At 39.7% G+C, this 115,343-nt stretch carries 114 protein-coding genes, 5 tRNA genes, 1 other RNA gene and 2 pseudogenes (2 of these 122 running past the window's edge); 53 read left to right on the forward strand and 69 right to left on the reverse strand.

Going from position 1 to position 115,343, the window contains the following annotated elements; all coding sequences use genetic code 11:
* The 5 genes from FM071_RS09440 to FM071_RS09460 form a co-directional block, all read left to right on the forward strand.
* Positions 1 to 414, forward strand: the 3' portion of a protein-coding gene (locus FM071_RS09440; RefSeq protein WP_193110752.1) for an EAL domain-containing response regulator. 1,245 nt of this gene lie to the left of the window's left edge; the window shows 414 of its 1,659 coding nt (coding positions 1,246-1,659); its start codon lies off the left edge, out of view; the stop codon is at positions 412 to 414.
* 420 nt (positions 415 to 834) lie between these two features.
* Positions 835 to 1,824, forward strand: a complete 990-nt coding sequence (locus tag FM071_RS09445; protein ID WP_226960527.1) for a CsgG/HfaB family protein — start codon at positions 835 to 837, stop codon at positions 1,822 to 1,824.
* A complete protein-coding gene (locus FM071_RS09450; RefSeq protein WP_193110753.1) occupies positions 1,821 to 2,120 on the forward strand; it encodes a lipoprotein in 300 nt (99 codons plus the stop codon). Before FM071_RS09445 ends, FM071_RS09450 begins: the two co-directional genes overlap by 4 nt.
* Before the next feature lie 3 nt (positions 2,121 to 2,123).
* Positions 2,124 to 2,510 (forward strand): DUF4810 domain-containing protein, encoded by a 387-nt coding sequence (locus FM071_RS09455; RefSeq protein ID WP_193110754.1) that lies wholly within the window; start codon positions 2,124 to 2,126, stop codon positions 2,508 to 2,510.
* Positions 2,500 to 3,192, forward strand: coding sequence for a GNA1162 family protein (locus tag FM071_RS09460; protein WP_193110755.1), 693 nt, complete (start codon positions 2,500 to 2,502; stop codon positions 3,190 to 3,192). The genes FM071_RS09455 and FM071_RS09460 overlap by 11 nt, the downstream gene beginning before the upstream one ends.
* 398 nt (positions 3,193 to 3,590) lie before the next feature.
* Here the strand turns inward: FM071_RS09460 and FM071_RS09465 are convergent, their stop codons facing one another.
* From FM071_RS09465 to FM071_RS09475, 3 genes are read right to left on the reverse strand one after another with little or no spacing between them, the layout of a single operon-like run.
* Positions 3,591 to 4,946: a class I SAM-dependent methyltransferase gene (locus FM071_RS09465; RefSeq protein WP_193110756.1), complete on the reverse strand. Its 1,356-nt coding sequence runs from the start codon at positions 4,944 to 4,946 to the stop codon at positions 3,591 to 3,593.
* A 9-nt stretch (positions 4,947 to 4,955) separates the two neighbouring features.
* The gene (locus FM071_RS09470; RefSeq protein WP_193110757.1) at positions 4,956 to 6,239 is read right to left on the reverse strand and encodes a protein-disulfide reductase DsbD family protein; all 1,284 of its coding nucleotides are present in this window, start codon (positions 6,237 to 6,239) and stop codon (positions 4,956 to 4,958) included.
* A gap of 3 nt (positions 6,240 to 6,242) precedes the next feature.
* Positions 6,243 to 6,725 (reverse strand): rhodanese-like domain-containing protein, encoded by a 483-nt coding sequence (locus tag FM071_RS09475; RefSeq protein ID WP_193110758.1) that lies wholly within the window; start codon positions 6,723 to 6,725, stop codon positions 6,243 to 6,245.
* A gap of 195 nt (positions 6,726 to 6,920) precedes the next feature.
* On the opposite strand from FM071_RS09475, the gene FM071_RS09480 reads away from it, so the two are divergent.
* Entirely contained in the window at positions 6,921 to 7,289 is a 369-nt protein-coding gene (locus FM071_RS09480; protein ID WP_193110759.1) for an ArsR/SmtB family transcription factor, read from the forward strand.
* On the opposite strand, the gene FM071_RS09485 is transcribed toward FM071_RS09480, so the two are convergent.
* From FM071_RS09485 to FM071_RS09560, 16 genes are all read right to left on the reverse strand, one after another.
* The gene (locus FM071_RS09485) at positions 7,290 to 10,007 is read right to left on the reverse strand and encodes a RecB-like helicase (protein WP_193110760.1); all 2,718 of its coding nucleotides are present in this window, start codon (positions 10,005 to 10,007) and stop codon (positions 7,290 to 7,292) included. It lies immediately after the preceding gene.
* Entirely contained in the window at positions 10,007 to 12,352 is a 2,346-nt protein-coding gene (locus FM071_RS09490; protein ID WP_193110761.1) for a PD-(D/E)XK nuclease family protein, read from the reverse strand. The genes FM071_RS09485 and FM071_RS09490 overlap by 1 nt, the downstream gene beginning before the upstream one ends.
* A gap of 3 nt (positions 12,353 to 12,355) precedes the next feature.
* A complete protein-coding gene (locus FM071_RS09495; RefSeq protein ID WP_193110762.1) occupies positions 12,356 to 12,883 on the reverse strand; it encodes a FixH family protein in 528 nt (175 codons plus the stop codon).
* A complete protein-coding gene (locus FM071_RS09500; protein WP_193110763.1) occupies positions 12,870 to 13,586 on the reverse strand; it encodes a 3-dehydroquinate dehydratase in 717 nt (238 codons plus the stop codon). Before FM071_RS09500 ends, FM071_RS09495 begins: the two co-directional genes overlap by 14 nt.
* A gap of 107 nt (positions 13,587 to 13,693) precedes the next feature.
* A complete protein-coding gene (locus tag FM071_RS09505; RefSeq protein WP_193110764.1) occupies positions 13,694 to 13,903 on the reverse strand; it encodes a DUF4006 family protein in 210 nt (69 codons plus the stop codon).
* Position 13,904: 1 nt separating this feature from the next.
* Positions 13,905 to 14,846 carry a c-type cytochrome gene (locus FM071_RS09510; RefSeq protein ID WP_193110765.1) on the reverse strand — a complete coding sequence of 314 codons (942 nt, stop codon included), beginning with the start codon at positions 14,844 to 14,846 and terminating at the stop codon, positions 13,905 to 13,907.
* Between the two features lie 9 nt (positions 14,847 to 14,855).
* Positions 14,856 to 15,059: a cytochrome c oxidase, cbb3-type, CcoQ subunit gene (locus FM071_RS09515; protein ID WP_193110766.1), complete on the reverse strand. Its 204-nt coding sequence runs from the start codon at positions 15,057 to 15,059 to the stop codon at positions 14,856 to 14,858.
* Between the two features lie 15 nt (positions 15,060 to 15,074).
* Positions 15,075 to 15,767 carry a cytochrome-c oxidase, cbb3-type subunit II gene (gene ccoO / locus FM071_RS09520; protein WP_193110767.1) on the reverse strand — a complete coding sequence of 231 codons (693 nt, stop codon included), beginning with the start codon at positions 15,765 to 15,767 and terminating at the stop codon, positions 15,075 to 15,077.
* An 18-nt stretch (positions 15,768 to 15,785) separates the two neighbouring features.
* The gene (gene ccoN, locus FM071_RS09525; RefSeq protein WP_193110768.1) at positions 15,786 to 17,279 is read right to left on the reverse strand and encodes a cytochrome-c oxidase, cbb3-type subunit I; all 1,494 of its coding nucleotides are present in this window, start codon (positions 17,277 to 17,279) and stop codon (positions 15,786 to 15,788) included.
* A 225-nt stretch (positions 17,280 to 17,504) separates the two neighbouring features.
* Entirely contained in the window at positions 17,505 to 18,632 is a 1,128-nt protein-coding gene (carA, locus tag FM071_RS09530) for a glutamine-hydrolyzing carbamoyl-phosphate synthase small subunit (RefSeq protein WP_193112072.1), read from the reverse strand.
* Positions 18,633 to 18,643: 11 nt separating this feature from the next.
* Entirely contained in the window at positions 18,644 to 19,195 is a 552-nt protein-coding gene (locus tag FM071_RS09535; RefSeq protein ID WP_193110769.1) for a DUF507 family protein, read from the reverse strand.
* A 73-nt stretch (positions 19,196 to 19,268) separates the two neighbouring features.
* Positions 19,269 to 19,778, reverse strand: a complete 510-nt coding sequence (locus FM071_RS09540) for a MotE family protein (protein WP_193110770.1) — start codon at positions 19,776 to 19,778, stop codon at positions 19,269 to 19,271.
* Positions 19,778 to 20,212, reverse strand: a complete 435-nt coding sequence (locus tag FM071_RS09545; protein WP_193110771.1) for a flagellar export protein FliJ — start codon at positions 20,210 to 20,212, stop codon at positions 19,778 to 19,780. Before FM071_RS09545 ends, FM071_RS09540 begins: the two co-directional genes overlap by 1 nt.
* 19 nt (positions 20,213 to 20,231) lie before the next feature.
* Positions 20,232 to 21,491, reverse strand: coding sequence for an adenylosuccinate synthase (locus FM071_RS09550; protein WP_193110772.1), 1,260 nt, complete (start codon positions 21,489 to 21,491; stop codon positions 20,232 to 20,234).
* Between the two features lie 3 nt (positions 21,492 to 21,494).
* Entirely contained in the window at positions 21,495 to 22,352 is an 858-nt protein-coding gene (locus FM071_RS09555; protein ID WP_193110773.1) for an ATP phosphoribosyltransferase regulatory subunit, read from the reverse strand.
* Positions 22,353 to 23,480, reverse strand: coding sequence for a pyridoxal-phosphate-dependent aminotransferase family protein (locus FM071_RS09560; protein ID WP_193110774.1), 1,128 nt, complete (start codon positions 23,478 to 23,480; stop codon positions 22,353 to 22,355).
* A gap of 93 nt (positions 23,481 to 23,573) precedes the next feature.
* Here FM071_RS09560 and FM071_RS09565 point away from each other — a divergent pair, with 93 nt between their 5' ends.
* A complete protein-coding gene (locus FM071_RS09565) occupies positions 23,574 to 24,344 on the forward strand; it encodes an undecaprenyl-diphosphate phosphatase (protein WP_193110775.1) in 771 nt (256 codons plus the stop codon).
* 153 nt (positions 24,345 to 24,497) lie between these two features.
* On the opposite strand, the gene rdgB is transcribed toward FM071_RS09565, so the two are convergent.
* The gene (gene rdgB / locus FM071_RS09570) at positions 24,498 to 25,088 is read right to left on the reverse strand and encodes an RdgB/HAM1 family non-canonical purine NTP pyrophosphatase (RefSeq protein WP_193110776.1); all 591 of its coding nucleotides are present in this window, start codon (positions 25,086 to 25,088) and stop codon (positions 24,498 to 24,500) included.
* 129 nt (positions 25,089 to 25,217) lie between these two features.
* On the opposite strand from rdgB, the gene FM071_RS09575 reads away from it, so the two are divergent.
* A complete protein-coding gene (locus tag FM071_RS09575) occupies positions 25,218 to 26,543 on the forward strand; it encodes an MFS transporter (protein WP_193110777.1) in 1,326 nt (441 codons plus the stop codon).
* Between the two features lie 75 nt (positions 26,544 to 26,618).
* Positions 26,619 to 27,065, forward strand: coding sequence for a hypothetical protein (locus tag FM071_RS09580; protein ID WP_193110778.1), 447 nt, complete (start codon positions 26,619 to 26,621; stop codon positions 27,063 to 27,065).
* On the opposite strand, the gene nosD is transcribed toward FM071_RS09580, so the two are convergent.
* From nosD to ilvD, 18 genes are all read right to left on the reverse strand, one after another.
* Complete coding sequence (nosD, locus tag FM071_RS09585; protein WP_226960528.1) at positions 27,016 to 28,200, reverse strand: nitrous oxide reductase family maturation protein NosD; 1,185 nt, start codon at positions 28,198 to 28,200, stop codon at positions 27,016 to 27,018. The genes FM071_RS09580 and nosD overlap by 50 nt on opposite strands.
* A gap of 74 nt (positions 28,201 to 28,274) precedes the next feature.
* Entirely contained in the window at positions 28,275 to 28,799 is a 525-nt protein-coding gene (locus FM071_RS09590) for a PAS domain-containing protein (RefSeq protein ID WP_193110780.1), read from the reverse strand.
* Between the two features lie 11 nt (positions 28,800 to 28,810).
* A complete protein-coding gene (locus FM071_RS09595; protein ID WP_193110781.1) occupies positions 28,811 to 29,281 on the reverse strand; it encodes a nitrous oxide reductase accessory protein NosL in 471 nt (156 codons plus the stop codon).
* Positions 29,282 to 29,289: 8 nt separating this feature from the next.
* Positions 29,290 to 30,117, reverse strand: a complete 828-nt coding sequence (locus FM071_RS09600; protein ID WP_193110782.1) for an ABC transporter permease — start codon at positions 30,115 to 30,117, stop codon at positions 29,290 to 29,292.
* Entirely contained in the window at positions 30,118 to 30,756 is a 639-nt protein-coding gene (locus tag FM071_RS09605; protein ID WP_193110783.1) for an ABC transporter ATP-binding protein, read from the reverse strand.
* Between the two features lie 2 nt (positions 30,757 to 30,758).
* Positions 30,759 to 31,664 carry a NapH/MauN family ferredoxin-type protein gene (locus FM071_RS09610; RefSeq protein ID WP_193110784.1) on the reverse strand — a complete coding sequence of 302 codons (906 nt, stop codon included), beginning with the start codon at positions 31,662 to 31,664 and terminating at the stop codon, positions 30,759 to 30,761.
* A 9-nt stretch (positions 31,665 to 31,673) separates the two neighbouring features.
* Positions 31,674 to 32,171, reverse strand: coding sequence for a c-type cytochrome (locus tag FM071_RS09615; protein WP_193110785.1), 498 nt, complete (start codon positions 32,169 to 32,171; stop codon positions 31,674 to 31,676).
* Positions 32,171 to 32,803: a c-type cytochrome gene (locus FM071_RS09620; protein WP_193110786.1), complete on the reverse strand. Its 633-nt coding sequence runs from the start codon at positions 32,801 to 32,803 to the stop codon at positions 32,171 to 32,173. The genes FM071_RS09615 and FM071_RS09620 overlap by 1 nt, the downstream gene beginning before the upstream one ends.
* A gap of 10 nt (positions 32,804 to 32,813) precedes the next feature.
* Positions 32,814 to 33,557 carry a 4Fe-4S dicluster domain-containing protein gene (locus tag FM071_RS09625; protein WP_193110787.1) on the reverse strand — a complete coding sequence of 248 codons (744 nt, stop codon included), beginning with the start codon at positions 33,555 to 33,557 and terminating at the stop codon, positions 32,814 to 32,816.
* A gap of 9 nt (positions 33,558 to 33,566) precedes the next feature.
* Positions 33,567 to 34,787, reverse strand: coding sequence for a nitrous oxide reductase family maturation protein NosD (locus tag FM071_RS09630; protein WP_193110788.1), 1,221 nt, complete (start codon positions 34,785 to 34,787; stop codon positions 33,567 to 33,569).
* A 1-nt stretch (position 34,788) separates the two neighbouring features.
* The gene (locus FM071_RS09635; RefSeq protein WP_193110789.1) at positions 34,789 to 35,574 is read right to left on the reverse strand and encodes a cytochrome C; all 786 of its coding nucleotides are present in this window, start codon (positions 35,572 to 35,574) and stop codon (positions 34,789 to 34,791) included.
* Positions 35,575 to 35,753: 179 nt separating this feature from the next.
* The gene (nosZ, locus tag FM071_RS09640; RefSeq protein WP_193110790.1) at positions 35,754 to 38,354 is read right to left on the reverse strand and encodes a Sec-dependent nitrous-oxide reductase; all 2,601 of its coding nucleotides are present in this window, start codon (positions 38,352 to 38,354) and stop codon (positions 35,754 to 35,756) included.
* A gap of 106 nt (positions 38,355 to 38,460) precedes the next feature.
* The gene (locus FM071_RS09645; protein ID WP_193112082.1) at positions 38,461 to 39,414 is read right to left on the reverse strand and encodes a hypothetical protein; all 954 of its coding nucleotides are present in this window, start codon (positions 39,412 to 39,414) and stop codon (positions 38,461 to 38,463) included.
* The gene (locus FM071_RS09650) at positions 39,407 to 40,075 is read right to left on the reverse strand and encodes a Crp/Fnr family transcriptional regulator (protein ID WP_193110791.1); all 669 of its coding nucleotides are present in this window, start codon (positions 40,073 to 40,075) and stop codon (positions 39,407 to 39,409) included. Before FM071_RS09650 ends, FM071_RS09645 begins: the two co-directional genes overlap by 8 nt.
* Before the next feature lie 7 nt (positions 40,076 to 40,082).
* Positions 40,083 to 40,532 carry a hypothetical protein gene (locus FM071_RS09655; RefSeq protein ID WP_193110792.1) on the reverse strand — a complete coding sequence of 150 codons (450 nt, stop codon included), beginning with the start codon at positions 40,530 to 40,532 and terminating at the stop codon, positions 40,083 to 40,085.
* Positions 40,533 to 40,608: 76 nt separating this feature from the next.
* The gene (gene infC, locus FM071_RS09660) at positions 40,609 to 41,127 is read right to left on the reverse strand and encodes a translation initiation factor IF-3 (RefSeq protein ID WP_193110793.1); all 519 of its coding nucleotides are present in this window, start codon (positions 41,125 to 41,127) and stop codon (positions 40,609 to 40,611) included.
* A complete protein-coding gene (gene thrS, locus FM071_RS09665; protein WP_193110794.1) occupies positions 41,124 to 42,932 on the reverse strand; it encodes a threonine--tRNA ligase in 1,809 nt (602 codons plus the stop codon). The genes infC and thrS overlap by 4 nt, the downstream gene beginning before the upstream one ends.
* Before the next feature lie 8 nt (positions 42,933 to 42,940).
* Positions 42,941 to 44,632 carry a dihydroxy-acid dehydratase gene (gene ilvD, locus FM071_RS09670; protein ID WP_193110795.1) on the reverse strand — a complete coding sequence of 564 codons (1,692 nt, stop codon included), beginning with the start codon at positions 44,630 to 44,632 and terminating at the stop codon, positions 42,941 to 42,943.
* A gap of 222 nt (positions 44,633 to 44,854) precedes the next feature.
* Here ilvD and FM071_RS09675 point away from each other — a divergent pair.
* From FM071_RS09675 to FM071_RS09720, 10 genes are all read left to right on the forward strand, one after another.
* Positions 44,855 to 44,929 (forward strand) — tRNA-Gly (locus FM071_RS09675).
* A gap of 33 nt (positions 44,930 to 44,962) precedes the next feature.
* Positions 44,963 to 45,049: transfer RNA gene (locus tag FM071_RS09680), tRNA-Leu, on the forward strand.
* 19 nt (positions 45,050 to 45,068) lie between these two features.
* Positions 45,069 to 45,142, forward strand: a tRNA-Cys gene (locus FM071_RS09685).
* Between the two features lie 27 nt (positions 45,143 to 45,169).
* Positions 45,170 to 45,258 (forward strand) — tRNA-Ser (locus FM071_RS09690).
* Between the two features lie 210 nt (positions 45,259 to 45,468).
* Complete coding sequence (locus tag FM071_RS09695) at positions 45,469 to 46,005, forward strand: carboxymuconolactone decarboxylase family protein (RefSeq protein WP_193110796.1); 537 nt, start codon at positions 45,469 to 45,471, stop codon at positions 46,003 to 46,005.
* Between the two features lie 40 nt (positions 46,006 to 46,045).
* Positions 46,046 to 46,477 (forward strand): thioredoxin fold domain-containing protein, encoded by a 432-nt coding sequence (locus FM071_RS09700; protein ID WP_193110797.1) that lies wholly within the window; start codon positions 46,046 to 46,048, stop codon positions 46,475 to 46,477.
* Positions 46,478 to 46,515: 38 nt separating this feature from the next.
* Positions 46,516 to 46,591: transfer RNA gene (locus FM071_RS09705), tRNA-Ala, on the forward strand.
* 80 nt (positions 46,592 to 46,671) lie between these two features.
* Positions 46,672 to 46,962, forward strand: a complete 291-nt coding sequence (locus FM071_RS09710) for a hypothetical protein (protein WP_193110798.1) — start codon at positions 46,672 to 46,674, stop codon at positions 46,960 to 46,962.
* A gap of 42 nt (positions 46,963 to 47,004) precedes the next feature.
* A complete protein-coding gene (locus FM071_RS09715; RefSeq protein ID WP_193110799.1) occupies positions 47,005 to 47,928 on the forward strand; it encodes a cytochrome-c peroxidase in 924 nt (307 codons plus the stop codon).
* Complete coding sequence (locus FM071_RS09720; protein WP_193110800.1) at positions 47,925 to 50,768, forward strand: EAL domain-containing protein; 2,844 nt, start codon at positions 47,925 to 47,927, stop codon at positions 50,766 to 50,768. Before FM071_RS09715 ends, FM071_RS09720 begins: the two co-directional genes overlap by 4 nt.
* Here the strand turns inward: FM071_RS09720 and FM071_RS09725 are convergent.
* From FM071_RS09725 to rpmI, 5 genes are all read right to left on the reverse strand, one after another.
* Entirely contained in the window at positions 50,765 to 51,826 is a 1,062-nt protein-coding gene (locus FM071_RS09725; RefSeq protein ID WP_193110801.1) for a GGDEF domain-containing protein, read from the reverse strand. The genes FM071_RS09720 and FM071_RS09725 overlap by 4 nt on opposite strands.
* Positions 51,823 to 53,979, reverse strand: a complete 2,157-nt coding sequence (locus FM071_RS09730; RefSeq protein ID WP_193110802.1) for a sensor domain-containing diguanylate cyclase — start codon at positions 53,977 to 53,979, stop codon at positions 51,823 to 51,825. Before FM071_RS09730 ends, FM071_RS09725 begins: the two co-directional genes overlap by 4 nt.
* Before the next feature lie 91 nt (positions 53,980 to 54,070).
* Positions 54,071 to 56,293, reverse strand: coding sequence for a putative bifunctional diguanylate cyclase/phosphodiesterase (locus FM071_RS09735; protein ID WP_226960529.1), 2,223 nt, complete (start codon positions 56,291 to 56,293; stop codon positions 54,071 to 54,073).
* A gap of 222 nt (positions 56,294 to 56,515) precedes the next feature.
* Positions 56,516 to 56,875, reverse strand: a complete 360-nt coding sequence (gene rplT, locus FM071_RS09740) for a 50S ribosomal protein L20 (protein ID WP_193110803.1) — start codon at positions 56,873 to 56,875, stop codon at positions 56,516 to 56,518.
* Between the two features lie 110 nt (positions 56,876 to 56,985).
* A complete protein-coding gene (gene rpmI / locus FM071_RS09745; RefSeq protein WP_193110804.1) occupies positions 56,986 to 57,180 on the reverse strand; it encodes a 50S ribosomal protein L35 in 195 nt (64 codons plus the stop codon).
* A 73-nt stretch (positions 57,181 to 57,253) separates the two neighbouring features.
* On the opposite strand from rpmI, the gene FM071_RS09750 reads away from it, so the two are divergent.
* The 10 genes from FM071_RS09750 to FM071_RS09795 all read left to right on the forward strand — a co-directional run bounded on the left by FM071_RS09750 (position 57,254) and on the right by FM071_RS09795 (position 65,366).
* On the forward strand, positions 57,254 to 57,490 hold the full coding sequence (locus tag FM071_RS09750) for a hypothetical protein (protein ID WP_193110805.1): 237 nt from the start codon (positions 57,254 to 57,256) through the stop codon (positions 57,488 to 57,490).
* A 40-nt stretch (positions 57,491 to 57,530) separates the two neighbouring features.
* Positions 57,531 to 57,628, forward strand: an RNA gene (ffs, locus tag FM071_RS09755) — signal recognition particle sRNA small type.
* Between the two features lie 29 nt (positions 57,629 to 57,657).
* Positions 57,658 to 58,197: a nucleoside phosphorylase-I family protein gene (locus FM071_RS09760; RefSeq protein WP_193110806.1), complete on the forward strand. Its 540-nt coding sequence runs from the start codon at positions 57,658 to 57,660 to the stop codon at positions 58,195 to 58,197.
* Positions 58,198 to 58,204: 7 nt separating this feature from the next.
* Positions 58,205 to 59,890, forward strand: coding sequence for a glycoside hydrolase family 3 N-terminal domain-containing protein (locus FM071_RS09765; protein WP_193110807.1), 1,686 nt, complete (start codon positions 58,205 to 58,207; stop codon positions 59,888 to 59,890).
* Positions 59,883 to 61,355 (forward strand): sodium:solute symporter, encoded by a 1,473-nt coding sequence (locus tag FM071_RS09770; protein WP_193110808.1) that lies wholly within the window; start codon positions 59,883 to 59,885, stop codon positions 61,353 to 61,355. The genes FM071_RS09765 and FM071_RS09770 overlap by 8 nt, the downstream gene beginning before the upstream one ends.
* Positions 61,348 to 61,704, forward strand: a complete 357-nt coding sequence (locus tag FM071_RS09775) for a DUF167 domain-containing protein (protein WP_193110809.1) — start codon at positions 61,348 to 61,350, stop codon at positions 61,702 to 61,704. The genes FM071_RS09770 and FM071_RS09775 overlap by 8 nt, the downstream gene beginning before the upstream one ends.
* A gap of 1 nt (position 61,705) precedes the next feature.
* Positions 61,706 to 62,794, forward strand: a complete 1,089-nt coding sequence (locus tag FM071_RS09780) for an anhydro-N-acetylmuramic acid kinase (protein WP_193110810.1) — start codon at positions 61,706 to 61,708, stop codon at positions 62,792 to 62,794.
* Positions 62,781 to 63,722 carry an aminoglycoside phosphotransferase family protein gene (locus FM071_RS09785; protein WP_193110811.1) on the forward strand — a complete coding sequence of 314 codons (942 nt, stop codon included), beginning with the start codon at positions 62,781 to 62,783 and terminating at the stop codon, positions 63,720 to 63,722. Before FM071_RS09780 ends, FM071_RS09785 begins: the two co-directional genes overlap by 14 nt.
* Positions 63,719 to 64,378, forward strand: a complete 660-nt coding sequence (gene murU / locus FM071_RS09790; RefSeq protein ID WP_193110812.1) for an N-acetylmuramate alpha-1-phosphate uridylyltransferase MurU — start codon at positions 63,719 to 63,721, stop codon at positions 64,376 to 64,378. Before FM071_RS09785 ends, murU begins: the two co-directional genes overlap by 4 nt.
* Positions 64,365 to 65,366, forward strand: coding sequence for a lytic murein transglycosylase (locus FM071_RS09795; protein ID WP_226960530.1), 1,002 nt, complete (start codon positions 64,365 to 64,367; stop codon positions 65,364 to 65,366). Before murU ends, FM071_RS09795 begins: the two co-directional genes overlap by 14 nt.
* On the opposite strand, the gene FM071_RS09800 is transcribed toward FM071_RS09795, so the two are convergent.
* Both FM071_RS09800 and FM071_RS09805 read right to left on the reverse strand, forming a co-directional pair.
* Complete coding sequence (locus FM071_RS09800) at positions 65,344 to 65,832, reverse strand: GAF domain-containing protein (RefSeq protein WP_193110813.1); 489 nt, start codon at positions 65,830 to 65,832, stop codon at positions 65,344 to 65,346. The two genes, FM071_RS09795 and FM071_RS09800, sit on opposite strands and share 23 nt — an antisense overlap.
* Positions 65,819 to 66,328, reverse strand: a complete 510-nt coding sequence (locus FM071_RS09805) for a GAF domain-containing protein (RefSeq protein WP_193110814.1) — start codon at positions 66,326 to 66,328, stop codon at positions 65,819 to 65,821. Before FM071_RS09805 ends, FM071_RS09800 begins: the two co-directional genes overlap by 14 nt.
* 104 nt (positions 66,329 to 66,432) lie before the next feature.
* Here FM071_RS09805 and arsC point away from each other — a divergent pair, with 104 nt between their 5' ends.
* Positions 66,433 to 66,789, forward strand: coding sequence for an arsenate reductase (glutaredoxin) (gene arsC / locus FM071_RS09810; protein ID WP_193110815.1), 357 nt, complete (start codon positions 66,433 to 66,435; stop codon positions 66,787 to 66,789).
* On the opposite strand, the gene FM071_RS09815 is transcribed toward arsC, so the two are convergent.
* Together FM071_RS09815 and FM071_RS09820 are read right to left on the reverse strand one after the other, a co-directional pair.
* Complete coding sequence (locus FM071_RS09815; RefSeq protein WP_193110816.1) at positions 66,786 to 67,223, reverse strand: deoxycytidylate deaminase; 438 nt, start codon at positions 67,221 to 67,223, stop codon at positions 66,786 to 66,788. The genes arsC and FM071_RS09815 overlap by 4 nt on opposite strands.
* Positions 67,220 to 68,062, reverse strand: coding sequence for a peptidylprolyl isomerase (locus tag FM071_RS09820; RefSeq protein ID WP_193110817.1), 843 nt, complete (start codon positions 68,060 to 68,062; stop codon positions 67,220 to 67,222). Before FM071_RS09820 ends, FM071_RS09815 begins: the two co-directional genes overlap by 4 nt.
* A gap of 252 nt (positions 68,063 to 68,314) precedes the next feature.
* Here FM071_RS09820 and gltX point away from each other — a divergent pair, with 252 nt between their 5' ends.
* From gltX to FM071_RS09835, 3 genes are read left to right on the forward strand one after another with little or no spacing between them, the layout of a single operon-like run.
* Complete coding sequence (gene gltX, locus FM071_RS09825) at positions 68,315 to 69,709, forward strand: glutamate--tRNA ligase (RefSeq protein ID WP_193110818.1); 1,395 nt, start codon at positions 68,315 to 68,317, stop codon at positions 69,707 to 69,709.
* 59 nt (positions 69,710 to 69,768) lie between these two features.
* Complete coding sequence (locus FM071_RS09830; RefSeq protein ID WP_193110819.1) at positions 69,769 to 71,511, forward strand: HD domain-containing phosphohydrolase; 1,743 nt, start codon at positions 69,769 to 69,771, stop codon at positions 71,509 to 71,511.
* Positions 71,489 to 73,051: a sensor domain-containing diguanylate cyclase gene (locus tag FM071_RS09835; protein ID WP_193110820.1), complete on the forward strand. Its 1,563-nt coding sequence runs from the start codon at positions 71,489 to 71,491 to the stop codon at positions 73,049 to 73,051. The genes FM071_RS09830 and FM071_RS09835 overlap by 23 nt, the downstream gene beginning before the upstream one ends.
* Here the strand turns inward: FM071_RS09835 and FM071_RS09840 are convergent.
* Entirely contained in the window at positions 73,048 to 73,314 is a 267-nt protein-coding gene (locus tag FM071_RS09840; protein WP_193110821.1) for a hypothetical protein, read from the reverse strand. The genes FM071_RS09835 and FM071_RS09840 overlap by 4 nt on opposite strands.
* Before the next feature lie 100 nt (positions 73,315 to 73,414).
* Here FM071_RS09840 and FM071_RS09845 point away from each other — a divergent pair, with 100 nt between their 5' ends.
* Both FM071_RS09845 and FM071_RS09850 read left to right on the forward strand, forming a co-directional pair.
* The gene (locus FM071_RS09845; protein WP_193110822.1) at positions 73,415 to 75,187 is read left to right on the forward strand and encodes an ABC transporter ATP-binding protein; all 1,773 of its coding nucleotides are present in this window, start codon (positions 73,415 to 73,417) and stop codon (positions 75,185 to 75,187) included.
* Positions 75,184 to 76,107 carry an A/G-specific adenine glycosylase gene (locus FM071_RS09850; RefSeq protein ID WP_193110823.1) on the forward strand — a complete coding sequence of 308 codons (924 nt, stop codon included), beginning with the start codon at positions 75,184 to 75,186 and terminating at the stop codon, positions 76,105 to 76,107. The genes FM071_RS09845 and FM071_RS09850 overlap by 4 nt, the downstream gene beginning before the upstream one ends.
* On the opposite strand, the gene FM071_RS09855 is transcribed toward FM071_RS09850, so the two are convergent.
* Positions 76,102 to 78,675 (reverse strand): hypothetical protein, encoded by a 2,574-nt coding sequence (locus FM071_RS09855; protein WP_193110824.1) that lies wholly within the window; start codon positions 78,673 to 78,675, stop codon positions 76,102 to 76,104. The two genes, FM071_RS09850 and FM071_RS09855, sit on opposite strands and share 6 nt — an antisense overlap.
* A 65-nt stretch (positions 78,676 to 78,740) precedes the next feature.
* Here FM071_RS09855 and FM071_RS09860 point away from each other — a divergent pair, with 65 nt between their 5' ends.
* The 3 genes from FM071_RS09860 to FM071_RS09870 all read left to right on the forward strand — a co-directional run bounded on the left by FM071_RS09860 (position 78,741) and on the right by FM071_RS09870 (position 82,059).
* Positions 78,741 to 79,802, forward strand: coding sequence for a phosphagen kinase (locus FM071_RS09860; RefSeq protein WP_226960531.1), 1,062 nt, complete (start codon positions 78,741 to 78,743; stop codon positions 79,800 to 79,802).
* Between the two features lie 77 nt (positions 79,803 to 79,879).
* A complete protein-coding gene (locus FM071_RS09865) occupies positions 79,880 to 81,058 on the forward strand; it encodes a TolC family protein (protein WP_193110825.1) in 1,179 nt (392 codons plus the stop codon).
* Positions 81,055 to 82,059 carry an efflux RND transporter periplasmic adaptor subunit gene (locus FM071_RS09870; protein WP_193110826.1) on the forward strand — a complete coding sequence of 335 codons (1,005 nt, stop codon included), beginning with the start codon at positions 81,055 to 81,057 and terminating at the stop codon, positions 82,057 to 82,059. The genes FM071_RS09865 and FM071_RS09870 overlap by 4 nt, the downstream gene beginning before the upstream one ends.
* Here the strand turns inward: FM071_RS09870 and FM071_RS09875 are convergent.
* Positions 82,056 to 83,330 carry an MFS transporter gene (locus tag FM071_RS09875; RefSeq protein ID WP_193110827.1) on the reverse strand — a complete coding sequence of 425 codons (1,275 nt, stop codon included), beginning with the start codon at positions 83,328 to 83,330 and terminating at the stop codon, positions 82,056 to 82,058. The two genes, FM071_RS09870 and FM071_RS09875, sit on opposite strands and share 4 nt — an antisense overlap.
* A gap of 168 nt (positions 83,331 to 83,498) precedes the next feature.
* Here FM071_RS09875 and FM071_RS09880 point away from each other — a divergent pair, with 168 nt between their 5' ends.
* The gene (locus FM071_RS09880) at positions 83,499 to 86,624 is read left to right on the forward strand and encodes an efflux RND transporter permease subunit (protein ID WP_193110828.1); all 3,126 of its coding nucleotides are present in this window, start codon (positions 83,499 to 83,501) and stop codon (positions 86,622 to 86,624) included.
* Between the two features lie 13 nt (positions 86,625 to 86,637).
* Here the strand turns inward: FM071_RS09880 and FM071_RS09885 are convergent, their stop codons facing one another.
* From FM071_RS09885 to FM071_RS09895, 3 genes are read right to left on the reverse strand one after another with little or no spacing between them, the layout of a single operon-like run.
* On the reverse strand, positions 86,638 to 87,762 hold the full coding sequence (locus FM071_RS09885) for a sensor histidine kinase (protein WP_193110829.1): 1,125 nt from the start codon (positions 87,760 to 87,762) through the stop codon (positions 86,638 to 86,640).
* Positions 87,755 to 88,402, reverse strand: a complete 648-nt coding sequence (locus FM071_RS09890) for a response regulator transcription factor (RefSeq protein WP_193110830.1) — start codon at positions 88,400 to 88,402, stop codon at positions 87,755 to 87,757. Before FM071_RS09890 ends, FM071_RS09885 begins: the two co-directional genes overlap by 8 nt.
* A 14-nt stretch (positions 88,403 to 88,416) precedes the next feature.
* A complete protein-coding gene (locus FM071_RS09895; RefSeq protein ID WP_193110831.1) occupies positions 88,417 to 88,890 on the reverse strand; it encodes a putative iron-sulfur cluster-binding metallochaperone in 474 nt (157 codons plus the stop codon).
* Positions 88,891 to 89,029: 139 nt separating this feature from the next.
* On the opposite strand from FM071_RS09895, the gene FM071_RS09900 reads away from it, so the two are divergent.
* The 7 genes from FM071_RS09900 (at position 89,030) to FM071_RS09930 (ending at position 95,218) form a co-directional block, all read left to right on the forward strand.
* Complete coding sequence (locus FM071_RS09900) at positions 89,030 to 89,416, forward strand: FixH family protein (protein WP_193110832.1); 387 nt, start codon at positions 89,030 to 89,032, stop codon at positions 89,414 to 89,416.
* Between the two features lie 33 nt (positions 89,417 to 89,449).
* Positions 89,450 to 91,150 carry a copper resistance system multicopper oxidase gene (locus FM071_RS09905; protein WP_283949405.1) on the forward strand — a complete coding sequence of 567 codons (1,701 nt, stop codon included), beginning with the start codon at positions 89,450 to 89,452 and terminating at the stop codon, positions 91,148 to 91,150.
* Between the two features lie 10 nt (positions 91,151 to 91,160).
* Positions 91,161 to 91,844, forward strand: coding sequence for a copper resistance protein B (locus tag FM071_RS09910; protein WP_193110833.1), 684 nt, complete (start codon positions 91,161 to 91,163; stop codon positions 91,842 to 91,844).
* Between the two features lie 85 nt (positions 91,845 to 91,929).
* Positions 91,930 to 92,310 carry a DUF302 domain-containing protein gene (locus tag FM071_RS09915; protein WP_193110834.1) on the forward strand — a complete coding sequence of 127 codons (381 nt, stop codon included), beginning with the start codon at positions 91,930 to 91,932 and terminating at the stop codon, positions 92,308 to 92,310.
* Positions 92,311 to 92,323: 13 nt separating this feature from the next.
* Positions 92,324 to 92,524, forward strand: a complete 201-nt coding sequence (locus FM071_RS09920; protein ID WP_193110835.1) for an SHOCT domain-containing protein — start codon at positions 92,324 to 92,326, stop codon at positions 92,522 to 92,524.
* Between the two features lie 14 nt (positions 92,525 to 92,538).
* Positions 92,539 to 94,830 (forward strand): copper-transporting P-type ATPase, encoded by a 2,292-nt coding sequence (locus FM071_RS09925; RefSeq protein WP_226960532.1) that lies wholly within the window; start codon positions 92,539 to 92,541, stop codon positions 94,828 to 94,830.
* A 13-nt stretch (positions 94,831 to 94,843) separates the two neighbouring features.
* Entirely contained in the window at positions 94,844 to 95,218 is a 375-nt protein-coding gene (locus tag FM071_RS09930; RefSeq protein ID WP_193110836.1) for an HvfA family oxazolone/thioamide-modified RiPP metallophore, read from the forward strand.
* A 4-nt stretch (positions 95,219 to 95,222) separates the two neighbouring features.
* Here FM071_RS09930 and FM071_RS09935 read toward each other — a convergent pair whose 3' ends face one another.
* The 6 genes from FM071_RS09935 to FM071_RS09960 form a co-directional block, all read right to left on the reverse strand.
* Positions 95,223 to 96,623, reverse strand: coding sequence for an MBL fold metallo-hydrolase RNA specificity domain-containing protein (locus FM071_RS09935; protein ID WP_193110837.1), 1,401 nt, complete (start codon positions 96,621 to 96,623; stop codon positions 95,223 to 95,225).
* Positions 96,624 to 96,668: 45 nt separating this feature from the next.
* A complete protein-coding gene (locus FM071_RS09940) occupies positions 96,669 to 98,324 on the reverse strand; it encodes a GMC family oxidoreductase (RefSeq protein ID WP_226960533.1) in 1,656 nt (551 codons plus the stop codon).
* Positions 98,324 to 98,815, reverse strand: a complete 492-nt coding sequence (locus FM071_RS09945; protein ID WP_193110838.1) for a gluconate 2-dehydrogenase subunit 3 family protein — start codon at positions 98,813 to 98,815, stop codon at positions 98,324 to 98,326. Before FM071_RS09945 ends, FM071_RS09940 begins: the two co-directional genes overlap by 1 nt.
* Positions 98,796 to 98,984, reverse strand: a complete 189-nt coding sequence (locus tag FM071_RS09950; protein ID WP_193110839.1) for a hypothetical protein — start codon at positions 98,982 to 98,984, stop codon at positions 98,796 to 98,798. Before FM071_RS09950 ends, FM071_RS09945 begins: the two co-directional genes overlap by 20 nt.
* Positions 98,985 to 99,062: 78 nt before the next feature.
* On the reverse strand, positions 99,063 to 100,814 hold the full coding sequence (locus tag FM071_RS09955) for an FMN-binding glutamate synthase family protein (RefSeq protein WP_193110840.1): 1,752 nt from the start codon (positions 100,812 to 100,814) through the stop codon (positions 99,063 to 99,065).
* 5 nt (positions 100,815 to 100,819) lie between these two features.
* Positions 100,820 to 101,260: an HvfX family Cu-binding RiPP maturation protein gene (locus FM071_RS09960; protein ID WP_193110841.1), complete on the reverse strand. Its 441-nt coding sequence runs from the start codon at positions 101,258 to 101,260 to the stop codon at positions 100,820 to 100,822.
* Between the two features lie 122 nt (positions 101,261 to 101,382).
* Between FM071_RS09960 and FM071_RS10765 the strand changes: the two are divergent.
* The 3 genes and pseudogenes from FM071_RS10765 to FM071_RS09970 all read left to right on the forward strand — a co-directional run.
* Positions 101,383 to 101,532, forward strand: a pseudogene (locus FM071_RS10765) (YgaP-like transmembrane domain); the annotation flags it as partial.
* Between the two features lie 264 nt (positions 101,533 to 101,796).
* Positions 101,797 to 102,429: pseudogene (locus FM071_RS10770) on the forward strand (HD-GYP domain-containing protein); the annotation flags it as partial.
* Positions 102,426 to 103,295: an MBL fold metallo-hydrolase gene (locus FM071_RS09970; protein WP_193110843.1), complete on the forward strand. Its 870-nt coding sequence runs from the start codon at positions 102,426 to 102,428 to the stop codon at positions 103,293 to 103,295. The pseudogene FM071_RS10770 and the gene FM071_RS09970, both read left to right, overlap by 4 nt.
* A gap of 28 nt (positions 103,296 to 103,323) precedes the next feature.
* Here FM071_RS09970 and FM071_RS09975 read toward each other — a convergent pair whose 3' ends face one another.
* Together FM071_RS09975 and FM071_RS10820 are read right to left on the reverse strand one after the other, a co-directional pair.
* Complete coding sequence (locus FM071_RS09975) at positions 103,324 to 103,596, reverse strand: HvfA family oxazolone/thioamide-modified RiPP metallophore (protein ID WP_193110844.1); 273 nt, start codon at positions 103,594 to 103,596, stop codon at positions 103,324 to 103,326.
* Positions 103,597 to 103,799: 203 nt separating this feature from the next.
* A complete protein-coding gene (locus FM071_RS10820; protein WP_264299362.1) occupies positions 103,800 to 103,922 on the reverse strand; it encodes a hypothetical protein in 123 nt (40 codons plus the stop codon).
* 1 nt (position 103,923) lies between these two features.
* Here FM071_RS10820 and FM071_RS09980 point away from each other — a divergent pair, with 1 nt between their 5' ends.
* Positions 103,924 to 104,610, forward strand: coding sequence for a DUF234 domain-containing protein (locus FM071_RS09980; protein WP_193110845.1), 687 nt, complete (start codon positions 103,924 to 103,926; stop codon positions 104,608 to 104,610).
* Positions 104,611 to 104,612: 2 nt separating this feature from the next.
* Positions 104,613 to 105,161 (forward strand): RBBP9/YdeN family alpha/beta hydrolase, encoded by a 549-nt coding sequence (locus tag FM071_RS09985; RefSeq protein WP_193110846.1) that lies wholly within the window; start codon positions 104,613 to 104,615, stop codon positions 105,159 to 105,161.
* Here FM071_RS09985 and FM071_RS09990 read toward each other — a convergent pair.
* The 4 genes from FM071_RS09990 to FM071_RS10005 all read right to left on the reverse strand — a co-directional run bounded on the left by FM071_RS09990 (position 105,152) and on the right by FM071_RS10005 (position 109,592).
* The gene (locus FM071_RS09990) at positions 105,152 to 105,373 is read right to left on the reverse strand and encodes a hypothetical protein (RefSeq protein ID WP_193110847.1); all 222 of its coding nucleotides are present in this window, start codon (positions 105,371 to 105,373) and stop codon (positions 105,152 to 105,154) included. The genes FM071_RS09985 and FM071_RS09990 overlap by 10 nt on opposite strands.
* Positions 105,374 to 105,429: 56 nt before the next feature.
* Complete coding sequence (locus FM071_RS09995; RefSeq protein ID WP_193110848.1) at positions 105,430 to 107,109, reverse strand: sensor domain-containing diguanylate cyclase; 1,680 nt, start codon at positions 107,107 to 107,109, stop codon at positions 105,430 to 105,432.
* Between the two features lie 66 nt (positions 107,110 to 107,175).
* Positions 107,176 to 108,534: an ATP-dependent RNA helicase DbpA gene (gene dbpA / locus FM071_RS10000; RefSeq protein WP_193110849.1), complete on the reverse strand. Its 1,359-nt coding sequence runs from the start codon at positions 108,532 to 108,534 to the stop codon at positions 107,176 to 107,178.
* A gap of 281 nt (positions 108,535 to 108,815) precedes the next feature.
* Positions 108,816 to 109,592, reverse strand: coding sequence for a TrmH family RNA methyltransferase (locus FM071_RS10005; protein WP_193110850.1), 777 nt, complete (start codon positions 109,590 to 109,592; stop codon positions 108,816 to 108,818).
* Between the two features lie 36 nt (positions 109,593 to 109,628).
* On the opposite strand from FM071_RS10005, the gene FM071_RS10010 reads away from it, so the two are divergent.
* Together FM071_RS10010 and FM071_RS10015 are read left to right on the forward strand one after the other, a co-directional pair.
* Positions 109,629 to 110,282 carry a response regulator transcription factor gene (locus FM071_RS10010; protein ID WP_193110851.1) on the forward strand — a complete coding sequence of 218 codons (654 nt, stop codon included), beginning with the start codon at positions 109,629 to 109,631 and terminating at the stop codon, positions 110,280 to 110,282.
* Positions 110,275 to 111,417: a sensor histidine kinase gene (locus FM071_RS10015; protein WP_193110852.1), complete on the forward strand. Its 1,143-nt coding sequence runs from the start codon at positions 110,275 to 110,277 to the stop codon at positions 111,415 to 111,417. The genes FM071_RS10010 and FM071_RS10015 overlap by 8 nt, the downstream gene beginning before the upstream one ends.
* On the opposite strand, the gene FM071_RS10020 is transcribed toward FM071_RS10015, so the two are convergent.
* The 4 genes from FM071_RS10020 to FM071_RS10035 all read right to left on the reverse strand — a co-directional run.
* Positions 111,398 to 112,642: an EAL and HDOD domain-containing protein gene (locus FM071_RS10020; protein WP_193110853.1), complete on the reverse strand. Its 1,245-nt coding sequence runs from the start codon at positions 112,640 to 112,642 to the stop codon at positions 111,398 to 111,400. The two genes, FM071_RS10015 and FM071_RS10020, sit on opposite strands and share 20 nt — an antisense overlap.
* Before the next feature lie 35 nt (positions 112,643 to 112,677).
* Positions 112,678 to 113,274: a 2OG-Fe(II) oxygenase gene (locus tag FM071_RS10025; RefSeq protein WP_193110854.1), complete on the reverse strand. Its 597-nt coding sequence runs from the start codon at positions 113,272 to 113,274 to the stop codon at positions 112,678 to 112,680.
* A gap of 64 nt (positions 113,275 to 113,338) precedes the next feature.
* Positions 113,339 to 114,319, reverse strand: coding sequence for an iron-sulfur cluster assembly scaffold protein (locus tag FM071_RS10030; RefSeq protein WP_193110855.1), 981 nt, complete (start codon positions 114,317 to 114,319; stop codon positions 113,339 to 113,341).
* 27 nt (positions 114,320 to 114,346) lie between these two features.
* On the reverse strand, positions 114,347 to 115,343 hold the 3' portion of the coding sequence (locus tag FM071_RS10035; RefSeq protein ID WP_193112079.1) for a NifS family cysteine desulfurase. 227 nt of this gene lie beyond the right edge of the window; only the last 997 of its 1,224 coding nucleotides appear in the window; the start codon falls outside the window, past its right edge; it ends in the stop codon at positions 114,347 to 114,349.

A 115,343-nucleotide genomic window follows, 5' to 3' on the forward strand; every position in this document is an offset into this window, starting at 1 on the left:
ATTCATAAAACCATACAATCATATGACATTTCTTCTCAACAGATTGTTTTTGAAATTCTTGAAAATAATAGTATCTCAAGGGATAAAAACATACAAAATACACTCAATATCCTCCATCAAGATGGTTTCAACTTAGCTATAGATGATTTTGGAGCTGATTGTTCCAACTTTGCACAACTCAACAACTTACCAATCAATTTCATAAAGATAGACGGCCAGTTTATCAAAAATATTATTGAAGATAAAAATTCACAAATCGTGACAAAAACCATACTCGATTATGCTCATCAAAAAGGTATTCCTGTTGTCGCAGAGTTTGTTTGTTCAAAAGAGATCTATGAGTATGTCAAAGAGATAGGTGTAGATTTTCTACAAGGCTATTATATTTCCGAACCTAAACCCGAACTAATCTAACTTCATCACTTAATATATAACATATACAGCCTTCTACAGTACATCCAGTTATCTCTTCCACTGCTTACGGTGTTTGTCCTGAAAGTTCATGGCGCTTGTATAATCTATCAGGTTTAAAAAATTCTGCTACTCAATGACGGAAAACCGTCAGAAGTCCTTCTCAAACGACAAGAAAGTCAAAAGTTCTCGTTTGAAGGTGAACTGCTCGAGATAAAAAAGTCAATGTTATCTATATTGCCATTGTCACCATCGAGCAACAGCTCACAGAAGTTGTCCTCTCTAAAGACGAAGCAGCCAAACTCACAGTCGTTGTGATACAGTGACGCTTAGTATAAAAGCCTTTCAACCAACGCTATCTTCTTAGCTTCTTTTAATTCCATTATGTTATTATTTAACATTTCAAAATAAAAAGGATCTCTTTTGCAAAGAAAAAGCATATTGAGTGTACTCGGAATCGCGCTGATGTTGAGTGCCTGTGCAACTGTACAAAAAAGTGAAGAACATGAGGTGCCAAAAAGCTCTGCTGTTGTTAAGAGTAAGAGCATAGAAGCAAAAGAAGCCAACGCTGGCAAACCGACCGGAATCAAAAGAAAAGTGGCTATCGCCCGTTTTACAAATGAAACACGCTATGGACAGAGTTTTTTCATTGATAAAGACAACAACCGTATCGGAAAACAGGCAATGGATATTCTCTCTGCAAAACTGTTCCAGACAGGAAAGTTCATCATGCTTGAACGTGCTGATCTATCAAAGATAGATGATGAACTCAAGATGAAAGATCATAAAAAACTTGACAATGCCGCTGATTATATCATTCTGGGTTCCATCACGGAATTTGGACGTAAAGAGGTGAGTGATGTCGGTCTATTCAGCCGTGTTAAAAAACAGGAAGCCTTTGCCCGTGTGCATATCCGCATCGTCGATGTAAGCACCGGAGAGATCATCTACTCAGACGAAGGTAAAGGAACTGCTTTTAGTGAAGCAGGAAATGTAATGGGTGTCGGTGACAAAGCGGGATACGATTCACAACTCAACGATAAAGCCATTGATGCAGCCATTTCCGATCTTGCTTCAAATATCATCGAACATATGCTTGACAAACCATGGAGAGGCTACATTTTGGATTACCAAGACGGCAATCTCATCATTTCTGGCGGAAAAAGCCAAAACATCAAAGCAGGCGATAGATTTGATGTTTATGTACAAGGTAAAAAGGTCACAAACCCACAAACACATATGACCATAACCCTTCCGGGCAAAAAACTGGCAACAATAGAAGTAGTCACAACACTTGGAGACAGACCGGAAAATGAAGTTTCACTGACAAAGATAGTCAGCGGTAATTTAGACAGCTATATAAAATCGAAAGATTTTTCAAAGCTGTACATTGAAGTAGGAGCATCAAAATGAAGTACATCATTGCAATAATAGCGTTTATATCTCTTCTTGGCCTTAGTGGTTGCGGATACAAAGAGGGCGTACGTACAGCTGCAGCAAAATCACATCTCTATTTTACAGGCGACACCTCAAATGTTCTTGTATCGATCGATAATTCAGAAAAATTTCCTGTAAAAAGCGGTATAGACCATCTCTATAATGTCGCTCCGGGAAAACATTTGGTTCAGGTATACAGAGACGACAAACTCATTGTCAAAATAGAGATCTTCGTAAGTGACGGTGTATCCAAAGAGATAGAGGTAAGATAATAGATGCGCAAAAACAATCTTATTTTTCCAAGCATACTTTTTGCCGCCTTGTTTATGGCAGGATGCAGCTCACATAATCAGGCTCTATACAACTATGGCACATATAGTGAAAGTTACTACAGCGATGTGAAAGATCATACACACGAATCCCAGCTCGCCCTGCAAAAATCTATAGAAGATGCCATTCAAAATGCTCAGGACAGCACATCAGGAAGAGTAGCACCCGGTCTTTATGCAAATCTCGGTTACATCTACCTCAAAAAGGGACAAAGCAAACTCGCTGTTGAAAACTTCAAAAAAGAGAAAGTACTCTATCCGGAATCTGCGAAACTCATGGATATGCTCATCAAAAAAGTAGCAATGGCAGAGGAGGATAAAAATGAAAAATAGACTCACACTTTATACTCTGTTCCTGTTTTTAGTGGCTCTGTTAAGCGGTTGTGCAGGCACAACACCGACTACAAAAGGCTCGGCATTTCCGAAAATGTATGAAGAGCAGCCTCGCTCTATTCTCATACTGCCGCCAATGAATGAAAGTAGTGACGCAGAAGCGAAGTCTTATTATATGACAACTGTCGAGGTCCCTTTTGCACAGATGGGTTACTATGTTTTTCCTGTTGAAATGGTCAGTGATATCATGAAACAAGAGGGTGTATATGATACGGAACTTCTCTACAATATGCCGCTTGATAAATTTTATGAATACTTTGGTGCCGATGCGGTACTCTTTACCAAGATCAAGCAGTGGAAGGTCTCTTATGCCGTCATAGCATCATCACTAACCGTCTCCATCGAAGCTGTGTTAAAATCAACAAAGACAAATCAGGAATTATGGAGATATTATGATACAATCGTTGTCGATCTAAGCGGCGGTAACAGCGGCGGCGGTATCGGCGGGCTTATAGCCAGTGCTATTGCAACAGCTATCAACACTGCAGCTGCAGACTATGTAACCTATGCAAGAGTGGCAAATTCCCATATCGTTTTTGCCCTGCCTGCCGGACCTTACAGCCCTCTTTATATGCAGGATCAAAGCATTCAAATTACCGATAAAAGAGCGAAAGAGAAATAATCAAACGCCAACAATCTCTATGCTATCTTTTAGAAGATAGCATAGATACCCTTCAACCTCTGCATTCGTTATATTTCTCACAGCTTCTTTTATCAGGTCTAAAATTCCTAATGCTGTAGATGTTCGTTACGCTCAGTGGAGAGTAAAATAAGTAGGTGAGTGTATCTAACATACGTTAATATTGCGACAAAAAATCCTGCTACGCAATGAACCACTCTCTCTCCGCACTCAATGCTACCATGTGAACAAAACTTCAAAATAAATTACTTACACTTCACAAAAGTTTGGTACGATCATCATTATTGTCAGTCAAGATCTATCGGCTTCGCGTGTTATTATCTTGGATAACGGTAGTATAACTAAAGTAACACTCAGCACAAAAGTATTTACCCCTATTATCAGCTGATCTTTTTTATAATGAAATAGCTATAGTTTTGTTCACTCTCTTTTGGAGTGATATGTCTGTACGCTTCACTCTCAATAAGTTGTAGATTATTTGGCAACTCTTGTAAGATTTTTGTATCATCATATGCTTCTATGTCAAGTCCTGCACACTGTATCTCTCCATCCTTTGAAAATGTAGCAATGATAGCAATTGCATTTGGCTTGATCACTGATGAGAGCACTTCAAAATATTTTTGCCGTTCTTTTTTTGTCAGCAAGAAATGAAAAACTGCTCTGTCATGCCACAAATCAAATTTCTTTTGACTCTCAAAAGCGAGAATATCTTCACGCATATAAGTAACATGTTCACTTTTCACTCTTTTTTTAACAATATCGAGCGAAGCTTTGGACGTGTCTAATAATGTTATATCTTCATATCCAAGTTCCAAAAGCTTATCGACGAGTAGTGAAGCACCACATCCTGCGTCTATAACAGCATCCTCTTTTTTTGCATAGCTGCTGATAAGTTCAAGAGATTTTTGCGGAGATCTTTGGTGCCACAATACCTGCGTATAATCTTTGTTCTGGAAAATATTTTCCCAATGCTGTTGGCGCTTTATCTCTGCCGGTATTTTTGTTGCTTGAAACGTAGCACCCCTTGTCGTTTCTGCTGTTGTGTAATGTGTATGTCCCGTACACTCTACATCTTTAAACCCGGCTTTTTGCATAAGTTCTATAAGCTCATACTCACGCATAGTTCCAGCAACACAGTTTGCCCAATCCTCTTCACCGAAAGATGAACAGCATGAACTCTCTTGGACTGCACAACAAGTAGGTTCTGAAATATCTATCATATCTGCAAAATAGATTTTCCCCTCCGGCTTTAAGAGACGATATATCTCTGAAAAAACAGATTCTTTACATGAAGTAAGGTTGATCGCTCCATTTGAGATAACGACATCAACACTTTCATCCTCCAGCGGCACATTATCAAAACTGCTCTCTAAAATCTCGACATTATCAAAACCGACCATCTTCGCATGTTCGGATGCCGCTGCAACCATTTTCGGTGTTATATCAACACCATACACTTTTCCACTCTCTCCTGCATGCAGGCGAGCAACTAAAACATCAACTCCTGCACCACATCCAAGATCTAATATAGTATCCCCTTCAGATATTATTGCATTTTTAAAAGGATTGCCGACCGCTGCACAGTACTCCCAAACTTCTGATGGTGTGGCATCTATCCACGCTTGTTTGTACCCATGCGCTTTTGCATTCTCTAAACCTTTATCCCAACCAAAATCTTTTTCGGGGTTTTGCGCCAACTCTGTATATAGTTCGATTATTTGATTGTTGTCTGCCATTTTCGCTCCTTATTCTGCATTCATATCAAGCATATCAAAAAGATTTTGTGCTGATTGATATCCATAAGCTATTTCATCTTCAAGCACTTTACCATCTGCATCAATGATAACAAAAGCAGGCGGTCCGAAAACTTTAAGACTCTTTTTGATTGCATTGGCTTCTGCATCAGATTTATCTGTCATGTCAACCATAAGCGGGATATAACTCTCTCCCAGTATTTTTCTTATTTTTGAGTCTTTGAGTGTTGTATTTTTCAATTTTTCGCACACCTTGCAATGTTCGGCATGAAAGTAAATAACAATAGGTTTATGCTGAGTCAGTGCTTTAGCTTTCTCTGCATCAAACTCATTAAGATTTTTTATCTGTTCAAAAGGAAGGGCTGACTCTTTTTTTACCGATGTTGCAGTTACTGCACCTGTAATCATTCCTTGTTCATTTTTAAGTGGCAGCAACAGGTCGTTGTTGCCTCGTGCTCCTCCAACAAGTGTGATGATACCCCAGATAAACAATAGCACTGACACTATTTTTTTCAATTTCTGCCAGCCGCTTGAAACCTCTACACTTACATCTACAGCTCCCATATAAACAGCAATACCTGTGAAATAGATTCCCCATAATAAAAGCGATGGTATAAGTTGTAATTCTGAAAAGATACTAATAGCAACACCAATGAGAAGTATTCCAAAGAAATGTTTTACACCATCCATCCATGCACCTGCTTTTGGAAGCAGATAGCCGGCACCGACACCCATAAACATCAACGGCACACCCATACCAAGAGCAAGCGTAAACATTGTCTCTGCACCTAATAGCGGATTGCTTGTTGCAATAGAAACACTCAAAAACGAGATAAGCACAGGAGAGACACAAGCTCCTAAAATCAAGGCAGAGACAAGTCCAAGAAAAAAAACTGCAAAGAATTTTCCACCCTTAAGATTGTGTGTACTGCCTTCAAGTCGTGTCTGCAAAAAAGCAGGCATCTGAATTGTGAAAGCTCCAAACATTCCAAACGCCATGACAACAAAAACGAGACTCATTGTCCCGATTGCCCATGCATTTTGAAAATAGGACTGCAACTGTTCTCCCGTTGCACCGGCCAATGCACCCATGACGGCATAGGTAACAGCAGTTCCAAGTACATAAGCAAAAGAGAGCTGAAATGCCTTTGCTTTTGAGATTTTTTCACCTTCACCGGCTATAACACTTGAGAGAATAGGTATCATCGGCAAAACGCAAGGTGTAAAGGTCAGCAGTATTCCTGCAATAAAAGCGCCGCTTAAAATTGCCAACATTGCTTATTTTTCTTTATTAAGTACTACATTCCCAAGACCGGTTTTAACAGGATACCCTGCTTTCGCCCATCCTTTAAGCCCGCCTTTAAGTGTTGTTACATGTGTATAACCCATCTCTTTCATAACCTGTGCAGCCAACGCTCCACGCCCGCCTCTGCGGCAGTATGTCACCACGTATGCATCTTTATCCGGAATAATCTTGTTGATTTTCCATTCTAAATTACCACGTGTGACAGCACGGAAATTCTCTTTGTTAAAATCATCGAATGGGATGCTTCCCTCTGCATGCTGCTCTGTCTCACGCACATCAAGAACAAAGACATCTTCGCCATCATCGAGCATACTCTTTAACTTTTGGGGTGTTACCTCACCTACCTCTTTTTTTGCCTGGTTGATCAGATCCATCTTGCTTAAAGACTTCGCCATTACACTGCTTGATGCTACAAGTACTCCTACAATTAACAATTTTACTAGAGAATATCTCATTTTTCTATCCTTTTTTTTGATTTTCCATATACTAATGATAAAGTGTAAAATATATATAAAATAAATTTATGAATTTAGCAATTTAACTAAATAGATTTACAAGACTATACTATTATTACTTAATATAATGTTAATTGTCTAAATAACTAAGTAGATTTTAGCTATAATTCCGCATAGACAATAAAAAGGGCTCATATGTTAAATATGGATGATAAGATCAAGATTTTTAAAGCTTTGGGAAATGAAACAAGATTTAAAATTTTTAAAAATGTTTTTACAGGTGGTTATGCCTGTTCTATCGACAAAACACAACCGCAAGATGATATCATAGCCCAAGCGACTTGTGTCACAAGCATAGCAGAGAACTTCGACTTTGCCCTACCTACCATCTCCCGCCATCTCAAAGAGCTTAAAGATGCAAAGATTATCACTATGGTCAAGAAAAAAAACAAGATCTACATAGAGCCGAATATAGAGACAATCAATGAGATAGCAGACTGTTTTGCAACACTTATGAAAGAGTATGATGAACGCATGGGATACCAGTTTGACAATACAAAATAATCAAACTGCAACAATCTCTATGCTGTCTTCTAAAAGATAGCATAGATACCCTTCAACCTCTGCATTCGTTATATTTCTCACAGCTTCTTTATAATAGTTAACCTGCTTACGATGTTTATCTTGAAAGTTCATAGCACTTTTATAGTCTATAACAATGAAAGAGCCATCTTCTTTTTGTACCAGCAGATCAAGATAGCGCAGATTGTTTTTATAACGCAGCGCTTTTTCTTTATAGTATCTGCCCTCTTTTATCAGGTTTAAAAATTCCGAATGCTGCAGCAGTCTCTCTACCCGCATGCAGATATCATCTATCTCTTTAGGTGTCAAGATAAAGCCGTATTTGTTAAGCAGCATATTTTTGGCATCTGCGATTGCATCGAGAGAGAATGCCGGTATCATCTCGAGCATATAGTGGAGTGCCAGACCAAAGTTAATGGCTTGCAGATCCTCTTCGCCTTCATTTTCCAATGCCAAGATCTCGCTCTGTGTTCCATAGTAAAGATTTTCATAAGGCAGTTTTTTTGTTTTGCGTTCATGGCGTTGTTCCTGCTGCTCGACTTTCAAACTGCCAAAACTGCCGACTTCCAGATCCAGTAGCTCAAAACTTGAGTGTTCACTCTTTTTAATGACAAATAGATGCTCTTTAGCACGCGTAAAAGCGACATACAGAGCATTGAGGCTGTCCTCACGCACTAGGGCTTTCTCTTTTGCCAAAGCATTTGCATAGGCAGTGTCAATAGTATCACGGCCTGCAGTTCGCAGATAGACATTCTGCAATATAATGCCGTCATATTCATAGATGATACTATCACGTGAGGCAGGTGCACGTTTAAGTCTGTCCATGACAATGACATGCTTATACTCAAGCCCTTTTGATTTATGCACAGTAAGTACACGCACACCGCTCAAGTCAGATGCCGCGGCACTCACATCAAGACGTTCATACTCGAAGATAAGCGCGTCGATATCTTCATACTTCGCAACCGCATCCAAAAAGCGTATAATATGAAAATCATCGCTGAAAAGTCCATACCTCTCAATGCACTGCTTGATGATATCAAAGAGTTTGATGCGTGTGACATCCAGCTTTGGCAGAGGCATGCTCTTTTGATCTATAAGAGCAAAGAAGTTGTGTCTGTAGATATCTTCCTCAAAGTAAAGATATTTCAAATACTCAAGGATTGCTTTGACGCTGCGTTGGTTGATCAGTTTTGTCGTTGTCTCGGTAACGACCTCTATCGCTCTGTTTTGCAACAGATTCTTGATCTCTTCACCGTCACCGTTCGTTGCACAAAGAATGGCAATATCATTGAGAGCTGCCCCCAAAGATATCAAACGCTCAACCTGCGTGAGCGTCGCTTCTAATAACTCATCATTTTCTATTACTTCCACATAACCGCCATCCGCTTCTTTGCGTGAGAGCTGTGGCGAGTAATTCGTTATTTTCTCTTCAAAGACTCTGTTGACAAACTCTATGACCTCTCTTTGCGATCGGTAGTTTGTCAACAGTTTTTTTACCTCTGTGTGATTCTCACGTGCAACTTCACCAAAGAGCGCCGAAACCCCGCCGCGAAATCTGTAGATAGACTGCTTCACATCGCCCACGAAGAAGAAACTGCCCGACTCAAAGACTCCCTGACCGGAGACTATCTCTGAGATCAGCGGTTTTAATATCTTGTACTGCATTATGCTGGTATCTTGAAACTCATCGAGCAGCATATGCTCTATTGTTGCATCAAGACGGAAGTAAAGAAATTCACTGTCATCTAAACGATGTAAGATAGTGTAAACAAGCTGTGTAACATCGGAAAAACCGAGTTCACTCTCCTCTTGATAGAGCGCTTTTTTTGCTTTTTTATAGATACTTGTAAGCTCACGCAGACCATAAAAGAAATTCTGCTCTTTGGCTCTGTTATAAGCACGCAGAGCATCTTGAATAGTATGAAGTGCACTGTCCATCTCCGGTGTATAACACTTTTTGAAGACCCAGTACTCAAGCGTCTCTTTCCCAATCCAGCTTTTTGAGCGCAGTACATCAAAACTATCTGCTTCCACCGCTTTTAGCAGTGTCGCCGAAGCACCCTTGCAGTTCTTGACAATATTTTGCAGCTGCGTGAGCGCTTGAAGCGCCTGATCTTCATACTCTTTCAATGAAGATTTTTGAAAGCTGATACTGCCGAACTCCTCTTCTTTTTCATAGAACTCATTGAGCAGTTGAAAAATATCGCTGACGCGCTTGTTTGACTCCAGTGCAAGTGCCACAAGCAGCTCTTTCTTTCCTGCAACACTCACCTCTTTTAAAAATCGTGAGAGCAGTTTTATCTCATGCTGTGAGGCATAAGTTGTAAAGTCAGGCATCAATCCAACATACAAAGAGAACTTTCGCAGTATCTGCGTAAAAAAACTGTCTATCGTCATGATCTTTGTATGCGCATTTAAAAATGATGTCAAGACCTTGGCTCTTTGCGTGAGGATCTTTTCTTTACTCATACCACTCTCTTTGATGATCTCATCAAGTTCACCACGCGTCTCAAGATGCTCGAGTGTCTCGACGATTCGCTCACTCATTTCTGATGCGGCTTTGTTGGTAAATGTAAGGGCAAGTATCTTCGAGGCATCTGCGCCTTGAAAGAGCAGTGTAAGATAGCGAACAACCAGCATAAAGGTCTTACCGCTGCCCGCACTCGCTTCATAGGCAAGATTTTTCACAAATGCCATCACGCTCTCCCGCACATCAGTGCAAATTCACAATACTGACACATTTTTGCATCTTCCGTCTTCTCAAAATTCACCTCTTCGACCTGCAGCAGATCCGCTATGTGTGACCTTAGTATCTCCAGCTTTTGCTCAAGGAAAAGTTCTTCAACCACTCTGCCCTCTTTAAGATCATAAAAGGCACAGCTGTTCACATTCCCAAGTCCACCCGCAAGTATATGGTAGAACTCAAGTTGAAAATCTGTTGCTTCTGTAAAGTTATTTTTATTGTAAAGCGTGAAAGAGCCTGTTTTATAATCAAGCACATCCACAAGATTCTCTTTTTTATCCACTCTGTCTATCTGCCCCTGCAGTGTCATGCCTGCATAGGGTGCCTGAAAACTTTTCTCTACACTGTGAACACGCCAGCCTTCTTTAAAGCGTTTCACCTCATTGAGACAAAAACGCTCCAGCCTTTTTTTCTGTATTGCCATAAGATATTTCTCAAGCTCACTTTTGCCGGTTACGTTTTCAAGCTCTCTTTCAAGGTCATGCTGCAGCTCTCGTACATCATCATAGTGATCTTTTTTGGCATACAGCTGCTCAAGCGCTTTATGAACATCCGTTCCTATTGCATGTTCCTGCGGCATATCACGCGGAATCTCATGGGCGTTGATATGCTTCACATAATGGTAATAATACTTTCGCTTACAGCTCAGATATGTTTTAAGCCGTGAATTTGAGAGTGCAATATTCTTAAAACTGTACGGCTCTATTATCTCAGGCTCATAGAGAGCTTTTTTTGAACTCCTTGCAAAAAGTATCTCTGCATAATTGATCTCATCATAGCTGTTCTTTGTTGTAATGCCCAGCTCTTTTAAAAAACGCGAAGGATGATTTTGCTCCGAAGAGACATAGGAGATAGCCACCTCTTTGGAGCGCGACATTAACATCTCGTAGTAATGTTTTTGCAGATTTTCCCGCTCCTGCATTGTCGGCAAGCCTGCCATCTCACGCAGCTTTGTATTTAAGAACATATCTTTATTGCTGCGTTTTGGAACATTGTCATCATCAAAATCAATAATGATAACAGCATCAAAGGCAATACTCCGTGTCTCCAAGACACCCATAACCGTCACCTTGCCGCCACGGACATCATCAATGCTGCGTGAGCCTAAACGCTGCATAAAAAGAGATAAAACAGAACGTACGTTCATATGCTGCAAATATGGCAGAATCTTTACAAAACTGTGCAGTTCTTCATAAAATATCTTTGCCTCAGTTTTACTTGCTATGCTCTCTTGAACCTTTTGCATCAGCACCGTAAAATCTACGTCCACAATATTTTTTCTATAGACATCATAAAAGAGTTGATAGTATGTATCACCATAATGATTCAGCCTGCTGCTGTTTTCACAGGTAGCATCATCAAGATATAAAAACGCAGCATGGAGATTTTTATATATCTGACTCTCTTTAAAGCTCGCCCCCATTGCAAAGTTAAAGTTTGATTTCTCATCAAAGCTCTGTATGCTTTTTGCAGTATGCTCATTTGGCAAAATCACAGCAATCTTTTCAGGGTCGTAACCTTTAGAGACAAATTCATAGAGCTTTTGTTTGATGAACGCTACCTGCAAGATCCCTTCACTAAAACTCTCACAGCTTATCTCTGAGTTTTTTGAAAGTGATTCTTTTTGAAGAACTTCTATTTCGTTCAGATGAAGCAGGTAGTGATGTCCCGGCATAATTTCAAAGCCAAGTTCACGCAGTTTATTCTGCATTTTCATATTAAATCGGGTTGCAGTGAAGCGAATCTTAATCTCACTATACAGTGTTGCTTTTTGTAAAAGTTCAAGTTCAAAATTTGTCAGATAACCCTCTAAAACTATTTCGACAGATCTGTAGTTTTTAAGATATGGGGCATTGAAAGTGTAGTGCTTTGACAGAAAGATCCGATCAAGCAGTTTTTTCTCATCACACAATTTTTCATAACGTCTGTAGAGTTCCTGCAGGATTGTTATGTGCTCTTCATATTCACCATAGAGATCGGCACTACTGAGGTTTTCTATCTCAAATAGCTCTGCACTGAGCTCTTCAAAAAATTTAAAGATATACGAGCTGTTTTTTGTAAAAGTAAAGAAGTTCCTCTCGATTTGCAGGTTGGAAAAGTTTTGAAAGTCTGAAGCTTCTAACAAAAGAAGTGTTCGAGTGTCTTCATCCAAAAATGTATACCCTTCAACAAGAGTAAGTTTTGCAATGAAGTCACTCATCATAATGAAGTTTGGCAGAAACAGTGTATCTAATTCTACTGCTAATTGCTTATGCCTAATGGCACGAGCAGAGGGAAGAACTATGAGCTCATCATCCATAGTTTAGTATTGCGAAGCTTCCTGAATACTTCTGTCATTTTTGATTCGTGTATCGGTTTTTATTGCATAAAATCTGCTTTTATCACCTGCATCCACTTTGAGCATTAGATTCCAAACACCTGTTTTTGGAAATTTCACATCATGAAAAACATACAGATTTTCTTCAAATTTTGGATTATCAAATTTTTTAGTGTATGTTTCAACTTCCGGGCGGCTGATCTCTAAAACCATCTTTGCACCCTCAACCGCTTTACCGTCTTTTGTAGTAAGTGCGTATTTAACATCACAGCCATTCTCTTTGATCTGCTCTGTAACGTATTTTAATCTATACTCTTTATCAAAAGCTATTCTTGACTTTATCAGTTTATTTGCATTTGCATCTGCATCCTGATAATTTGTCATATAGGCATCACTTGGCTGGATATCAGCTTTACTTGTCTCTATAATCGTCCAAGCGCCTAAACCGACAACACCTGTAATAGCCAATGCAATTGCAAACGGCCATAGCTTACCACTCTTAATTATGCTCATTCTGATGCCTCTTTTTATAAATTCTTCTTTTTATATACATTATAGTACCATATAAAACAAAACCATAGAAAAACAACTTCACATAAAAAAGAGAGGACTGATTGGCCGTACTGTCATACTCTTCGCCAAGTTTAACGCCTTTAGCTTTTGCAATCTGCTGTGCAATGTCCAAATAGCCGTTAAACATGGCTGCAGAGTATTTTGCAAGTTTCTCTTTTGGTTTCTTTGCCTTTTCTCCAAGCAGAGGGAGTATGGTTCCATCTACATTAGTCATCATACTTTTAAATTCATCCCAGCTTTTAGCATAGAATACTCCCATCATAAAAGCTTGTACGTATGATGTCACAGGGCTGAGTACCTGTTTCTTATTAAAATATTTATATAAAGAGCTATCGTTTGCTTCTATATCAATCTGTTGATTCAATTCTGAAAAGGTTAACAAGATAGTCGGTTCATTCATAGTTTTCAAAATCTGATTTTCATACTGATACATATTCATGCCATCAGGAAGTTTTTTAAGCATTACAAGACGTAGAGCAATACCTGTTTTTTCATACAAAATAGTACCGAGAGTGTTTATCTCTTGTGTAAATTTTGCATTGTGTATTAGTTCATCTTTATATAAATATTCTGTAGCTAGTAATGGTGAGTGAATAAATAGTGTAAGGACGAGGGCATAAAGCCCTCTAGTTAAAGCTTTCAATAAACTTCTACCCAACGTAAAGATGGTTAGGAGTTACAACAGCCCAAAGAGTATACGCGGCCATTATTACAAGGCCCCAAGAAATAATTTTTTCCATTCTAAACTCCTTATTTCACATCAACTACGTGTTTGTAGCTTTCTGTATCAATTCTTTTGATTGATTTTTCATCTTTTATCTTATAAAAGTTTTCAGCTTGAGCATGTTGTACACTTACTGCATTAACACTTAAAAAAGCCAGTATGCTAAGTAATAAAACAGTCGCTATCAACATTCCTGTAACACCATCTAGAGCGAAAACACTTCTATTTTCATTCATGTTACTCTCCTTTGCTTAAGCTCATTACATATGCTGCAATAGCTTCTTTTTGTTTAGGGTTTAGTCTATCCATTGCTGGCATTTTACCAATAGCACCAACTTTACCGTTATCTAAAACATTAACGATTAGTTTTTGATTCCAATCAGCGATATCAGGAGCAACGTATTCCATACCTTTACCATCAGGACCGTGACAAGAAGAACATACATTAGCAAATACTTTTGCTCCTGCACTGTTTGCATCTTTTAATCCACCGGCAACGTATTTTGCTACATCATCAATCTCTTTATCAGTAATCAATGCACCAGTTGCGGCATTGAAAAGACCGTTACGATCCGGCATTGGCATTTCAGTACCTAAAAGCTTGTTGTTTGAACCGTGGTTGACAACATACTTAACGCTTTTTTCAGAAATTCTTCTGTTTAAATCTGCTGCGTCAACTTCATTGTTTCCATCAGCATTCAGACCGTGACAGTTCACACACTCAACAAGGTAAACTGACTCACCCATATTGACAAGCTGCTCACCTTTGATATTTGCATATTTTTTTGCAAATTCTGCGTCTTTTTCTTTTACTTCTTCATTGTATTGACCAATTTGAGAAAAAGCATTTACCGGATAACCGATTGTAAAATACCACATACCCCAAATAATCGTACCTAAGAACATAACTGCCCAACCAAAAGGTACCGGGTTTTTATATTCACCTATGTTGTCCCATGTTTCATCTGCCAATTCACCAGTAGCCTGATCGACTTGCATTTGACGTACATACTTGATTACAACAAATATTGTAATGATTACAAGTGCAACTGCACCTGCGATTGCAAGCATATTGACGATATCACCATTAAGACCACCTTTTTGGTATCCAACTGTCGCATATGTTGCACCCAACATTGCCGCAGTAATGATAATTCCCCAAAGATAAAGCTTATTCATATATCTCTCCTATTTTTCTTTATCACGTGACACAGGCTTTACCGGAGCATCGCCTATATCATCTTTCAGTGCCATATTGCTATAGTGCTCATAATCAACTCCGGTAGCATCTTTCTTCTTTGTGTAGAGATGATAGACATACGCATATGTAACCACCACCAAAAACACTACTAAAAAGAAGTACGCATACGCTGCAAATTCATTAAAGTCCACTATCTTGCACCTTTCCTATTTAAGACTGTTTAAATATGCAATAAGTGCAACGATTTCTGGAATTTCACCACGTGCAACTGCATCTTTTACGTCTTGATCTTTCATTTTTGCTGTAATCTCTTTTGCTTCTTTCAATGCCATAGCATGAGCTTCTGCAACAGATTTCGCCATTGGAACCACTGTAGTAGACCCGTCTTTCATAGGAACAGGTTTATTATATGGTACACCAAAGAACTGTGCATTTGTCAACTGTGTTGCATATGCAGTATCAATATCTGCTTTATTCGTAAACATCCATGGATAACCAGGCATAATACTTGAAGGCATTACAGACTTAGGATCTTTCATGTGGTTTTCATGCCACTCAGTAGTTCTGTAGTTTCCTACACGGTGAAGATCCGGACCAGTTCTTTTAGAACCCCAAAGGAATGGTCTGTCATATGCATACTCACCACTTAAAGAGTAGTGACCGTAACGGTCAGTTTCAGCTTTAAACGGACGAATTAACTGTGAGTGACATGCATTACAGCTGTTTTTAATATATACATCACGACCAGCCTGCTCTAACAAAGTTACCGGTTTAGTACCGATTACTGGGCGAGAAGCCTGTGCGAAGTTTGGCACGATTTCAATCAAACCGGCAAAAGCAATTGTTACGAAGACACCTACCGCGAATAAGAACGGATGTTTTTCTAACCAATGAAACATAATATAATCCTCCCTTTCTTAAGCGCCCATAGGCGAAGCATTTTGAAGCTCAGACTCTTCAACAGGACGAGCAGACATAGTTTTATAAATGTTGTAAGCAAACATAAAGAAACCAACTAGATATAACAATCCACCTGTACCACGTAGTGCATAGTAAGGGTGTAGTACATCAACAGTATCCATAAATGAGTAAGCCAAGTTACCAAACTCATCATGCGCACGCCACATCATACCTTGTGTGATACCTGCGATCCACATAGAAGTAAAGTATAAAACGATACCTAATGTCTGAATCCAGAATTGTGCAGCCATAAGACCTTTTGAGTATAACTCACGTTTAAATACACGTGGTGCCATATGGTAAAGCGCAGCAATGATCATGAATCCAACCCAACCAAGAGTACCATCATGAACGTGACCAACGATCCAGTCAGTAAAGTGAGCAATAGCATTTACAGATTTGATAGCTTGGATAGGACCTTCCAATGTTGAGAACATATAGAAAGTGGAAGCAAGCACCATAAACTTAATGAGTGGAGATGCCGCAACTTGTTGCCATTCACCCTTCATTGTAAGAAGCATATTGATCGCTGAACCCCAAGATGGCAAGATAAGGATTACTGAGAAGATAGAACCCATAGTCTGCATCCAGTCTGGAACAGTAGAATAAAGAAGGTGGTGACCACCAGCCCAAAGATATACAAACATTAGACCCCAGAATGCAAGTAAAGACAATTTATATGAATAAATCGCTTGACCAGATTCTTTTGGTAAAAAGTAGTAAATCATAGCAATAATAGGCACTGTAAATACGAATGCAACCGCATTGTGTCCATACCACCATTGTACAAGCGCATCATTTGTACCTGCATACATAGAAATAGAGTGATACCATGCACCAATACCTGTTTCACCTGCAGCTGAAGATGCCAACATTGTAGGTATTTCCATATTGTTAAACAGGTAAAGCATAGCAACACCTAAGAATGTAGCAATATAATACCAGATAGAAATATATAAAGACTTCTCACGACGAATACCGATAAGACCGAATATACTGACACCCCAAAGTACCCATACCACAACGATAGCGATATCAATAGGCCATTCGAATTCTGCATACTCTTTTGAAGTTGTAATACCCATAAATAGTGAAACTACAACAGCAGTTACACCTAAAATATAAAGCCAAAAATGTAATTTTCCAATAAACATCAAAAACTTAGATTCTGCCATAGATACTTTTAGTACCCTTTGACCAACATAATACCAAGTGGCCCAAATACCACTTAACGTAAAACCAAATGCAACTGCATCAGTGTGCAATGGACGAAGACGACTAAAGTTTGTGTACTCTGCAAGACCGCTTCCTAGAACTGTATTTAGTCCTGGAAAAGCAAGTTCAAATGCAATAAATACACCGATACTCATACCAACAATCCCTAAAATAATTGTTGTTAGCATAAACATCTTTGCAACCGTATAGTCGTACTCTAATGGACGATTCTCCATATATAGCCTCCTTAAGATTCAAAGCAATTAAGTCTCATAAGTGCACAATCACACTTATCAAACTAATCAACACTTGTATATTAGCAATCTATATGTTTAAATAATCTTAATCTTGACCTAAATCAAGGAATTTATTATGTTTTTGTTTAGTTTTGGAATTTTATTTTTTGTTAAGAATAAAAAGAGAGTTTTTTCGCCAATAAGCAACGCTTGTATGGTTGCCTATTATCGTTTTACAAGAGAGAGAAATTCACCAAAGATATAACGGCTCTCTTTTGGACCCGGAGAAGCTTCCGGGTGATGCTGTACAGAAAAAATCGGTTCATCATTATATTTCAAACCTTCGATAGTGTTATCGAAAAGATTTTTATGTGTCACCTCTACAATTTCCGTGATATTATCAGGAACATTGTAGTTGTGGTTTTGTGCTGTGATCTCTACTAATCCTGTTTTTTCATTTTTAACAGGATGATTACCACCATGGTGGCCGAACTTTAGTTTAAAAGTATCGTATCCATGTGAGATCGAAAGCAGCTGATGACCTAAACAGATACCGAACATCGGCACTTTTGCAGCAATAAGTTTTTTAATCTCTTCCTGTTCTTTTTTTAAAACAAGCGGATCACCAGGACCGTTTGACAAAAAGACACCATCAATTAACTTGCTATTATACTTCTCTATCAAATCTTCTGCAATGAAGTCATTTGGAATCACTTCTACCTCAATGCCGGCTGCAACAAGTTCATTTAAAATATTACGTTTAACACCAAAATCAATTGCTACAATTTTTGCTTCTGCTTTTGGCGGTTCATCATACTTAAACTCACGATAATTGTAAGTACTTGAATTATGTTTATAAGCCTCTTTCGTACTTACTTTTTCGATATAGTTTACATCTTCTATGCGCGGTGAGTTTTCAAGGATCTTTTTTAACTCCTCTTTATCACTCACTTCCGTCGAGGCAACCATCATCATGGAACCTTCAGAACGAAGCATCTTTGTCAAAAAACGCGTATCGATATCACAAATGCCCATAACATCAAATTTTTTCAAAAAGTCATGCAGTGAATCCTCTGCTCTAAAGTTCGAGTATCTTTCCTGATAACGTCTAACGATCATCCCTTTTGCGTGAGCAGCTTGTGATTCCATATCTTCATCATTCACACCGACATTCCCGATCTCAGGCATTGTAAAAGTAACAAACTGCCCTGCATAAGAAGGGTCACTCATGATTTCCTGATATCCTGTCATAGAAGTGTTAAATACGATCTCACCAACTTCCGTCTTCTCGGCACCAAAACTGTTTGCTTCCAAAAAAGTACCGTTTTCCAAATATATCCAAGCTTTTTTCAGTGACTGCATGTTTACTCCATTCCCCGCTTCATCAATTCTTCGCGGTAAAGTTTTTCATGTAAAATTTCAAACTCATCCGTTCCAGGAATAAATTTTCTTTTATATGAACGGATCTTGTCCATAACAGCATCTTCGATCTCAGAAGTATCTGCTAAAAATGACGTAATAGCATTATAGATAATATTTTTTATACGATTTTCAGTTACATCAAAATGGATGAGATCTTCTTCATACAATTCATCCAAAATTTTATGTGCAATGTCAGAAAAACGCTCTTCATAATCCAAAATAACATCGTACTGAGGTGCTAACTTTTTCTTGATCATAAAGAAGAGTTGACGCTCATCGGCAAGCATAAATTCTATCTCCTCTTCATTCTCTTCAAGGTAATCATTTACCTTCTCTTCAAGTGCCATCTCTTTTTTAATATTCTCTTCGAAAATCTTTTGTGCTTCTGCTGCAACAGGCTCTAAGCCTTTGGTCATAGTAACAACGCCGCTTTTATTGAGATCAATTGCAATTTTGTTGGAAATATGGGGAATAGTTTTGAGTGATACTTTCATGATGGCGACCCTACTTATTAATTAAATTCAGACATTTTACAATAAGTTAGGTAAAAATCTTATTAGAGCAAAATTATTGTGCGAGAAGCTGTGTCAACTGTGAGGCTTTTTGCGGATCCATTTTCGTTAAGATCTTTCCAACAACTTTCGGCTTGAGTGATTGTAAGATTGCCGCTGCTTCATCTACTTTCATATTGGAGAGAACATTAGCAGCAGCGCCGGCTTTCATTTTGGAAAATGTCTGCGCGATCTTATTCATCTTCGTACTTTTAAGCTCGGCAAGTATTTTTTTGTTCTCAGCAAGCATTTTTTTTACAGAAGCCTCTTTGTCAGATATCTCCTGAAGTTTTGCATTGACCTGCTCTTCTTGCAGATCCAGCTTCGCTTTTTTCTTCTTCAAAAGCTCTTCTGTTGCAGTTTTAAGTGCATTGAGCGACTGCTTTTGCTCATCTATCCGCTCCAGTTCTACAAGCAGTTCACTCTTTCTCTCTTTGAATATCTCTGTACACTCAAAAAGTTTATCACTTGTCTGTAAGGCAAATAAAAAGGAGTGTGTCAAAAAAAGCAGTAATAAAAATCGCATTAGGAAGCCTGTCTCATCTTTATTTTTTTACCGTGCGTCATCAGAGCCACTTCATCGAGATCTTTTGCTTCTTGAAGTTTCTGTGCTTTGAGCACTTTTTCTATCTCTTGAAGTTCAAGATATTTGAACTTCTCATACTCTATCATATCGTGTTTGAGCTGTTCTTTGGCATCTGCGACCTCTTTTTGAGCATACGTTACCCACTTTTCATTATACTCGATCAGTGATCTTTGTGCATCAAGCAGACTTCTGTTTGCTAAGAATTCAGCCATACTGCCTTCTTTTGGTAGAGTGATTTCATCAAGAGCCATGAGAGACTCCTGCAGAGCATTTTTTGCATTTTGGAGATTTTTGTTCGCCTGCTGCAAAACCCGTTCACTTTTTTGCAGCATATTCTTTTTGATAGTAACCAACGAACTAAAACGGGTCTTCATCTGTTGTAGCGTCCTTAATCTAGAGGATTATTGTGTCATCTCTCTCAGGTGATGTAGAAATTATACCAACTTTTGTCTGACTTATCTCTTGAATAAGTTTAACATAATCTTGAGCACTTTGCGGCAGATCTTCAAATTTTCGAGCACCAACAGAGCCGTTCCACCCTTTAAAAGTTTTATAAATCGGTTTTACATTCTCTAAATCTACAGGAACATAATCGATCTCTTTACCGTTATATTCATAGGCGACACATACTTTAACCTCATCAAACCCGTCAAGAACATCAAGCTTCATAAGTGCAAGTTCATCACAGCCGTTAAGGCGGCTTGCGTAGCGTGTAGCTACAGCATCGAACCAACCACAGCGACGCGCACGTCCTGTCGTTGTTCCAAATTCATGTCCCTGCTCACCAAGACGCTTTCCATCTTCGCCCATATCTTCTGAAGGAAATGGTCCGTTTCCTACACGCGTACAGTAAGCTTTGACGATCCCTGTCACCTTACCGATATCTTTTGGATTGATTCCAAGTCCTGTACAGGCACCGGCACTGACAGTTGAACTTGAAGTTACATAAGGATAAGTCCCATGATCAATATCAAGCATCGTTCCCTGTGCACCTTCTAGTAAAACGCGTTTACCTTCGGAGTCAAGTGCACGCCATACCATCTGCGTAGTGTCTGTGATAAAAGGAGCCAACTTTTCCTTATAAGCGTTCAATTCTGCCAACAGCTCTTCTTTTTTCGGAGCATGAAGATCCATAACGTCAAAGATAGGCTTGTTCTGTGCAAAATAATCCAAAATAGTCTGACATAGCTTTTCTGTGTTTAAAAGTTCACCAACACGATGTCCGATACGGTTGATCTTATCCGAATAAGCAGGCCCGATTCCCTTTCCTGTCGTACCGATGGCTTTATCACCTTTGAGGCGCTCTTTTGCCTGATCGATCATAGCATGATAGGAAAGATTAAGATGTGCTTTATCAGATATGAACAGACGACCTTCAAGACCTTCAAACTGTTCCATCTCTTTAATGATGGAACTTGGAGAGAGAACGACCCCGTTACCAACAACATTGATTGCTTTTGGATTGAGCACACCCGATGGGATAAGGTGCAATGCATACTTGACGCCGTCAACCCAAATAGTGTGTCCCGCATTATGCCCGCCTTGAGAACGGCAGACCATATCATACTCCAATGCAAGTTTATCGACTATTTTCCCTTTACCTTCATCACCCCACTGGATGCCCACGATTACATCAGCTCTATTTCTACTCATAATTTATTTTTCCTCTTTTTGACATGCTTCGCATAAAGCATCTGTATATATTGCAAATCCTACAGAAGTAAGCTCTTCATTCTTGTAACGTCCGCCTCTTGCATAGACTTCATTATCAACGATACAACGGAAGTACAGCTCATCATAATAAAGCATTTTTGCATAGTACATAGGTGCAAGCACTGCATTGTCACACTTCATCTCACTGCAGAGTTCTTTCATTTTCAGAAGTTCATCTGCTATCTCTTTTGGCGCACTCGCTATAACATCATCCACCTGTTCCACATGCTGCAAATAAACAAGTTTTGTCAGCCACTCTTCGCCGATATTAATGAATTTATCAATATTGATATGTCGAAAATCATCGATTGTAAGTTCTGAAAACATTCCACTAAGCAGTTGCGGAATTTTCATATTTGATATCTGAATCAGAGGTTTCACCTCAAGTCTTTCAAATATCTCCACAGCAATGTTCATAACGCTGGAGAGTTTTTTCTCCCCCATAAACTCTACGCCGACCTGATACTGTTCCGTTGTCGGAAATGTAAATACAGGCTGAATATAGAACCATTTTTTCTGCTCTGTATTACGACCAAGGCGTTTTTCAATGATGCGCACGACATCGATCGTCGAGTCTGCACGCAGTGAAAGTGAATGATTTTTTTCGTCATTTATGCGAATCAACTCTTTTTCATCGGCAATGGATCTGTGCTGATGGTACGAAAAGACAGGGGTAACGATCTCTTCATAACCGTTTGCATCGAGTACTTCGCTCGCCGTATTTTCGATTCGACGTTTTAACTTGGCACTCTCACCAAAGTACAACTTCGAACCGTTTGGAATTTCATGTTCAAGTATCATCTATATCTCTTTTTTTTCTAACGCTGTTTTAAAGTATGTTTCATTGTAAACTTTTGAAGCAAGACCAGAATACTCCAAGCGTCCCATACGATGTAAAATAAGTTCGATCGCATTGACAACCCAGATAGACTCATATGGCTCGATAAGTCCCATTTGGTTGATTCTGAAGATCTTACCTTTTAAATGGTCCTGTCCGCCCGCAACATTCACGCCATATTCTTCTTTGAGAGCTGAACGTATCTTTGAAGCATCTTTGTCATCAATTGTCGTCATACTTTTTGCAGGAACTTTTGGATAACTATGCAGACCTATCGCTTCAAGTGCGGCACGGGTCGCTTTTGCACGGCGCGCAGTATTGCAGTAAAGAACACCGAAACCGCCTTGTTTTTCAATTGTCTCAAGAACTTCCAAAAGACCAATGACCAATGTCGTTGCAGCTGTATAAGCTGTTGTATTTTGACGTTGCTTTTTAATCTCTGAAGCAAGATTGAAGTAGTATCCCGTACCTGAGCCGATCTTCTCGATCGCCGCATTTGAAAGACCTAAAATAGCAAGTCCCGGTGGCAGCATAAGTGCTTTTTGGCTTCCTGCGATCAGACAGTCGATATGAGAAACATCGATACGCTCAACGCCGACAGCCGTAATACCGTCAGCGATAATCATAATTTCAGGATTGATCTCTTTAACAGCTTTTGCCAGCTCTTCTACAGGATGGCGCAGGCCGCCTGCCGATTCACTGATCTGTACCGCTATGGCATCGATATCACTGTTTGCTTTGACAGCTTCAACAACTGCTTCAACACTTACAGGTGTATCCCACTCATTTTTTATCTCAACGTTTTTCAGTCCGTGTGCTGTTGCGATCTTGCCAAAACGCTCACCGAACTTTCCGGAGTTTACATTTAAAAGTGTGTTTTTACAAAGATTTATTACAGCTGCTTCCATAGCTCCTGTTCCGCTTGAAGCGATCATAACGACTTCATCGGTAGCGAAAAGTTCAAAAAGATGTTTTCGTGTCTTTTCAAAGATAGCTTCAAATTCCGGTGTACGGTGATGCATTGTCTCTTCAGCCATTGCATTTCTAACATTTTGTGGTACCGGTGTCGGTCCAGGAGTAAAAAGTAACATTGTGATTCCTATTGTTGCCTAATTTAATGTTTAATTTTAAAAAAACCTCGTATTATATCGAAATATGTTTAAATTTAAGTTTTAAGGCAAAAGATGACAATTTTTGATTCACTGATTTTAGGAAGTATAGAAGGCTTTACAGAGTTTCTGCCAATCTCCTCGACAGGGCATCTTATTGTCGCTTCAAAATTTCTCGGCATCGATCAGACAAGCGTGACCAAAGCCTATGAAGTCATCATCCAGTTCGCTGCGATTTTAGCGGTCGTACTCAATTACAGAGAAAAATTTACGCTTCAAAAAATAGAACTTTGGAAAAAGCTCATTTTGGCCTTTATCCCCATTGGCGCTGTTGGATTTTTATTTTCCCATCAAATAAAAGAGCTTTTTAGCGTTACCATTGTCGCTGTTATGTTCATTGTCGGCGGTATCGTTTTTTTGCTTGTTGAAAAATTTTACATTCCAAACGAGAAAAAGCTTATCGATGATGTCGAGAACGTCACCTACAAACAGGCTTTGTGGATCGGTATTGCTCAGATATTCGCTCTTGTTCCGGGAACAAGCCGTGCGGGATCGAGCATCATAGGAGCACTTCTTGTCGGTCTCTCACGCAAGGCAAGTGCCGAATTTAGCTTCCTGCTCGCTTTTCCTGTTATGTCTGCTGTCACCGGTTATGATCTGCTCAAACATTACCATGAGTTTTCTAGTGCCAATCTTGAAAACCTCTTCATCGGTTTTGTTGTCGCATTTTTCGTTGCCTATCTGACTATCAAACTTTTCTTGAAATTTCTGGAAAAATTCACCTTTGTAGCCTTTGGTATCTATCGTATTTTATTTGGCATATTACTTTTAACATTATTTAACTAGCATATTTTTTAACATTGGAATAGTTCTTGCTTTTCTTTTAGCATCTTAAATGTTAAAGGAGATATCATGCAAAATCTTAGCAGATATAACGCCCACCTACATTTAGTTTTACAAAAACTCGAGCGCTCTTTTTATGGATTGAGCCGAAAGTTTTTATAATACTTTCAAAACTTTAGAAGCCAAAGAGAGTGCTTTTGAGCGGTGCGATAATTTTTTCTTTATCGCATTGTCAAGCTCTCCAAGCGTCTTGTCAAATCCAAACGGTATGAACATCGGATCATATCCGAAACCACCATCACCTCGCGCTTCCGTTATAGCCGTTCCATACATCCATCCGTGAACTGTTCTCTCTTTGTCTTTTGTTATGATGGCAATAGCCGCTGTATAGTGAGCCGGTGAACTTGTCACACTTTTTGCTTTTATATCATCTATCAGTTTATAGAGATTGTCTTTATCACTCGCATTCTCTCCGGCATATCGTGCGCTGTATATTCCCGGTGCACCATCCAGCACATCCACACTTATCCCGCTGTCATCAGCCAAAACAACCGCATCTTCATCCCCCAAAGCTTTATAGACCGCCCGAGCTTTGATAAGTGCATTTTCCTTAAAAGTATCGGCATCTTCTACGATCTCAAAAGGTTCTATTATGTCAGTATAGGGTACCACTTCATAATTTTCACACAGCTCTTTTATCTCTCTAACTTTTCCCTTGTTTGATGTTGCTAAAACCAATCTCTTCAAAGCACTTCCTTAAATTATCTTTTAAATTATACATTTTATCTTTCACAAATCAATTATAAATAATAGTTGCTCTATAATTTCAAAATTATACTATAAAGTAGTTATAAATCATTTCATAAAAGGCTTTTCATGTTTAAAAAAGTTTTACCACTATCGACGATCTTATTCCTAAGATTTTTAGGACTTTTCCTCGTCCTTCCTGTTCTATCTGTTTATGCGCTTGACCTCAAGGGTGCAACTCCTTTTCTTGTTGGTGTTGTTGTAGGTGGTTATGCCCTCACGCAGGCTGTCTTTCAGGTTCCATTTGGAAGCATGAGTGACAAGGTAGGTCGTAAACCGACGATTCTTTTCGGTCTGTTGATCTTTTTAGTAGGTTCACTTATCTGTGCCTATTCTGACAATATCTATATGCTTATGCTTGGGCGTTTCTTACAGGGTGCAGGTGCCATAGGTTCTGTTGTTACAGCGATGATCGCCGATCTTGTCGAAGAGAAACAGCGTGGTCATGCAATGGCCATTATGGGTGGATTTATAGCTATAAGCTTCGCTATCGCTATGGCAGTTGGACCGGTTATCGCTTCACACTATGGTATTAGCGCGATCTTTTTTATAACAGCGGTTCTTGCTGCTGTTGCGATCGTTGTTTTATTTACAAAGGTACCGACTCCGCCAAAGATTAAACACATCTATCATGGTAACACAAAGACATCTGACATTCTTAAAGATCCGAATCTTTTGGGTATGATTATTATCAATGCAATGCAAAAAGGACTGATGACAGCTGCTTTTGTTATTATTCCTATCTTTTTAACAGACCCTAAATATGGTTTTAACTGGGCAAAAAGTGATCTTTGGATGGTCTATGCACCGGCGATGGTCGCAGGACTCATTGCAATGGGACCGGCAGCTGTCTTTGGAGAAAAAAGAAATATTCCAAAACAGATCTTTATGCTCTCTATCGTACTTTTTACAGCATCTTTTGTAATGATGGGACTAACGAACTCCAGTACAGTATTTGTTACAGCCGTTATCTTTTTCTTCATCGCGTTTAACATGATGGAACCGCTTGTTCAGTCAATGATCAGTAAATTCGCAAAAGTACACCAAAAAGGTGCTGCTCTTGGAATTGCAAATTCTGCAGCCTACTTCTTCACATTTATCGGCGGTACTTTTGCAGGTCTCTATCTTGATATCAGCTCACGTGAGACACTTGGACTTACCATCGGAGGCATCAGTTTGGCATGGTTGATCTTTACAGCTGTTAAAATGAAAAATCCGCTTCGTTATTCACACCTTATCATTCCAGAGAATGAAGTAGATTTTGACAAACTCAATGCTCTTGAAAGCGAACATATTGCAGAGTGGTTTATCAATGAAACTGAAAAAGTAGTTGTTATCAAATACGCAAGTGAAAAACTGGATGAAGACAGACTCAAAGCACAAATTGTAAAATAGCCTTCATTTATTGATTTATATCATCGTGTAAATCATCATAATAAGCTAGAATAATCCAAAAAAAGGGTTTTATCCATGAGATTATTCTTCTTATTGCTTACCTTCACACTAACACTTTTTACAATGACAGGATGTGACAAGCAAGCAACTTCGCAAGTCCATGAGATACATTACGATAGAGATATGTGTGCTCGCTGTGCCATGGTTGTCAGTGACAGAAAAAATACCGTAGAAGCCATCAATCCTGCAACAGGGAAATATTATCCGTTCGATGACATCGGCTGCATGATTCTTTGGTTCGATGATGAACAGATTCCATGGAAAGACAAAGCTGTTATCTGGGTAACGGATGCCAAAACAGGCAAATGGATCGATGCCAGAAAGGCATACTATGACACAAATAACATAACTCCTATGGCCTATGGTTTTTCAGCTCATAAATCAAAAGAAGATATTGCAAAAGGTGAAGAGATTATTGACTTTGATGAAGTTGTCTCGAGAGTGAAAAAGATTGGAAGGTAGGTTTTTTATCTTCCATAACCAAAGTAGGCTCTACAAAGGGAGCAAGCTTCAGTAGAAAATCAAGCAGCGCCATCACCGGTGCCGCGTAAAAAAATTTTACCTTGTGATTTTCCTGCCATAGCATATCGGCATGCTGATAGACCTTGTAGGGAGTGTCACCTACACCGTCATTATTCCTATCAAAACCGTCATATCTATCCCAATAATTAAACTCAACAACATTTGAAGCATCAAAACCGCCTCCAACATCCTTAATGACATCATCGATATTGCCGTGGATGCTGTTATGGCGTATAGTATTATCTTTAATGCTTGCGTGAAAGTGCAATGCTTCGGCATTATAAGCTATTTCATTCGCTTCTATAGTTCGTTTCATGCCTCGTGATTTTTCTGCGCCTTGAATATAGAGTCCTTTTGCATTGTAACGGACACTGTTGTCTTTAAAAATAAAATTAGAAACATGACCTATCATCACACCGATTCCGGCCGCACCCGTAGCACTGAATATTTCATTGTCTTCAACAAGTGTATCTTTTGCTCCCATAAACATCATAGATACTGAATTGTACCGGTAAACGTTCGCTTTAAAGTGGTTGCTGTTTGAGAGTTCCAAATGTGTTGCAAACCGGTTATTAACAAATATATTGTTCTCAAAAAAATTGTGGTGAGAGTAGTTGAGCGTAACATCACGCGTCTCATGGATTTTATTATGCTCTATAGTGTTGTAGTGAGAAAAGTAGAGTTTTAAACCGTTTCCACGTAAGGGGATTGTGTTTTTTGTTACCGTTATATCATTGTTCTTTATCAAAGAGTTTTCAACCATATCCATATCGATGCCATAAAGGACATCTCTGAGTCTGCAGTTACTTATTTCAACAAATACTGCTTTGTGAATTGTAACACCTGCGTCAATCTGCTGCATATTGCTGCCACTGTTGGTGATTATGAGGTTTTTTAAAACTACTTGTGAGCTTTGTATTGTAACGACTGAGCCATGAGCATCTCCGCGAATCTCTACCTGCTCGCCTTGTCCAACGATACTAAGAGGTTTTGTGATGAGAAGATTTCCCTGATAGATACCGTTTTGAAGTTTTATGACGGCACCGGGTTGTGCCTTGTCGATAGCATCCTGCAAAGGATTTGCGAATGCATAAGAGAAAAAAGTGAGAAATAACAGAAGGATTTTCATTTTATCTCACGCAGCAGAATCTAGTAAAATTTATGAATCTCTTCCATAATATTGGCAAACTCAATATCATCGCCTTTTTCTTTTAAAAACTCGATAAGATATTTTTCACTTGCCTCAATACCTTCAGACTTTTCAATCTCTAAAAGTTTTGCGTAAAGATCGGCAATAATCTCTATGACATGACGTGAGATCTTCTTGCGTGAAGCGTGATAGCCTATAATCTTACCCGTATCCGTATCTTTACGAATCTCAAACTCTGTAAATATCCAATAATAGCGTCCATCTTTTGCCAGATTTTTCACGACAGCATTGATGTTTTTCCCCGCCCCTATAGTCTCCCATAAAAGTTTAAACACCACTTTTGGCATATCAGGGTGGCGAACAATACTATGCGGTTTGCCTATCAACTCTTCCTCACTGTAACCGGATACTTCCTGAAAGTAATCATTGGCAAAGGTAATTTTCCCTTTCTCATCAGTTTCACTGACAATATAGCGTTTTGGATCGAGTACTATCTCTTCATCTATCGGTGTTGGTTTTGTCATTACATCCTCCTTTATAAACTGTCATTGAGCCAGTTTATCAGCCCACGATTTACTTCACGAAATCCGAAAATTCGCTTGCCATTATGCGCTTTTGAAAACTCTTCGGCAGCCTTATAAGAATCAAAAGGCACAAGGTCATCTCCTGAAGGTGAAGTTTTATCACTTCCATAGACATAAAAAGCACCTTTTGCATTAACGGCTTTCGTTGTAGCAAAATCAGTCACATAAATCTTTTTAAAATCACTCTCTTGTTTGATGCCAAATTCAGGCCATTTTCCAGGTCTGAAATAAAACTCGAACATTGACTTTGGTGAAACAAAAAAAATCTCTTTACCGTTGGCAAGTTCTATTTTTGCAACCCACTGAGGATATTTATAAACTTTCATTTGTCGCACAAGTCCGGTTGTATTTTTATCGTAATTTATTTCATTCGATAAAAGCAAACTTACAGATAACAACAGTAATACGATGACTTTTTTCATTATATCTCCTAAACCAAATCTTTTTTCTCAAATATCTTGTAACCAAGAAATGCAAATACCAAACCTAAAACCAAAGGGTAAAGGATGGAAAGCAGAACAAAAGTGCTCTGTGATACAGAGTCCAAAATATAAAAAGCAACAGGTCCCATTACCGTAAGCTGCGGATCAAATAGTGAGATAGCCGCTACACGGAAAATCTCCATAGGGTTGATAAGACTGATAAAAATGATAATACCCTCATCTATTCGCTGCTGCATCATTAAAGAGATAAGTGCTATGTCGATGAAAGCCAGTAAAAATATCCAGATGAAAAATGAGATGCCAAGTGCTACCTCGGAAGATTTTACAAATGATGAAATAAAAAAAGCGATTCCCAAAAAAGTAGCACTCATGGCAAAGAGCAGTCCCGTATACAGGAAGAAGATACTCCAAGGAATAGCTGCACCTTTAAAAGCTCCATATACTACGGCGATAATCATGGCAAAGACGACCGGCAGATAGACAGTGATGAACCTGCCAATTATTTTACCCCAGTAATACTGTCTAAGCGAGATAGGGAAAGAGAGCATATACTCTAAAATATGAGAATCTCTGTCGCCTGATATGGAACGCACTGTCGTAATGAGAATAAAAATCGGCAATATCACGATTGTTATCTGAATATACATCAAAAGCAGACGGCTTAGCCCGCTGAAACCCATCACTTGAGATTCAGTTACTCCTGCAATGAAAAAAAGTGCTATCAATCCGCCAAAAACGAGAGAATAGACCAAAAACCATTTTGCACGAATCGATTCTTTTAAATCAAGATAAGCTATTAAATATAAGTTTTTCATCTAAACCCTCTCATCCGAAACTATTTTTCCAAGATCCATATAGATCTGACGATTGACAAGATCTTTCACCTCTTCAAGTCTGTGTGTTACAAAAAGAAGTACTTTTTCCTCTTCATTCTGTTTGAGCAGTCTGTAAAAATCATCTCTTGCTTTTGGGTCAAGATTTGCTGTCGGCTCATCATAAATGATGATGTCACTCTTCTTTGCCAATGAGATAGCGATCAGAAGTTTTTGTTTCATGCCACCGCTGAGTTTAAAAAATGACTTGCTCATGTTTGCTGCAATGTCAAGCTTCATCTCATTGGCATAATGCTTTATCAGCTCTTTATCGACATTCGCACTCACAGTTATATACTGCAAAAGTTCGTCGATACTGAGCTTTATTGGAGGTGGGAGCTGTGGCACAAAACTGATATGCTCAAGTACTTTCATACGCTCTTTGACAGGATTGAGACCATTAATAAGCACTTCGCCAGCATCTGGATGATAATAACCCATAATAGAGCGAATCAACGTTGTCTTACCGGCTCCATTAGCTCCCATAAGTGCGATAGATTCATTTTTATTAAATTCACAATTCACACTATCCAATGAGATATGCGAACCGAATTTTTTTGTCAAGTTTGAGACTTGTATCATAGCTACACCAAACTTTTCAGTCTAAAGTCGAAATTGAGCGCATCTTCATGACAGACATCGATACATCGTCCGCAAAGCGTACAATCTGCACCTGTGATATATTCATGCGTAATGCCCTCTTCTTCTCTTTGTTTATCATATTTTGCCTTTGTGATCTCAAGCACCTGATTTTCAAAACAGACATCATGACAGACCATACAGTGGTCACAATTATCATTCCATTCTACCCGAAGTGCCGAAATTTTCCCTATCATACCATAAGTCGTTCCAATCGGACAAATATAGGTACACCAGGCACGGCGAGAGAAGAAAACTTCAAAAGCTAGAACAACAACTACCCAGATAAGTGCCAAACTCCAGCCATAAGCAATAGCTCGGGAGAGAATACCGACAACATTAAAGGTTTCAAAGACAAGATAACCACTCGTAAAAGAGAGAATTAAAAAGATAGCCCAAAATATATAGCGGACTCTATGGTCGAATTTTCTATTTTTAATTATCTTTTTATGCACAAGTGTGTCATGCCACTTCTCACCTATCTCGCTGAGTATACCGTATGGGCAGACCCATGCACAGTAAGTTCGCCCTCCTACAAGTATATAAAAGACAACAATAGTCGTAACACCTATAATGATATTGATATGCAGATGATGCTCTGCCATCAACATCTCCAGAGTTGTAAAAGGGTCAATAAGGTGAAAACCTAAAAAACGAGAACCATTCAGCGTCCCCTCGAGCATCTGAATGTCAACAGCAAAAGATAAAAAGAACATAAGATGAATAACGATAACAAGAATCCATCTTTTTGCTCTGTAACTCAGAACTTTTTTTCCGTCACGAGTCGTATTGAAAAATGTCGACCAAAAAGTTGTTCTTTTTATCGTTTCTCTATTATGATACTTATCCATTATATTTTCCTATTTCAGTGCTTTTGCTCGTGCCGGAAATTCACCTATTTCATCAGCAAATTTACGAAGATCCTCTTTTGTCATATGAAGTAAAAGACCCTTCATGACCATATTTTCTTTTCTGCCTGATTTAAAATCATCAAGTTTTTTATAGATTGCATCAGCACTTTGTCCAAAAAGCTTTGGTCCCATCAGTTTTTTACCATACTGCATACCGCTGCCATCGACACCATGGCATGATGAACATTTACTTTTATAGGCATCACTCACTTTAAATCCATTGATATTACCTGCTTTCTCACGCAGAGCATTGAGGGCTTCATCCTCTTTTTCTCTGTCACTCTTCTCTTGCGGTTCGCTGTCTTGGACAGCTGCCGTCGTTCTATTTCCAAGGTCAGCTATTACTTTACCATGCTCACCCCCGTTATAGGCACCACCGTTACTATATGTCCATCCCATCAGACCAAAAATAATCAATGTTAAAATTCCTACGATAACGTTTTTCATTATTTATTCCTCATATTTTTAATTTCTTTATTAAAAGCGTAAATTTCATCTGCCATACTGCGAATCTGCTTGTCACTCATCATTTTAATCAGATCACTCATTAAAGGGTTTGATTTTTCGCCTGTTTTAAAACTTTGAATCTTTTTATAAATATAATCAGAATCTCGTCCTAAAAGAGACGGTCCGATGATTCCATTCGCATAATCGTTATGACAAGGCGAACATCGAACGATGAAATTTTTACTCAGTTTTCTTACAAGCATCGAAACCTGAACTTCTTCATAAGGACTTCGGACATGCATATTGGCATCAACTTCCGTTCTTGGACGCACTCTTACTGAGGCATCTTTATTCGCAGGTTGTGCATTTTGACTATATTCGCTTTTCTCTCCATAATCATAATAAAATGAATTTCCCTGCGTTTTTCCATCATCTTTTTGTGCAACTTTGATTGCGTGAGCATCACGGTTTTGTACAATCTCTATTTTCGGTGTTGCATTTGAGACCGGCTGTGCATTTTGTGATGTCTCTTCTTTATTTGAATCACTGCATGCCGTAAAGCTGCCCATTAATACAAAAGATGGAATGACAATCAAACTATGTAAAAACTTCTTTTTATAACTACTCTTCATCTTCTTTTCCTTACCCTTGTTGTTCATACTGCTGCTCGTAGCTCACTCTTGGCTTCACGACAATAGACGGTTTTTGTGTCGGACAGATCTCTTCACATGCACCACAACCGATACAACCGTCATAAATTTCCGGCTTCTTGCCTCCGCCTGCATCGCTGACCATCGAAATAGCGCTTAGAGGACTTGGAATCGGGCAGATATCTGCACATAGTGTACACTCTTTGCCTTCATAACCGCTCATTTTGTCAAGCAACTGCAGCTCTAATTCAGTGACATTATTGACAGAGTCTGTAAATTTTTTCATTTTGTCAAGATAATTATCCGGTACAGGTGTATTGTTCATAGCCAGACAGGTATCTGGAAATTCCAACACGGCGACACCCATATGAATATCTTCAGGTTTTTCACAACTATGATCCAACGCACCACTTGGGCAGGCCAGAACACACGGAACAGCGCTACAGGCATAACAGCCGCGTTGTGTTGCATCGATGTAAGGCGTACCCTCTCCGTATCCTTTTGCGATATCTGCCAATTTGATAGAGTGATAAGGGCAGACCTGCAAGCACTGTCCACACTTGATACAAAGTGCCAAAAACTCTTTTTCAGGTACTGCACCGGGTGGACGGAGTCTATTTTCTTTCCCATGCAGATAAGGACTAAAGACGATGCCTCCGCCCATAACCAATCCTAATATCCCCAAAGTCGAGTATTTTATAAATTCTCTTCTATCGGTTTGAACTTTTTTTGCCATAACTGTCCTTTATATTACTTTCTTTATTTTTGGTTTTGGATCTTCCATCAAAAAGAGCGGCTTTGTAAATGGTGCCAATTTTGCAAGAAAGTTTAGTAATGAAATCACCGGTGAACCGTAAAAAAACTTCACATCAGAGTTGTATATCCAGAGCTGGTCTGCGTATTGATAGACCTTATGAGGTGTATCACCTATGCCATCTCTATTTTTATCGAAACCTTCATATTTATCCCAATAGTTGCCCGAAATCTCATTTTGATTTGTTCTGGAACCTCTGGAATCATTAACAATATCTTCGATGTTTCCCATCACAATATTATCTTTGATGATATTATGCTCACTGACAGAATGAAAATGCATTGCCTCTGCATTATAAAGTATCTTATTGCCTTCTATCCAGTTGTGCGAATCCGGCTCAAAAGGGCTTCTGTCAATGTACATTCCCTGTGCGCAATAGATCACTGTATTGTCTTTGATAGTGAAGTTGGAGACATCTTTAAGCCCTATACCCATACCTGTTGCACCTTGAGAGCTTTTCACGACATTTCCAACGGCAACAGAATCTTGGGAGTACATAAAGAATATGCCGACAGAGTTCAATTCATAATGATTGTTTTTGATTAGATTTTTTCCTGCATACATAAAATGCAGTGAATACCTGTTCTCTCTGCCGTAATTATCTATGATCTTATTGCCATGTGAATACCATACAACCATATCTCGTGATTTTATAAGCGAGTTGCCTTTGACAATATTATCATTTGAATACCACAGTCTCAGTCCATCTCCACGCAGACCAAGTTCAAAATCTTTTGATGTTATTTCATTGTTTGCGATGATAGAGTTATGTACCATCTGCAAATCTATGCCAAACAGACAGTTATCAATTTTACACTTGCTTATCTCACACTGCGAAGCATCGCTCATTGAAATGGCCGCATCGACTTTTTCATGTCTGTCGCCACTATTGATGATTGTAAGATTTTTCAGTGTGACATAAGAGCTTTTAACTGTTATAACCGTACCATTGTTCTCTCCGTCGATAATAACACCTTTGTCTTGTCCTATTATAGAGATCGGCTTGTCGATATGAACAGAACCCTTGTATACCCCTTTTGGCAGTTTTAAAATTGAACCGGCAGGTGCTTTATCTATAGCGTCTTGTAGAATATTTGCCCAGAGTGTACCAACACTTAGATACAAAAAAGATACAAATATTCTCAACAGCATCTTACTTTTCTTCCATCTCTTTAAAGGCTTTTTGCTTTGCGAAGAAAGCTAAAATACTTAAAATACTAATCGCGAGCAGGGCATAAAAACCTATTGTCGGATAGGAGTGCGTTGTAAACTGTGCAATCTTTCCATCACCAAAGACCGTTGGCATAAACGGTTTTATCTTAAAGGCTCCCCAGTCATGCAGACTGTGTCCAAAGTGATAGAGCCAATAAGAGTAGTCAGCAACAAAGATCAAAGGGAGTAATGCTGGTATAAGCATAATATAGTTGAATATTTTTTTATCATATGCAATAAAAAGAATCATCCCTAAAGAGAGAAATAAAAGTGCATAAATGCCAATGGCACGTTCAATATGCCCACCGGCCCACATAGGGTCCATCCCTACATAGTGGTTGATTGTATTCATCTCATGAACCTCTCCACTGTATCCGTCAAAATGAAAAAATACCGGAATTCCCTCAGGAAAGGCTTCTTTGGGATAGTTTGGAGCTTCAAGTGAAACAGCCCATATAGGCAAAGAAGCCGGTCCTATCTCAGCTTCTTCTTCAATCATTTTCTCGAGGTTGTTACGGGCATCCTCAGGTGTCGTAACACTTTTATATCTTCCTTTATTGTAAAGATTCCATATCGTTTTACTAAACGATGAGACTTCAGCGCCTTTACCGGCATCGACCTTGTTTAACGTACCATGAAAAGCGATCATAGGTAAGGTAAAGGAAAATGTCAAAATCACTAAAGCTATTGCTGCAAATATCTTAGCTTTTATCAGACTTGGGTGCATATTATTGTTCCTTATGTGAATTCTTAGAGTAAATTATAATTATATAATTAATTATAAATTTAATTATAGATTGAGCTTATTATATCGAAATGTTTTGGATAAATTAAATGATATATATCAATTTGGGATAAAAAAGGAGAAAGAGAGCCTCTCTTCCTCCTTATAGTAGACTATTCTTTCTAGAATAGATTTGCGTTTTCATCTACCCATTTAAGGTATTCGATGATGTTCTTAACTTCTTTTTCGTTCATATGTTGATTAGGCATTTTTAGATTGAAATAATCTATCATACTTTTCACATATGGATCGTTGTATTTAGATGCAGGATCCATTACAAAATCTTTCACCCATTTTTCAGCATTTTCATGGCGTAGTAAAACACCTGTCAAGTCTGGTCCAGATGATACTTTACCGATAACGTGACATCCACCACAACCACCTTCACCAAAGGCTCTCTCACCGGCTTCAGCAGCAGGAGATTGTTTTGTAGCAACTTTTTTGACTAAAAGATCTTTTGCACGAATACCAACATCCGCAGTTTTAACCATGTATTGCCAGATCATATTTTCAAACAGAACAGCTTTTTCATAATCTCCAGCTTTTACAGCAGCATCAGATTTTTTCTTCTGCTCCGGAATTTTTCCATACTGGTCAAGTGCATCTTCTACGAGTGCTTTTACAGTTGGATATTTTTCATAATGATTTGCTTTTAAGAATTTCACAACTGATTGAATAACAGCATCAGTAGCAGCATTTACTGCAACAGTTTTGTCATACTCAGCTTTTAATTCTGCTTTAGACATTTTTTTCATTTTAAGTTTTTGAGCCGAAACATATTTTTTGTTTGGATCTTTAACCATTAAATAACCCATCATCTCTAAGTGAAGTGCAGAACAGAATTCTGTACAGTAATAAGGGAAAACACCTTCAATATCTGCTTTAAATTTAAGTTCAGCAGTTTCACCCGGTTCAAGTGATGCGTGAATATCAAAGTTATCAACTGTAAATCCGTGTGTCTCATCTTGTGCACGTTCAAGGTTTGTCAAGTAGATAGTTACTGTATCACCTTTATTCACTGTAATTCTCTCAGGATTGATGTGAGATCTTACAAGTGTTGCATATACATAAACATTTTTACCTTTTCTGACAATTCTTTCCTGACCTGCCAAAGTTTTACCAATATGCGGCTTACCAGTTTTTGTATTTGTACCCATTTTATAGCGTACTTCCGGATGCAATTTACTTGCACGGATAGCAACTGCCTGGTGAGGTTCACCTAACGGTAAAGGCATATCAACAAGTAAGTCCATTTTTTTACCACTTACATCAATCAACTGGTGATTTTGTGGATGCAGAGGACCAACCGGATCAAATCTGTCAATCGCAAGTTTATTCAAAGAGATAATGTATTTACCTTGAGGATCAGCAGATTTCCCTTCCATTCCACACAAGTGACCAACATTATAGTGAACATTTACTTTGTCAAGAACTTTAAGTTTTTTATAGTTCCATTTAACGATTTGACTGTCAACATAAAGTGAAGTATATATTTCACCGTCTACGTTAGAGTATTGGTTATGCAGTGGCCCAAGTCCTAATTCTACTTGTCCGTGAAGAGATTTTTTCATATCTAAGATAGGAATACCATAAGGATCTTTCCCTGCATATTCATGATTTTTGATCAGTTTTTTGATCTTGCTCCATTTATAAACAGATGCGTGAGTATCCAATTTACCACAAACCGTAATGTACTCACCATCAGGAGAAACATCAACACCATGCGGTGATTTTGGCTCAGGAATCAAGAAAAGTGCATTGTTAGCAACAGCAACGCTCATTGGAATTACTTTAATTCCATTGATCATTTTATAATTTTTCTTATTTTTAGCTAATTTAGCCAGTTTTTGCCAGTTATATACATGTAAGAAGTCAGTATCGTTTCTAGAACAACCCGCTTCAAATGGAGGCATACCAACTTCGATACCACCTGTATACATTTCAGTATTAAATGAGTTTGTAAAGCCCCAACCGTAAGAAGCACCTTTACCTGCATCACTTAAATCCTGCATATATGGAGGCAGTTCAAGAACAAATGAGTCTTTTGGTTTAATACGACCCTTTTTAGGATCAAATTTCCAAAATGTCACACCACCACGATATGTCTCTTTGTACTCTTCAATTGGGTGATAGTTATTGTCAAACGGTGCAGCATATTGACACGCTTCTAAAATATATTCAGAGTTAGGTGTAAAGAAAGCACCACCATGTTCTGATTTAAAAACAGGATTGACAACAATCTGTTTTGTTTCAAAGTCTTTCAAATCAATAACAGCAACACGAGGATTTGCTTTGTCATTGATAACAAGCCATTTACCATCATATTTTCCGTCTTTTTCAGATAATCCCGGGTGGTGAGTATCTCCCCAGTTGATTTCACGACCACGGATATTACCTTCTCTTAAAACCTTTTTAGAATCTTCATCATATCCGTACCCTTGCCAAGGCTCTGGCGTAAATACAGCAATATATTTCAAGATTCTCATAGTCGGAACACCATAGACAATTATCTGTCCAGACTGTCCACCGGAACTAAAAACGATAAATTCATCTCTACCACCGCTTGGTGTGTATGTTTTTGCAGCATGAATAACGTCTTTTTCAGTTAAACCCCTTGCTTTCATTATCTTCTGTAATTCCCCACCTACTGCTGCACTTGCAACTGTAGCGGCTATGGAAGTACTTACAACAAGTGAAAGCAACTTACTTAAACGAGTAGCCATTTTATTCTCCTTCATTTCATTTTGAGAAAATTCCTCAAATGATAAGAAAATAATAATACACAAACGACGTGAAAAATTTGACTCAGGTCAAAAAAGTAAACTAACTTTATTTTTTAAAGTTATTGAGGTTCTCTTTAAGGTTTTGCAACTTCTGCAGTGAGAGACTAAGCTCGTCTAAAGTCTCTATAAGAATATCCTCTTTTTTAATCAACTCTTTATCAAAAGATTTATCTGTCTGCATCGCCGCTATAAGTTCTATCAAATCTTCTATGTTTTTTTCTATATTTTCCAATGAACCAATACTCTGTTGCAGTGAAGTTTCGGAGGTTTCTATGGAGTTGTTTATTTTTTGGATTAAAAAATTAAAATCATTGGCAGCCGTAGAGATGTCTTTATTGTTCGTCTCTGTATCAATCGGCTTGACCCCTTGAACACTTGACTTATGAATAATTTTTTTCGAAGTATGCAAAAATTTCTGAATAAAACCGAGAATATCTTTGAGCTGTGTAAAAAAGTAGACGAGAAGAAGCAGCAGGCTGATAAAAAGTGTTATTTGAATGACTCTGTTTTGTTTTTTAACCGTATCAAAATACTCTTTGTGCATTGCAATAAGTTTGTCAAAAGCAACAACCAAGTCCAAATTTGCATTATAGATATCGTTGACAAGTTTTTCCTGAATGATGTTAGTGTAACCATTATGCACTTTACTAACATCTCGAAATTTTTGTACCAGCAGATAAAATTTGTTCCAAAGCGCTATAATTTTTTGTATCTGCTGTCGTATATCTTTGTTGTCGAGGTCCTTTAGACGTTCTTCTTTGCTATTAACATTTTGTACAAAAGATTTAATGGATGCATCAAGCTGTTTCGTGGAAGCATGTTTATTATTATAAATATAAAATATATTTTTAGCAATTTCCTGTGTAAAAGCTTTTTGTTCGTTAATAGTTTTAAGCAGTAGTAAGTTGGCATCATTTTCTTCAGACACATGTTTTGAATAGAGTGCTAAAATTAAAGAGAGTATAAATATAAAGGCAGAAAGAGTTTTTATTTTATTCATCGTTTATATCCTTGTAAATCTCTTCAAGTGCTTTGGTGTCTAAAACAGCAACCTCTCCATGTATTATATCAATTATATTATTACGTTTTAAGCGGTTGAGAACCCGAGAGAGTGTTGCAGGCTGAATATGCAGCATCAAGGAGATATCATGACGCTTGAGTTTATTGAACATTTCAAGATCTTCACGCAGCATCATACTTACCTTTGAAACCGCATCAAAAATAAATTCTCTGCTGATAAGGGACTGCATCTGCAGAGATCTCTCAACTACAGCATTTGTAAATTCCCTGCACAGAACTCCTTTATCCAAAAAATGCTCTTTGAATTTCTTATATTTTATTTTGACAACCTGCGCATCTTCAATTATGGAGACATTTGAAAAAGAGAAAAGGGTATCGGTTTGCAAATCAGATATTTCGGAGATCATAGAATTTTTATAGATATAGTAAAGAAATATCTCATTGTCATGTTTATCAAGTTTGTACGATTTTGCCAAACCGTCAACCAAAAAATAGAGTTCAGAGAGTTCTTCTTGTTCGTAGTATAAAATATACTCTTTTTCATAGTGATGCAGTGTAGCAAAAGAGGCGATATCATGAATCTGTTCATCATCGAGTCTGCTAAAAAAATCTAATGATTTAATTGCATCTTTTAGTGACAAAACAGGCCTATTTCATTGGTAAGTTTGCGCACTTTTCTTTTGTGATGTCAAATTTGAAAAGTGTTTTATCTGTTTTTGCGCTCACATAGATATATGTAGTATTTATACCCGATTCTAAAAATCTTTCCGAAGATTTACACACTCCCTGAGTGACAACCTTTTGCATTCTACTGTGATCTTCTTTGATGACAGCATCATCACTTTTTGCCCCTGTGTTAATTGTAAACGTATAAACAAGTGTTGCATTATTATTGGTGATAGACTTCAGTGTTGTGTAGTTGTCGATTTTTTGCGGCAGTGTTTTTGAAAGTTCTTTTGCTGCCAGAGAAGCGATGAGCACTTTTTGCTTTTGCAGTTCTTCCTTTGGAAGCTCACGTGTCTGTATCGGCATCTCTTTTGCTGAGAGTGCCGAGACACAGAAAATAGCCAAGGTGTATAATAATAGATGTTTTTTCATTCTTTTCTCCCTAATGTTGAGAAATTATACACTCTCGTCTATTTTAAAATGATGATATTTGTCAATAAAGTAAAAATTACTTTTTAGGTATAACATACATATTGAAGTAACGGCCTTCAAATTTTGGCGGTTTTTCCATTACTGCGATATCTTCTACCATTGGCCAGACACGTTCTAAAACTTCTTTACCAGCTTCAGGGTGTGCCATTTCACGACCACGTAAAAAGACTCTAAATTTTACATGATATCCTTTTTCAAGGAATTCTCTTGCATGTTTTACTTTGTAGGCGATGTCATTTTCTGCGATTTTTACAGAGAGTTTGATCTCTTTGACAACAATCTTAACTTGATTTTTTCTCTGCTCTTTGAGTTTTTTCTCTTCTTGGTATTTAAACTTACCATAATCCATGATCTTAGCAACAGGTGGTTTTGCATTTGGTGCTATAAGGACTAAATCTAATCCTAACTCGTTTGCTTTTGTCATAGCCTCATCAGTAGAAATAATCCCTAAAGATTCTCCACCATCTACATTACATCTTACTTCAGGAACACGGATGTCATCATTCATGATGACGCGGTCTTTGTTTTTACTCAAAAATTTACCTCATTTATTTTAGTTTGTATAAGCTTCAAGAATTCCTCTTCGCTTAAATTGTACTGCTCTCTAGTACGTCTGTCACGTACTGCAACTGTTTTGTTCTCAATCTCTTCATCGCCGATGACGACGATCATAGGAACACGAGTTTTTTCTGCAGTTCTGATTCTTTTGTTCAAAGAATCGTTCTTCGCGTAGATTTCACTATCGGCATTAATGTCAATAAGTTTATCTGATAAAAGCTTAGCATATTCTTTATGAGTCTCAGCAACTGGAACAATGGCAACCTGAGTAGGGGCAACGAACATCGGGAATTCTCCGGCATAATGCTCTGTCAAAATCCCGATAAAACGCTCAAAAGAGCCAAGAATAGCACGGTGAATCATCACCGGCTGAATCTTGTCGTTCTCTTCGCCATTGTACTCAAGCTTGAATCTTTCAGGAAGATTGAAATCAAGCTGTACCGTTCCACACTGCCACTCACGGCCGATGGCATCTGTTATCTTGATGTCGATCTTCGGACCGTAAAATGCACCGCCACCCTCATCAATTTCATACGCAAGGTTATGCCTGTCCATCGCAGCTTTGAGCGCATTTGTAGAGACTTCCCACACTTCATCACTTCCTACCGCTTTATCAGGACGTGTTGAGATCATCATTTTATAATCAAACTCGAAAGTTGACATAATTTTATCTACAAAGTCAACAACTTCAATGATTTGATCTTCAATCTGATCGGCACGGCAGAAGATGTGTGCATCATCCTGCGTGAACTCACGCACACGGAAAAGTCCGTGCAGCGCACCTGTCAACTCATGACGGTGAACAACACCGTATTCAAAGTATTTGATTGGTAAATCTCTATATGAGTGCAATTCATCTTCATAGACTTTGATATGCCCGACACAGTTCATCGGTTTAACACCGAATTCCAACTCATCTATATGCGTGAAGTACATATTTTCACCATAGTTTTGGTAGTGCCCTGATGTTTTCCAAAGATCAGAACGCAGCATTTCTGGCCCACGAACCGGCTCGTAACCACGTTTACGGTGCGCTTTAAACAGAAGTGATTCTAAACGTGCACGCAGACGTCCACCGGCAGGCAGCCAGATAGGAAAACCAGCCCCGACTTCTTCTCTGAAAGTAAAAAGCTTCATCTCGTTGCCAAGTTTACGGTGATCACGTTTTTCAGCTTCAGCCATCATTGTCATATAATCTTTAAGTGCTTCTTTTGTTGCAAACGCAATACCATAGATACGTGTCAGCATCTCATTTTTAGAGTCTCCTCCAAGATAAGCACCTGAGATTTTTGTCAGCTTGAAGTAACGAATAAGGCCGATATTTGGAAGGTGCGGCCCACGGCAAAGGTCTTCGAATTCACCTTGCTTATAGATGCTCACATCTTCATCAGGAATCATATCAAGAACAGCTTGTTTGAGGTGATCGTTCTTGAACTTCTCACGCGCTTCTTCTTTAGAGATAACATAACGCTCAATAGGAAACTTTTTCTTTGCAAAAGAGAGCATCTGCTTCTCGATCTTTTTAAGATCTCCCTGACCTATTTCAGCCGATGTTTTAAAGTCATAGTAAAAACCCTCTTTAACAACCGGCCCAACATAAAACTCCGCATCAGGGTAGAGTGACTTAATCGCCTGTGCCATCAAATGGGCTGTTGAGTGACGTAGCACTTCCAGCGCTTCTGGAGAGTTGTCCAACTCTATCTCTTCACCCTTAAGACCAAGCTCTTCTGCAGTCTGCAGGTCTACAATTGTATCTTCATATTTTATTGCTACTTTGCTCAAAATCTTTCCTATAATTCAGTTTTTAATACTGCACCGTTCGATGCGTTAGATACAAGAAGCTGATAACGTTTTAACCATTTTGATTTGACTTCATTTTTGTATGGTTTGTATGCAGCTTTTCTTTTTGCGATTGTTTCTTCATCAACATTCAAACGTAAAATATGCTTATCTACATCAAGCTCTATCTCATCACCGTCTTCAATAAGTGCGATAAGGCCGCCTTCTGCAGCTTCCGGAGAAACATGCCCGATAGATGCACCTTTGGTAGCACCTGAAAAGCGCCCATCTGTGATGAGAGCAACACTTTCACCAAGTCCCATACCTTGAATAAGCGCCGTAGGTGCAAGCATTTCCTGCATACCCGGACCACCTTTTGGACCTTCATAGCGAATGACAACGACATTACCAGGTTTGACTTTTTTACCCATAATACCCGCAATGGCTTCAGGCTGTGAGTTAAAGCAGATGGCAGTTCCTTTAAAATGACGCATAGAGTCAACGATACCTGCTGCTTTGATAACTGCGCCATCTTCAGCCAAGTTACCAAATAAAATAGAGAGCCCTCCGACAGGCGAGTATGCATGCTCATTCGTATGGATAATAGAAGTGTCTTTAATGTATGCATCTTTAATACGCTCACCAAGTGTTTCACCTGTAATTGTCAATGCATCAAGATGAAGCAGGTCATCACCACGACGACTCACCTCTTTCATAACGGCATTCACACCACCTGCATCATCGATATCTTTCATATGAACAGTTGTTAATGATGGGGAAATTTTTGCAATATGTGCAACTTTTTCAGCAATTTTATTAATGTTTTCTATTTGATAATTAACATCTGCTTCTCTTGAAATTGCCAGCATATGAAGTACTGTATTTGAACTTCCGCCCATTGCCATATCGACAACGAATGCATTGTGAACAGCTTTTTCATTGAGAATATTTTTAAAATTGTATTGTTCATTGTTTTCCATTTTTGCAAGTTCTACGATGCGTTTTGCAGCCTTTTTAACCATCTCGATACGCTCAGGTGTCATCGCCAGTACTGTTCCGTTACCCGGAAGTGCGATACCCATCGCTTCGCAAAGAGTATTCATCGAGTTTGCTGTAAACATACCAGAACAGCTTCCCCCTGAAGGACATGCTTCACACTCTATTTCATGCAGCTCTTCTTCGCTCATTTTCCCGTCATTGAACTCACCTACCGCTTCAAAAGCCGTTGAAAGGTCTATCGGCGTACCATCTTTTTTATGACCTGCCGGCATTGGCCCGCCTGAAACAAATATAGTAGGAACATTTACACGAAGCGCGCCCATAATCATACCCGGTACAATTTTGTCACAGTTTGGAATACAGATCATAGCATCAAGCTTGTGTGCATTCATCACTGTTTCAATAGAGTCAGCAATAATCTCACGTGAAGGCAGAGAATAAAGCATACCGTCATGCCCCATAGCTATTCCGTCATCAACACCAATAGTATTAAAAACAAATGGTACACCACCCGCCTCACGAATAGCCTCTTTTACAATCTCTCCATACTCATGAAGAAAAAAGTGTCCGGGAATAATGTCGATGTAAGAGTTCGCAATTCCGATAAACGGTTTATCAAAATCTTCATCTTTCAGTCCTGTTGCACGCAGCAAAGAACGGTGAGGTGCTTTGTCAAAACCTTTTTTAATAATGTCACTTCGCATAAAATTTCCTTAATTTATTACAGTGTCGAAAACAATTCCGTCACTTCATCTAAGACCGATTAGGTCACTAAAACCAAGCTCTCTCAAGCCAGCGTATACATATATTCTTATTAAATTGCTGGAATTATAGCACTTTTTTACTATTTTTGGCTAAAAACTCTTTACAAATGAAAATAAAATCGCTATAATTCCGGCTCACTTACAAATAGTAAGCGTCAACATGCGGGAATAGCTCAGTGGTAGAGCACAACCTTGCCAAGGTTGGGGTCGCGAGTTCGAACCTCGTTTCCCGCTCCATTTAAAATTGAAACTGTTGAAAAACACCCATTTGCCCGGGTGGCGAAATCGGTAGACGCAGGGGACTTAAAATCCCCCGGTAGCAATACTGTGCCGGTTCAAGTCCGGCCCCGGGCACCACTGATAATAAACTGAAACTGGTGCCATCGCCAAGTGGTAAGGCCGCAGCCTGCAAAGCTGCTATCCCCAGTTCAAATCTGGGTGGCACCTCCAGTTTTATAATCAAACTACAACAAACGTGGATCTTTGGCAGAGTTGGTCGAATGCACCGGTCTTGAAAACCGGCGAGGGTCATACCTCCCAGGGTTCGAATCCCTGAGGGTCCACCACTTCTTTATAATACAATCCTTTACAAACCACTATAATAACGAGATTTCAAGAGATTTACTCTCGCCAATTCAAATAGACAAACAATCAAAAAGTTATTAGCTGCCAAAAATAAAAAAAAGCACAAACAAAAGCCAATATGCTATACTTCATTACGAAAAAGTACAGAATTTAACTCCACAGATAAATATACATACTAAAGGAAAATAAAAATGGCACATATAAAATTACCGGAATTTGAAGAAATGACTCCTGCAATTCAAGATAAAGCAAGACCTATTTTAGAAAAAACAGGAAAACTTGGTGATATATTTAAACTCTTAGCGTTAGATGAAAAAATCTATTTTGCTACAGATGGGATGATACAAAAATATCTCCTTGATGAAACAACGCTTTCTTATGATATAAAAGAAGCTATTGCACTGCTTATCTCCAAGGAGAATGGCTGTAAAATGTGTGTAGATGTCCATAAAAGTATTGCTAAAATGCTTGGTTTAAGTGAAGAAAAAATTGAAGAGATACTTCAAGGTATAGACTCAATGAATGTAGATACTAAAGATAAAGCACTTTTAAACTTTTGTATCAAAGCATCAGGAAAAGAAAATTATAAAATCTTAAAAGAGGAAATAGATTCATTAAAACAAATGGGATGGTCCGATGTTCAAATTGTAGAAGCTGTAGCAATTACTGGTTATTTTAACTATATCAATACACTCTCAAATGTATTTGGATTAGGACATAGTAATTAAGAATTATTCTATATAATTCAAGCAAAGACAAAGGAATATAATGAAAAAACTAATTTTACTGCTACTGACTACACTTACACTTTTTGGAGCAAATGCCAAAGATGCGGCATTTTTGCTTGACTATGAGGAAGTTTATGGCACGGCACTTTCCAAGGCGAAAAAAGAGCATAAAGTGCTTATGATGGTAATAGTCAAAGAACCTTGTCCTTACTGCGACAAACTTGTTGAAAATACGCTCGACACTCCAACCATAAAAGCAAAACTCAAAAACTTTGTACCGCTTGTCATAGCACATGATAGAAAATACCCAGATAGATTCAGACCACCGGTAAGACCTGTAACGCTTTTCATCAATCCTGATAACGAGACGGTTTTAAAAACTCTTGCCGGTTATAGAAATGTAGATGTATTTGCAGGTGCTATGAATGCAGCCTTTCAAAAATATAAAAAACAATACAAAGCAAAATTTTAACTTTTATATAATATCATTGCATTTCATGAATAAATCATGGGGCATTAGCTCAGCTGGGAGAGCGCTTCGCTGGCAGCGAAGAGGTCAGCGGTTCGATCCCGCTATGCTCCACCATTAACATGACAATCTGCCATATTTTCAACCATCTCTCTCTTTTTTTCTTATACTTCCAGCAATTTTAATCAGGAAACAGCATGCACGCAAATAAAAAAACAACATTTATTTTTGAAAACTCTTCTTTGGATTTACACAAAACCATCACATCCACACTCGATAACGGGGGAGCTGTTACTTTTTTGTTAAAGGATGCTATCGAGTTTATTTTTTACAACAAATATGCTAACGAAAAAGAGTTCCTTTTGCATCTCTACCACACAAATTCGCTCACGCAAAATGCCTTGGAGTGCTTTTTGAAGCATATGATGTTCAGTAAAGATACCGCCAAAAACTTTGTACGTTGGCAGCGAAAAAAAGCTCTGTTATAAGATTTAATTAACAAATAATCATATTTATAGTATACTTTATTTATGAATATAATCCAAAAATCAGCACTATTACTCGTTTTTCTTAACATACTGGTGTTGGCTGATGAGCCTATAAGTCCTATCCACACCCTGCAGGTAAACAATAAAAAAGCCAAACTAGGCAAAGAACTCTTTTTTGACCCAAGGCTTTCCAAAGATGACACCATCAGCTGTGCAACCTGCCATAACCTGCAAGAAGGCGGTGATGACGGACTAAAGTTCTCTTTTGGTATTAACGGGCAAGAGGGCAGTATCAATGCCCCTACTGTTTACAATGCCGCTTATAACTTTCGCCAATTCTGGGACGGACGAGCAAAAGACCTGCAAGACCAGGCAGCAGGTCCTGTAGAAAACCCTGTAGAGATGGGCTTTAATTTTCCCGATCTGATTCAAAAACTGAACAAAACTGATTACAAAGAAAAATTTCAATCTCTCTACAAAGACGGCATTACAAAAGCAAATATCACCGATGCCATTGCTGAGTATGAAAAAACACTCATTACGCCAAATGCTCCTTTTGACAGATATCTCAAAGGAGATAAAAAAGCTATTAGTCAAGATGCAAAAGAGGGCTATGAAATCTTTAAGGAAAAGGGATGCGTGAACTGTCATCACGGCGTCAATATCGGTGGTAATCTCTACAACAAATTCGGAATCTTTACAAAAGAAGATAAAACATGGTTTGGTCGTTACAATCTGACTCACAAAGAACGTGACAAGTTTATGTTTAAAGTCCCTTCTCTGCGAAATATTGCACAAACGGCACCTTATTTTCATGACGGGCGTACTTATGATCTTAAAGAAGCCATCAAAATTATGAGCCTCTATCAGCTCGGGCGTCATATCACAGACGATGAAATAAACAAAATTGAAGCTTTTTTACAGTCTCTTAACGGAGAACTCCCTAAAGATATCGAGCCGCAATGATGCAAAAACTCAAACATGCAGACAGAACGACACTGATACTTTTTCTTTTTATCTTCTTCATTGCTATACTCTTTTATACCAGTTATAAAATAAAAGCACAAATGAACTTTTTTGCTGTGGAGAATCAAAAGATAACAGAGCTGCAGATGCTTGATATAAAACTCAACAATATTGCACTTGCAACTAATAAATTTACCAACTATGATATCATCGACAAAGCGGAATCTGATTTTACAAAACTAGTTGGCAACATACATAGTGCCTTAAAAAGATATAGCCCTGATGCAATACCACTGCTGGATAAAGTCTTACAAAAATTTCAACAAAAACGTGAAGATCTTGAATACTTCAAGGCGCAAAATGCTTCTCTTATCAACAGTTCCCATTTTCTTTTTGATCTGCATACTACCATTACACAAGACAACATGCTCGCCCTTGAAGCTAAAAATATTACCAACGAAATTCTTTTTTACATCTTACGATACGCATCGAGCGATTATATTGATAAAAAGATTATAGAGACTAAACTTGCAAAACTACAAAAAACAGCTGACAAGTATTCCAACAGACATCTCCATACATTCTATAAACAGGCTGTTGTTATGCTAAACACACTGCAGTCGCTCAAGGAAGTTTCTGTAGATATTGAGAACAACCCTCTTCCAAAAGACATTCAGCGACTCAAAGAGCACCTGAGACTTGATTATGAACAAAATCTTGAGTATCAAACATTATTGGCACTTCTCTTTTTTATTTTTTCCATTATTCTTCTCATTACACTGATTCTTTCTCATCTTGATTCCAACAGAAGAAAAAAAGAGCTTCTCGCTTTTCGTTCGGCAATCGAAAAAAGTGACAATAGTGTTGTTATCACCGATTCACAAAGAAATATCATCTACGTCAATGAAAGTTTTGAAAAAACAACCGGATACACAGCCAAAGAAGCACTTGGACATAATCCCAACTTTTTAAAATCAGGCATGCAGGATGAAAATTTCTATAAAGATCTCAACAGCACACTCGCTCAAGGAAAAAAATGGGAAGGAGAATTTATCAACAAACGTAAAGACGGTAGACTGTTATATGAGAAAACGTCCATTATTCCCATCTATCTTGAAGGTAAGATTCTTAACTTCATCGCACTCAAACTTGATATTACCGATTACATTGAGAGAAATAAAAAACTGGTACAGGCAGCTGCAGTTTTTGAAAATACCGAAGAGGCTATTATTATCGCTGATGCAGATGGCAAAGTCATCTCAGTAAACAACGCTTTTACAAATATATACGGCTATACTCTCGATGAAGTCAAAGGCACAAACCTCAGTATGCTTCACGCCGGAGTATATGACGACAAATTTTATGCAGACGTATGGTACGAGATCAATAAAAATGGAATGTGGCGAGGTAAACTGATCAACAAAACAAAAGAGGGACAAAACATTCCTGTCTGGACTACAATCAAAAAAATCAAAGATGAGCATGGTAAGACTGTAAACTATACAGCTATTCAAACTGACCTGCGTGAGATTGAAAGGTCGCAGGCTAAAGCAGACTATCTTGCTTATCATGATCCGCTTACAGGACTTTACAACCGGGTAAACTTTGAAGAGTACCTCGCACATGCACTCTTAGTGGCAAAAAGAAATGAGAGTCTGATGGCGATTCTGTTCATCGATCTTGACAGGTTCAAGATCATAAACGACACCCTCGGACATGACATTGGAGATAAAGTGCTCATCACCGTAGCTGAACGCCTAAAGAATACACTTAGAGACAGCGACTTTATCTCTCGATGGGGAGGTGATGAATTTGTCGTCATTCTCGAAAACATAGTGAGTGCCAGTGATACTGCTATCGTTGCTACAAATCTTGTAGAAGTCCTCAAAGAACCTATGAACATCGATGGTCATCATCTCATCACAACGGCAAGTATCGGCATAGCCCTTTTCCCTGAAAACGGAGAGGATACGAACACACTCATCAAACATGCCGACAGTGCAATGTATCAGGCAAAAGATCTTGGTAAAAACAACTTTTGCTACTACACTTCCGAACTTTCATCACAGATACAAAAGAAGCTTGCCATAGATATGGCACTGCATAATGCACTTGAAAAGAACGAAATTTATATGCTCTTTCAACCGCAGTATGACCTGCAAACACAACAGATCATATCTACTGAAGCACTTGTAAGGTGGGAGAATGCAGAGCTTGGATTTGTTCCACCTGATAAATTCATTCCTATCGCTGAAGACAGCGGCACCATAGTTTCACTTGGCTATTTTATATTTGAAGAGTCCTGTAAAGCATACAAAAAGATGAAAGAGGCAGGCGTTGATTTGCAGCATATTGCTATCAATGTTTCAAGTATCCAATTTAAAGAACCGCATCTTTTAGATACATTTGTCTCTATTGTTAAACGTCATAATCTTCATCCTAGCGAGATAGAGATCGAAATAACCGAACGATTTTTAATGGACAACACCATTGCAAATATCAACCTTCTGCAAAGTTTTAGAAACTATGGTTTTCAGATCTCAATAGATGATTTTGGAACGGGTTACTCTTCTATGTCCTATCTAAAGCAACTCCCGATTGACACGATTAAAATTGACAAATCTTTTGTTGACGATATAGCTGATGGAAGCTCTGACAATGTCATCATAGAAGCCATGATAGCTCTTTCCAAAACACTTGGCTACCAAATAGTCGCAGAGGGCATAGAGACCAAAGAGCAAGAGGACTTTTTAGGGCAGACACATTGTGATATCGGGCAGGGATATCTCTTTTCAAAACCGATCAGCAGCAACGAGATTATTGCCAGATTCTCGTCTTAGGCAACCTCTCCATAGAAATAAAATCTGTTCTTGCCTGCCTGTTTCGCCGCATACATTGCCAGATCTGCTCGTTTTTTGATATCAAAGTCACTCGTTGCATCATCTGGGAAACGGGCGATTCCTATACTTGCAGAGAGAACAATATTACTGTCTTTACATGGCATTGTAAGATTGAACATCAGATTTTTTGCAATATTTTCAAGTTCGTTCGCATTTTCATAATGTGTCATACAAACGAATTCATCGCCACCAAGTCTGTAGGTATCAAGAATAATACTCTCTAGTCTTCTTGATGCTTCAACTAAAACTTTGTCACCGATATCGTGTCCATACTCATCATTGATCTTTTTAAAAGAGTCCAAATCAACAAAAAAGAGAGCAAAAGGCTTAGCATCGTGATGAAATCTGCTTATGTACTCGTTTAAATCTGCATCGAAAAGGTATCTGTTTCCAAGAGCTGTAAGCTCATCATGTCTTGCCTTGTGTGCTGATTCTTCCACATTTTCATACAAGATAGTGATATACTCATGCATTTGTGAAACCATCTTAAAATAGTAAAGTGGAATAACAAGATACGTAATAAGCCAGCCGATTGCCATTGCTCTTTCATCAAGCCAATATGTCGATGTCGTTATAAGAACCATCCATGATATAAGAACTGCCACATAAGCCGTATAGGCCATAAGTTTTCCATACCGCATACCATAGCCGACAATGTACCACAAAAGGATTCCTGCAAAATATGCTGAAAGTGATCCAATCAGATACATCACATATACACTCAGAGCCACATCAATGATAATTGAAAATAGAATTCGCTCTTTTTGCATTACATAAGGAAAATATTTCAGTGTCAGAAAATAGAAAAGATTTAGAAAAACAACAAAAACAGGTGCGGCCATAATCTCCTCAGCAGAATAGCCTCTGTAGTCTACATTGTGTGCGTAATAATAGTCGTAATAAAAGACAGCCATGAAAATAGCGATAAAGAAAAGTCGTAAAAAAATCTGTACTTTCTCGTTTTCCAGATATCTTTGGGCTATAGAATCATTTTTCATGAGAACTTCTCTGGTTGGGAAAAATAATAACCCTGTGAATATTCAATTCCCAAGGCTTCAACAACAGCCTGCACCTCAGATGAATGAACAAATTCAGCGATACAGGTAATATTGGAATTTTGTGCGAAGTTGGCAATTGATTTGACTATCTCATAACTTTTCTCATCACGGTCAATATTTTTAATATATTTTGCATCTATCTTCAAAAAGTCAATATCCAAGTCAAGTATACGTTCAAAATTTGAATACTCTGCACCAAAATCATCGATGGCCAAACCAAGTCCCATCTCTTTAAGTTCATTAAGCTGCTTTAGATGACTCTGCTTTCCATGCGAACTAACACCCTCCAAAATTTCCAAAATTATCCGTTGCGGATCAATGCCATACTCTTTTAGTTTTTGCGAGATATAACCACTCAAGTAGTTTCTTCCAAGATCATCCTCGGTAATGTTAAGCGAAAAAGATTCTCTACGATCCTGCATCACAGCGAAACTTTTATCTATCATTCTCATTGTGATCTCGGGCATCAGTCCCGATAACTGACCTGCTTCAAGAAACTCAAACGGCGAAATGACCCTGTCATCCATTTCTATTCGCACCAATGCTTCATACTTGCTTATTTCATTTGTCTCATTATTATGTATGCCTTGAAAATACGGTACGATTCTATCAGATTCAAGAGCATCGAGAATAAGCCGGTTAGCCTTTACAAAACGGTTTTTATCCTCTTTTCTTGGCAGATCAGTCACCGGATCAAAGATGTGGTATCTGTTCTTACCTAAATCTTTTGAAATTTTCAAAGCCAATGAAGCGTTTTCCATCAAGTTTTCAACACCATGGCATGCTCCATAGTTAAATGAAATATTGAGCACAACGCCATCAATCTCAAAAGAGTTCTCATAAAAATATTTTTGCACTTTCTTGATGATATCTTTAGCAAGATCTTTCTCACATAAAAAGGCGAATTCATCAGAATTAACCCGAAATATATCCGGCAGTTCACAGATGTTGACTAATGTTTTTGCAATTTCTTGAAGCAGTCTGTCTGCAAAGGCAAAACCGTATGCACTATTGATGTAGCTGAAATTATTGATATCAAAATGAATGAGCGTATAGGCTTTCTCATTGTTTGTCAATAATTGGGTAAGTTTTGATTTGTTGTCCAAACCTGTCAATTGATCATGATACGCCAGATAATTCGCTCTTTGCTGCGCTTCTTTAAGCTCGGTTATGTCACTGAAGATTGCCAGATAATTTTTTGTTTCATCTTCTTCTTTAATAAGACTCACACTCATCCATTGTGTTATCTCTTGACCATTTTTTCTTCTGTTAATAATTTCACCAGACCAGTGTGTTTTGTGCAGAATATCATCCCACATCTTCTTATAAAATGATTTATCATGATGCCCTGATGCCAGCATATTTGGGTTATGGTGCAAAACTTCTTCATCCGTATAGCCGTATATATCTTTAAAGGCCTTATTAACTTCAATAATATTGTTCTCTCTGTCAGTAATAATAACGCCTTCCTTGGCGTTTTCCATTGCTTGCGTGAAGAGTTCTATTCTTCTTTCATTGAAGGTATTTTTCAACACGATACTAACAATATTTGCAGCAGTTTCAAGAAGCAGCTTATGAAATTGTGACGGAGAGCGGTGTTCAAACGAGGAGAGTGCAAAAGTCCCTATAGCCTCTTTTTGCTCATTCCTCACAGGCACTGACCAACAGGAGCATAGATTGAAATCGTAAGCAATCTCACGAAGATCTTCCCATTTGCTGTCTGTAAAGGTGTCTTTAATATACTGTGGCTCATTTCTATAAACAGCGTTCCCACAGGATCCTCCATGAGGACCTGGTTTGAGATCTTTAAACTTCTCTATACCTTCTGGAGGAACTGAGGGAGCATGGATCATATCCATCAAACCCGTCTTCTTGTCTTTGAGCATAATGGAAGCGACAGAGTTTGGCAAGAGAGATTCTGCCATTAAACAGAGTTCATCCAAGATTTGGGAGCTTGAACCTCTTTCTGCTACTTTTTCAAGAATTACTTTCTGGATGTTGAGAATATGGTTATACTGCTCCTGCGTTACAGAAACCTCATCCATCTTTAAATCCTCAAGTAGCGCACAGTTGGAATTTTCTTCCTTACTCATATCTCTTACCTTGTATATCCATAGAATGGAATGTATTACTTCATTATATCGCCTAAAAAGTAAAAATGGTATTAAGTACTATCATGAAATATCAGCTCTTATCCGGTAGTCCCACTTGTAAGATATGCTGCATTTTCTCTTTTGTAATAGCTTTAGAGTAATAAAAACCTTGAATGTTCTCACAGCCGTTTTGTACGCAGAACTCTTTTTGTTCTTCTCTCTCCACTCCCTCTGCAATGAGATCAAGATGCAAAGCTTTTGCAAGGGCGATAATCGCTCTTATTATGGCAGCATCTTCTGCATCATTTGGAAGGTCTTGAACAAAGGATTGATCGATCTTAAGTTTATCTATCGGCAGTTTTTTCAAATAAGAAAGCGACGAGTAGCCCGTTCCAAAGTCATCGATGGCTATTGCTATGCCCAGCTTACTCATCTTCGTAAGAACTACTATGGCCTCTTGCATATTTTGCATGAGTTCATTTTCCGTCACTTCAAACTCCACCCATTCTGCTTTACATTCAGTTTCCGCTAACGTTATTGTTAAGAATTCTAAAGAATCCTGTTGTCTGATTTGGCGACTGGAGAGATTCAAAGCCAAAACGCCAGGAGAGAGACCCTCTTTATACCACCGGCTTATCTGCATCATTGCCGTTTTTATAACATATCTGTCCAGTTCAATAATGAATCCGGTTGACTCAGCCAGAGGAATAAATTTCGATGGAAACACTAAGCCCGTATTTGGATGATTCCAGCGCACGAGAGCTTCCATACCCACAACTTTTTGCTTCTTTGCATTGAGCTGTGGTTGGTAGTAAACCTCAAACTCTCCATTTTTAAGTCCCGCTCGCATACTCGCTTCCATAACAACTCTTTCAAATGCAAGCGTTGTCATTTCAGAGGAGTAAAACTGAAAATTACTTCTACCTTCCTCTTTTGCTTTGTACATTGCTGCATCTGCATTCTTTAACAAATTTTGCACAGAAGTACCGTCTGCAGGGTAGAGACTGATACCGATACTACATGAAAGATAAAAGGTGTTCTCTTTTTCCACGACCGGTTCTGCCAATGCATGAAGAAGTTTTTGTGCTAAAACGGAAGCATCCTGCTCATCTTGAAGATTTTCCATTATAATGGTAAATTCATCTCCTCCAAGTCTAGCAAGTGTATCTTCTTCACGCATAACTGATTGAAAGCGAGTTGCTACTTCTTTTAGCACTTTATCACCAATATCATGCCCCAAAGTGTCGTTTATCTCTTTAAAATGATCCAAATCCAAAAACAACACTGCAAATTTTTTCTTCTCACGTTTGGCTTTTTGTATCGCTTGATTTAACCTGTCATGCAGCAGTATTCTGTTTGGCAGTTGCGTCAATGTATCATGATGCGCCAAATGTGCCATGCTCTCTTTTTGTTCATAAAGCATCTCTTCGAGCAGTTTTCTTTTTGTTATATCTGTTTGTGTTCCTATAAGACGGTAAGGCTTTCCATTTTTGTCATAAAAAATGCGTGTCCGTCCTAAAACCCAGATATAACTACCATCTTTTCGTCTCAACCTGTAAGTAGTTTCAAAGATCTCTTTTTTATTTTTGAGGTCTTCGCGTAATGCACTTAAGAGTATTGGTCTGTCATCGGGATGCAGTTGTTTTAACCAAGTGCCAAGTTTATTAGGCAACTCTTCATCACTGTATCCAAGCAGTATCTTCCAACTTGTAGATATATAAAGTTCATTGAGCGGTATGATCCAGTCAGATATGGCTGTATTACTGCCATCAAGAGCTAACTTCATCCGTTCATTGAGTAAATTTGCCCGGCTCTCTTGCAAGAAGCTCTGTCTATAATTCGTTGCAAAACGTCTGGCTGAAACAATCAGATATATCATAAGTACAACAAAGGGAACTACAAGTATCATAAAGATTGGGTCATCATGCAGGTGCATCAACAGCCAGAGAAAAGAGAGCATCAGACTTGGCAGCATCAAAGAGAGATAGACGGAAAATATTGTCCCCAGTGTCGACATGCCAATGGAAACTATTCCTGTGATAATAAGCAAGACAAACAGGTCATATGTAAAAGGTACATTATCAAGAAAAAAAAGCATACTTCCCCAGGCAATTCCTGTAAGAAGCGGTCCTGTTCTAAAGATATAAGTCCAGTACTCTATAGCTTCTTTTGTGTTGAGAGTATCTCCTGATTTTTTATATTCCAGTAAATAGTAGACTCTGTACACAAATACGGCCGTATGCATAAAAAGTATGATATAGAAATTATCAGTAGAGATAAAATCTTTTACTATAAAAAGCACAAAAAGAGCCATGGCATACATTGTAAAAATACTTGATTTTGTACTTTTTAGTATCTGTTTCAGCGATTTCTGTGCTACGATATTTTCTACTGCAAACTCGATGGCAATACCCTTGTATACATAAATTTATGTAATATACTAGCTCATAAAAGCTTAAAAACATAATGGAGAGTAATAAAGGTTAATAGGGGAAGGTTAAAAAAGAGGTTTCAAAACCCAAAAAGGGTTTTGAAATTATTTTGCCAATGCAGCTTTAGAAGCGTCAACAACCGCAGCAAATGCAGCCGCATCGTTCATTGCCATATCAGCAAGAATTTTACGATCAAGTTCGATACCAGATTTATGAAGTCCGTTCATAAAAGTAGAGTAGTTCATACCGTTTAAACGACATGCAGCATTGATACGAATGATCCATAGTTTACGGAACTCACGTTTTTTCTGCTTTCTGTCACGGAATGCGTACATTAATGAGCGTTCTACCTGCTCTTTAGCTTTTCTGAAGTGTTTACGGCGACCGCTGTAAAAACCTTTCGCTAATTTTAATAATCTTTTGTGTCTTCTTCTACGAACAACACCTGTTTTAACTCTTGGCATTTTCTTTCCTTATTGTTTCTTTACCCAGCTACTCTTTGTAGTCAAGGTGCCACTTCTGTGGTGGACTTGCCCAACTCTTTTAAAGTTGGAGATTAAAAATCTATCAGCACTTAGCTGACGATCATTTCCTTGATAGCTTTTGCGTCTGATGCAGCAACAACTTTTGGAGTGTGTTGTTTGCGACGAGTTTTCGCATCTTGTTTTGTAAGAATGTGACTTCTAAACGCTGTTCCACGTTTAACTTGTCCGTTTTTCTTAACTTTAAAACGCTTTACAGCGCCTTTTACCGATTTCATTTTTGGCATCGATAATCCTTTTCGTAAAATTTGGGAACGCAATTATACCCAAACTTTTCTGATTTTTTGCTATACTTTGCCTATGATAATAGATAATTCCATACAACACATAAAAAATGCACTCAAAGATTTAGACGATGAAGTGCAGAAAATCCTCTTAGACTGGGGCATTCCCCTCAATGAAAAAGACAATCTCATGCTGCCTATTTTACAGCAGAAAAAAGTCCTCACGCAGACATTGGAAGACCTTGAGTACCTAAAAGCACACCCGCCAAAACCTAATCAGCCTTGCGGCATTTCGAAATACAGAGATGATTAAGCCTAGTCTTAAGCTAAATCGACTATAATTTCACCGCTTCTCTTTAGACCTGTGCAATGGGTTTGTGAGTTAACGTGTCAGGGTAGGAATACAGCAGCACGACTTACTTGCTCATGTGCCGCAGCCATCTGGAGGGGAGCACCTTCAAAATAATAAAAAGAGAAACTATGCTCTACATAGTAAGCGCTCTCAAACCAGAAGCTCAAGCCTTCGTCGATCACTACAAACTCAAAAAATCAAAACTGAATAATTTTACAATTTTTTCCAATTACAACATCAGGCTTATAATCTCAGGCATGGGAGTAGAAAATGCCCGTCTTGCAACACAGACGCTCATCAACAATTTTGATATCACCGATGATGACACCTACCTCAATACAGGTATCTGCGGTGCCTCACGCAGCTATACAATTGGCGAGCTCATAGAGTGCGGCGGCGTAAATTACAATGGAATTGACCATATTTTTCAAGAGAATAGACCAATTATCAGCTGCGTAAGCGAAGAGGTTGCTACACCATCATATGAACTAGCAGATATGGAAAGTTACGGCTTTTACGATGCCGTTATCCATAACCCTGCCATCAAACAGTTTCATATCATCAAAGTCGTAAGTGACCATTTTGAGCCGCAAAAAGTAGGTAAAGAAGAGACAAAATCACTTCTTTTTAATGTTATTGATGATATAAATAAGATTATTAACTTTTAGGATATCTATGAAAATCTTTTTACTTCTTTTTACTTTTTTCTTCACACTTCACGCAACTCAAAATATCAACGATACAGAGCTTAAAAAGATGATAGGACGGATGCTTATTGTCGGCTTCGATGAGCAGTTCGTCGATGAAAACTCACAAATCGTTAAAGATATAGAGTGTTATGACCTCGGCGGTGTCATTCTCTTTGACAGATTTTACAACGATAGAAACAAAACAAAGAACATCAGCTCACCCGAGCAGCTGCGTGAGCTTACAAAAGAGCTGCAAAGCTTCTCACGCAAACCACTCTTTATCGCCGTTGATCAAGAGGGCGGCAGAGTTGCACGGCTCAAACCAAAGTACGGCTTTTTAAAAATAGCTTCTGCCAAAGTACTTGGCTCGCTCCCTGTTAAGTTTGCACAAGAGGCTTATGCAAAAAATACCAAAATGCTGCACGAATGCGGCATAAATATGAACTTCGCACCGGTAGTTGATTTAGCCGTCAATCCGAAGAACAAAGTTATTTTTGCTCTTGAACGCTCGTATTCAAATGAGCCGAAAAAAGTCGCCAAATATGCAGGCATTATGATAGATGCACAGACAAAAACAAATATCATCTCCGTTTTAAAGCATTTTCCGGGGCACGGCTCTTCGCTTGGTGATTCGCACAAAGGTTTTGTTGATATTACAGACACATGGAGCAAAAAAGAGCTGGAGCCTTACAAAATTCTCCTGCGTGAGGGCAAAGCCGATGCCATAATGACGGCGCATGTCTTCAACCGCCATTTCGATGAAAAATACCCGGCAACCCTCTCACGCAAAATAAACACATATCTTCTACGTAAGCAGCTCGGATTTAGAGGTGTCATCATTAGTGACGATATGCAGATGAAAGCTATCTCTGCCGAGTATTCTTTGAAAGAAGCAACAACATTAGCCATCAATTCAGGAGTGGACATACTACTCTTTGGCAATCAGCTCGCTCATAATTCTGTAGAGGAGATTGTAAATACCATCTTCACACAGGTCAAAAATGGTGCAATTCCACTTGAGCGCATCCAAGAAGCCGACAGACACATAGAAAATCTTCATACGAAACAATCCATCATTCAAAAGCCCATCATCTTCACGCAAAAACGCATAGATATGACAAAAGCTTACATCAAAAAACATTATGGCATTGATGCAAAAGACATTACGATAAAGCCTAAAATCATTGTACTTCACTGGACAGCAGAGCCTGACTTCAATGACAGTTTCAAGCGTCTATACCCCGAAAAACTCTTCTCAGACAGAAAAGACATCGCAGCGGCTTCGCTATTAAATGTCTCCGCTCATTTTTTGGTTGCACGTGATGGAACTATCTACCAGCTTATGCCAGATAACTGGATGGCACGCCATGTCATCGGTCTGAACCACTCCAGTATAGGGGTAGAAAATGTCGGCGGTGAAGACAACAAAAAAGAGGACCTGACTCCCGCTCAAATTCGTGCAAATATCCGTCTTGTCAAATATCTTAAAGCAAAATATCCAAGCATCGACTATCTCATCGGACATCTGGAGTACAGAGAGATGGAAAAAAATCCGCTCTGGCTGGAGAGGGACAAAGGTTACAGAACGAAAAAAGCCGATCCTGGAGCAAAATTTATGAAAGCGGTGCGTGAGGGCGTGAGCGATCTTCATCTTAAAATGCCAAATGAATAGTGCTTTTTCAACGCTCGACTGGTTTGTATTTTTAACCTATTTTCTCATACTTGCCATCTCTTCCTATCTTTTTTCACAATTTAGCGTCAAATCCTCACGCGACTACTTTACTGCCTCAAACTCCATGCCGCTATTGGCCGTTGCCGTCTCCATCGTTGCGACCAGCCAGTCGGCCGCCACCTTTTTAGGTGCTCCCGAGTTTTCTTACGCTCACAACTTCACATTCATCGGCTTTTATATCTCCGCTCTTTTAGCCGTTGTTTTCATCGCCAAATATTTTGTACCGAAATTTTATGAGATGCAAGCCGTAACCGTTTATGAACTTTTAGAAAAACGCTACGGAGCAAGAGCAAAAAGAAATGCCGGTATTATGTTTCTGCTAGGGCGTATTATGGCAAGTGGAGCGAGGCTCTACATCGGAGCATTGGCGGTCAGTATGATCCTCTTTTTAGACATCGGCTTTTGGCATATGCTGCTCTCCATTAGTATTCTCGTCATCGGCGCACTACTTTACACCTACTTCGGCGGTATCAAGTCTATCATCTTCTCAGATGTCATTCAGGCTGTCACCTATGTCGGTGCAGGTATTTTGGTATTTTGGTATCTCTACACTTCTCTGCACGGTGTGGACATCATGGCAGTTTTACATAAAGCCGGGAAATTAAAAATAATTGACACCTCTTTGAACGGCAAATTTAGCATCCCTGCGCTGCTAAGCGGCTGGCTGCTTTTAAACATCGCCGCTTTCGGTCTCGATCAGGATATGGCACAGCGAATGCTCAGCTGTAAGAATAAAGAAGACGCATCACGTTCACTTATTCTCTCCATCATCATTACCATTCCCATCGTTCTGCTCTTTTTAGGCATTGGCGCGCTTTTGTATGTGCATTATCAGACAATACCCCTCACGCAGAGCTTCAAAGGTGAGAGCATCACCATCTTTATGTACTATATCTTAAATGAGATGCCATCCGGTCTGCGCGGACTTGTAACCGTTGGTGCCATTGCCGCAGCCCTCTCAAGTACCAACTCGGTGCTTGGTGCTATGGCTTCGGTTGCGGTGGAAGATATGTATAGACCATGGAAATTAAAAAAAGAGCCACAGACAACAGAGCAGCACTTTTTGCAAGCCTCACGCAGAACCGTACTCTTTTTTGCTTTTGTTCTGACACTTATGGCAGTGGTGAGTTACTTTTGGCAGCAAAACAGTGACACTTCACTTATCGGCTTTGCTCTTGGGATCATGGCCTTTGCCTATGCCGGACTTTTAGGTGTTTTCTTCTCAGCCATCTTTACAAAAAGAGGCGGCACTGCTCTTGTTCCCTATGCCCTCATCGGAGGCTTTCTCACTGTTTTAGCGCTGCAGCCTTACATCTTTGGAGTGAGCATAGGATTTGCTTGGCAGATAGTTATAGGCACAATTGTATCTTTTACAATTATGCAGTTAGGAAAATCTTATGGCTAAAAAACGAAAACATCAGGAAGACAAAGAAGCGAAAGTACAAAAACTTCAAGAGCACAAAGAGAAGACGAAATGGTTTTGGTGGGAAGATGATGTGCTTGTCTTCAATATTTTAGGCAAGCCCTCGGCAAAACTGACAAAAATCGGAAAACCCTTTGGAAATCAGCTCAAGATCTCTGTAGCAGCCGCACCCGTCAACGGAAAAGCAACCGACCATCTTGTAAAATTTCTGGCAAAAGAGTTCGATGTAAAAATAAGAGATATTGAAGTGGTTTTTGGCAGAATGAATGTAAATAAGCAGCTGCGTGTAAAAGCACCAAACAAACTGCCTTCTGTATTTAAAGAGAGATAAAATGAATGAATATTACATTGGCGTTATGAGTGGAACAAGTCTTGACGGTGTTGATGTTGCTTTGTGTGAAATTGATGCAGCTTCCTGTCGGCTTATTGCCTCTTATGAACACCCTTTTGAAAAAGAGTTAAAAAGTAAGATTTTAGAGGCAATCACTCATGCTGTCACACTCAAAACCATCGGTGAGCTTGATGTAAAACTCGGAGTGCTTTTTAGCGATGCCGTCAATGCACTGCTTACGCACCATCCCGAGCTGCGTGAGAAGATTAAAGCCATTGGTCTGCACGGGCAGACACTCTGGCATGAGCCAACATCTCCCTACCCTTTTTCTATGCAGTTTGGAAATGCCAATGAGGTTGTCGCTCGTACCGGCATAGATGTCATCAGCGATTTTCGCGGTGCAGACATTGCAAACGGCGGAGAAGGCGCGCCGTTCGCACCTGCTTTTCATCAGGAGATATTTAAAAATCTCGGTGAGAAAATTGCCGTTGTGAATATCGGAGGCATAGCAAACATCAGCTGCCTCGGTGATGAACTGCTCGGTTGGGACATTGGCTGCGGTAATGTTTTGATGGACGGTTTCATCAGCCTCACGCAGAATAAACCCTACGACAAAAATGGCGATTTTGCACGCAGCGGCGAGCTTAATATGGATCTGCTTCAAACGATGCTGCGGGATGATTACTTTGCAAAAATACCGCCAAAGAGTACGGGACGTGAGTATTTTAACAGCGAGTGGCTGCAGAACTATTTACAAGATTTTCAAAGCCTGCGTGAGGCAGATATGCAGCGAACACTACTGGAACTGACCACTGTAACCATTGCCAACGAAGCCAACCGTCTTGGGGTACGTGAGCTTATCATCTGCGGCGGCGGAGCAAAGAACGGCTTTTTGATGGAGCGTCTTGAAAAACTCTGCCGTGCCGAGGTCAAAACAAGTGATAAATATGGCGTGAGCAGTGATTTTCTTGAGGCAATGATATTTGCCTGGCTCGCTTACAAACGCATTCACAAAGAAGCAATCAATCTCAAATCTGTTACCGGTGCAAAGAAAAATGCCATCTTAGGAGCCCATTATGCAGCAAATTAAAAAGTTTTTACAAACAACACCTTACAGAGATTATGAACTCTCGATAGCTTCTGCCGATGCAAGCTTTCGAAAATATTACCGCCTCACGCAGGGAGACAAAACTCTTCTTCTCATGGACAGCTCTTTAGAAAAAGAGTCACTCAAGCCTTTTTTGGATGTCACGCAGAGGCTTTTACAAGTTGGGGTTGCTGTACCAAAGATCTATGAGCAGAATTTAGAACTCGGTTACCTCATCATCGAGGATTTCGGCAACACGCATCTGCTGAATGTTTTAAATGAAGACAATTTCAAAACACTCTACAAAGAGGCCATAGATGAAATAGTCACGATGCAAAAAGCAGATGCAGAGGGTCTGCCGCTCTATGACAAAGCCTTTTTACATTTTGAGATGGATTTGATGCAGGAGTGGTATCTGCAAAAACATCTCTCATGTAGCCTCACGCAGGAGCAAAAAGAGCTTTTGAGAGCTTCACTGAACACTATTTCTGATGTTGTTCTCACTCAGCCCCAAGGTATTTTCGTTCATCGTGACTATCACTCACGCAACATTATGGTGCGCGCAGATAATTCGCTTGGTATTATTGACTATCAGGATGCTATGAGCGGGGTGCTTACCTATGATCTGGTATCACTTTTAAAAGACTGCTACATTACCTTTGACAGAGAGAGTGTTCTTGAGCTTGTGCTTTACTTTAAAGAGCAGATCGGTTCAGATGCAAGCGATGAGCAGTTCATCAAATGGTTCGATTTTATGGGGATGCAGCGACACATCAAAGTGCTTGGCATCTTTTCACGGCTCTTTTTACGTGACGGCAAAGACGGTTATCTTAAAGATATTCCGCTGACCCTTGCCTACACGCTTGAGAGTGCCAAAATGTATGATGAAACAAAAGCACTGGCACAACTGCTTGAAGAACTCACGCAGTGAAGGCACTGATACTGGCAGCCGGCCGCGGAGAGCGTATGCGACCGCTTACCGACATTTTGCCAAAACCGCTTCTTGAGGTCGGCGGCAAGCCGCTTATCGTCTGGCATCTTGAGAGACTCTCACACAGCGGCTTTAAAGAGGTCGTTATCAATATCGCCCATTTAGGTTACAAGATTCCCGAAGCTTTGGGAGACGGCTCACGCTGGGGAGTCAAGATAAGCTATTCCGATGAGCAGGAAAGCGGTGCCCTTGAATCTCTCGGCGGCATTGTCAAGGCTCTGCCGCTTTTGGGAGATGAACCTTTTTTAGTCGTTAACGGCGATGTTTTTTGCGACTACCCATTCAATGCCGATTTTGATTTGGGAAATAAGCTTGCTCATCTCATTCTCGTACCCAATCCACCACATAACGAAAAAGGTGATTTTGGCTTAGAGGGCTCTTTAATTTGTAATAAAAGTGCCAGCATGTTCACTTTTTCAGGAATAGGATACTATAATCCGAAAATATTCAAAGATATCACACCGATAAAAGCTCCTTTGGCACCACTCCTGCGCAAGTTGATAGAGAAAAAAGAGATTTCAGGAGAACTTTACAAAGGCATTTGGCACGATATCGGCACTCCCCAAAGGTTGAACAAGATAAATGAAAATTTTTAGCATACTCTTTTTACTCATACTCACAACACAGCTCTTTGCAAAATACAGCTATAACAATTGTACTTTTAAAAATCCACACTACACAGAAATATGCAAAGAAGTCGTCAAACACGGAGTTTCTTATAAATATGCCAATCAGTTTCTCCTCTCTTACTTTAAAACACAAAAGTATGATGAGATCACATGGAAATATATCCAGCCTTCAAAGATCAAATACCATAGAAAAAAAGAGCGTCAGGCAAACAATGTACTTGTGAAATTTGTCCCAAAAATGGTTGCCAATTTGCAGGAGTATAAACACGCATATGATCTGGCAGAACTAAAATATGGCGTCAACAGAGAGATAATTGCCGCAATTTTGCTCAAGGAGACCAAGCTCGGCAAAATAAAACCGACACATGATGCCTTCATTGTTTTCAATACCATCCTCACGCGGACCAAACCGAAAAGCTCACGTGAAAAATGGCTGCTGAACATGAGCAAGACAAATATGGCTTCCATTATCGAGCACTGTTACAAAGAGGGAGTCAAACCTGAGCAATGCAATCTGCCAAGCTCCTACGCCGGAGCTGTTGGCATACCACAGTTCATGCCAAACTCTTTTATCTACACAGACAGCTTTTACGGTAAAGTAGCGGACCTTACAAAGATGGAAGATGCCATATTATCGGCTGCAAAATTCTTACATAAAAAAGCAAAGTTTAATAAGCTCATAGATTGGAATAAAATGCCTGATATTCAGAAAGTGGAGAGTGCCTGGTACGCTTTTGAGTTTGAAAACGAAAACTGTTCTTTCGTTCACGAAGAAAATAAGAAAACCGGGAAGAAATACCGCTGTTTCACTAAAGGAAAACCGGAACTCAACTATCTGCGTGAGTATGTCAAAAAGATCATGCGTTACAATAACTCTTCAAACTACGCCATCGGCGTCATTCGGCTAGCCTATGAAGCACATAAGGCGTTGGCTAAACCTTCTCGCTCAAAATAACAAGTTCCAAAGAACCGCTGACATAGTTGGCAAAGAATGTCAGCAGTTCAAGATCGGCACTGTCAAAATCCCGGCTATTTTTATTGAGCAGCTGCATGACACCCATCACATTGCGCTTGGAATCAAAGATAGGAACGGTAATCATATTCTTTGTCGTATAACCACTTTTTTTATCGATGCTTGGTAAAAATCTCTCATCTTCGTAAGGATTGTTGACTATCTGCGGTGATTTTGTTCTGTATGTATCGCCAACAACACCTGAGTCGAGACCTATGACAATTCTGCCTATGCCGTCGCTGTGTTTCGTCCATAAAATCTTATCTTCATTATCAACGATAAATATCGAGCATCTGTCTGCATCAACCAAGTTTCTCGCCTCTTGAGAGATGAGATTTATGACATTTTCCATGTCATCCATCGACATGAGTTTTTTTCCAAATTCGGCAATCTGATTAAATTTTTTCATCTAATTCCTCTGTAATGTATGTATTTAAAAGTTCTAAAAATCCACTGACATAGTGTGCAAAAAATATCATAAACTTCACATCCTCATCATCAAAACCACCCTCTTTATTGAGCAGTTCCAAAACACCGATGACCTTTCTCTGTGAATCAAAAATGGGTGCCGTTACAATATTTTTGGTTTTATATCCTGTTCGCTCGTCCACTTCTGCAAGGAATTCTTCATGTCCGTAGGCATCATTCGCGATAACAGGCTTTTTTACTTTTATGGTATAACTGACCAATCCTTTGTTTGCCGGTATAACTATCTTATCGACACCGTCTGCCAAAGTCGTCCAGAGTTCATGCTTGAGATTATCATAGATAAAGATGGAACAGCGCTGTGCACCGATGACATCTTTTACATACCTGGCAATAAGCGGCATTCCCTCTTCAAGGGAACGTTTCGTGAGTAACTCTTTTGCGAATTCCGTTAGTTTACTGTAGCGATTGGCTTTCATGGAATATGCCTTTTTGAAAATCTTGTAAATTATTATACCAGATTAATATGACGTTAAGCGTTGAAGTGTTTTAATCACATCAAGAAAATTCACAAGGATTATATATGAAAAATGTACAAATATGGCACAATCCACGGTGTTCAAAGTCACGTCAGGCACTCGCACTTCTCGATGAAAACGGCGTAGAAAAAGATGTCGTAAAATATCTTGAAGAAAACCCCGACAAAGAGACAATAGAAAAACTGTTAAAAATGCTCGGTTTTACATCTGCACGTGAACTGATGCGTACAAAAGAGGATATTTATAAAGAGTTAAACCTCAAAGACGAAACAGATGAGTCCAAGCTCATCGATGCAATGGTAGAGCATCCAAAACTCATAGAACGTCCTATCATCATCAAAGGCGACAAAGCGATCATTGCAAGACCGCCTGAAAAAGTTACAGAGTTCTTAAAGGACTAGACCTCGAGCTTTTCAATGCTCACGCCGTTGTCTTTAAGAAACTTTGAGACAACTTCGGAGTGGGTATGTTCATACTCTTTTAAAAAGACGATACGTTTAATACCAGAAGCGATAAGATTTTTGCTGCACTCACTACACGGCTCGAGTGTCACATAGATCGTCGCACCCTCGATACTGATACCTTTACGTGCCGCCCAGATGATAGCATTCATCTCTGCATGGATCTCATAGGTCTTACTCCACTCATGATGCTCCGGCGTGTACTCATCATTCCAGTGTTCACAGCAGTTTACATAACCTGCAGGAGTCCCGTTGTAACCTGTTGAGAGAATACGACCGTCTTTAACGATGACCGCTCCTACCTGCTTGGAGACACACTTCGAAGCCGATGCTATCTCGGAAGCGATATTAATGAAGATCTTGTCGTTTATCATGACTCTTCTGGCATTCTTATGATGTTGATGTCCGCATTGTCACGCAAACGCGCAAAATAATCACTCAAGATAGCCTCACGCTTCTCTGACATAATCGCATTGACGATCTGTGGTCGTAGACTCTCCATATCGACATCCGCCGCCGAAGTTACCGACTTGACATAAAAGCTCATAAAACCGCCTTTACCGTTTGGAACTATCGGAGTAAAACTGCCTACTTTCGTTTTTGAAAGCAAAGAGGCAAGTTCAGGAGAGATTCTGCCATATGGCAGTTCCTGTTCATTTGAAGCGATCTGTGGTGAATAGAACATAGGGTTGTCAACTTTCTCTTTTAAAAGGCTCTTCTCTTTTGAATCGTAAATAACAACAGAGAAAGATGCCGGATGCTTAAAATCATTTTTATGCAGTTCATAATAATCTTTTATCTCCTCTTCACCCGGTTCGCTCATAGAACTCATTGCAATGGCACTATAAAGCTTCTGAGAGAGCAGTTTTTGTTTTATCTTCTCTTTGAGCTGCTCTGAACTCAGACCGTTCGACTCACGCACAGCATCGTAAAATTCACTGATACTCATGTTGTTACGTGCTGCCATTTGTTTTATGTCAGCATAAACTTCTGCGGAAGTTACATCGATTTTTCTCTTTTTAACCTCAAGACTCTCCAGCTTTTTACGGATCAAAATATCGACAGCCTTTTTCGCATCGACTCTATCTGTCTGCATCTCTTTTTTTATATCCAAAAGCGTTATCGCCTTATCTTCAACCACGACAGCCACACCGTCATATACTTTCGCTTCCAGAGCCGCCGTTAATAAAAGTGCCAAAATTATTTTATACATCCATATTCCATTCATTACTTTGTTAATATTTTTGGCAGTATGTTTTTGAGGCTCAGAGCGCAGGGAGGATTTGTCCTCTAAAATAGACTGCCAAAAATATTTTCCAATATTTTACCAACCTTTAACCAACAATTGCCTAAAATTACGTGAAACTTCTTACATAAGCTTAGCTTAGAGGACAAATCCTCCCTGGCTCACGAGCCTCACACTAACCTTATGTAAGAAGTATAAAAACATATAAAAAGGTTACACATGGTTGTCACACGTTTCGCACCTTCTCCTACAGGATACCTGCATATCGGCGGTTTAAGAACAGCGCTCTTCTCTTACCTCTGGGCAAGAACAAACAACGGAAAATTCGTTCTTCGTATCGAAGATACAGACAAAAAAAGAAATTCCGAAGAAGCAACCGAAGCGATTCTCAAAGCCTTTGACTGGCTCGGACTCGAAGCTGACGGAGAGGTCACCTACCAAAGTAAACGTGACAATATCTATGCCAAGTACATCCAACAGCTTCTCGATGAAGGCAAAGCCTATAAATGCTACATGTCAAAAGAGGAACTCGATGCTTTGCGTGAGGAGCAGATGGCAAATAAACAGCGTGCAAAATATGACGGGCGATACCGCGATTTTGACGGGACACCGCCTGAGGGTATCGAGCCTGTTATCCGTATTAAAGCACCGACTTCGGGTGAGATCGTCGTGCATGACGGCGTTAAGGGCGATGTTGTCTTTCAAGCCGAAGACATTTTGGATGATTTTGTCATCGCCAGAGCTGACGGCAGCCCGACGTACAACTTTGTCGTTGCCATCGATGATGCACTCATGGGCATTAACGAGGTCATCCGCGGAGACGACCACCTCTCAAACACTCCAAAGCAGATAGTCGTCTATGAAGCACTCGGTTTTGAGATTCCGAAATTTTACCATGTTCCTATGATTCACAATCAACAGGGCAAAAAACTCTCAAAACGTGACGGTGCAACTGATGTTATGGCCTACAAAGAGATGGGATATCTTCCAGAAGCACTGCTGAACTTCTTAGTGCGTCTTGGCTGGAGTCACGGCGATCAGGAGATATTTTCCCTGCAAGAGATGAAAGAGCTGTTCGATCCAAAAGACATCAATAAATCAGCTTCCATCTATAATACTGAAAAGCTCGACTGGCTCAATGCCCACTACATAAAAAACAGCTCAAACGAAAGACTCACCGAACTGTTGAGCGACTTTGGCGTTATGCTGAGCTCACACGATAAAAAAGAGATTATTCTCGATGCGCTTAAAGAGCGGGCAAAAACACTCAAAGAACTCGCTGAACTTATCAATGAGATCATCGTAGCACCTACTGAGTATGATCCTAAAGCCGTCAAAAAAGCTTTCAAAGGCAATGCTGTCGAAGTACTTGAAACCTTTGCAAACAGACTTGAAGAAGCGAATGAACTGCACCTGCCAAGTGATTACCATCACATCATGGAAAAGGTTGTTGAAGAGATGGAGATAGGTTTTGGTAAGATCGGCCAACCTCTGCGTGTCGCCCTGCTTGGAAAGCTCAGCGGTCCCGGCCTTGATGTGGTCATGAGTGTCCTTGGAAAAGATGAAACACTCGATCGCATTGCAAAAGCGATTCTTGCCAACATCAACGAGTAAAATAGTCTTTATTAAGATTAGGGTATACTTAATGTAGGAAAAAGAAAGGAGGGTGTCCAATGCAAAAAAGAAGACAATATCTTCTTTTTCTTACAAGAGGATTATATTTTATCTGGACACTCCTGCTTTTAGGAATTCTCACTATCATCATAGAAAGAACCTATACTTACGCTAAATACATCGCTATCCAAGAAGCAAAAACAAGTGTCAACAAAGATCTTGCATACAGAAGCTGGGTCGCTTCACACGGCGGAGTCTATGTTCCCGTTGACAAAAAAACCCAACCAAATCCCTACCTCAGTCATATAAAAGAGAGAGATTTCACCGCACTGGGGAAAAAATATACTCTGATGAATCCTGCATACACACTCTCACAAATGATGCATGACTACACAAAGCTCTATGGTGTAAAAACCCACATCACAAGTAAAAAACTTCTCAACCCAAAGAACAAACCCGATGAGTGGGAGACACTTGCTCTCAATGAGATCGAGCGTTCCAGAAAACAGTATTATGAACTTAATAAAATTAACGATGAAGAGTACCTTCGTCTGATGAACCCACTGGTAACAAAAAAATCCTGTCTGAAATGTCATGCTTTTCAAGGTTACAAGGTTGGTGACATCCGTGGAGGGGTCAGTGTTTCAATACCAATGCGACCACTCTATAAAGATGCTCTGAAAAGCTCACTTTTAGTCGCTGCACTCTTTTTTATCATTTGGCTTGCAGGTATGCTGATCATCCGTTACTTTATTAAAAAGACCTACAAATATATAGATGAACAAGAGGAAATGTATGAACAATATATCTATGGACTTGTTAATATCGTTGAAAAGCGCGATACATACACGGCAGGGCACTCTTCACGAGTGGCTTCGTATGCAGCGCTCATTGCAAAAGAGATGGGAATCTCGCAAGAGCAGATCCATACACTTCATAGAGCCGGAATGCTCCATGACATCGGTAAAATAGCGATTCCGGATTCTGTCTTTCTAAAACCAAGCAGGCTCATGCCAGAAGAGTATAAACTCATCCAGGAACATGTCATCATGAGCTATGAGATACTCAACAAAATTGCCATCTTCGATGACATAAAAGAGGTCGTTCGCGATCACCATGAACACTATGACGGTAGTGGTTATCCACGTGGTTTACGTGGAGATGAAACGCCGATATTGGCACAGATTTTAACACTTGCAGACTCCTTTGATGCCATGACAACTGACAGAATATACAAAGGTAGAAAAAGTGTTGCAGAGGCACTTGAAGAGATCGAAGCACTCTCAGGAAAACAGTTCAATCCAAACATTGTGCAAGCTGCGCTCAAAGCACTTCAAGGTATAAAAATCCAAGAAGTTCCTCACCAAAAACCACAAAACATGCTTGAACGTGAGCGTTTCAGCTATTTTTACAAAGATGCACTGACAGGCCTTTACAACGAAACATCTTTGACAAAAGATATACATACGATTCAAAATTACAAACATATCCTCTGGATATCACTCAAAGGCTTCCATAACTTTAACAAAACAAAAGGATGGAATGCAGGTGATGACCTTCTCAAAGAAATTGCGGAAATATTAAAAAACAACTTTTCAAAAGAGAGCCTGCTCTACCGTTTTTATGGAGATAATTTTTTAGTCTTTACCAATTCTAAAAAAGAGATAGAGAATACCCTGACAATACTCAATGAACGTTTTGATGACAAAGAAGTAACAGTCGATGTCAAACACAATACAAAAGAGATCACTGCAGATATGCAGATAGAAAGTTTACGCGATGTTCTACAAAAACTTTTTTAAAAATAACCGACGCCCTCTGCTTATCAGCCTGATCTTCTTTGCAGTAGTGGAGGCCGTAATCCTTCTCTCTACAAGTTACCTTAAACAAAAAGATATAAATTACTACCTCGATATCTTTACCAATAACCTTGAAACAAATATTAACATGACAAATGCACATCTCAGTGAATTGACGCAAAGCTTCTATGACTTTAAGATAAATAACCCAAAAGTTGACGCTATCATGGCTAAAGCAGCAGCAACACAGGACAAGCATGAACGAGATAGACTTCGCAAAGAGCTTTTTAGATTACTGAATGATGACTATAAAAAAATGCATCATTACGGCATACGACAGCTTCATTTTCATCTTCCGAACTCTATCAGTTTTTTGCGTTTTCACAGACCAAACAAATATGGGGATTCACTTCAAAATGTCCGCGAGACCATCGATTATGTCAACAAAAGAAGAATTCCCATCAGTGCATTTGAAGAGGGGCGGATTTTCAATGGCTTTCGCAACGTGTATCCAATCTTTCACGATGGAGAGTTTGTCGGTACAGTTGAGCTTTCCTTCTCTTTTCTGGCAATGCAGGAGTTCTTGACAAAAACAGACCATACCTCCTATCTCTTTCTCATCAAGCAAGAAGTTGTCAATAAAAAAGTTTTTACAAGCGAAAAGAGGAACTATCAAAAAAGTGAGTTTGACGGTTTTGACTACGATAAAGCTACATTAAGTAAAAGCATGCAGATGCGGCTTAACAAAATGTTTAGCATCAATAAAGCAATCTCCAAACAAGTAGCACAAAGAGTTGCCAAGGGAGAGTCATTTTCGATCTATTTTCATCAAAATGACATCTACAATGATAGCCCTATCATTATCTCTTTCATTGCCGTACCGAACCTTGACAGCAAGACAGTGGCCTACATTCTCAACTATCAGTTTGGCGATACACTTAAAATTTTAATCAAAAATTCACATATGATTTTTATTATTCTCTCTTTACTCCTAATTTTTATCTCTCTTATCTTGTTTATCTATTTTTATAATGATGAGAAGAGGAGAGCAAAGATATTTCAAGATGCGACACATGACGCATTGACAGGTCTTTACAATCGTCATGCGGTCAATTACTTCTTCAAACAGAAAATAGATGAATCAAAACGCTATCATAAACCACTGAGCATCATTTTTTGCGACATCGATTTTTTTAAAAAAATCAATGATACCTATGGACATGACATCGGAGATTATGTTCTAAAAGGTATCGCAGCCATACTACAAAACCATCTTCGTTCAAGTGATATATCTGCCAGATGGGGAGGAGAGGAGTTCATCATTTTCTTACCGGAAACATCTCTTGAAGAAGCTGTTGCCATCGCTCAAAAACTACGCAAGATCATCGAAGCATCACTCTTTAGCTCCATCGAGACAACTACCTGCAGTTTTGGTGTTACACAACTACGAGAAGATGACACTTCTGACTCTCTGCTCAAACGAGTTGATGAGCTGCTCTATAGAGCAAAAGAAAACGGAAGAAATCGTGTTGAGAACGACTAGATGTCATCCCTGTAGACATCGGTCATATCAAAATCATAATCCGGCTTGATATCAGGTATTGAGTCCAGATCATTGGGGTCTACTTTTTGTTCGGAAAGATTATACTCTTTACCTTGGTAAAACTTCTGTTCCTTGGCAAACCTCTTCTCTTTTTGCATCTGTTCTTGAACATGTTTTGCTTTGAGTTCTTCAGCTGTACTTTTTGCCTGCAGTCCAGAAACTCCCATAAACAGGACAAAGAATAACAAAGTTCCTTTTTTCATAACCTATCCTTATTAAGATATTAATCTTAAATTATACCTAAAAGAATCCCGTTTTCAAAATATTGTCTGCGGATTTGAACATATCCGATATAATTCCACTATGAAAAACAGATCTGTAGACATTCGAACCATTTTCAAACTTGCCCTGCATCATAAAAAAGCTTTTATCTACGGGCAGCTTATAACACTGGCAGCCATCATCATAAGCATACCTGTTCCTTTGATGCTTCCTGTAATGGTCGATGAAGTACTTCTGCATAAGCCGCACTACATCGTTCCGGCGATCGATAAACTCTTTGGCAGCGGTTCCGCATTTTACTACATCGCACTTGTTGCCGCCGTTGTTATATTTTTACGCTTTTTATACTATTTTCTCACAGTTGTTACGACAAAGATCTTTACAAAAATATCCAAATATGTAACCTTCATGATACGTAGACACCTGCTCACACACCTGCAGTATACCTCAATGAATGCCTATGAAACACTAGGAAGCGGTGCTATCACGGCTAACCTCATCACTGACATCGATACACTCGATGCCTTCATCATGAATTCGGCTTCAAAGTTTGTCGCTTCCGTTTTAACACTTTTAGCCGTCGGTATTGTCATGATAGCCATTGATCCGATACTGGGTATTTTGATTCTTTTCGTTCAGCCGCTTATCATGTTCATCAGCAAAAAAATGTCGACTCGTATCGGTGAGCTTAAAGCCAAAGAGAACCAAGCCATCGCCGAGTTTCAAGAAGATGTCGGTGAGACACTTGAGCTTTTTGGACAGATAAAAGCGAGCAACAAAGAGGAGTATTTTTTCTCAAAATCCATAGAGCAGGCAAAAAAGATAAAAGAGACTTCCAATGCTTTTGGATTTAAAAGTGTCGCCTATGAAAAGCTCTCCTACACAATCTTTCTCTCCGTTTTTGAGCTTATTCGTGCTACGGGACTGTTGCTTGTTGCCTACAGTGATTTGAGCATCGGTATGATGTTTGCGATGTTTGGCTACATCTGGTTTATCATGACGCCTGTTCAGGATATTCTCTCCATGCAATACAGCTATGCTTCGGCAAAGGCAGCACTTGGGCGTATCAATAAAGTGCTCACCCTCAAACATGAAGCAAACGGCAGAGAAAAGATACAAACTAAAGCCCTTGACATTTCACTAAGTAATCTTTCTTTTTCTTATGAAAGCAGTGACAAAGAGGTCCTCAAAGATATCACTTTTGACGTCCCTTACGGCTCAAAAATAGCGCTCATCGGTGCAAGCGGCAGCGGTAAAACGACACTCGCACAGATAATCTCAGGGTTTTATGAAAAAAAATCCGGCACTCTGGCTTACAACAATATAGAAATCGAAAATCTCGACAGACACTCCCTGAGAGCGAAGATATTTCTTGTCCTGCAGATGCCCATTCTTTTCAATGCAACGCTGCGGTTTAACATAACCATGGGAAATGAGAACATCGATGATACAGCTTTGATTCGTGCTCTTGAGACTGCCCAGCTCTCTGAAATGTTAGCGGGTATGCCCGATGGTCTTGACACTATAGTAGGACATCACGGCATCCGACTCTCAGGCGGGCAGCGACAGCGTTTGAGCATCGCCCGCATGATTGTTGCCGACCCGAGCGTCGTCATCTTCGATGAATCAACCTCTGCACTCGATGTTCATACCGAGACAAAACTCTTTGTAGCCCTTGAGCCTCTGCTCAAAGACAAAACAGTTATCACCATTGCCCACCGCCTCAGCACCGTAAAAAATGCCGACAGGATCTATGTGCTCAATGAGGGCAAGATAGTCCAGCAGGGAACACATGAAGAGCTAGAACAACAAGAAGGCCACTACTATGAATTTATCAAAGAGCAACTGCTATGATGCACAGTAAGCTTTTAGAGTGGTACAAAAATTACGGCAGACATGAACTTCCATGGAGAAACACCGACAATATCTACCATATCTACCTCAGCGAGATAATGCTGCAGCAGACGCAGGTAAGCCGTGTACGTGATGAGTTCTATCCGAATTTTTTAGAGAAATTTCCAACGCTCAAAGCCCTTGCAGATGCAAAAGAAGAAGATGTTCTTGCAGCATGGAGCGGTCTGGGCTACTACTCACGTGCGCGAAATCTGCATAAAACAGCAAAGCTCACGCACAAAAATTTTCCCACCGAGTATGAAGAGCTGTTACAACTTCCCGGAATCGGCAGTTACACGGCATCCGCCGTTTGTTCTTTTGGCTACCATCAAAATGTTGTCGTCATCGACACCAACATTAAAAGAGTTCTCAAACGTTTCTACGCCCTGCCAAATCCAAGCGACAAAGAGCTTGCCGACAAAGCACAGAAACTGCTCAACCATAAAGAACCGCGAGCACACAATCTCGCACTGATGGATCTGGGATCGCTTATCTGCATACCAAAAGAGCCAAGCTGTGAGAGCTGTCCGCTGCGTGAGAGTTGTCAGGGAAAAAGTGAGCCGGAGCTCTACAGTAAAACAAAAAAAACACAGTATGAATCTATGGATCTTTTTTACGGAATATGGATTCAAGAAGGGAAAATAGCTCTCACGCAATCAGAAGGAAGTATGTACAAAAACATGCTCACACTTCCAAGTATAGACCCCATTGAAGAGAATTACATTACATCTTTCAAACATGCCTACACCAAGTACCGTCTTACCGTCAAACTCTATCATGGCAATGAGCTGCCGCAGCAAAAGCTCTTTTGGAAAAGTTTTGAAGAGCTGCCAACCCTGCCAATATCTTCTTTGACAAAAAAAGCACTGAAGCTCTTATAATCCTTGCTGTGGTTTTGGCTGCTCTACTTTTCCGCGATAGATCACTTTGCATGTACTTGGCAAAACAAACTCTGCCGTATCTGTCAAGACATCATCTATTGACTGCGTAAGATCATCTGTCAGTGATACTTTTTTATCACTTATATGTGTTGTATTAAGAGCAAACGACGAGATAGAATCAACAGTAGAGGTACCAACATGAACGACCTTTTTTCCAGTGTTTAAAATAGCCGTAGGCATTTGTGAGACAAGATCTATAATAGCTCCTGATGTATTCGTTACTTCCGGAGAACGGAGATTACCCTTGAGATCCTGCGTGAGTGTTGCACACCCATGCTTTTCAAGTATATTGACGCTCAGGTTGATGATGTCACCGTTATCGCGAATCTTTCCAAGAGCAGCTATACGGAACTTCTTCGTTGCAAGTGCCACATCATTTAACTTTATAATCTTGTTGTTCAAAGAGACGTTTATCTGTGCTTTTTTTATCAATGTTTTTTGAGAGGTGTATTGATAAGATTTAAGAAGGTTTCTTCCCATACTTACAACATTGAGCCCGATGGTATTTTCTATATTCGAAAGCTCTCTATCCAAATCTATCCCATTTAGCACAACATCTGAAGCGGTGATATAAGTGTCCGCACTCTTTGTCGGAATATGATAGCTGACATTACCAAAGAGATAGCCATCATCAAAAAGTTCGTTTTTATTGAGCAGATTATCTATCTTGGTGAGTTCAAGGCCTCTAAAGTGGGCAAAAACAGCATCTTTTTCTATTTCGGCTTCCAAATAACCACCAAGAGAAGGTGTTGAAATGAGAAGCTTTTTATCATATTTTCCGGTTATTTTAGCAGGACCGAAAAGGTCGCGTTTTGTCAGTTTATGATAGCGCTGCAGCTCTTTTATATCAACAACGAAGTCACTCTTCACTCCTTCTGTTGGAGAATAAGAGAAGTCATATATCTCTATCGTATCCTGATCGTTGCCTATGCTGGCTTTACTGCTATATGGTTTTTTCAACATTGTCTGCAGTTTTATATCAATATCTGCCGTTTTATTGTCATCCAACAATGTAAGTCTGCTTGCAAGACGTAATTTTTTCGTTTTTATCTCATATGTAGATCTATCCCCTGCAAACAAAAAGTCTTCGTTTTTTATAAGCGGTCGAAAGGTGACTTTATCTTTATTTAACTTTCCACTGACAGTAACCGCTGCACTCTTTTGAAAATATTTCGTATATTTTAAAACCTTCACACTATCAGAGTGGAGAGTGAAATCCATGTTTGCAAGGTCACCCTTTGCCTCAATATCAACATCAGCTGCAGCATACTGTGGCAGCCCCAGAGCCTTTTGCAGTTTCAACAGGTTCAAATGTTTTGCATGCAGTGTAAAAACTTTTTTTTCATAAACAAGCGATATGGCAGAATCAAATTTTCCTGTAGAGAGCTTCAACTTCACAGCATCATGAAAATCCGCTTCTCCCTGAATATCAAGATCACTTTTTTTAATGTTGGCATGCAGCGTAAAGTTTACCTTTTTAAAGCAGGAAGTCCCCTTTGCCTCAATAGCTTTTATATTTATCTTATCAGTTTTGAGCTGCTTTGAATGCAGGTTAAAACGACTCTGCAGCGTTGCCAGATCCACAAAGCCTTTTGCATCGACATAACCGCTTACAGGGAGTTTCTTATCTATAATATCTGCTGCTTTTTGGATATTGATATGTTTCAAAACGTATGCGAGTTGTTTTTGCTGCAGGGTTAAGGATACTTTTCCATCGAACATTGGAGACTCTATCTGCAGTTTTTTATCTTCGCTGTAGCGCAGTGATGAGAGTACGATATGTCTGTGTCTTGTATCTATCTCCGCTTTTGCCTGTAGCTCTTTATCAAATCTTCCCCAACTTTTTATATGGACTTTTCCTCTCGTTGGCGTAACAAAATCACCCACAAGTCTGACCTTTTTATCTTTACGCTGCAAATCAAACGCTATATCTTTATAACTTTTATGTTTATAGCTCACTTTTTTACTCTGCAAGTGTAAAGAAATATCATTGCCAGTAGACCATGCCAATACTCCATCAAGCTTGCCATCAAGAGCATATTCTCTGTTATTTTGCTTTTCAAAGCTCTGCAGATCCAGATGCTTTACATCTGCATCTACCTCGTAGCTTTTCTCGCCTCGCTGTTCTATGGTTGTCTGAATTTTTGCCTTATACAAAGATGCGACGGTTTCAATGTGCAGATACTTCTCATAAGTCAGATTTCCATCGACAACGGCATCTCCTTTGAGCGGTTGATATTTTGAAAATGCAGCTATATCGCCTTTGTAGTAGATCTGTAAACGCAGAGGCGAGATTTGAAGAAGCGTGATGTCTGCAATATTGTCTTTGCCGCCGATAGAAGCAACGATAGCGGAATCCATTATGTCAAAACGCTGCACCGTCACATTTTTATCAAGCACAGCAGAAGCATAGCTCTGCATCAAAAATATGCCCACAGGCTTAAAATAAAAAGCGACAGTGAGAAAAAGTACCAAAAGTATGGTTAAAGGCAGATATGTTCTTAACATGAAGTGATTATAGCAAATAAGTTGTAAAAACCGTGGAAGAAAGTGCTATAATTTATACACTACAGATGGATAACATTACCATAGAAAGGCTAGAAATGAACTACCCAAACTTTCCAAAAGATTGTAAATCACTACTATGCAAATACTTAACGCCAAAGATTTTTGAAGTACTTAAAGATAAAAAAACACCAAATGGTTTTACACTGCAGCAAGCCATCAACTCAGGTGTAAAGAACATTGACAGCGGTATTGGTGTTTATGCGGGAGACAAAGAGTCTTATGATGTTTTTGCTCCTCTTTTTGATCCTATCATCAAAGAGTATCACGGCTTTGACAGAAACGATATGCACAAAAGCAATCTCAATCCCGATGACCTAGAAGCTCCAAACCCCGACCCAAAAGGTGAATTTATCGTCTCAACACGTATCCGTGTGGGAAGAAATATGAACAATATGCCTCTCGGCCCTGCCATCTTAAAAGAGCAGCGTGACGAAGCAGAGGCAAAAGTTGTTGACGGTTTGCGTACATTAAAAGGTGAACTTGCAGGTGATTACTATCCCCTTCTTGGAATGAGCAAAGAAGTTCAGGATGAGCTTATCAAAGATCACTTTTTATTTAAAGAAGGTGACCGCTTTTTAGATGCGGCAGGACTTAACCGCGACTGGCCTGCAGGACGCGGCATCTACCATAACAAAAACAAAACATTTTTAGTCTGGGTAAATGAAGAGGATCAACTGCGCATCATCTCGATGCAGCAAGGCGGCGATATTAAAGAGGTCTTTATCCGTTTAACCCAAGCCATAAACTCTATAGAAACAAAAGTACCTTTTTCATACAGTGACCACTTAGGCTACATCACTTCCTGTCCGACAAACCTCGGAACGGCAATGCGGGCAAGTGTTCACATCGCACTGCCAAATCTGGCAAAAGACATGGATGCTTTTAAAGCCATTACCGATAAACATCACTTGCAGATTCGCGGTATTCACGGTGAACATTCTGAGAGTGAAGGCGGTATTTATGATATCAGTAACCGTCGTCGCTTAGGCATCACTGAAGTGCAAGCGGTTCAGGATATGTATGACGGTGTTGTAGAGTTAATAGCGGCAGAAAAAGCATTACGATAGTTTTTTAAAAACTACACACAAATACTACACACAAAACAGCTATACTTTTTTCAATAAAACATTAAAAAGGTGTAGTTGTGAAAATATTTTTCGTTGTTCCTCTGCTTATTGGAACACTTTCGTGGAGCATGACTCTAGATGACCTCATCAACACTGCATTGTCCAAAAGTCCTTCACTTGAAGTTATCAATGCAAGACTTAAGGCAAACAAGCAAAATATTGCTATATCAAATCAGTTTGACAACCCCGAACTGCTCTTTACAAAAAACACCATTGATGCAGCACAGCCTATGAGTCAAAGTGTCATCACCGTGAAACAAAAAATCCCTTACTACTCAAAAAGAGAAAAAAGGGAAGATGTTGCAGTTGCAGAAGATAAAATTCTTCAAGAAAAACTGCAGGCTGCAAGAGTAGCACTTGTTGCACGTATAAAAAACGAAGCCTATACCATTTGGGAGCTGCGTGAGCTTGAGAACATCATTGATGAATATATTACGCTGACAAAACAGAACATTAACCTCTATGAGTCCTACACGAGTGTCAGTGATAATCAACACATGGGCATCATGAAAGCGGAACTTTCTCTCTCAGATTTAAAAGTTCAAAAAACAGCACTCGATGCTAAAATCTCCACAGCCTATGCAAGACTTTCGTATCTTGGAGCTGTAAAAGTAGATAATCTTGATATCGATCTGTACTTAGATAAAAAACCAAATCTCGCAGCACTCAAAGCTTCTCTTGGAAGCAATCCCGACATCTTGATTCAAGAACGTGAGATTGGCAGACAAAATGCAAAAGTGCAGCTTGCAGACATTAACAACTACCCGGATGTGACTCTGCTTGCAGGCTATGCATACAGAGAAAAACATGATAACTACTTTAACTTTGGTCTTGGACTTTCCCTGCCGATGTATGGCACAGAAGATGCAAAAGAGCAGCAGGAGCGCGCACTTTTACTTGCTAAAAAGAGTCAAAAAAATGACACAGTTTTAGCTATTGGTTCACAAATTGAAATCTATTATGCACAGATGCTTGCTTCTTATAAGATATATCATATCATCCATGATGAGGCACTGCCGCAGGTTGCGCATATGTTCGAGCTCTCTTCCTCTTCCATATCGATAGGAAGCGATCTCTTTAAATACATTGACGTCCTGTTTCAAAAACTCGATTTAGAGAAAAAAAGTATCAATGCCGTTGCAAATTATAAAAGAAGTGAAGCACAGATTGCAGCACTTAAAGGGGAGACGAAATGAACAAATTAACACTGCTGGCACTTTTAGCACCACTCGCACTTTTTGCACAGCCAAAAGAAAAACCGACTGTTGAACAGCTTTTCTCGGTCCAGACCGTAAAGGTACAAAAAGTAAGAACGGCACACAGCAAAGAGAACTACGGTTTTATAAAAGCCGATGAAGCACGCATTTATGACATTTCTCCTCGTTTTGGAGGATTTGTAGAAAAACTCTATGCAGATAAAATCTACAAATATGTAAAAAAAGGCGAGCCGCTTGTCACTCTCTACTCTCCTGAAGTCTATAAGGCAAAGGAAGATTACCTCAACTCTTACAGATACACAAAAGTAAGAGACAACAAAGCGATGCTCAGAAGCGCAAAACTAAAACTAGAGCTTTTGGGTGTAGATGAGAAAGAGATTACCGCTGTTCTTAAAAACAAAAAAGTTTCACAAAACATAACTATCTATGCACCTGTTTCCGGTTATATCTTCACAAAGAACATTGTTGACGGCGCAGCATTTTCGGCAAAGAACAAACTCTTTGAGATTGTAAATCTTGATGAAGTCTGGGTAGAGACAAAAATATTTGAAGATGATGTAAACTGGATAAAAAAAGCAAATGACTTTCGTGTAAGCTTTAAAACAACCAATAAAGTCTACACAACACATAACAAACTGCTCTACCCGAATCTGAATCCAAAAGAGGCAACGCTTACTATGCGTCTGAGACTGGACAATGCCGACAACACACTCTTTCCAGGGATGTATGCAACAGTTGTATCAAAAGGCACCCCGCATGAATACCTCACGCTGCCGCAAAGTGCCGTGATACGAAAAGACGGCAAATATTACGTCTTTGTCGTGGGTGAATTTGAAGGAGAGTACGAGCCAAAAGAGGTCAATGCACAACCGCTTAACAACGATACCTACATCATCAAAGGTTTAAATGCAGGCGATGAAGTCGTCAACAATGCGATGTTTATGATGGACAGTGATGCGCAGATAAACGGACTCTTTTAGTCTAGTGCCTCACGCACCTCTTTTGAGATTTCTTTCTCATCCACAAAAAAGAGCAAAACGCCTCCAATGACAAAAAGAGTGGCAACGGAAGCGATGGATAGTCGTGAATTGTGGCTAAAGAGTGCCACACCTGCGATGAGCAGCGGTCCTAAAATAACGGCGAACTTTCCAAGCAGATCGTAAAAGCCAAAAAACTCTGCCGAATATTTTTGCGGTATCATCTTTGAATAGTACGAACGGCTGAGTGCCTGAATACCTCCTTGAACGAGTGAGATCATCACTGCCAAGATGTAGAATTCTGAAACTTTTTCCATCATTGACGCAAAAACGATAATAACGATATAGATCAGCAAAGAGAGATAGATCACTTTTTTTGTATCCCAGATCTCTGCAAGCTTTGCAACGATGAGCGTGGCAGGAAAACCGACAAACTGCACAATGAGCAGCGCCATAATAAGACTGCTGCTGTCAAATCCAAGCGCCATGCCATAGTCAACTGCCATACGAATGATGGTATCTACTCCGTCGATGTAAAACCAGTAAGCAACCAAAAAGAGAAAAAGCCCCTTCAGGCTTGTCACTCTCTCAAAGGTCTTTTTGAGCCGTAGATATCCGGCAAGAACAAGAGAAAATTTTTCTTTTTTGTGTTCTTTTTTTTCTTCGACAAACAACAAAAGAGGCAGTGAAAAGAGCGCCCACCACACTGCCACACTGATAAAAGAGGCCTTGATGGCTTCCGCTTTATCTACAAAACCGAAAAAATCAGGTTCCTGCACCATAAAGACATTGAATGCAAATAAAATACCGCCGCCGAGATAGCCAAGAGAAAAACCAAGTCCTGAAACGAAGTCCACGTTTTTATCATCACTCACAGAGGGAAGCAGTCCGTCATAGAAGATATTTGAGCCCATAAAACCGACGTTTCCAAGTGCATAGACAAACGCAGCGAGTTCCCAGTTACCCTGCTCAACAAGTGCGAGTGAAGCACTCATCAAAATACCCAAAAATGCAAACAAAAATAAAAAACGCTTCTTCAAAGAGCCCGCATCGGCAATAGCCCCAAGCAGAGGAGCCAAAAGAACAACCACAAAACTAGAAACCGAGTTGGCAATTCCAAGCTGCGCCGTACTCACAGTTACATCTGTCCCCACACTATAATAAGACTTAAAAAAGATAGGAAAGAATCCGGCCATGACCGTAGTAGCATAAGCAGAGTTCGCCCAGTCATACAATGCCCACGAGTAGATACTTTTCTTTATGTCGTTTTGCATGAAATAATTTTATAGGAAGTTTGGTTAAGGGGGTGTTAACATCAGTAATTGAAATTAGCAAAAACAAAATAATAGAAATAAATTATATCTTTCCTACCCCCACTCTCTATCACAAACTCTACACAAAGCCCCGCTATAATTTTTTCAAACTAAAAAAACGGAAAAATTATGATAGAAAAGCTCATTGCCTTTAGTATAAAGAACAAATTTATTATCCTTTTAGCCTCTTTGGTCCTGGTTGCTGCTTCTATTTGGAGTATGAAGAACACGCCACTTGATGCACTGCCTGATTTGTCACCTCCTCAGGTTATTGTGCAGATTAACTGGGCTGGTCAGTCTCCTGAGATTGTGGAGTCGCAAGGGACGTATCCGCTTGTGGCGCAGTTTTTGGCTATTGCGAACATTGATACTGTTCGTGGGTATTCTACTTATGAGAATGGGCTGATTTACATCATCTTTAAAGAAGGAACTGATCTTTACTGGGCGCGCAGTCGTGTGCTTGAACAGCTCGCTTCCATACAGTCACAGCTCCCTGCAAATATGAACGTTGCACTCGGACCAGATGCCAGCGGTGTAGGCTGGGTGTATGAGTACGCACTCAAATCAAAAACAAAAAACCTTGCCGAGCTTCGTACGCTACAAGACTACTATTACAAATATGCGCTAATGGGTGTTGATGGAGTGAGCGAAGTGGCAAGCATTGGCGGGTTTGTTCCAACCTTTCAAGTCACCGTTAACAATGACAATCTTGTCCGTTACAACCTCAGCATCCAAGATATCGCCAAAGTATTAAAGAAAAACAACAATGACACCGGCGGGCGTATTGTCATCCAAAACGGGTATGAGTGGATGGTACAGGCAAAAGGCTACATCAAAAACCTCGATGATATAAGAGGACTTGTTGTCACGACAAAAGCAGGTACACCTGTAAAACTCGGCGATATTGCAAGAGTGGAACTCACTCCCTCACCACGCCGCGGTTTGGCTGATCTTAACGGTCAAGGAGAAGTAGTCGGTGGTATCGTGATGGCACGTTACGGCGAAGATGTTTACACGATGATACAGCGTGTGCAGAAGAAGATGAAAGAGCTGAAAGTTGACGGTGTAGATGTCGTCACTGTTTATGATCGCTCAGGGCTTATCGACAAAGCGGTCGATACTTTAAAAGATACGCTCATCGAGGAGAGTATCATCGTTGTTATCATCATCGGGCTTTTTCTGATGCACTTTCGCTCTTCGCTCATCGTCATCATTGTTCTACCTTTGACGGTCGGCTTTACCTTTTTACTGATGAAACTCTTTGGCATAGGCTCCAACATCATGAGTCTCGGCGGTATTGCCATTGCCATCGGTGCGATGGTGGATGCTTCCATAGTCATGATAGAAAATGCCCACAAAATGCTGCACAAGTTTGAGCACAAAGAGGGAAGAATACCGAATGACAAAGAACGCATCGGCATCATTCTCAAATCGTCACAGCTTGTCGGGCGTCCTATCTTTTTTGCACTTGCACTCATCGTAGTTTCATTTTTACCTATCTTTGCACTCAGCGGACAAGAGGGCCTGCTCTTTACACCTCTTGCCTTTACAAAAACCTTTGCAATGGCTGCAGGAGCACTGCTGAGCATCACGCTTGTTCCTGCACTTATGATATTTTTCATCAAAGGAAAAGTACCTGCTGAAAATAAAAATCCTCTAAACAGGTTCTTTATTTGGCTGTACCATCCTGTCATTGTTTACGGGCTCAAACTAAAATACCTTGTAATTGTTTTGGTGCTGCTCTCTCTTGGTTATATGTACCCCCTATACAAAAGTCTCAAATGGGAATTTATGCCGATGTTAAATGAGCAGACCTTTATGTATATGCCTGTCACGCCTTACGGTATCAGTATAGATCAATCTAAACAGCTTTTGCAAAAGACAGACAAAATCATCAAATCATTTCCTGAAGTGCAAAATGTTTTTGGTAAAGCCGGGCGAGCAGGTACGGCAACCGATCCTGCACCGCTTGGTATGTTGGAGACTATCATCACTTTCAAACCGCAAAAAGAGTGGCCTGATCCTAAAAAAACATATGATGAACTAAGAGAAGAGATGGAAGCCGCTTTGCAGGTTCCTGGACTGACAAACTCATGGACCTACCCTATTCGCGGGCGCATAGATATGCTGCTCAGCGGTATACGAACGCCTATTGGCATCAAACTTTACGGTATGGATGCAAAAGGACTGCAAAAGTTTGGGAAAGAGATAGAGGAAAAACTCAGAGCCTATGACAAAACACTCTCCGTCTTTGCAGATCAGGCAAGTGCGGGGTACTACATAGACATCATCCCCGATGAAGAAAAACTTGCACGTTATGACATGAGTAAAGATACACTCTTAGAATATACCGCTCTGGCTGTCGGAGGCATGAAAGTCTCCACCATGTATAAGGGTCTAGAACGCTACCCTATCAGCCTGCGCCTTGAAGGGAGCGAGAGAAGAACTCTTGAGTCTATACGAAACATTCAAGTAAAAACAAAGCTCGGTTTCGTACCGCTTGGCTCATTGGCAGAAGTAGCCTACAAACAAAGTGCCTCTGTCATCAAAAGTGAGATGGCAGCACCGGTTACATTCATCTACATTACCCCAAAAGACGGCATAAGCGCAACAGGGTATAAAGAAGGCGCACAGAAATTCATCGATGAGATTAAATTCGATCCGGGTTATTATATAGAGTGGGCAGGACAATCCGAGTATCTTGATTCGGCTATGAAACGTATAGTGTGGATAATCCCTGCCGTACTTGTGGCGATATTCTTACTTATCTATATGGCACTAAAAAAGCCTGTACCGACGCTTATCGTCTTTTTTACACTGCCGTTTGCACTTCTTGGCGGACTCATCTACATTGACGTGCTCAATTTTGCTATGAGCATCGCCGTTATTGTCGGATTTTTGGCACTGCTTGGCGTTGCGGCGGAAACTGCCATTGTTATGATTATTTACCTGCAAGAAAGTGTAGATGAATTCAAAGAAAAAAGGGGAGATGCCTTTAACTTAAAAGATCTCAATGCTGCCATTTATGAAGGAGCCGTTCAACGTGTCCGTCCAAAACTGATGACGGTATTTGCCATCATAGCCGGTTTGGCACCCATCATGTATACACACGGAGTCGGAAGCGAAGTGATGCAGCGAATCGCCGCACCAATGCTTGGAGGAGTGGTTAGTTCTGCTGTTTTATCTTTAGTGATCATTCCCATACTGTTTGAAATATATCAAAAAAAACAGCTTGATAAAAAAGAGGAGATATAAACCTCTTTTTTTACTACTTCATACTTTTAAAAAACAGGGTGAATGTAGTTCCCTTGCCAATTTCTGAAGATACTGTAATTTTTATACCGTTTGCATCGCATATCTGCTTCACAATGTTGAGTCCAACACCAAATCCACCGGCAATGTCTGACTGGCGTTTATACATCTCAAAGATTTCATCAAGTTTTTTCTCGTCTATACCGACACCCTCATCCTCTATGATAAAAGAGTCTGCATTCATTTTTATGGTTATGGTAGTTTGTGGCATAGAGTATTTTATGGCATTTGACAACAGGTTTGAAAAAAGAAGTTCAGCTCTTGATGGAATGATGCGCATATTAACATCTTCGAGCTCTGTTTTTATATTTATATCTTTAGCCTCTGTCAGCTCACTGTAGTAACTAAGCGTCTGCAAAAGAAGATCTTTGAGGTTTACATCCTCTGCCTCTTGCTCTTTTTGTTTAAAATTTAAAAACGTCAACGACTTGTAGATACTCTCAAGCTGTTTCGTGCTTATAGAGATGTTTGTAAGAATGTTTTTATCATACACCTCTTTTTTTATCGCTCTGCTTGCACTCATTTTTAAAGCAGTTATAGGTGTATTAAGCTCATGTGAAACATCCTGAATAAAACTCTCGATCTGCTCCATTCTCTGATGTACCGGCTTCATAAAGAGTTTTGAGAGGATAAAAGAGATCAGCATTATGAGTAAAAAACTTACTCCCATCACCATAAGTACACTCTTTTGCAGTTGTTTTAGCTGTTGAAAGTATCTTTTTGTTTTGACGACGACATACTTGATGTTCAAATGCTTTTGAGGTGCATCCGAGACCAAAACCTTATACCCGTTCTTTTCATAGTACCCAAGTTTATATGCACCTGTCTCACTTGATGGAATCAGCATATATTCAAACCCATCCTCATTCGGCAGATGCAGTGTTTTACCTTGCATCTGGGCATTTATGATAAGTCCGGAAAGCTTATCTGCAATATGATTCATTTTATAATAGGTTGTACTCTCAAGCGAATTTTTTTGTGCGCTGTAGTACCAATAGCCGGAAAAAAGAACAAATAAAAAAGAGGAGAGAAGGTATAAACCGACAAAGGAGTAGAATGATCTTTTTTCTAACTCATTCAAACTTATACCCTTCTCCACGAATGTTGACAATATGCTCTTTTCCAATATGTTTTCGTAAATTTTTCACAATTGTACGTATGGCATCATCACTCGGCATATCTTCATATTCCCAAAAGTTTTGCAACAGTTCATCAGAACTGACAACACGATGACGATTTTTATAAAAGTAGTGCAGACACTCACTCTCTTTATGTGTCAGCTTCACTGTTTCATCAGCAATTTTAAGCATATGTGTCTTTGTATCAAAAACAATGCCATCATCCAGTTCTATAAGGCTTTCAAGTCCGAAATGCCTTTTTATATTTTCTATTCTCTGTGCCAGCTCTTCAAGATCAAACGGTTTTTTTATAAAATCATTTGCACCCGATTCAAAAGCCGATTTGAGATATTTTACATCATGAAAAGCGGTAATAAAAATAGCCGGAGTCTCATCACTGAAATCACGAAGCTCACGTAAAAGTGAAATACCGTCTCCATCAGGAACATTGATGTCAAAGATGTAAAGATCAAACTTGTCATCTTCTGCAAGCTGCAGTGCTTTTTTCATACTGTAGGTCTGTACGACTTCGTACTCGTCTTCTAAAAAATCAACCAAGATATTTGCCAGTGCCGTGTCATCTTCAAGTAATAATATTTTCATGCAGATATTGTACCCTAACTTTGCAACTCTTTTATAGCCTTGCTAACATCCCCTAAACAGCATCCGCCGCTTGGATTGAGTATTTCACATGAACATCCGGGATCTTCCATTTTCGCTTTTATGTCTTCAAGTGCTGTTGTTTTTCCTGTCGCTTCAAGCTCGGCTTTTATCTTCTCTTTGCTCCACTCAAAACAGTAGCATACCGTTGCAGGAGATGCACCCTCTTTACATCCGACAACGACACTCATGTTCTCTTGCGTGAGAATCTCATCACCTCTGAAATAGACAACTTCACAGCTAGGTGTTTTACAGTAATAAAACCCGTCAAAACAATCAAGCTTTGCTTTTGTCTCTTCTGTGACAAGATGCTCTACCGTTTTTCCAAGAACACCTTTGGCTTTTTGACCGCACTCAGGACACTCTACTTTGCCTTTTGGCTGTGGAGTGCAGCAGTTATGTTCTTCTTTTACTTTAAATGTGCTAAACATGATTTCTCCTTTGTATATGGTATTTTACCCCTTCTTTGTGTAATTTTTGTGTTGGTATACCAAATAGTAAAATCATGAACACAAATGCAACACACAAAAGTTATATACTGCTGCTAACAAAACAAAAAAGGAGTTTCATATGAAAACTTTCACAAAAATATTCTTCGCTCTACTTTTAGGAGCAACACTCTCTCACGCAGCGGCATTCAGCAAAGATGCAAAATTTAGAACAACGACAGTTCATATCACTGCAGACAAACCTCTAACCACAGGATCAAATACCGTCGTTGTAACTATCAAGAAAAATGGCAAACTTATAGATGATGCAAAAGTGGCACTCAAAGCCTTTATGCCTGCAATGCCGGGAATGCCTGCTATGAGTTCAAAAGCTAATGCAACAAAGCTTGAAAACGGAAAATATAAAGCAACCTTGAACTTTGCCATGGGAGGGACATGGCAGCTACATATTTTCATCACACCGAAAAAAGGTAAAAAATCTCGCGTAAAAACTACGCTGAATTTTTAAAACACATCTACAAAAGCACAAGGAGCGGTTATCATGCAAAACATATCCAGAAGAACATTTGTCAAAGGTGTTATCGCTGCAGGAATGGCACTCTCGAGTGTTAATTTAAATGCAGATACGCATAGAATAAAAAGACAAAAAACAGAAGAACTCAGTGGCACTGTTTTTCATCTCAGCATAGATAAAACTCTGGTAAACATTACAGGGAAGCCTTCGTATGCTACTGCTGTTAATGGAATGTTGCAAGGCCCTACTTTGCGATGGAGAGAAGGCGACACGGTTACCTTACATGTAACCAATAATCTTGATGAATCATCTTCAATTCACTGGCACGGAATTATTCTACCATACCAAATGGACGGTGTTCCGGGAATAAGTTATAATGGAATCGCTCCGGGTGAGACGTTTACATATACCTTTAGAGTACAACAAAGCGGAACGTACTGGTATCACTCTCACTCTGGATTTCAAGAACAGACTGGAGTATATGGTGCCATAGTTATTGAACCAAAGGAAAAAGATCCCTTTGCATATGATAGGGAACATGTCGTGGTTTTATCAGATTATTCGGATGAAAAACCTGCAAATATCTACAGAAAACTTAAACTCTCGGCTGATTACTACAATTTCAACCAAAGAACTCTCGGAGACTTTTTTTCCCAAGTAAAAGAGAAAGGCTTTTTAGAAGCTTTTCAAGAGAGAAAAATGTGGAATGAAATGCGTATGTCTGACAGAGACCTCTCAGATGTGACAGGATACACCTATACTTTTTTAATGAGCGGACAAAACCCCGCAACCCGTTTTCAAGCTCTGTTTCAAAATGGCGAAAAAGTACGACTGCGTATAATAAATGCTGCGGCAATGACCTTTTTTGATCTGCGCATTCCAGGTTTGAAAATGAAAGTCGTTGCAACTGATGGAAACAATATACAACCCGTCGATGTCGATGAATTTCGCATAGGCGTTGCCGAGACCTATGATGTCATCGTAGAACCTGAAGATGATAAGGCCTACGCTATTTTTGCACAAGCAATAGACAGAAGTGGTTATGCCCTTGGAAATCTTTCAACAGATGAAAACATTTTGGCAGATGTTCCAAAGCTAGATAAACGTCAGACCCTTACACTTAAAGATATGGGTATGAACAAGAATATGTCAAGCATGAAAAAGATGGATATGTCACAAAAAGAAAACATGAGCTCTCTTAAAAAGCCCATTCCTCTTACAAAACTGCCTATGAAATGGGATGTAGGGACAACCATGCGGGCGATGAACCCACAATACAGACTTAATGATCCTGGAGTCGGACTACGCAACAACGGTAGAAAAGTGCTCACTTATGCCGATCTGCGTTCTTTACGCTCCACCAAAGATGATAAATATCCAGACAGAGAGATCATACTGCATCTTACCGGAAATATGGAACGTTATATGTGGTCGATTAACGGCATACCGTATCATGAAGCAGATCCGCTTGAGTTTCACTATGGAGAGCGTCTGCGTATTACCTACATCAACGATACGATGATGAACCATCCTATGCACTTGCACGGATTATGGAGCGATTTGGAGACCGGAGATGAAAATCATTTGGTACGAAAACATACCATCATCTCGCAACCGGGTTCAAAGATCAGTTTTCGTGTTACCATAGATGCCAAAGGTGCCTGGGCATATCACTGCCATCTGCTCTATCATATGACAGATATGTTTAGAAAAGTCGTGGTGTCATAAGGAGGATATGATGAAAAATTTACTTATAAAATTAACACTTTTGGCATCTGTAGCGACTGCATCTTTCGCCGGCGGAGGCGGAGATATTTTACGTGCAAGCTTTACCGCAGACAGTCTTGAGTATCAGGCAAATGATGAAAAAACAATTTACTGGGATACTTACGGCTATATCGGGTATGATCTAAACAAAATCTACATTTACAGTGAAGGTGAAAAAGTGGACAATGCAAGTGCCGATAGTGAAAATCAGCTTCTTTATTCACGTGCAATTGCTCCTTTTTGGGATATTCAAGCAGGAGTTGATTATGACATTGCCGGCTCAGAACATAAAACATGGGCTGTTGTTGCACTCTCAGGACTGGCACCTTATTTCTTTGAAACAAGAGTAGCACTTTTGTTTGGAGATAATGGTAATGTAGGGCTTAGAATCGACTTAGAATATGAAGCACTTATAACGCAAAAACTGATTTTGACACCTAAATTTACTTTAGATGCCTACTCTAAAGATGTCCCAACAATGGAATACGGCTCAGGAGTATCTAATATAACATTCGGAGCGAGACTCAGATATGAAATAAAAAGAGAATTTGCTCCTTACATAGGTGTTGAGTGGAGTAAAAATTATGGAAACACCGGAAAATTTTCTCCTCTTGATGAAGCCTATGTCACAGGAGGAATAAGATTTTGGTTCTAACCAAAATCGTAAAGTATGTTTTACACACATACACCACACAAACTCTTATTATACTTTTATAAATACAGAGTATAAAGGATTTAAAATGATTTATAAAACACAAACAACATATCCACTCGAAACAGTCAAAGCACAACTGCAAGACAAAGCAAAAGCTCTTGGATTTGGAGTGCTTGGTTCCTATGATTTTAAAGAGCTTTTGAAAAACCGTGGCTTTGAACTTACACGGGATGTTACCGTATATGAACTTTGCAATCCGGCAGCAGCACATAATGCTCTGAATAATTTGCCGGAAATTTCAGTCTATCTTCCATGTAAACTTTCTATTTATCGTGAAAACAACATGACTGTTTTAGCAACAATCGGCATAGAAGACATGTTAAGCTCAACCACTGTTGAAGAGCCGCTAAAAGAGCATTTACAAGAGATATTTAATAATGTCCGTGCTCTTATGAACTCTTGGTAGAAAGGGGATTATAATGCATGGCTGGGGATTTGGTATGGGTTTTGGATGGCTGATACCACTGTTATCTATACTGGCGTTGTTCTATTTTTTTAATGACAGCAGAAGGAACTATGATAATGAAGAGTCCGCTAGAGATATTTTAGATAGACGCTTTGCTAACGGTGAAATAGACGAAGAAGAGTACAAACGAAAAAAAGAGCAGCTTAAACACTGATTTGGAGGTGTATTATGAGTGCAGAAAATCAAGACGAAGAAAATATTTACTGTATAGATGACTCTTGTGAAATAGGAAATGTTTTTTATACGTGTCCCATGCATCCAGAGATCCATCAAAACCATCCTGGAAACTGTCCAAAGTGTGGCATGGCACTTGAAAAAGAGGTTGAAGCACTACCGACAGTAAAAACACAATACACCTGCCCCATGCATCCCGAAATCATTCGTGATGAACCGGGGGACTGTCCAAAATGCGGTATGCACCTTGAACCCATAACCGTACAGGCAGAAGAAAAAAATGAAGAGCTTGATGATATGAGCCGTCGTTTTTGGATAAGTACTGTTTTATCTATTCCTCTTTTTATATTGGCAATGGTAAATGACGTAACACCGCAATATATTCCATCTTCCTTCTCGGCACAAATGATACAATGGATAGAATTCTTTTTGGCTACTCCTGTTGTTCTTTGGGGAGGCTGGCCTTTTTACGTTAAAGGATATCAGTCTGTAAAAACATGGAATTTAAATATGTTTACACTTATTTCGATGGGTGTCGGCGCTGCATATATTTACAGTATTATTGCTCTATTTTTTCCTGAAATTTTTCCTCCGCTTATGCATACAAAAGAGGGTATAGTGCATGTATATTTTGAAGCAGCGGCCGTTATTACTGCACTTGTTCTTTTGGGACAAGTGCTTGAGCTGCAAGCAAGAAGCAAAACAAATACTGCCATAAAAACTCTGCTCAACCTCGCACCAAAACAAGCCCATAAAATTATAGATGATGCAGGCAACGAAGAGGATATAAGTCTTGAACTTGTTCATGTTAACGATAAACTCAGAGTCAAACCGGGAGAAAAAATTCCCGTTGATGGAATAGTCATAGAAGGACAAAGCAATATTGATGAGTCAATGATAACAGGAGAACCTCTTCTTATACAAAAAGCAGTGGGTGATACTCTCATCGGTGCGACCATCAACAAAAACGGAACACTCATCATGAAAGCTACAAAAGTGGGCAGCGACACTATGCTTGCGCAAATTGTACAGATGGTAGCCCAGGCTCAACGTTCACGCGCACCGATCCAGCAACTTGCAGATACTGTTTCAGGCTATTTTGTACCGGCAGTTGTTTTCTCTGCTATTCTTGCATTTATAGGCTGGTGGATTTGGGGGCCACAGCCGCAACTCGCCTATGCGGTTGTAGCTGCTGTATCCGTACTCATTATCGCCTGTCCCTGTGCTTTGGGACTAGCTACTCCTATTTCTATTATGGTAGGAACAGGTCGTGCGGCTCTCTCAGGTATCCTTATAAAGGATGCCAAAACGCTTGAAAAAATGGAAAAAGTCGATACTTTGGTCGTTGACAAGACAGGAACACTTACACTGGGAAAACCTACAGTAACTGATTTTATTACATCTAAGGGATATGATAATGATGAACTTATTAAATATGCAGCTTCTCTCGAACGTGCAAGTGAACATCCGCTTGCACAATCTGTCATTGAGTATGCAAAAGAGTCCAATATCGCACTTATTAATGTAGAAAACTTTGAAGCTGTTCCGGGTAAAGGCGTTATCGCACACATTGACGCTAAAAAAATAATTTTAGGAAGTGAAAAACTTTTAAAAGAACAAGGCATTTCTATTGAAGATGTCAAAGAAAAAGCAGATACAATGAGAAATGACGCCAAAGGCATTATCTTTATGGCTATTGATAATAACTACTGTGCAATTATTGCTATAGAGGACCCTATAAAAAAGACTTCAATTGAAGCTGTACAAACATTGACAAACGAAGGTATCACTGTTGTAATGCTCAGCGGAGACAATGAGTTTACAGCTAATGCAGTTGCCAAGAAGCTTGGTATATCCAAAGTATATGCAAATATATTGCCAGATGGTAAAGCCGATGTTATTAAGGAACTCCAGAGTAGTGGAGCATGTGTAGCAATGGCTGGTGACGGCATCAATGATGCGCCGGCACTTGCGCAGGCAGATGTAGGCATTGCTATGGGAACAGGAACGGATATGGCTATAGAGAGTGCTGGTGTAACACTTATAAAAGGAGATCTGCTCGGAATCGTCAAAGTCCTCAAACTTTCCCGTGCAACGATGAAAAACATCAAACAAAATCTCTTTTTCGCCTTTGTTTACAACAGTGCCGGTGTACCGATAGCTGCAGGTGTACTGTACCCGTTCTTTGGTATAGTACTTTCCCCTATAATCGCAGCTACGGCTATGAGTTTCAGCTCTGTCTCTGTTATAGCAAATGCCCTGCGATTAAAAAATACGAAACTCTAAGAAAAGGAATACAATGAAAGTTACATTTGTAGGTATTGGTATGTTGATACTACTGCTCAGCGCTTGCAGTGATGAAAAGAAATCAGCAAAATCTTCCGCACCTGGCATGAAATGCGGTGCTGGAAAATGTGGTGCCAACATGTTTGACGGTAATGCTGCTTTGATTAAAAAAAAGAAAAACATACTTGCACAGATGAGAAAAGATGATCCACGACAGGAGTGTATCAAAAAGGCAAAGAGCACAAAAGAGACCTATGACTGTGTACGAGACCCTAAAACAAAGATAATGACACTAAAGTGTGGAAACAACAAATGTGGAGCAGTTAAGAAAGAGCCAAAACCCACTATGAAGTGCGGTACTGGAAAATGCGGCTCTTCTATGAAATAATTGCTTAATCAAGAATTATTTTCTCTTTAAAGCCGACAATATGTGCATTCAGGTTCAGTTTCTCTTTTAAAACCTCTTTGAAGACCTTTTGCGATTCAAGTTCGCCATGAACCAAAAATACTTTTTTAAGGTCTTTTATATGTGATATCCATTTCAAAATGCCCTTTTGATCTGCGTGAGCGGAAAATCCGTTTATCGTATGAATGGAAGCTTTCACAATGATATCTTCACCATAGACATTGATCCATTTTGCACCCTCAACTATGTCCCGTCCAAGCGTTCCCTCTGCTTGAAAACCGACAAATATCACGGCATTTCTTTTATCCCAGATACGGTGTTTGAAGTGGTGCGTAATACGTCCGCCGTTGCACATACCACTCCCCGCGATAATAATCGCTTTACTTTTGATATCGTTGATGCCTTTGGAAGCCTCCGGTGTTTCGGTATAGATGAGCGAGTCAAAGTTAAAGACGGTTCCGTCCTCTTTGACATTTTCCTGACATCTGTTTGTAAGTTGCTGTGCGTAGTTTCTATAAACCGCTGTCGCTTTTGTTGCCATTGGAGAATCTAAAAAGACCTTACATTTTGGCAATTCTCCGCTTGCATGCATATCACGCAATACGCAAAGCAACTCCTGTGTTCTCTCAACTGCAAAAGATGGAATAAGTACATTTCCTTTGTTCTGCAAAGTTTTGAGAATAACCTCTTTAAACTCTTTTATCGTCATATCTATCTTTTGATGTTCTCTGTTTCCATAAGTCGTCTCGACATAAAGCGCTTGCGAGTCGTCACACTTATCAAGATTTGGCATAACAAGACCGTTATCATTGCCGATATCACCCGAGAAGACAATCGTATGCGAGTCACTATTTTCCATATATGAGAGTTCTATAAAAGCAGAACCTAGAATATGTCCTGCATTTCTATAGACAAAGCTGATGCCTTCACAAAGATCATAGTATGTATCATATTCCGGGTTTATCCACTCTATGCTTGAGAAGGTTTTATCTACATCCAACGGCTCATACAACGGTTTTGAAAGTTTTGTCTCTTTCCCTTTTCTCAGCGCTTTTTTATAGCACGTCTGAAAATCTTCCGTCATGATCTTAGCACTGTCCATCAAAATGATCTGTGCCAAATCCATTGTCGCGGACGTTGCATAGATCTTACCCTTGAATCCCTCTTTTACCAGTTTGGGAATACGCCCGACATGATCAAGGTGGGCATGTGTCACTAAGAGATAGTCTATCTCTTTTGGGTCAAAGTAAAAAGCCTCTTCGTTCTTATCTTCATCTTCACCCTGAAACATACCGCAGTCTATCATTATCTTCACACCCTCAACATCAAGCAGGTGACATGAGCCCGTTACCTCTTTTGTCGCTCCGTACGAATGGACAGTTGCCATAATAGATCCTTAAAGTTATTTAGACCTATTATACGCCTCTAAGACTTAAACTTCAAGAGCCTTTTTGATGACATTCGCCACACGAAAAGAGTTAGCATAGATTGTCCAGGTATAAGGAACACTGCCACCTGTCGGCATAAAAGAGGCATCAGTCACATACAAATTTTGCAAATCATGCGCTTTACAGTTTTTATCGAGCACCGAAGTTCTGGCATCATTGCCGAAGCGGCACCCGCCTGCAACAAGATTTGGCGGCGGTGAAGAAGAGATGGAGTAGTCAATCTCTTCGCATCCAAGTTCTTCTAAAATCTTCACCGCTTTTTTTGCTAGATGCTCACCCACTTTCAAATCCTGCGGATGTCCATAGAGGTTGATAACGCCGACCGGCATACCGTACTTATCTTTTGCTTCCTTATCAATCGATACAAAGCATTTGTCTGTCGGTAACCAGTCATTAAAGACCTCAAAAGTAAGTACCCGAGATGTTGTCAGCCGTTTTTGCACTTTTTTTGCCAAATCATCACCCCACAAAAGCTCGCCGTTGTCATCATAGACCTCACGCATCACACGCGGAATAATATTTTGATGTTCAAAAAGAAAGTCTATTGTGCCGCCTTTAGTTTTCTTGCCATCTTTGTCATACTCATACCAATCCTGCAGGCTTCTGTTAAAAAACACGCCCACCTGCATCAACTCACGCTGCTGCTCCTGCGTGAGCTTCTCAAATACAAAACGACCGCTGCCGCTGCCGCCTGCCGAGAAGATGAGATTTTTTCCAACCTCGCCGCTTGAATTTGCCAGACCATTAGGGAAAAATTTATTTTTAGAGTTCAGTAGCAGACGGGAGCTCTCAATAGCCTGCGCCGCAACAACAAAAATCTTTGCCTCAATAACATGGGGCACACCGAGTCTGGTCTTATAGTATGCTTTTGTCACCCGCTTTGCATCACTCTCGAGTCTGTAGACAAAAGCGTCAGTAATGACTTTTGCTTTGCATTTTTGCAGCAATGCCGCACGTGAGCTTCCTTTAGCACCGCTTGCACAGCCATAACTGCCGCAGAAGTTGGAGTAAAAACATCCCTTACGTGAGAGTGCGTCATAAGAGAGTATGGCTCTTGGAGTGGGCATTACATCGTAGCCGAGAGCTTCGCAGGCTTTGTCAAACCATCGTGTCACACCGTTTGTCTGCAATTCTGGGTAAGGAAAGTTTGCTGTTGAGCGCGGCTCCTGAAAGCTGTGATTAACAACTTTGCCGCTTACACCGACAACCTGCTCCACTTTGGCATAATAGGGTTCCATATCTTCGTAGCTTATGGGCCAGTCGACGACATTGGATCCTTCTATCTCTCCATAAACGGTCTTGAGCTTAAAATCATTGGGCTTGAGTCTGTGAAAATAGCCGCTCATCAAGTTCGATGAGCCGCCGACCATTGAGCCGTTCCAAAAACTCCAGCCATATTCGCGTCCGTCATAGCGTTTTACTGAGCCGTCATCCTGCACTTCATTGATGATATGAAACTCATCTTCAAGTTTCGGCGTGAACATATCACGACGGCATACCCCAAGCTCGTCTTTGTTAAAATCCTGCTCGGTGTAATTTTTTCCTTTTTCCAAAACAACGACATCAAAGCCAGCATTTGAAAGCTCATAAGCGATTGGCCCCGCCCCTGCGCCACTCCCGATAATACATACATCAACCATTATAAAAAAGGCTCCTTTGGTCTGGGCACTCCGCCCTCAAATGCCAGCCATTTCCAGCCGGCTTCTTTGTTATTGCTGCCATAAATGGGGTCACCCAGCATCGCTTCAAACATATAGCTCATCACATCATAGATGAAGCTCTCTCCCCACTCGGTCTTTGCTATGTTTTTGAGAACATTCTGCCGATCGTTGCGTGAGAGTTTAACATAGGAAGATCTATATATTTTCACAGCCTCTTCGTTGAGCCATTTGACGCCGTTTTTGAGAAAATCTTTATCTGATTTGGATATTTTAGAGTGATTGAAAACAAGACTCATATACGAAGCCGTCTCAATACCGAGCTTCTGTGCCTGAGGAAACAGATCTCGATGCATAACTCTTAATGTATCAATAGGTGTCGTTATACCAAACAAGCTGCAGCCGTCCATCAAAAAGACAGCACCTGAAAGAAAACCCGCCGCTAAAAATCTTCTACGAGAAAAGTTCGTCAAAAAAAGAGCCTTTTTTCTTTGGAGTATAGCTTGAAGTGCGTTCATCCACAAAATCAGGATCACCTTTTTCAAACTCTCTCTGCGAGACTTTTTTTACGTGTTTTGGGGATTTTTTCTCTTTAACAAATCCATTGTCTTTTGAGCGTGTCGCTCCATGAGGAATACACATATCGTCCTCCTTTTTTTATCTTGATACTATTATACAAAAACTTCGTGTACTCTTTGTGCAGGCAAGAGATATTAAATATCAATCCACCAGCGCCTCTTTAAAATAACAATCCACATCCATGTAGGTTTTACCCGCGGTGTCTTTAAAAATAAGGTTCTCTTTTGTCAGTTTCTTCAGACTATCAAGCCCCATCACAGCCAAAAGTCCTCGGATTCCAGAGAGCATCTGCGTATGGTACGAGGCGATATTCCTCGCTTTTTTCTCTACCAAAAACGAGGCACGTTTCTTTTTATCCTGTGTTGCCAGACCAACCGGACAGGCTCTGCCGTGTGCACCTGAGCATTCACGCGCACGAATACAGCCGGCACTCATCATAAAGGCTCTCGCAATAGCCACATAGTCAGCACCAAGACCAAAAAGAACAATGGCATCATCGGGAGTAAGCACCTTTTCACTGGCAATAAGCTTTACCCTCTCACGCACACCAAGACGCTCAAGTGCACTTTGTGCAATAAAGAGCGCCTTTGCAATGGTCATACCGACCGTCATCATCATCTCAAGCGGTGCGGCACCGCTCCCGCCCTCACCGCCATCGATGGTGATAAAATCAGGGTACGCATCCGAACCCGCATCCACTCGCGTCTTAATAAGCTGCGCATACTCATCAAATGCGGCAGCCGAAGAGATAACTATCTTTACGCCAACGGGTTTTTGTGAGATCTTTTTCAGTCTCCCCATAAAATCAAAGAGTTCTTCAAGTGTATGTGCATACGGAAACTGATTTGGACTGAAAAGATTTTCATGTGCTTTGACACCGCGATAGTAGGCGATCTCTTCACTGACTTTCGATGCTAGGAGTTTGCCCCCTGTCTGTTTTGCACCCTGTGCCATCTTGATCTCCGTCATCTTACAAAAACGCATCGTTTTTTGGTAGCGCGTCTCACAAAAATCGCCGTTTTCATCACGAACGCCATAAAGACCGCTTCCCATCTGAAAGATAATGTCGGGCATATCATCGGGAACATTTTTTGGAAAAACATCCAAAGGAGCATCCCAGTTAACACGATAAAAGAGCATCTCGTCTTTGTCAAAAAGATAACTGTCCGGTGCTTTTGAATAGACGACCATATGCTTGTAAACCTTTTGTGCAATGGCTCCATTAATGAGAAGTTTGATGATTTTATAGACAGCTTTTGCAAAGAACGTTCCCTCAAAAGTTTCAAAAAACTTACACTCACGCGTGTATTTGTGCGTGTAAAAAAAGTTGGATGTCAAACTGCCTTCACCGGTGTTGATAGGAAATTTTCCTAGATATGCCCCTTTGGTAAAAGCGCGTGTTCCCTCAGGTGAGATAGCTCCGTCACTCATGGCTGAGCGTCCAAAAACCGAGCGTGTTGTAAAAGGATTGGCAGAATGTTCTCCAAAAGTAACAGAAAAATCATCACTGACATCTTCTGTATTTAAAACACAATTGGCATTTTTAAAAGAGAGTCGTGCACCTTTTTGCGGCTGCCCCGGAGAAAAAGAGGCATAAGCCGATTTTCTCTCGGCCGAGTCATAAACCCATTTTACCTTGTCAAAAGATTCGTAAAATTTTTCATCGCCGAAATACTGCCGCATCGGATCACGCAGAGCATAAAAAAAGTAGCGCAGTCTCCCGATAAGCGGATAGTTTATAAGCAGTTGATTCTCTCTTTGAATATACTTATCATAGATATAAATAATTACAGAGACAACAACGAAAAGAACAATGAAGGCTTTCATTAAAAACATCATGATAGGGAAATTGAAATGCCCTATCTTATGTGTAAATTCTACTAACTCTTCCATCTTGCTTAACTTTTATCACCGAAAATAAGTCTGTCAAGTGAAAATCTCCCCGCACCGTGTGCTATGAAAATGATCAAAAAGAGCATATAGTAAAGCGGAATCTCAAAACCGTTGTTCCCCGCTTCAAAACCGTTTGGAAGGTGCACTGTTACAATGGCAACAATCATAATCACAATTAATGGAATGGAGATTAAGCGTGTTAATAATCCCAGTGTTAAAAGTACAACACCAGTTATCTCCGTACTTGCCGCCATATAGGCATTGAGCGTGGGGAAGGGAATGCCCATAGAACCAAACCACTCTGCAACAGAGTTGATGTCACTCCACTTCATCATAGCCGGTTGATAGAAGCCGTAAGCTACTGCCAATCTTGCAAAAAGCAGACTCGGTGATTTCAAATACTCACTCAGACGCGAAAATTCCAAATATAATTTTTTGATACTCATGATAAACTCCTCAATTTGTTTATAAGTGTATGATACCCTTCATATGTGTAGTAACTGTGTAGAGAGCTTGTGCTATACTTTTGTAACAGGAGTTGCTTATGTTCAAAAACCACAGTTGTAACATGTCTAACAAAGAGTCGTACATCCGCTTTCTAATCGGCGTGTTGCTTGTCGTTTTTGCAGCTTTGGAAAATTCCTTCGTCTTAAGCATATCTGCCGTCATACTGCTCTACACAGCATACAAACGATTCTGTTTTATGTATGCACTCTTTCATATCAACGAAAGATTCGGTAAGCAAAACTACTATCTTTCACTATTGCCAAAATACAGATCTCTCCCCATTTTTATCTTTGATAAAGAAGGAAAAATCCTTTTTGAAAACAGAGCCGCAGAAAAAGAGATAGCAAATGTACATTCCAAAGAAGACCTTCCCACAGGAGAAAATGATATTGCCTATTATGAGTATAATGGCATCATCTATCAGATTGAGTACAGGAAAGTTCCAAAAGAAGAACTTCTTCTGGCCTATTTTGATGATGTTACAAACATTGTAAAGCTTAACAAAGAGATTGAAGATACCCAAAGAGAAGTTATCTATGCCATGGGAGAGATAGGCGAAACACGCTCAAAAGAGACAGGCAACCATGTCAAAAGAGTAGCGGAGTATTCAAAGATTTTAGCACTTCTATATGGTTTGAAAAAAGAGGAGGCGGAAAAACTCAAAATGGCTTCTCCTATGCATGATATAGGAAAAGTCGGTATTCCCGATGCCATTTTAAATGCTCCGAGAAAGCTCACGAAAGAGGAGTTTGAAATAATGAAAACCCACGCTCAATTGGGTTATGATATGCTCAAACATTCCCATAGACCAATACTCCAAACAGCCGCAATCGTGGCAGGTGAGCATCATGAAAAGTATGACGGCAGCGGATATCCAAGAGAACTGCAAGGTGAAGATATCCATATATATGGCCGCATTACCGCTATCGCCGATGTTTTTGATGCTTTAGGAAGTGAGAGAGTATATAAAAAAGCTTGGGAGTTAGAACGGATTTTGGAACTTTTCAAGCAAGAAAAAGGGAAACATTTTGACCCGAAACTAGTAAACTTGTTTCTTCAAAATTTAGACAAGTTTTTAGAAATAAGAGAAAGGTTCAAAGACATATGAAAAAATTTAGCCTTATTTTTCTTATGCTTTCATCTCTTCTTTTTGCCGCAAAAGTAGAGTTTGAAGTGCTTGGCTCTGGCGGTCCAGAGATAGACGGACGGGCAAGCACCGCTTATCTACTCTGGATAGATAACAAAGCAAGACTCATAATTGATATGGGAAGCGGTTCTATGCTTCGTTTTGAACAGTCTCATGCAAAAATAGAAGATCTTGAAGCTGTCGTACTCACGCATCTGCACATTGACCACAGTGTTGACCTACCAGCGTTTGTCAAAGCGGGTTATTTTTCACAAAGAACGAAAAGTCTCGATATTATTGCACCAGACGGTAATGAATTTTTTCCCTCAGCAACTGAATTTCTACATGATTTGTTCGGGGAAAATGGTGCGTATAGATACATGAATGACGTCCTCACGCAAGAGAGTGACTCTTTTGAAATCATTCCTGTAAATGTATCAAAAACTATGCACCGAGAATATCAAGATTTCAAACTTACAATGGTTCGCGTTCATCACGGCATAGTTCCTGCACTCGCAGTAAAAATCAGTATAGATGGCAAAATAATTGTCATCAGCGGCGATACAAACAATGAAAATCACATTCTGGAAGCATTTGCAAAAGATGCTGATTTGTTTGTAGCCCATCACGCCATACCGCAACAGGCGAAAGGATATGCAACAAACTTGCATATGTCTCCTTCAATTATCGCTCATATTGCTCAAGTTGCAAAAGTGAAAAAGGTAGTTTCAACGCATCGTATGAACAGAACAATCGGATTTGAACCTGAGAGTTTACAGGAGATAAAAAAGATTTATAAAGGAGAAGTTGTATTTGCAGAAGATAGAATGAAGATAGAGGTAAAGTAGGATAAAAAATCCTACTTAAAGATGTTTATTACATCTTTCCTCCACATTTACCTGTACCGCATTTTGCTTTTTTCTTCTCTTTTTTAGCATCACCACATTTACCAGCGCCGCACTTGCCTTTTTTCTCAGCTTTCATTTTAGCACCGCATTTACCGCTGCCATCAGCTTTTTTAGCCGGTTTTTCCATTGAAGAACCACACTTACCTGCACCGCATTTCATTGCCGCACTTGCAGAAGTCGCTCCAAGAGCCATGAACAGAGCTGCACCTAAAAGTGTCGCTGTTATGTTTAATTTTTTCATTTCTCATCCTTTGATTTTGAGTTGAACAAGTGTAACATAAAATAAAAAATATTTATGTGCACCGGTTACATTGCAACAATTCTACAAAAATAGTGTGTAGTGTTTGTGTAATACTGTATAATTAGATAAAAGATTATTTTTATCTATAAAGGCTTTCCAATTTTATCAAAAAAAGAGACACTCAAAGAGCAGTTTAAAAATTTTTACAACGAACATAAACCAAAGAATTTCGAAGATGCTGTAGAGAAGTTTGCCATCTTTGGCGGTGTTGCGTGGGGCAAGATAGACACCTCAAAACCTGCTGATGAGCTTATAGAAAAACTCATCTTGGATGATTATCGCTACATCAGAAATGACATTACCGAGCTGACAGACGGACAGCCGCTTTATCATTCCATCTTAAGTGCCGTGGCACAGAGCGACGGAAAACTTCATGCCGTCTATAAACGTGCAAATGTCGAAGAGGGTGTCGGTGAAAAAGCAGTGGCTACACTCTGTGAACGCGGTATTTTACGACAAAAACGATGTAAAGGTGCCGATGACAAACTCTTCTTTACGCTTCCGTTCCTGCGTTTTTGGTTTGCTTTTATCTCACCGCTTTTCAAAGGTATTCGTGATGGCAACTATGACGAAGTAAAAGAGCGATGGCAGGCTCACGCAAACGAATTTGCAACACTTACCTTCAAAGAACTCTCATGGGATCTGTTGCGTGAGACTTTTGTAGAGGACTCCATTATGGAGATGAGTGAGTATTGGCAAAACGACGGACTCACCATAGATATCTACGGACTTACAAAGAGTAAAAAACGGGTGATCGGCCTCTGCAAATACACCAATGCAAAAGTCAAAAAAAGTGAGCTCACGCGACTGCAGGAGCTGTGTGAAAAAGCGAACATAAAAGCTGACATCTTTGTCATTGTTGCAAAAAAAGGCTTCTCTTCAGAGCTGAAAGCACTCAAAGGTGAACAGTTAAAGCTCTATACTCTCAAAAATTTCAAAGCACTGGTTGGCTAAATATGCAAAAGAAGGTCTTGCTCTTACATGGCTGGGGAGGCAGTGACTATCCGCATTGGCAGAGCTGGCTGGCAGGTGAACTTGCAAAAGATTACGGCTGTGTGAATTTTCTGAGATTTTCTGATGTTGACACTCCAAAGCTGGATCTCTGGCTGCGTGAGCTGAGTGCTGCACTTGAAGATTTCAAACCTGACATTGTTATCTGCCACTCATTGGCAAATACACTCTGGTTTCATGCCTGCCTCACGCAAGAGCTGCAAGAAGTAGAGAAGCTCTATCTTGTTGCGCCGCCGAGTCTGCACTGCAAACTAGAAGAGCTGAATGAATTTTTCCCTGCAACTGTTCCGGATAACCTTCACGCAAAAGAGACACTGCTCGTTACCTCAACGAATGACCCTTACATGACAAACACAGAAGCAAAAGAACTTCAAAAACAGTTACATGTAAAAATGGAAGTGATAGAAAACGGCGGACACCTTAATGCGGAAAGCGGCTATGGTGCATGGGAGTGGATGCTTACAGAGGTAAAGAACTCTCTGCTTTACGCGTAAACATCCAAAAGATTGTTGCTCACTGCCGGAACAACATCTTTTTTATGTGTGGCCTCAAAATTTTTGGCTTTTTTCTGCGTCTCATTTGTCAAAGCAGCCGGATCTGACTGACTGGAGTTTGTTCCGTTGTCTTTTACTGAACTAGGATCCAATCGCCCTACTTGAACAGGACTTGGGTAAGGTGATCGGAAAGTATACTGAGCTACTTGCATATCTTCCTCCTTAACGTTTATAAGAAAATTATAGCACAAAAATCCGCTATTGTTTCTTACCCGATAACATAGTTATCTCTTCCGTTTTGTTTAGCGACATACATGGCATTGTCAACTCTTTTGAATAGAGTCTCATCCGTATCGCCTTCATTGTAAACAGTCAGTCCAAAAGATGCACTGAGTCGTTTTATAGGACCGACTTGAATTTTTGCTATCGCTTTTTGCAGTTTTTTTGTAATTTTTTCAAGCGCATTAATATCTGCATAATTGGCAATAATAATGAACTCTTCACCGCCCCAACGGGAAACAAAATCATCTTCACGAATATTTTTCTTCAATACTTCTGCAAATTTTATAAGCACTTTATCACCCATTTTATGACCATAATTATCATTCACCAGTTTAAAGTGGTCAATATCTGCTAAAATCACTCCAAAGCCTTCTTCATATCGCTCTGCACTTTTAATCTTGTTTCGTATCACTTTCAAGTACTCATGTCGATTGTACAGACCTGTTAATGTATCGTGCGTTGAGAGATGTTCCAACTCCTCTGTCGTCTCTTTTACAAGATGCGTCAAAGCTTTTTTTATTGTATCGTATTCAGCGGTTTTACTCTCTTTGAAAACTTTTTTTTCACTCTTATTAGATTCAGAGATCATCATAAAGGTTGTCGTCACATTCAAGAGTTCTGCAACTTTATTTGACTGATAAAACTCTCCATAGGTAAAAAATCCGACAGCAGGAGCTAAAGATTCCAATAGATTCAGCTCATCCAAAAGCTTCTCTTGGAGCAAAGATTTTCTTGCAAGACAGGAATAAATATAGACGGCTTCACTTGGGTACTGTGATAAACTTTGAAAATACTCTTCTAAATTATCTGTCAGATCTTCAATATTTGCAAAACTAAAACGAACGATGTCGCCTTCTTCAAAGTTTCCCCCATAGAGCATTGCATCTTCTTGTACAACAGCGAGAGGGTCTCTTGCCACTTCAACCCCCTCTTTTTCTAAAATGAGAGGAAAATACATACACGACGTAGGCATACCTTCAATGATATCATCTCCCAAATACTTTCTATATACCTGTGTTACAGGTATGCCATCAAGCTCATACAAAATATTGCCGTCACATTTGGTAACGATCATCTCTTTGCCTATAGGCGTCCAATTGAGCAGGTAACTGCTGTTTACATAGAGCTCTTTGGCACTCAAACTTGCCAATACCAGACCATTGTCCGTGTACTCTTTTTCATTGAAAACATATGTTTTTATCTGTGCCTTGTCACCGGCCCGCCCACCTGCAATGACAACTTCTTCATCGATATTATGCAGTTCTTTAATATAATCTTCCGCATTGCTTTTAAGACCATCACTTAGGGCTATAATGGCTTTTGTATCTTTATCGTACAGCTCATTTTTAATATTTTCTATGGGGAAAATTTTTTCAACTTCATAAAGTCCGCTTTTCACACTTGTATGTTCAAAGAGACTGAATGAGACAACAATTTCTCCATCATACATCGCGCCCTCACAGATCTCTCCACTTGTTGTGGCCCCGATTATCTCGGCTTGAGGAAGGACTCTCTTTATATGGCGTGCGACCTCCATAAACTTTTCAGGTTCGCAGATACCACTGAAAATCTGCACAAAAACATTTGCAGACTTCTCTATAAGATTCTTTCTTATGAACTTCTCTAGCGCTTTTTGTGTCGTATATTTTAAATTATGAATTGTCATATGATAATCTTTATTATGGACTATAAACTATTATACTCCTCTTTTAAATTAAAATAACTTAAATTATCACAATTTCCATATAGAGAACTTTTTGTTCTTAATCTTTCCGTTTTTTAGATACTTGTATGCTTTTTCTACCACTTCACGCTCAATGGCAACATATGCCTGCCGCTCATAGATGTCTATCTTACCAATGCTCTTTCCTTGCAGCCCTGCTTCACCGGTAAGTGCACCCAGTATATCTCCTGCTCGCAGTTTATCTTTTTTACCGCCCTCGATGACAAGCGTAATAAATTCCGGTTTCATCTCAAAACCTTTGACATCTACTAAATCATTAGCATCCAAAAAGAGCCGTTTTTCTTCTGTTTTATAAGGCTCTACTTTTTCAAGCTCATACGCTTCATAAAGTGTTATGGCAATTCCTTTGGCACCCGCACGTCCTGTTCGCCCGATACGGTGTGTATAGGTCTCTTGTGTATGCGGCAGATCGAAATTGACAACCATTGCAAGCTCTTTGATATCCAATCCGCGCGCGGCTACATCAGTCGCTACAAGTATGGGAGTCGAGCCGTTTGCAAACTGCACAAGCACATCGTTACGCTCATACTGTTCTAAGTCTCCATGAATTGCCAAAGCATCAATCTTACGTGCAATGAGTCTCTCGGCAAGTTCTTTGGCTTCTATTTTTGTATTGGTAAAGATAATGATATTTTTTGGTTGTTCAAGTGAGAGCACTTTAATAAGGGCTTCCGTCTTGTCACTGCAGGCGTAGAATCGCTCTTCTATCTCATTTGGTTTTTCATCTGTTGTCGTCTGAACAACTACCGGCTCATGCAAGAGCTTATGCGCCACCTCCTTGACCTCTTCATCATAGGTTGCAGAAAAGAGCAGAGTTTGGCGCTCTTTTGGGACAAAAGAAAGCACCGATTCTATCTCTTCGATGAAGCCCATATCAAGCATTCTGTCTGCTTCATCCAAAACAAAAGTATTGAGATTACTCAGATCCAGACTCTCTTTGTTCAGGTGCTTTAATACACGTCCGGGTGTACCGACAATAATGTGTGCCTGATGCGAAAGTGAGCCGAGCTGTTTGCCAAAAGACTCTCCGCCCGTGAGCATCAAGATCTTGATATTGTGCTGAAATCGTGCAAGACGACGAAGCTCTTTTGCCACCTGATCGGCAAGTTCACGTGTGGGACAGAGCACAAGTGACTGCACACGAAACTTTTTGACATCGAGATTATGCAGCAGTCCTATGCCAAAAGCGGCCGTCTTGCCGCTGCCGGTCTTTGCCTCAGCCATAACATCTCTGCCTTCTAAAATAGCAGGCAGTGCTTCACTTTGAATCGGAGTCATCTGTTTATAGCCAATGGCATCTAGGTTTGCTAGCATCGCTTGCGTGAGGGGGAGTTTTGAAAAATTCATCTTTTCTCTTTTTTTAGACTTCTTGCTTAACTCTTATATGTCTCAGCAAAAGCAAGAGAATTTTAATCAAGGCAGATGTTCTCAAGCGTAGCCGTAGCTACGGTTGGGGTTATCTAACGCAGAGTAAAGTTCTCTTGCTTTTGCCCTATGGGAGAGCTGAAAAGTAGCAATCTTGCACAAAAAAATATTTTATCCTTAGCTACGGCTAGGCATAAAAATTTATTTTGCACAATCTTACCACTTTTTAGTTCTCTGAGGCTTATAGAAGTTATGCAAGAAGTCTATTTATTTTTAAAATTATACATCATTATAGAAGCGGCAATGGCAACATTGAAACTTTTAACACCCTCTTGCATCTCAATAGAGACGACTGCATCACATAAATCCAGAATATCCTTCTCAATTCCAAAACCTTCATGTCCCATAATAAGCGCCCATTTTCCTGCAGGCCTTACATCCGAAAGTAGCTGTGCATCTTCTGTGACCTCTGCTGCATAGATTGTATAACCCAAACTTTTTAAAGTTTTAATACTCTCTTTGATATCTTCATAGACATGAATTTTCAGCATTGAAGCATACCCCATGGATACTCGAAGTGCACGTCTGTTAAATGGATGCGGTGATGTTTTTCCAAGCATCAAAGAGTTCACGCCAAGAGCTGCCATACTTCTCGAAACTGCACCAACATTTTCGCTTGAAGTGATGTTATCAAGCAGTAAGATTGTCTCATCGAGCTCACACAGAGAAGAATCGTCGGGACGCTTTGCATGCATCATACAGTTGTGATGTATCTTATGCCCGACCACTTTACTTATCTCCGCTTTACTTGCCTCATAGACAAAAGGGATCTTGCGTGAGGCTATGAGTTCGTGATGCTCTGCAAAATACTCCTTCGTTGCCAAAATGCTGTAGATTTCTATATCACTCTGTTCTAAAATAAGGTTCACGACCTTTGGAGAGTCTGCAATGAAACTGCCGTCGCTGAGTATTCCTTTATCACGCTGTGCATGATAGACCTGCAGCCGCTTATCTTCTATATTTTCTATTTTTATAACCATAAACATATTATATATAATTATGCTAAAATGAGTACCATGAATATACTGCTAATGGAAGATGATCCGGTTCTATCGGATATTTTACTTGATTTTCTGCGTGAGGACTACAGTGTCGATTATGCCTTTAATGCTGAAGAGGTCTATAACCTGTTGGAGAAAAAAAGCTACGACCTTTTTATCTTTGACATCAATGTCACCGGACAAAACGGACTTGATCTCCTTCAAGAACTGCGCTCATTTTCCGACAGCACCCCTGCCATCTTCATAACAGCCTACAATGACACAAAACATCTTCAAAAAGCTTTCGATGCCGGTGCACATGACTACATAAAAAAACCTTTTGAACTTGAAGAGTTGAAAGTCCGCATAGAGAGCACAAAACGCCTTTTTCACATTGAAAGCACCCAGCTGGAGAGTATCAGCCAAGACATAAGCTTCAACCCACAGACAAAAGAGATACAGACGCCTACTAAAACCATCTCCCTTGGATCCAAAGACGCTCTGCTATTAAGTTATTTTTTAAAGAACAAAAACAGGCTCATCTCGAATGAAGAGCTCACCCAGAATATCTGGGACTTTGACTCCATACCGAGTGATGCAACACTGCGCTCACACATTAGAACACTGCGTGAGATCATCGGCAAAGAGAAGATAAAAACTATTCGCGGTGAAGGGTATCTCTATGAATAAGATAACGAAAAAATCCTTTTACTCTTTTTTGAGTCTCTATCTTGTGAGTTCGTTCATTTTCCTAACGCTTGCCGCTTACTGGTTCTACAGCTCCCAGGTTGCCATGGAAATGAATGCCAACTTTTACAAGATGAACCATATAGCTGACAAAGTAAGCGCTGAGATAATCCGCGCACAGATGCAGCATAAATCTTTTACATTGAAACCTCTCAAAGGAGCTGCAGTAGCTCTTTTTGACAAAAATAGAAAACTGCTTGACGGCATGATTGTCCAACCGATTGATTTTGCAAAAGATTATTATATGGAAAATAGTATCTTTACGCTTGTCTCACAAAGAACAGCGGGACATCTCGGTGTTCAATACGTTGTTGTTCAAAGTAATGAATGTACCAAAAACGTACAAAAGATAAAAAATAAGATCGCTTACGCCGTTATAATCACAGCCATACTCATCATACTCATAGCCATCTTTCTCTCCTACATCTTTTTAAAACCGATCAAAGAAAAAATGGAAGAGATAGAAAACTTTGTAAAGGACACCACCCATGAACTCAACACCCCTATCACAGCACTCATGATGAGCACCTCACGCATACGGAGCAAAAAAGAGTATGATGAGAAGATAGTCAAGAACATCTCCATCAGTACAAAACAGCTCTATGATATCTATGCATCATTGAGTTTTTTGAGTTTTGACGCCCAAAGTGAAGCACCGCAAAAACTTAGCTTTGATGTAGTCATCAAAGAAGACATCGCCTATTTTGAGGAGCTTTTAGAAAAGAAGAACATTAAAGTGACAGCAGACCTTGCCAAATGTGAGATCACGATCACTCCCACAAAAGCCAAAATGCTCATAAACAATCTGCTCAGTAATGCCATAAAATATTCAAAACCAAACACAACAATCACCATCACGACAACAGCAGACACTTTTACAATCAAAGACGAGGGGATAGGCATAGAAAAAGAGAAGCTCGATGTCATCTTTCAGCGTTTTGTGCGAGCCAATTCCTATGCCGGTGGATTTGGCGTCGGTCTCAATATCGTCGATGCCATTGCAAAAGAGTATGGCTACACCATCAACATAGTTTCACAAAAGAACAAAGGTACTGAAATCACTCTTCGTTTTCACTAGGATTTTCCAGTTTTGCCACCTCTTCGATAGAGCTCATAAGGATATCTTTGATCTTATTTGGTGCCAGACGATGTTTCATTTCAAAATCTACAATGGCATTGATGTCCATATGCTCCGTACTGCGCACGACTTTATATATCTCACCAAAGAGCCCTTTGTCGTGCAATAAGGCATTTTCAACATCTTCAGAGACATTGATATTTTTTAAAATCTCTTCAAGCGGCATCGAAAAAAGTGTATCCATAAGTGAAAGTACACCCACCATGTAAGCTTCACCAAGCATATTTGAACGGGCATCAGGACGAATCTCTTTAAGTATTCTCTCCATCAACTCCGTTCTATTCTTTACCATCAACATCAATGGTGATGTCTCAATTCCAGAAGCAACAGATTTGGAGTAAATCATCAGCATCAGCCATTTTGCAAGCTGAATTCTTCCAATGAGAACAATGACATGATGAATAGATGAGATCTTCTTTCTAAAAGAGAAGGCCGCAGAATTAATGAACTGCAGTAACTGTACGGTAATTTCAGGATTTTTCTCAAACTCATCAGCGGCTTCATCTATATTTCTGTCTTCCATCAGTATATTGTACAATCGTAAAACAGCCATGCGTGTAGGATTATACTCGGCATTTTCCATAATTTTTGGCTGTGCGAAATAGTAGCCTTCAAAAGCATCACATCCAAGTTTTTTTGCAAGTTCAAATGTTTCTTCATCTTCGATCTTGACACCAATGACTTTAATATCTTTTGCATGGAGTCTTTTTATATTCTGCTTTATTCCCTCATCATCTTTTACAAACACTTTAAAATATCCGATATAAGGTATCACTGGCAAATATTTTTCCAAAACATCATCATTGAGGTCAATATTGTCAATAGCAAGCAGATAACCTTTTGCATGCAGCTGTGCTATACGTTCAACAATACGTTCATTCATTGCAACAGAAGCAAAAATCGAAAAGATAAAAAACTCTTTGGGTATGGAAAAGATGATATCGTTGAGAAGTATTTTTTCATCTACTTTTACAAAAGCCCGTTTGTCACCCAAAATCTTCTTCGTGCCAAATTTATTAAGTACACTGCTTATCACTGAAGCACTTGCATGACGGTCATTGTCAAATTTGCTGCTTTGATCGGCATCTCTATACAGCACTTCATAAGCGCAAATATCAGAGTTTTTATCTAGAATCGGTTGTCTTGCTACGTAAACATGTTTCATTTGGTACATCCTGTAACAATATTATACAACAAATTTTATCTTTTATCTACACGAAACCATCCGGCAATGGAATAGCGATCTTTCTTCGCCGGCTCTACTGCGTGAGGGAACTCTTCACTCATAAAAACAACTAAAGTATTTGCGTGAGGAATAACTGTTTCTATCACATTATCGGCTTTATCGTAGATAAGCAGTTCCCCGCCATCCTCTTCACTCCAATCCTCATTGAGATATAAAACAGTCGTAACAACACGGTTTTTGAAATTTTTAAAAGCATCAAGGTGTTTCTCATAAAAGTTACCCTCTTTATAACGGGCGAAGTGAGCTTCATAATATGAAAGACCGAGATAAAGAGAACGATTTAGATACTCACGCAGACCATTTATAAAAGAGAGGTACTCACTCACGCAGCTGCCGTCTTCATCCAGCCATGCTATCTGATCGCGTCGTCGATTTTCATCAATATGTTTTTGATTCGATGCAGAGATGCCTGCTTGTTGAAAGTTCTGTGATTGTTTTGCGGTAGTAAGAAGTTCAGATATAAGGTATTTGGAAAGTGCGTCTTCTATGACGATATAGCCGTCTGTTATCAATGAAGATGTGATTTTTTCATAGAGTGTTTCATAATTCATAAAACAATTGTATCAAGAAGCATATCTCCAGTCAAGCTGAAGGTGCTCCTTAAAAAGAAAAAATTTAGATAGGTAAAACTCTGATATTTGGAGAGAGTTTCTCTTTGAGTGTTGACTCAATTGCATAGAGTGTGCCCGTAGCAGACGAAGCACAACCGTTACATGCACCCAAGTAGCGAATATAGATGTCGATGTAGTCATCATTTTTCTTGATGTCAATGATCTCCATATCCCCGCCGTCCATAACAAGGAACTGTCTTACATTTTCATCGATGATGGCATCAACCGCTTTGATCTGCTGTACAAGTGTCATATCTTCAAACTTCTCTTGTCCTGCCGCTGCTGCATCTGCCGCTGCTTTCATCTTCTCTTCGTCCATCTCTTTACGAGTCTGCGCTAAGATATCAACAAGATAGTATTCTCTGTCTTCATGACCACCCGGTTTGATACAAGACTTACAAAAACCACCTGCTTTTGTATAGTCTGTAATCTCTTCAACAGTTTTAAGGTCATTTAATTTAATGACTTCCTGAATTGTTCCAAGGGAAACACGCGCACATTCACATACGATGATATCTTCTTCAAAACTCTCTTCATCAACACCAAGATAAAGGGAAGCCGCCTTTTTGATTACATCATACGCCATAACAGAACAGTGCATCTTTTGCGGTGGAACTGCCGGAGTATCCGGATCGTCACGCAATGCTTTTTCAACATCGATATTTGTGATCTTGACCGCTTCTTGTACTTTTTTACCAATACAAAGCTCTGTCATTACATCACTTGATGCGATAGCCGTACCACAACCAAAAGATTTAAATTTAGAGTTTACGATTACATCTGTTTTTGGATCAACTTCCCAGTATAGTCTTACTGCATCTCCACAGCTCTCAGCTCCGAAATCTGCAACGATAAGCTTGTTACCATGCGCCTCAGCTTCCTCTGGAGTGATCTCCCCTTGATGCTGTGGATTGTTCATTAAAGTTGTTACTTTGTTTGAGTACGCATCCCAAAGTGATGCGCCGAGTAAATCGTCCTTAGCCATATATTATCCTTTAAATTTTTTCTTTTTTTAATGAGCCATATGGTGAGGAATATGACACTCACCAGCTTCTCCGCCCGGAGTCGGCTGTACTTTTGCAAATGAACTAGAGATCGCGCGTAGACGGGCAACCGCTTTTTTGAACTGCTCTATCGTATAGTCTATCTCTTCATCTGTCGTAAAACGAGAGAGTGAAAGACGAATTCCGGTGTGCGCAAGCTCGTTGTCCGCTCCGATTGCCAGCATAACCGTATTTGCTTCAAGGTCTTCCGATGCACAGGCACTTCCTGTTGAAGCACCGATCATTGCATTGTTAAGGTCCCAAAGCATACCTTCACCCTCAACCCCGCGGATTGAGATAAGAATGGTATTTGGAGTACGGTTCTCACGGCTTCCGACAACAAATGTATCGCTGAGCTCTAAAAGTGCATCTTCGAGTCTGTCGCGTTTCGCACGAATGCTCGCCATTTTCTCTTCCATGTTCGTCGTTGCAAGCTCGATCGCCTTTCCCATCCCTACAATGTAAGGAACATTGAGCGTACCTGAGCGGCGATGCCCCATCTGCTCACCACCGTGAAGCAGCGGAGAGAGCGGCTGTGAATTTTTGATGTAAAGTGCGCCTATCCCTTTTGGACCATGAAATTTATGTGCCGACATTGAAACAAAATCAACATGCACATCTTGAAGGTCTACTGGAATTTTTCCGACAGCCTGAACACCGTCTGAATGAAAAAGTACACCTTTTTCTTTACAAATCTCACCAATCTCTTTAATAGGAAAGATCATTCCTGTTTCATTACTTGCCCACATTACACTGACAAGTGCTGTTTTATCAGTGATGAAACTCTTAACAGTATGTGGCTCAACAATACCCTGATCATTTACAGGGAGGTATGTTACTTTAACACCCTGCTCTTCAAGCCATCTACAAGCAGAGAGCACAGACGGGTGTTCAACCTCTGTTGTGATGATATGGTCTTTATCTCCACCGACGATCAAATCGTTAAATACAGACTTGAGTACCCAG

Source organism: Sulfurimonas paralvinellae (assembly GCF_014905135.1).
Classification (GTDB): domain Bacteria; phylum Campylobacterota; class Campylobacteria; order Campylobacterales; family Sulfurimonadaceae; genus Sulfurimonas; species Sulfurimonas paralvinellae.

Excerpts from the sequence above, each read along its gene's own strand:
- FM071_RS09990 (WP_193110847.1), bottom strand. The coding sequence starts at position 105,373 with ATGCAAGTAGCTCAGTATACTTTCCGATCACCTTACCCAAGTCCTGTT.
- FM071_RS09935 (WP_193110837.1), bottom strand. The coding sequence starts at position 96,623 with ATGGCAACTGTCCATTCGTACGGAGCGACAAAAGAGGTAACGGGCTCA.
- FM071_RS09555 (WP_193110773.1), bottom strand. The coding sequence starts at position 22,352 with ATGATACTTGAACATGAAATTCCAAACGGTTCGAAGTTGTACTTTGGT.
- FM071_RS09795 (WP_226960530.1), top strand. The coding sequence starts at position 64,365 with ATGAAAATTTTTAGCATACTCTTTTTACTCATACTCACAACACAGCTC.
- FM071_RS09470 (WP_193110757.1), bottom strand. The coding sequence starts at position 6,239 with ATGTTGGCAATTTTAAGCGGCGCTTTTATTGCAGGAATACTGCTGACC.
- FM071_RS09505 (WP_193110764.1), bottom strand. The coding sequence starts at position 13,903 with ATGAATGAAAATAGAAGTGTTTTCGCTCTAGATGGTGTTACAGGAATG.
- FM071_RS09715 (WP_193110799.1), top strand. The coding sequence starts at position 47,005 with ATGAATATAATCCAAAAATCAGCACTATTACTCGTTTTTCTTAACATA.
- FM071_RS09700 (WP_193110797.1), top strand. The coding sequence starts at position 46,046 with ATGAAAAAACTAATTTTACTGCTACTGACTACACTTACACTTTTTGGA.
- FM071_RS09975 (WP_193110844.1), bottom strand. The coding sequence starts at position 103,596 with ATGAAAAAATTAAACATAACAGCGACACTTTTAGGTGCAGCTCTGTTC.
- FM071_RS09725 (WP_193110801.1), bottom strand. The coding sequence starts at position 51,826 with ATGAAAAATGATTCTATAGCCCAAAGATATCTGGAAAACGAGAAAGTA.
- FM071_RS09475 (WP_193110758.1), bottom strand. The coding sequence starts at position 6,725 with ATGAGATATTCTCTAGTAAAATTGTTAATTGTAGGAGTACTTGTAGCA.
- ilvD (WP_193110795.1), bottom strand. The coding sequence starts at position 44,632 with ATGCGAAGTGACATTATTAAAAAAGGTTTTGACAAAGCACCTCACCGT.
- rpmI (WP_193110804.1), bottom strand. The coding sequence starts at position 57,180 with ATGCCAAAAATGAAATCGGTAAAAGGCGCTGTAAAGCGTTTTAAAGTT.
- FM071_RS09775 (WP_193110809.1), top strand. The coding sequence starts at position 61,348 with ATGGCTAAAAAACGAAAACATCAGGAAGACAAAGAAGCGAAAGTACAA.
- FM071_RS09995 (WP_193110848.1), bottom strand. The coding sequence starts at position 107,109 with ATGACAATTCATAATTTAAAATATACGACACAAAAAGCGCTAGAGAAG.
- FM071_RS09960 (WP_193110841.1), bottom strand. The coding sequence starts at position 101,260 with ATGAGTATCAAAAAATTATATTTGGAATTTTCGCGTCTGAGTGAGTAT.
- FM071_RS09615 (WP_193110785.1), bottom strand. The coding sequence starts at position 32,171 with ATGAAAAACGTTATCGTAGGAATTTTAACATTGATTATTTTTGGTCTG.
- FM071_RS09595 (WP_193110781.1), bottom strand. The coding sequence starts at position 29,281 with ATGAAAAAAGTCATCGTATTACTGTTGTTATCTGTAAGTTTGCTTTTA.
- FM071_RS09765 (WP_193110807.1), top strand. The coding sequence starts at position 58,205 with ATGAAAATCTTTTTACTTCTTTTTACTTTTTTCTTCACACTTCACGCA.
- FM071_RS09940 (WP_226960533.1), bottom strand. The coding sequence starts at position 98,324 with ATGGTTGATGTATGTATTATCGGGAGTGGCGCAGGGGCGGGGCCAATC.
- FM071_RS09750 (WP_193110805.1), top strand. The coding sequence starts at position 57,254 with ATGATAATAGATAATTCCATACAACACATAAAAAATGCACTCAAAGAT.
- FM071_RS09840 (WP_193110821.1), bottom strand. The coding sequence starts at position 73,314 with ATGAAAAAAGGAACTTTGTTATTCTTTGTCCTGTTTATGGGAGTTTCT.
- FM071_RS09855 (WP_193110824.1), bottom strand. The coding sequence starts at position 78,675 with ATGTTAAGAACATATCTGCCTTTAACCATACTTTTGGTACTTTTTCTC.
- FM071_RS10025 (WP_193110854.1), bottom strand. The coding sequence starts at position 113,274 with ATGAATTATGAAACACTCTATGAAAAAATCACATCTTCATTGATAACA.
- FM071_RS09565 (WP_193110775.1), top strand. The coding sequence starts at position 23,574 with ATGACAATTTTTGATTCACTGATTTTAGGAAGTATAGAAGGCTTTACA.
- FM071_RS09875 (WP_193110827.1), bottom strand. The coding sequence starts at position 83,330 with ATGCAAAACGACATAAAGAAAAGTATCTACTCGTGGGCATTGTATGAC.
- FM071_RS09910 (WP_193110833.1), top strand. The coding sequence starts at position 91,161 with ATGAAAAATTTACTTATAAAATTAACACTTTTGGCATCTGTAGCGACT.
- FM071_RS09490 (WP_193110761.1), bottom strand. The coding sequence starts at position 12,352 with ATGGATGATGAGCTCATAGTTCTTCCCTCTGCTCGTGCCATTAGGCAT.
- FM071_RS09460 (WP_193110755.1), top strand. The coding sequence starts at position 2,500 with ATGAAAAATAGACTCACACTTTATACTCTGTTCCTGTTTTTAGTGGCT.
- FM071_RS10020 (WP_193110853.1), bottom strand. The coding sequence starts at position 112,642 with ATGAAACATGTTTACGTAGCAAGACAACCGATTCTAGATAAAAACTCT.
- FM071_RS09850 (WP_193110823.1), top strand. The coding sequence starts at position 75,184 with ATGATGCACAGTAAGCTTTTAGAGTGGTACAAAAATTACGGCAGACAT.
- FM071_RS09720 (WP_193110800.1), top strand. The coding sequence starts at position 47,925 with ATGATGCAAAAACTCAAACATGCAGACAGAACGACACTGATACTTTTT.
- FM071_RS09495 (WP_193110762.1), bottom strand. The coding sequence starts at position 12,883 with ATGAGCATAATTAAGAGTGGTAAGCTATGGCCGTTTGCAATTGCATTG.
- FM071_RS09770 (WP_193110808.1), top strand. The coding sequence starts at position 59,883 with ATGAATAGTGCTTTTTCAACGCTCGACTGGTTTGTATTTTTAACCTAT.
- FM071_RS09870 (WP_193110826.1), top strand. The coding sequence starts at position 81,055 with ATGAACAAATTAACACTGCTGGCACTTTTAGCACCACTCGCACTTTTT.
- FM071_RS09465 (WP_193110756.1), bottom strand. The coding sequence starts at position 4,946 with ATGGCAGACAACAATCAAATAATCGAACTATATACAGAGTTGGCGCAA.
- FM071_RS09955 (WP_193110840.1), bottom strand. The coding sequence starts at position 100,814 with ATGGAAGAGTTAGTAGAATTTACACATAAGATAGGGCATTTCAATTTC.
- FM071_RS09450 (WP_193110753.1), top strand. The coding sequence starts at position 1,821 with ATGAAGTACATCATTGCAATAATAGCGTTTATATCTCTTCTTGGCCTT.
- FM071_RS09900 (WP_193110832.1), top strand. The coding sequence starts at position 89,030 with ATGAAAACTTTCACAAAAATATTCTTCGCTCTACTTTTAGGAGCAACA.
- FM071_RS09950 (WP_193110839.1), bottom strand. The coding sequence starts at position 98,984 with ATGTGTATTCCTCATGGAGCGACACGCTCAAAAGACAATGGATTTGTT.
- FM071_RS09880 (WP_193110828.1), top strand. The coding sequence starts at position 83,499 with ATGATAGAAAAGCTCATTGCCTTTAGTATAAAGAACAAATTTATTATC.
- FM071_RS09820 (WP_193110817.1), bottom strand. The coding sequence starts at position 68,062 with ATGTATAAAATAATTTTGGCACTTTTATTAACGGCGGCTCTGGAAGCG.
- FM071_RS09510 (WP_193110765.1), bottom strand. The coding sequence starts at position 14,846 with ATGAATAAGCTTTATCTTTGGGGAATTATCATTACTGCGGCAATGTTG.
- FM071_RS09815 (WP_193110816.1), bottom strand. The coding sequence starts at position 67,223 with ATGATAAACGACAAGATCTTCATTAATATCGCTTCCGAGATAGCATCG.
- FM071_RS09485 (WP_193110760.1), bottom strand. The coding sequence starts at position 10,007 with ATGGCATTTGTGAAAAATCTTGCCTATGAAGCGAGTGCGGGCAGCGGT.
- FM071_RS09590 (WP_193110780.1), bottom strand. The coding sequence starts at position 28,799 with ATGACAAAACCAACACCGATAGATGAAGAGATAGTACTCGATCCAAAA.
- FM071_RS09540 (WP_193110770.1), bottom strand. The coding sequence starts at position 19,778 with ATGCGATTTTTATTACTGCTTTTTTTGACACACTCCTTTTTATTTGCC.
- FM071_RS09830 (WP_193110819.1), top strand. The coding sequence starts at position 69,769 with ATGCAAAAAAGAAGACAATATCTTCTTTTTCTTACAAGAGGATTATAT.
- FM071_RS09610 (WP_193110784.1), bottom strand. The coding sequence starts at position 31,664 with ATGGATAAGTATCATAATAGAGAAACGATAAAAAGAACAACTTTTTGG.
- FM071_RS09535 (WP_193110769.1), bottom strand. The coding sequence starts at position 19,195 with ATGAAAGTATCACTCAAAACTATTCCCCATATTTCCAACAAAATTGCA.
- rplT (WP_193110803.1), bottom strand. The coding sequence starts at position 56,875 with ATGCCAAGAGTTAAAACAGGTGTTGTTCGTAGAAGAAGACACAAAAGA.
- FM071_RS10010 (WP_193110851.1), top strand. The coding sequence starts at position 109,629 with ATGAATATACTGCTAATGGAAGATGATCCGGTTCTATCGGATATTTTA.
- FM071_RS09860 (WP_226960531.1), top strand. The coding sequence starts at position 78,741 with ATGGATAACATTACCATAGAAAGGCTAGAAATGAACTACCCAAACTTT.
- FM071_RS09600 (WP_193110782.1), bottom strand. The coding sequence starts at position 30,117 with ATGAAAAACTTATATTTAATAGCTTATCTTGATTTAAAAGAATCGATT.
- FM071_RS09835 (WP_193110820.1), top strand. The coding sequence starts at position 71,489 with ATGTTCTACAAAAACTTTTTTAAAAATAACCGACGCCCTCTGCTTATC.
- FM071_RS09805 (WP_193110814.1), bottom strand. The coding sequence starts at position 66,328 with ATGAAAGCCAATCGCTACAGTAAACTAACGGAATTCGCAAAAGAGTTA.
- FM071_RS09985 (WP_193110846.1), top strand. The coding sequence starts at position 104,613 with ATGCAAAAGAAGGTCTTGCTCTTACATGGCTGGGGAGGCAGTGACTAT.
- gltX (WP_193110818.1), top strand. The coding sequence starts at position 68,315 with ATGGTTGTCACACGTTTCGCACCTTCTCCTACAGGATACCTGCATATC.
- FM071_RS09605 (WP_193110783.1), bottom strand. The coding sequence starts at position 30,756 with ATGATACAAGTCTCAAACTTGACAAAAAAATTCGGTTCGCATATCTCA.
- FM071_RS09550 (WP_193110772.1), bottom strand. The coding sequence starts at position 21,491 with ATGAGTAGAAATAGAGCTGATGTAATCGTGGGCATCCAGTGGGGTGAT.
- FM071_RS09730 (WP_193110802.1), bottom strand. The coding sequence starts at position 53,979 with ATGAGTAAGGAAGAAAATTCCAACTGTGCGCTACTTGAGGATTTAAAG.
- ccoO (WP_193110767.1), bottom strand. The coding sequence starts at position 15,767 with ATGTTTCATTGGTTAGAAAAACATCCGTTCTTATTCGCGGTAGGTGTC.
- FM071_RS09800 (WP_193110813.1), bottom strand. The coding sequence starts at position 65,832 with ATGAAAAAATTTAATCAGATTGCCGAATTTGGAAAAAAACTCATGTCG.
- FM071_RS10030 (WP_193110855.1), bottom strand. The coding sequence starts at position 114,319 with ATGGCTAAGGACGATTTACTCGGCGCATCACTTTGGGATGCGTACTCA.
- FM071_RS09560 (WP_193110774.1), bottom strand. The coding sequence starts at position 23,480 with ATGTTACTTTTTACTCCTGGACCGACACCGGTACCACAAAATGTTAGA.
- nosZ (WP_193110790.1), bottom strand. The coding sequence starts at position 38,354 with ATGGCTACTCGTTTAAGTAAGTTGCTTTCACTTGTTGTAAGTACTTCC.
- FM071_RS09905 (WP_283949405.1), top strand. The coding sequence starts at position 89,450 with ATGCAAAACATATCCAGAAGAACATTTGTCAAAGGTGTTATCGCTGCA.
- FM071_RS09920 (WP_193110835.1), top strand. The coding sequence starts at position 92,324 with ATGCATGGCTGGGGATTTGGTATGGGTTTTGGATGGCTGATACCACTG.
- FM071_RS09645 (WP_193112082.1), bottom strand. The coding sequence starts at position 39,414 with ATGAATAAAATAAAAACTCTTTCTGCCTTTATATTTATACTCTCTTTA.
- ccoN (WP_193110768.1), bottom strand. The coding sequence starts at position 17,279 with ATGGAGAATCGTCCATTAGAGTACGACTATACGGTTGCAAAGATGTTT.
- FM071_RS09925 (WP_226960532.1), top strand. The coding sequence starts at position 92,539 with ATGAGTGCAGAAAATCAAGACGAAGAAAATATTTACTGTATAGATGAC.
- FM071_RS10820 (WP_264299362.1), bottom strand. The coding sequence starts at position 103,922 with ATGAGTTTTTCTATAAGCTCATCAGCAGGTTTTGAGGTGTCTATCTTG.
- arsC (WP_193110815.1), top strand. The coding sequence starts at position 66,433 with ATGAAAAATGTACAAATATGGCACAATCCACGGTGTTCAAAGTCACGT.
- FM071_RS09455 (WP_193110754.1), top strand. The coding sequence starts at position 2,124 with ATGCGCAAAAACAATCTTATTTTTCCAAGCATACTTTTTGCCGCCTTG.
- FM071_RS09545 (WP_193110771.1), bottom strand. The coding sequence starts at position 20,212 with ATGAAGACCCGTTTTAGTTCGTTGGTTACTATCAAAAAGAATATGCTG.
- FM071_RS09780 (WP_193110810.1), top strand. The coding sequence starts at position 61,706 with ATGAATGAATATTACATTGGCGTTATGAGTGGAACAAGTCTTGACGGT.
- FM071_RS09930 (WP_193110836.1), top strand. The coding sequence starts at position 94,844 with ATGAAAGTTACATTTGTAGGTATTGGTATGTTGATACTACTGCTCAGC.
- FM071_RS09630 (WP_193110788.1), bottom strand. The coding sequence starts at position 34,787 with ATGCTGTTGAGAATATTTGTATCTTTTTTGTATCTAAGTGTTGGTACA.
- FM071_RS09895 (WP_193110831.1), bottom strand. The coding sequence starts at position 88,890 with ATGTTTAGCACATTTAAAGTAAAAGAAGAACATAACTGCTGCACTCCA.
- FM071_RS09970 (WP_193110843.1), top strand. The coding sequence starts at position 102,426 with ATGAAAAAATTTAGCCTTATTTTTCTTATGCTTTCATCTCTTCTTTTT.
- FM071_RS09480 (WP_193110759.1), top strand. The coding sequence starts at position 6,921 with ATGTTAAATATGGATGATAAGATCAAGATTTTTAAAGCTTTGGGAAAT.
- FM071_RS09890 (WP_193110830.1), bottom strand. The coding sequence starts at position 88,402 with ATGAAAATATTATTACTTGAAGATGACACGGCACTGGCAAATATCTTG.
- FM071_RS09845 (WP_193110822.1), top strand. The coding sequence starts at position 73,415 with ATGAAAAACAGATCTGTAGACATTCGAACCATTTTCAAACTTGCCCTG.
- FM071_RS09735 (WP_226960529.1), bottom strand. The coding sequence starts at position 56,293 with ATGGCTCTTTTTGTGCTTTTTATAGTAAAAGATTTTATCTCTACTGAT.
- FM071_RS09695 (WP_193110796.1), top strand. The coding sequence starts at position 45,469 with ATGGCACATATAAAATTACCGGAATTTGAAGAAATGACTCCTGCAATT.
- FM071_RS09915 (WP_193110834.1), top strand. The coding sequence starts at position 91,930 with ATGATTTATAAAACACAAACAACATATCCACTCGAAACAGTCAAAGCA.
- FM071_RS10005 (WP_193110850.1), bottom strand. The coding sequence starts at position 109,592 with ATGGTTATAAAAATAGAAAATATAGAAGATAAGCGGCTGCAGGTCTAT.
- FM071_RS09635 (WP_193110789.1), bottom strand. The coding sequence starts at position 35,574 with ATGCACCCAAGTCTGATAAAAGCTAAGATATTTGCAGCAATAGCTTTA.
- FM071_RS09760 (WP_193110806.1), top strand. The coding sequence starts at position 57,658 with ATGCTCTACATAGTAAGCGCTCTCAAACCAGAAGCTCAAGCCTTCGTC.
- FM071_RS09710 (WP_193110798.1), top strand. The coding sequence starts at position 46,672 with ATGCACGCAAATAAAAAAACAACATTTATTTTTGAAAACTCTTCTTTG.
- FM071_RS10015 (WP_193110852.1), top strand. The coding sequence starts at position 110,275 with ATGAATAAGATAACGAAAAAATCCTTTTACTCTTTTTTGAGTCTCTAT.
- FM071_RS09655 (WP_193110792.1), bottom strand. The coding sequence starts at position 40,532 with ATGAAAAAACATCTATTATTATACACCTTGGCTATTTTCTGTGTCTCG.
- FM071_RS09580 (WP_193110778.1), top strand. The coding sequence starts at position 26,619 with ATGAGATTATTCTTCTTATTGCTTACCTTCACACTAACACTTTTTACA.
- FM071_RS09625 (WP_193110787.1), bottom strand. The coding sequence starts at position 33,557 with ATGGCAAAAAAAGTTCAAACCGATAGAAGAGAATTTATAAAATACTCG.
- dbpA (WP_193110849.1), bottom strand. The coding sequence starts at position 108,534 with ATGAATTTTTCAAAACTCCCCCTCACGCAAGCGATGCTAGCAAACCTA.
- FM071_RS09785 (WP_193110811.1), top strand. The coding sequence starts at position 62,781 with ATGCAGCAAATTAAAAAGTTTTTACAAACAACACCTTACAGAGATTAT.
- FM071_RS09620 (WP_193110786.1), bottom strand. The coding sequence starts at position 32,803 with ATGAAGAGTAGTTATAAAAAGAAGTTTTTACATAGTTTGATTGTCATT.
- FM071_RS09575 (WP_193110777.1), top strand. The coding sequence starts at position 25,218 with ATGTTTAAAAAAGTTTTACCACTATCGACGATCTTATTCCTAAGATTT.